The organism is Streptomyces sp. NPDC092369, from assembly GCF_044755245.1.
Taxonomy (GTDB): Bacteria; Actinomycetota; Actinomycetes; order Streptomycetales; family Streptomycetaceae; genus Streptomyces.
The window spans coordinates 717,621-823,384 of record NZ_JBIVQP010000001.1 but is presented as its reverse complement, the minus strand read 5'-3'; the positions used below and the strand labels follow the sequence as shown (position 1 = coordinate 823,384).

The 105,764-nt window shown below is 71.1% G+C and carries 94 protein-coding genes and 2 riboswitches; of the genes, 51 read left to right on the top strand and 43 right to left on the bottom strand.

Annotated features, from left to right (window positions below; genetic code table 11):
• Positions 1 to 288: 288 nt before the first annotated feature.
• The 6 genes from ACIQI8_RS03675 to ACIQI8_RS03650 all read left to right on the top strand — a co-directional run bounded on the left by ACIQI8_RS03675 (position 289) and on the right by ACIQI8_RS03650 (position 8,905).
• Entirely contained in the window at positions 289 to 1,131 is an 843-nt protein-coding gene (locus tag ACIQI8_RS03675) for a FadR/GntR family transcriptional regulator (RefSeq protein ID WP_402344484.1), read from the top strand.
• A 127-nt stretch (positions 1,132 to 1,258) separates the two neighbouring features.
• Entirely contained in the window at positions 1,259 to 4,516 is a 3,258-nt protein-coding gene (locus tag ACIQI8_RS03670; protein ID WP_402344481.1) for a discoidin domain-containing protein, read from the top strand.
• A gap of 59 nt (positions 4,517 to 4,575) precedes the next feature.
• Positions 4,576 to 5,673 carry an enolase C-terminal domain-like protein gene (locus tag ACIQI8_RS03665; RefSeq protein WP_402344478.1) on the top strand — a complete coding sequence of 366 codons (1,098 nt, stop codon included), beginning with the start codon at positions 4,576 to 4,578 and terminating at the stop codon, positions 5,671 to 5,673.
• A gap of 24 nt (positions 5,674 to 5,697) precedes the next feature.
• Positions 5,698 to 7,065, top strand: coding sequence for an ABC transporter substrate-binding protein (locus tag ACIQI8_RS03660; RefSeq protein WP_402344476.1), 1,368 nt, complete (start codon positions 5,698 to 5,700; stop codon positions 7,063 to 7,065).
• Positions 7,062 to 7,994, top strand: a complete 933-nt coding sequence (locus ACIQI8_RS03655; RefSeq protein ID WP_402344473.1) for a carbohydrate ABC transporter permease — start codon at positions 7,062 to 7,064, stop codon at positions 7,992 to 7,994. The genes ACIQI8_RS03660 and ACIQI8_RS03655 overlap by 4 nt, the downstream gene beginning before the upstream one ends.
• On the top strand, positions 7,991 to 8,905 hold the full coding sequence (locus ACIQI8_RS03650; protein ID WP_402344470.1) for a carbohydrate ABC transporter permease: 915 nt from the start codon (positions 7,991 to 7,993) through the stop codon (positions 8,903 to 8,905). The genes ACIQI8_RS03655 and ACIQI8_RS03650 overlap by 4 nt, the downstream gene beginning before the upstream one ends.
• Before the next feature lie 4 nt (positions 8,906 to 8,909).
• Here ACIQI8_RS03650 and ACIQI8_RS03645 read toward each other — a convergent pair whose 3' ends face one another.
• A complete protein-coding gene (locus ACIQI8_RS03645; RefSeq protein WP_402344467.1) occupies positions 8,910 to 9,797 on the bottom strand; it encodes a LysR family transcriptional regulator in 888 nt (295 codons plus the stop codon).
• Between the two features lie 119 nt (positions 9,798 to 9,916).
• Here ACIQI8_RS03645 and ACIQI8_RS03640 point away from each other — a divergent pair, with 119 nt between their 5' ends.
• The 7 genes from ACIQI8_RS03640 to ACIQI8_RS03610 all read left to right on the top strand — a co-directional run bounded on the left by ACIQI8_RS03640 (position 9,917) and on the right by ACIQI8_RS03610 (position 17,594).
• Entirely contained in the window at positions 9,917 to 10,588 is a 672-nt protein-coding gene (locus ACIQI8_RS03640) for a succinate dehydrogenase (RefSeq protein ID WP_402346662.1), read from the top strand.
• Between the two features lie 2 nt (positions 10,589 to 10,590).
• Positions 10,591 to 12,540 carry a fumarate reductase/succinate dehydrogenase flavoprotein subunit gene (locus tag ACIQI8_RS03635; protein WP_402344464.1) on the top strand — a complete coding sequence of 650 codons (1,950 nt, stop codon included), beginning with the start codon at positions 10,591 to 10,593 and terminating at the stop codon, positions 12,538 to 12,540.
• On the top strand, positions 12,537 to 13,286 hold the full coding sequence (locus ACIQI8_RS03630) for a succinate dehydrogenase/fumarate reductase iron-sulfur subunit (RefSeq protein WP_401711469.1): 750 nt from the start codon (positions 12,537 to 12,539) through the stop codon (positions 13,284 to 13,286). The genes ACIQI8_RS03635 and ACIQI8_RS03630 overlap by 4 nt, the downstream gene beginning before the upstream one ends.
• A 122-nt stretch (positions 13,287 to 13,408) precedes the next feature.
• Positions 13,409 to 14,434 carry a hypothetical protein gene (locus ACIQI8_RS03625; protein ID WP_402344460.1) on the top strand — a complete coding sequence of 342 codons (1,026 nt, stop codon included), beginning with the start codon at positions 13,409 to 13,411 and terminating at the stop codon, positions 14,432 to 14,434.
• A gap of 172 nt (positions 14,435 to 14,606) precedes the next feature.
• Positions 14,607 to 15,380: a GNAT family N-acetyltransferase gene (locus ACIQI8_RS03620; RefSeq protein ID WP_402344457.1), complete on the top strand. Its 774-nt coding sequence runs from the start codon at positions 14,607 to 14,609 to the stop codon at positions 15,378 to 15,380.
• Positions 15,380 to 16,306, top strand: a complete 927-nt coding sequence (locus ACIQI8_RS03615) for a lysophospholipid acyltransferase family protein (protein ID WP_402344454.1) — start codon at positions 15,380 to 15,382, stop codon at positions 16,304 to 16,306. The genes ACIQI8_RS03620 and ACIQI8_RS03615 overlap by 1 nt, the downstream gene beginning before the upstream one ends.
• 118 nt (positions 16,307 to 16,424) lie before the next feature.
• On the top strand, positions 16,425 to 17,594 hold the full coding sequence (locus ACIQI8_RS03610; protein ID WP_402344451.1) for an alanine--tRNA ligase-related protein: 1,170 nt from the start codon (positions 16,425 to 16,427) through the stop codon (positions 17,592 to 17,594).
• Here ACIQI8_RS03610 and ACIQI8_RS03605 read toward each other — a convergent pair.
• Positions 17,581 to 18,921: a jacalin-like lectin gene (locus ACIQI8_RS03605; protein ID WP_402344448.1), complete on the bottom strand. Its 1,341-nt coding sequence runs from the start codon at positions 18,919 to 18,921 to the stop codon at positions 17,581 to 17,583. The two genes, ACIQI8_RS03610 and ACIQI8_RS03605, sit on opposite strands and share 14 nt — an antisense overlap.
• Positions 18,922 to 19,137: 216 nt before the next feature.
• A complete protein-coding gene (locus ACIQI8_RS03600) occupies positions 19,138 to 20,022 on the bottom strand; it encodes an SDR family oxidoreductase (RefSeq protein WP_402344444.1) in 885 nt (294 codons plus the stop codon).
• A gap of 174 nt (positions 20,023 to 20,196) precedes the next feature.
• Here ACIQI8_RS03600 and ACIQI8_RS03595 point away from each other — a divergent pair, with 174 nt between their 5' ends.
• Positions 20,197 to 20,769, top strand: coding sequence for a TetR/AcrR family transcriptional regulator (locus tag ACIQI8_RS03595; protein WP_402344441.1), 573 nt, complete (start codon positions 20,197 to 20,199; stop codon positions 20,767 to 20,769).
• Between the two features lie 27 nt (positions 20,770 to 20,796).
• Here the strand turns inward: ACIQI8_RS03595 and ACIQI8_RS03590 are convergent, their stop codons facing one another.
• Positions 20,797 to 23,130: an ATP-binding cassette domain-containing protein gene (locus tag ACIQI8_RS03590; RefSeq protein WP_402344438.1), complete on the bottom strand. Its 2,334-nt coding sequence runs from the start codon at positions 23,128 to 23,130 to the stop codon at positions 20,797 to 20,799.
• Between the two features lie 177 nt (positions 23,131 to 23,307).
• On the opposite strand from ACIQI8_RS03590, the gene ACIQI8_RS03585 reads away from it, so the two are divergent.
• A complete protein-coding gene (locus ACIQI8_RS03585) occupies positions 23,308 to 25,782 on the top strand; it encodes an ATP-dependent Clp protease ATP-binding subunit (protein WP_402344435.1) in 2,475 nt (824 codons plus the stop codon).
• Between the two features lie 52 nt (positions 25,783 to 25,834).
• On the opposite strand, the gene ACIQI8_RS03580 is transcribed toward ACIQI8_RS03585, so the two are convergent.
• Positions 25,835 to 26,854 carry an NAD-dependent epimerase/dehydratase family protein gene (locus tag ACIQI8_RS03580; protein WP_402344432.1) on the bottom strand — a complete coding sequence of 340 codons (1,020 nt, stop codon included), beginning with the start codon at positions 26,852 to 26,854 and terminating at the stop codon, positions 25,835 to 25,837.
• Between the two features lie 156 nt (positions 26,855 to 27,010).
• Here ACIQI8_RS03580 and ACIQI8_RS03575 point away from each other — a divergent pair, with 156 nt between their 5' ends.
• Positions 27,011 to 27,571 (top strand): TetR/AcrR family transcriptional regulator, encoded by a 561-nt coding sequence (locus tag ACIQI8_RS03575; protein ID WP_402344429.1) that lies wholly within the window; start codon positions 27,011 to 27,013, stop codon positions 27,569 to 27,571.
• Positions 27,572 to 27,598: 27 nt separating this feature from the next.
• Here ACIQI8_RS03575 and ACIQI8_RS03570 read toward each other — a convergent pair whose 3' ends face one another.
• The 3 genes from ACIQI8_RS03570 to ACIQI8_RS03560 all read right to left on the bottom strand — a co-directional run bounded on the left by ACIQI8_RS03570 (position 27,599) and on the right by ACIQI8_RS03560 (position 29,667).
• The gene (locus ACIQI8_RS03570; RefSeq protein ID WP_402344426.1) at positions 27,599 to 28,597 is read right to left on the bottom strand and encodes an LLM class flavin-dependent oxidoreductase; all 999 of its coding nucleotides are present in this window, start codon (positions 28,595 to 28,597) and stop codon (positions 27,599 to 27,601) included.
• A gap of 79 nt (positions 28,598 to 28,676) precedes the next feature.
• A complete protein-coding gene (locus ACIQI8_RS03565) occupies positions 28,677 to 29,111 on the bottom strand; it encodes a (2Fe-2S) ferredoxin domain-containing protein (RefSeq protein WP_402344424.1) in 435 nt (144 codons plus the stop codon).
• A 1-nt stretch (position 29,112) separates the two neighbouring features.
• Positions 29,113 to 29,667 (bottom strand): YciI family protein, encoded by a 555-nt coding sequence (locus ACIQI8_RS03560; protein ID WP_402344421.1) that lies wholly within the window; start codon positions 29,665 to 29,667, stop codon positions 29,113 to 29,115.
• Between the two features lie 51 nt (positions 29,668 to 29,718).
• On the opposite strand from ACIQI8_RS03560, the gene ACIQI8_RS03555 reads away from it, so the two are divergent.
• Positions 29,719 to 30,210, top strand: coding sequence for a hypothetical protein (locus ACIQI8_RS03555; protein WP_402344419.1), 492 nt, complete (start codon positions 29,719 to 29,721; stop codon positions 30,208 to 30,210).
• A 28-nt stretch (positions 30,211 to 30,238) separates the two neighbouring features.
• Here the strand turns inward: ACIQI8_RS03555 and ACIQI8_RS03550 are convergent, their stop codons facing one another.
• On the bottom strand, positions 30,239 to 30,454 hold the full coding sequence (locus ACIQI8_RS03550; protein WP_123996504.1) for a dodecin: 216 nt from the start codon (positions 30,452 to 30,454) through the stop codon (positions 30,239 to 30,241).
• 243 nt (positions 30,455 to 30,697) lie between these two features.
• Here ACIQI8_RS03550 and ACIQI8_RS03545 point away from each other — a divergent pair, with 243 nt between their 5' ends.
• Positions 30,698 to 31,954 (top strand): extracellular solute-binding protein, encoded by a 1,257-nt coding sequence (locus tag ACIQI8_RS03545; RefSeq protein WP_402344416.1) that lies wholly within the window; start codon positions 30,698 to 30,700, stop codon positions 31,952 to 31,954.
• A gap of 58 nt (positions 31,955 to 32,012) precedes the next feature.
• Here ACIQI8_RS03545 and egtD read toward each other — a convergent pair whose 3' ends face one another.
• Genes egtD through egtA form a run of 4 tightly spaced genes read right to left on the bottom strand, consistent with a single transcriptional unit; the run spans position 32,013 to position 36,377 of the window.
• Entirely contained in the window at positions 32,013 to 32,975 is a 963-nt protein-coding gene (gene egtD / locus ACIQI8_RS03540) for an L-histidine N(alpha)-methyltransferase (RefSeq protein WP_402344413.1), read from the bottom strand.
• The gene (egtC, locus tag ACIQI8_RS03535) at positions 32,972 to 33,763 is read right to left on the bottom strand and encodes an ergothioneine biosynthesis protein EgtC (RefSeq protein ID WP_402344410.1); all 792 of its coding nucleotides are present in this window, start codon (positions 33,761 to 33,763) and stop codon (positions 32,972 to 32,974) included. Before egtC ends, egtD begins: the two co-directional genes overlap by 4 nt.
• Positions 33,763 to 35,079 carry an ergothioneine biosynthesis protein EgtB gene (egtB, locus tag ACIQI8_RS03530; RefSeq protein ID WP_402344407.1) on the bottom strand — a complete coding sequence of 439 codons (1,317 nt, stop codon included), beginning with the start codon at positions 35,077 to 35,079 and terminating at the stop codon, positions 33,763 to 33,765. Before egtB ends, egtC begins: the two co-directional genes overlap by 1 nt.
• Positions 35,076 to 36,377, bottom strand: a complete 1,302-nt coding sequence (egtA, locus tag ACIQI8_RS03525; protein WP_402344404.1) for an ergothioneine biosynthesis glutamate--cysteine ligase EgtA — start codon at positions 36,375 to 36,377, stop codon at positions 35,076 to 35,078. Before egtA ends, egtB begins: the two co-directional genes overlap by 4 nt.
• Before the next feature lie 292 nt (positions 36,378 to 36,669).
• Here egtA and ACIQI8_RS03520 point away from each other — a divergent pair, with 292 nt between their 5' ends.
• A complete protein-coding gene (locus ACIQI8_RS03520) occupies positions 36,670 to 37,494 on the top strand; it encodes a TIGR02452 family protein (RefSeq protein ID WP_402344401.1) in 825 nt (274 codons plus the stop codon).
• A 10-nt stretch (positions 37,495 to 37,504) separates the two neighbouring features.
• Here the strand turns inward: ACIQI8_RS03520 and ACIQI8_RS03515 are convergent, their stop codons facing one another.
• From ACIQI8_RS03515 to ACIQI8_RS03500, 4 genes are all read right to left on the bottom strand, one after another.
• Positions 37,505 to 37,951 (bottom strand): type II toxin-antitoxin system PemK/MazF family toxin, encoded by a 447-nt coding sequence (locus tag ACIQI8_RS03515; protein ID WP_402344398.1) that lies wholly within the window; start codon positions 37,949 to 37,951, stop codon positions 37,505 to 37,507.
• Positions 37,952 to 38,116: 165 nt separating this feature from the next.
• Entirely contained in the window at positions 38,117 to 39,535 is a 1,419-nt protein-coding gene (locus ACIQI8_RS03510) for a flotillin family protein (RefSeq protein ID WP_402346660.1), read from the bottom strand.
• A gap of 132 nt (positions 39,536 to 39,667) precedes the next feature.
• Entirely contained in the window at positions 39,668 to 39,886 is a 219-nt protein-coding gene (locus ACIQI8_RS03505; RefSeq protein ID WP_401711415.1) for a hypothetical protein, read from the bottom strand.
• A 63-nt stretch (positions 39,887 to 39,949) separates the two neighbouring features.
• Positions 39,950 to 41,374 carry an amidase gene (locus tag ACIQI8_RS03500; protein WP_402344394.1) on the bottom strand — a complete coding sequence of 475 codons (1,425 nt, stop codon included), beginning with the start codon at positions 41,372 to 41,374 and terminating at the stop codon, positions 39,950 to 39,952.
• 258 nt (positions 41,375 to 41,632) lie between these two features.
• Here ACIQI8_RS03500 and ACIQI8_RS03495 point away from each other — a divergent pair, with 258 nt between their 5' ends.
• A complete protein-coding gene (locus ACIQI8_RS03495; RefSeq protein ID WP_402344391.1) occupies positions 41,633 to 43,021 on the top strand; it encodes a glycoside hydrolase family 43 protein in 1,389 nt (462 codons plus the stop codon).
• 37 nt (positions 43,022 to 43,058) lie between these two features.
• Here ACIQI8_RS03495 and ACIQI8_RS03490 read toward each other — a convergent pair whose 3' ends face one another.
• The gene (locus ACIQI8_RS03490) at positions 43,059 to 43,685 is read right to left on the bottom strand and encodes a class I SAM-dependent methyltransferase (RefSeq protein WP_402344388.1); all 627 of its coding nucleotides are present in this window, start codon (positions 43,683 to 43,685) and stop codon (positions 43,059 to 43,061) included.
• Positions 43,686 to 43,817: 132 nt separating this feature from the next.
• Between ACIQI8_RS03490 and ACIQI8_RS03485 the strand changes: the two genes are divergently transcribed.
• Both ACIQI8_RS03485 and ACIQI8_RS03480 read left to right on the top strand, forming a co-directional pair.
• The gene (locus ACIQI8_RS03485; RefSeq protein WP_402344385.1) at positions 43,818 to 45,125 is read left to right on the top strand and encodes a sensor histidine kinase; all 1,308 of its coding nucleotides are present in this window, start codon (positions 43,818 to 43,820) and stop codon (positions 45,123 to 45,125) included.
• Complete coding sequence (locus tag ACIQI8_RS03480; protein WP_402344382.1) at positions 45,122 to 45,826, top strand: response regulator; 705 nt, start codon at positions 45,122 to 45,124, stop codon at positions 45,824 to 45,826. Before ACIQI8_RS03485 ends, ACIQI8_RS03480 begins: the two co-directional genes overlap by 4 nt.
• A 158-nt stretch (positions 45,827 to 45,984) precedes the next feature.
• Here ACIQI8_RS03480 and ACIQI8_RS03475 read toward each other — a convergent pair whose 3' ends face one another.
• Together ACIQI8_RS03475 and ACIQI8_RS03470 are read right to left on the bottom strand one after the other, a co-directional pair.
• Complete coding sequence (locus ACIQI8_RS03475) at positions 45,985 to 46,548, bottom strand: putative immunity protein (RefSeq protein WP_402344380.1); 564 nt, start codon at positions 46,546 to 46,548, stop codon at positions 45,985 to 45,987.
• A 141-nt stretch (positions 46,549 to 46,689) separates the two neighbouring features.
• A complete protein-coding gene (locus ACIQI8_RS03470; protein ID WP_402344377.1) occupies positions 46,690 to 46,968 on the bottom strand; it encodes a GlsB/YeaQ/YmgE family stress response membrane protein in 279 nt (92 codons plus the stop codon).
• A gap of 312 nt (positions 46,969 to 47,280) precedes the next feature.
• Here ACIQI8_RS03470 and ACIQI8_RS03465 point away from each other — a divergent pair, with 312 nt between their 5' ends.
• The 3 genes from ACIQI8_RS03465 to ACIQI8_RS03455 are packed head-to-tail and all read left to right on the top strand — an operon-like array spanning position 47,281 to position 50,838.
• A complete protein-coding gene (locus tag ACIQI8_RS03465) occupies positions 47,281 to 49,029 on the top strand; it encodes a diacylglycerol kinase family protein (RefSeq protein WP_402344374.1) in 1,749 nt (582 codons plus the stop codon).
• A complete protein-coding gene (locus ACIQI8_RS03460) occupies positions 49,030 to 49,983 on the top strand; it encodes a YihY/virulence factor BrkB family protein (RefSeq protein ID WP_402344371.1) in 954 nt (317 codons plus the stop codon). It begins immediately after the preceding gene.
• A gap of 3 nt (positions 49,984 to 49,986) precedes the next feature.
• A complete protein-coding gene (locus ACIQI8_RS03455; RefSeq protein WP_402344368.1) occupies positions 49,987 to 50,838 on the top strand; it encodes a phosphatase PAP2 family protein in 852 nt (283 codons plus the stop codon).
• A gap of 13 nt (positions 50,839 to 50,851) precedes the next feature.
• Here the strand turns inward: ACIQI8_RS03455 and ACIQI8_RS03450 are convergent, their stop codons facing one another.
• Entirely contained in the window at positions 50,852 to 51,979 is a 1,128-nt protein-coding gene (locus ACIQI8_RS03450; RefSeq protein WP_402344365.1) for a PP2C family protein-serine/threonine phosphatase, read from the bottom strand.
• Between the two features lie 167 nt (positions 51,980 to 52,146).
• Entirely contained in the window at positions 52,147 to 53,163 is a 1,017-nt protein-coding gene (locus tag ACIQI8_RS03445) for a zinc-binding dehydrogenase (RefSeq protein ID WP_402346658.1), read from the bottom strand.
• A 136-nt stretch (positions 53,164 to 53,299) separates the two neighbouring features.
• On the opposite strand from ACIQI8_RS03445, the gene ACIQI8_RS03440 reads away from it, so the two are divergent.
• The 4 genes from ACIQI8_RS03440 to ACIQI8_RS03425 all read left to right on the top strand — a co-directional run bounded on the left by ACIQI8_RS03440 (position 53,300) and on the right by ACIQI8_RS03425 (position 59,479).
• A complete protein-coding gene (locus tag ACIQI8_RS03440; RefSeq protein ID WP_402344362.1) occupies positions 53,300 to 55,030 on the top strand; it encodes an IlvD/Edd family dehydratase in 1,731 nt (576 codons plus the stop codon).
• A gap of 161 nt (positions 55,031 to 55,191) precedes the next feature.
• Complete coding sequence (locus ACIQI8_RS03435; protein ID WP_402344359.1) at positions 55,192 to 56,220, top strand: LacI family DNA-binding transcriptional regulator; 1,029 nt, start codon at positions 55,192 to 55,194, stop codon at positions 56,218 to 56,220.
• Between the two features lie 131 nt (positions 56,221 to 56,351).
• A complete protein-coding gene (locus ACIQI8_RS03430; RefSeq protein WP_402344356.1) occupies positions 56,352 to 57,965 on the top strand; it encodes a glycoside hydrolase family 27 protein in 1,614 nt (537 codons plus the stop codon).
• A gap of 53 nt (positions 57,966 to 58,018) precedes the next feature.
• Complete coding sequence (locus tag ACIQI8_RS03425; RefSeq protein ID WP_402344353.1) at positions 58,019 to 59,479, top strand: glycoside hydrolase family 76 protein; 1,461 nt, start codon at positions 58,019 to 58,021, stop codon at positions 59,477 to 59,479.
• A 90-nt stretch (positions 59,480 to 59,569) separates the two neighbouring features.
• Here ACIQI8_RS03425 and wrbA read toward each other — a convergent pair whose 3' ends face one another.
• The gene (wrbA, locus tag ACIQI8_RS03420) at positions 59,570 to 60,172 is read right to left on the bottom strand and encodes an NAD(P)H:quinone oxidoreductase (RefSeq protein WP_402344350.1); all 603 of its coding nucleotides are present in this window, start codon (positions 60,170 to 60,172) and stop codon (positions 59,570 to 59,572) included.
• A gap of 139 nt (positions 60,173 to 60,311) precedes the next feature.
• On the opposite strand from wrbA, the gene ACIQI8_RS03415 reads away from it, so the two are divergent.
• The 6 genes from ACIQI8_RS03415 to ACIQI8_RS03390 all read left to right on the top strand — a co-directional run bounded on the left by ACIQI8_RS03415 (position 60,312) and on the right by ACIQI8_RS03390 (position 68,918).
• Positions 60,312 to 60,791, top strand: coding sequence for a MarR family winged helix-turn-helix transcriptional regulator (locus ACIQI8_RS03415; RefSeq protein ID WP_402344347.1), 480 nt, complete (start codon positions 60,312 to 60,314; stop codon positions 60,789 to 60,791).
• A 189-nt stretch (positions 60,792 to 60,980) separates the two neighbouring features.
• A complete protein-coding gene (locus ACIQI8_RS03410; RefSeq protein WP_402344344.1) occupies positions 60,981 to 63,818 on the top strand; it encodes a carbohydrate-binding protein in 2,838 nt (945 codons plus the stop codon).
• Positions 63,819 to 63,820: 2 nt separating this feature from the next.
• On the top strand, positions 63,821 to 65,980 hold the full coding sequence (locus tag ACIQI8_RS03405; protein WP_402344341.1) for a ThuA domain-containing protein: 2,160 nt from the start codon (positions 63,821 to 63,823) through the stop codon (positions 65,978 to 65,980).
• A 111-nt stretch (positions 65,981 to 66,091) separates the two neighbouring features.
• A complete protein-coding gene (locus tag ACIQI8_RS03400) occupies positions 66,092 to 66,544 on the top strand; it encodes a MarR family winged helix-turn-helix transcriptional regulator (RefSeq protein WP_402344338.1) in 453 nt (150 codons plus the stop codon).
• 180 nt (positions 66,545 to 66,724) lie between these two features.
• Complete coding sequence (locus tag ACIQI8_RS03395) at positions 66,725 to 67,681, top strand: SDR family NAD(P)-dependent oxidoreductase (protein WP_402344335.1); 957 nt, start codon at positions 66,725 to 66,727, stop codon at positions 67,679 to 67,681.
• A gap of 16 nt (positions 67,682 to 67,697) precedes the next feature.
• Positions 67,698 to 68,918, top strand: a complete 1,221-nt coding sequence (locus tag ACIQI8_RS03390; protein ID WP_402344332.1) for a low temperature requirement protein A — start codon at positions 67,698 to 67,700, stop codon at positions 68,916 to 68,918.
• A gap of 4 nt (positions 68,919 to 68,922) precedes the next feature.
• Here ACIQI8_RS03390 and ACIQI8_RS03385 read toward each other — a convergent pair whose 3' ends face one another.
• Entirely contained in the window at positions 68,923 to 69,390 is a 468-nt protein-coding gene (locus tag ACIQI8_RS03385; protein ID WP_402344329.1) for a nuclear transport factor 2 family protein, read from the bottom strand.
• 30 nt (positions 69,391 to 69,420) lie between these two features.
• Here ACIQI8_RS03385 and ACIQI8_RS03380 point away from each other — a divergent pair, with 30 nt between their 5' ends.
• Positions 69,421 to 70,086, top strand: a complete 666-nt coding sequence (locus tag ACIQI8_RS03380; RefSeq protein ID WP_402344326.1) for a TetR/AcrR family transcriptional regulator — start codon at positions 69,421 to 69,423, stop codon at positions 70,084 to 70,086.
• A gap of 275 nt (positions 70,087 to 70,361) precedes the next feature.
• Here ACIQI8_RS03380 and ACIQI8_RS03375 read toward each other — a convergent pair whose 3' ends face one another.
• A complete protein-coding gene (locus ACIQI8_RS03375; RefSeq protein ID WP_402344323.1) occupies positions 70,362 to 71,021 on the bottom strand; it encodes a TetR/AcrR family transcriptional regulator in 660 nt (219 codons plus the stop codon).
• Between the two features lie 134 nt (positions 71,022 to 71,155).
• Between ACIQI8_RS03375 and ACIQI8_RS03370 the strand changes: the two genes are divergently transcribed.
• From ACIQI8_RS03370 to ACIQI8_RS03360, 3 genes are all read left to right on the top strand, one after another.
• Positions 71,156 to 72,199 (top strand): medium chain dehydrogenase/reductase family protein, encoded by a 1,044-nt coding sequence (locus ACIQI8_RS03370; protein ID WP_402344320.1) that lies wholly within the window; start codon positions 71,156 to 71,158, stop codon positions 72,197 to 72,199.
• A 258-nt stretch (positions 72,200 to 72,457) separates the two neighbouring features.
• Positions 72,458 to 72,607, top strand: a riboswitch (cobalamin riboswitch).
• A gap of 35 nt (positions 72,608 to 72,642) precedes the next feature.
• Positions 72,643 to 72,864, top strand: a complete 222-nt coding sequence (locus ACIQI8_RS03365) for a CbtB-domain containing protein (protein WP_123996460.1) — start codon at positions 72,643 to 72,645, stop codon at positions 72,862 to 72,864.
• 22 nt (positions 72,865 to 72,886) lie between these two features.
• On the top strand, positions 72,887 to 73,639 hold the full coding sequence (locus ACIQI8_RS03360) for a CbtA family protein (RefSeq protein ID WP_402344316.1): 753 nt from the start codon (positions 72,887 to 72,889) through the stop codon (positions 73,637 to 73,639).
• Positions 73,640 to 73,888: 249 nt separating this feature from the next.
• On the opposite strand, the gene ACIQI8_RS03355 is transcribed toward ACIQI8_RS03360, so the two are convergent.
• The 3 genes from ACIQI8_RS03355 to helR form a co-directional block, all read right to left on the bottom strand.
• A complete protein-coding gene (locus ACIQI8_RS03355) occupies positions 73,889 to 74,497 on the bottom strand; it encodes a histidine phosphatase family protein (protein WP_402344313.1) in 609 nt (202 codons plus the stop codon).
• A gap of 126 nt (positions 74,498 to 74,623) precedes the next feature.
• Positions 74,624 to 76,942 carry a 5-methyltetrahydropteroyltriglutamate--homocysteine S-methyltransferase gene (metE, locus tag ACIQI8_RS03350; protein WP_402344310.1) on the bottom strand — a complete coding sequence of 773 codons (2,319 nt, stop codon included), beginning with the start codon at positions 76,940 to 76,942 and terminating at the stop codon, positions 74,624 to 74,626.
• A 172-nt stretch (positions 76,943 to 77,114) separates the two neighbouring features.
• A riboswitch (cobalamin riboswitch) is annotated at positions 77,115 to 77,339 on the bottom strand.
• A gap of 96 nt (positions 77,340 to 77,435) precedes the next feature.
• Positions 77,436 to 79,601, bottom strand: coding sequence for an RNA polymerase recycling motor ATPase HelR (gene helR / locus ACIQI8_RS03345; RefSeq protein ID WP_402344307.1), 2,166 nt, complete (start codon positions 79,599 to 79,601; stop codon positions 77,436 to 77,438).
• A gap of 400 nt (positions 79,602 to 80,001) precedes the next feature.
• Here helR and ACIQI8_RS03340 point away from each other — a divergent pair, with 400 nt between their 5' ends.
• Positions 80,002 to 81,039: an enoyl-CoA hydratase/isomerase family protein gene (locus ACIQI8_RS03340; protein ID WP_402344304.1), complete on the top strand. Its 1,038-nt coding sequence runs from the start codon at positions 80,002 to 80,004 to the stop codon at positions 81,037 to 81,039.
• 65 nt (positions 81,040 to 81,104) lie between these two features.
• Here the strand turns inward: ACIQI8_RS03340 and ACIQI8_RS03335 are convergent, their stop codons facing one another.
• Positions 81,105 to 81,773, bottom strand: a complete 669-nt coding sequence (locus tag ACIQI8_RS03335) for a universal stress protein (protein WP_402344301.1) — start codon at positions 81,771 to 81,773, stop codon at positions 81,105 to 81,107.
• A gap of 111 nt (positions 81,774 to 81,884) precedes the next feature.
• Entirely contained in the window at positions 81,885 to 82,370 is a 486-nt protein-coding gene (locus tag ACIQI8_RS03330) for a winged helix-turn-helix transcriptional regulator (RefSeq protein ID WP_402344298.1), read from the bottom strand.
• A gap of 92 nt (positions 82,371 to 82,462) precedes the next feature.
• Here ACIQI8_RS03330 and ACIQI8_RS03325 point away from each other — a divergent pair, with 92 nt between their 5' ends.
• The gene (locus tag ACIQI8_RS03325) at positions 82,463 to 82,981 is read left to right on the top strand and encodes a PaaI family thioesterase (protein WP_402344295.1); all 519 of its coding nucleotides are present in this window, start codon (positions 82,463 to 82,465) and stop codon (positions 82,979 to 82,981) included.
• 60 nt (positions 82,982 to 83,041) lie between these two features.
• Here ACIQI8_RS03325 and ACIQI8_RS03320 read toward each other — a convergent pair whose 3' ends face one another.
• The 3 genes from ACIQI8_RS03320 to ACIQI8_RS03310 all read right to left on the bottom strand — a co-directional run bounded on the left by ACIQI8_RS03320 (position 83,042) and on the right by ACIQI8_RS03310 (position 85,303).
• Positions 83,042 to 83,503, bottom strand: coding sequence for a VOC family protein (locus ACIQI8_RS03320; RefSeq protein WP_402344292.1), 462 nt, complete (start codon positions 83,501 to 83,503; stop codon positions 83,042 to 83,044).
• Positions 83,504 to 83,558: 55 nt separating this feature from the next.
• Complete coding sequence (locus tag ACIQI8_RS03315; RefSeq protein WP_402344289.1) at positions 83,559 to 84,413, bottom strand: helix-turn-helix domain-containing protein; 855 nt, start codon at positions 84,411 to 84,413, stop codon at positions 83,559 to 83,561.
• Positions 84,414 to 84,511: 98 nt separating this feature from the next.
• Complete coding sequence (locus ACIQI8_RS03310; protein WP_402344286.1) at positions 84,512 to 85,303, bottom strand: SAM-dependent methyltransferase; 792 nt, start codon at positions 85,301 to 85,303, stop codon at positions 84,512 to 84,514.
• Between the two features lie 193 nt (positions 85,304 to 85,496).
• Between ACIQI8_RS03310 and ACIQI8_RS03305 the strand changes: the two genes are divergently transcribed.
• Positions 85,497 to 86,135 (top strand): TetR/AcrR family transcriptional regulator, encoded by a 639-nt coding sequence (locus ACIQI8_RS03305; protein WP_402344283.1) that lies wholly within the window; start codon positions 85,497 to 85,499, stop codon positions 86,133 to 86,135.
• A 108-nt stretch (positions 86,136 to 86,243) separates the two neighbouring features.
• Here the strand turns inward: ACIQI8_RS03305 and ACIQI8_RS03300 are convergent, their stop codons facing one another.
• Positions 86,244 to 86,987, bottom strand: coding sequence for a DUF2993 domain-containing protein (locus ACIQI8_RS03300; protein WP_402344280.1), 744 nt, complete (start codon positions 86,985 to 86,987; stop codon positions 86,244 to 86,246).
• A gap of 176 nt (positions 86,988 to 87,163) precedes the next feature.
• On the opposite strand from ACIQI8_RS03300, the gene ACIQI8_RS03295 reads away from it, so the two are divergent.
• From ACIQI8_RS03295 to ACIQI8_RS03285, 3 genes are all read left to right on the top strand, one after another.
• The gene (locus ACIQI8_RS03295; protein WP_402344277.1) at positions 87,164 to 88,801 is read left to right on the top strand and encodes an MFS transporter; all 1,638 of its coding nucleotides are present in this window, start codon (positions 87,164 to 87,166) and stop codon (positions 88,799 to 88,801) included.
• 72 nt (positions 88,802 to 88,873) lie between these two features.
• Complete coding sequence (locus tag ACIQI8_RS03290; protein ID WP_402344274.1) at positions 88,874 to 89,416, top strand: NUDIX domain-containing protein; 543 nt, start codon at positions 88,874 to 88,876, stop codon at positions 89,414 to 89,416.
• 68 nt (positions 89,417 to 89,484) lie between these two features.
• Positions 89,485 to 90,279: a fructosamine kinase family protein gene (locus ACIQI8_RS03285; RefSeq protein ID WP_402346656.1), complete on the top strand. Its 795-nt coding sequence runs from the start codon at positions 89,485 to 89,487 to the stop codon at positions 90,277 to 90,279.
• A gap of 141 nt (positions 90,280 to 90,420) precedes the next feature.
• Here the strand turns inward: ACIQI8_RS03285 and ACIQI8_RS03280 are convergent, their stop codons facing one another.
• Entirely contained in the window at positions 90,421 to 92,592 is a 2,172-nt protein-coding gene (locus ACIQI8_RS03280; protein ID WP_402344271.1) for a hypothetical protein, read from the bottom strand.
• Positions 92,593 to 92,750: 158 nt separating this feature from the next.
• Here ACIQI8_RS03280 and ACIQI8_RS03275 point away from each other — a divergent pair, with 158 nt between their 5' ends.
• Complete coding sequence (locus ACIQI8_RS03275; RefSeq protein ID WP_402344268.1) at positions 92,751 to 93,626, top strand: SGNH/GDSL hydrolase family protein; 876 nt, start codon at positions 92,751 to 92,753, stop codon at positions 93,624 to 93,626.
• Between the two features lie 28 nt (positions 93,627 to 93,654).
• Entirely contained in the window at positions 93,655 to 94,233 is a 579-nt protein-coding gene (locus ACIQI8_RS03270) for a PadR family transcriptional regulator (RefSeq protein ID WP_402344265.1), read from the top strand.
• Between the two features lie 51 nt (positions 94,234 to 94,284).
• Here ACIQI8_RS03270 and ACIQI8_RS03265 read toward each other — a convergent pair whose 3' ends face one another.
• Positions 94,285 to 95,124: a helix-turn-helix transcriptional regulator gene (locus ACIQI8_RS03265; RefSeq protein WP_402344262.1), complete on the bottom strand. Its 840-nt coding sequence runs from the start codon at positions 95,122 to 95,124 to the stop codon at positions 94,285 to 94,287.
• Positions 95,125 to 95,227: 103 nt separating this feature from the next.
• Here ACIQI8_RS03265 and ACIQI8_RS03260 point away from each other — a divergent pair, with 103 nt between their 5' ends.
• Both ACIQI8_RS03260 and ACIQI8_RS03255 read left to right on the top strand, forming a co-directional pair.
• The gene (locus ACIQI8_RS03260) at positions 95,228 to 95,935 is read left to right on the top strand and encodes an SDR family NAD(P)-dependent oxidoreductase (RefSeq protein WP_402344259.1); all 708 of its coding nucleotides are present in this window, start codon (positions 95,228 to 95,230) and stop codon (positions 95,933 to 95,935) included.
• 135 nt (positions 95,936 to 96,070) lie between these two features.
• Positions 96,071 to 97,276: a cysteine desulfurase-like protein gene (locus ACIQI8_RS03255; protein WP_402344256.1), complete on the top strand. Its 1,206-nt coding sequence runs from the start codon at positions 96,071 to 96,073 to the stop codon at positions 97,274 to 97,276.
• Here ACIQI8_RS03255 and ACIQI8_RS03250 read toward each other — a convergent pair.
• The 3 genes from ACIQI8_RS03250 to ACIQI8_RS03240 form a co-directional block, all read right to left on the bottom strand.
• Positions 97,213 to 97,449 (bottom strand): UTRA domain-containing protein, encoded by a 237-nt coding sequence (locus tag ACIQI8_RS03250; RefSeq protein WP_402346654.1) that lies wholly within the window; start codon positions 97,447 to 97,449, stop codon positions 97,213 to 97,215. The two genes, ACIQI8_RS03255 and ACIQI8_RS03250, sit on opposite strands and share 64 nt — an antisense overlap.
• A 234-nt stretch (positions 97,450 to 97,683) precedes the next feature.
• Positions 97,684 to 98,868, bottom strand: coding sequence for a CaiB/BaiF CoA transferase family protein (locus ACIQI8_RS03245; RefSeq protein ID WP_402344253.1), 1,185 nt, complete (start codon positions 98,866 to 98,868; stop codon positions 97,684 to 97,686).
• Between the two features lie 198 nt (positions 98,869 to 99,066).
• Positions 99,067 to 99,393: a hypothetical protein gene (locus ACIQI8_RS03240; protein WP_402344250.1), complete on the bottom strand. Its 327-nt coding sequence runs from the start codon at positions 99,391 to 99,393 to the stop codon at positions 99,067 to 99,069.
• Between the two features lie 213 nt (positions 99,394 to 99,606).
• On the opposite strand from ACIQI8_RS03240, the gene ACIQI8_RS03235 reads away from it, so the two are divergent.
• Positions 99,607 to 100,494, top strand: a complete 888-nt coding sequence (locus ACIQI8_RS03235) for an LLM class F420-dependent oxidoreductase (protein WP_402344247.1) — start codon at positions 99,607 to 99,609, stop codon at positions 100,492 to 100,494.
• Between the two features lie 28 nt (positions 100,495 to 100,522).
• On the opposite strand, the gene ACIQI8_RS03230 is transcribed toward ACIQI8_RS03235, so the two are convergent.
• The gene (locus tag ACIQI8_RS03230) at positions 100,523 to 101,767 is read right to left on the bottom strand and encodes an MFS transporter (RefSeq protein WP_402344244.1); all 1,245 of its coding nucleotides are present in this window, start codon (positions 101,765 to 101,767) and stop codon (positions 100,523 to 100,525) included.
• 189 nt (positions 101,768 to 101,956) lie between these two features.
• On the opposite strand from ACIQI8_RS03230, the gene ACIQI8_RS03225 reads away from it, so the two are divergent.
• Positions 101,957 to 102,877 carry a LysR family transcriptional regulator gene (locus ACIQI8_RS03225; protein ID WP_402344241.1) on the top strand — a complete coding sequence of 307 codons (921 nt, stop codon included), beginning with the start codon at positions 101,957 to 101,959 and terminating at the stop codon, positions 102,875 to 102,877.
• 86 nt (positions 102,878 to 102,963) lie between these two features.
• Here ACIQI8_RS03225 and ACIQI8_RS03220 read toward each other — a convergent pair whose 3' ends face one another.
• The 3 genes from ACIQI8_RS03220 to ACIQI8_RS03210 form a co-directional block, all read right to left on the bottom strand.
• Positions 102,964 to 103,782 (bottom strand): aldo/keto reductase, encoded by an 819-nt coding sequence (locus ACIQI8_RS03220; protein ID WP_402344238.1) that lies wholly within the window; start codon positions 103,780 to 103,782, stop codon positions 102,964 to 102,966.
• Between the two features lie 53 nt (positions 103,783 to 103,835).
• Complete coding sequence (locus ACIQI8_RS03215) at positions 103,836 to 105,050, bottom strand: MFS transporter (protein WP_402344235.1); 1,215 nt, start codon at positions 105,048 to 105,050, stop codon at positions 103,836 to 103,838.
• Positions 105,051 to 105,229: 179 nt separating this feature from the next.
• The gene (locus ACIQI8_RS03210) at positions 105,230 to 105,688 is read right to left on the bottom strand and encodes a MarR family winged helix-turn-helix transcriptional regulator (RefSeq protein ID WP_402344232.1); all 459 of its coding nucleotides are present in this window, start codon (positions 105,686 to 105,688) and stop codon (positions 105,230 to 105,232) included.
• Between the last annotated feature and the right edge of the window lie 76 nt (positions 105,689 to 105,764).

Sequence of the window (105,764 nt, the reverse complement as noted above, 5' to 3'; positions counted from 1 at the left end):
TACCCCCCCCGCGGGGGGGGGGGGGTGGGGGGGGGGGGGGGTTGGGGCGGGGGGGGGGGGGGGGGGTGGGCCCCCCCGGGGGGGGGGGGGGGGGGGGGCCCCCCCCCCCCCCCCCCACGCCCTTTTCTCGTTCCCGGACCGGACGCCTCCCACAGTCAATGGATGTGCTTCATTTGGCGATGCCTCCGCCTCATCCCTCACATGAATCCAGTTCTGTTCGACATCTTCCCTCCACGTAACACGGATGTCATAGTGGCGATCGCCGATGAACCTGATTAATCCACAGGCATGGAGGGTTGCACAGTGGCCGACGCGTCACCGGGGGCCGAGGGTCCCTACCGGCCGGGGTATGAACTCGTCGCCGAGCAGCTGCTGGAGTACATCGCCGAGCAGAACATGCGCCCGGGCGACCGGCTCCCCACGGAGCAGGGCCTGGCCGAAGTCCTGGGCGCGTCCCGCAACGTGACCCGGGAGGCGGTCAAAGTCCTGGCCGCCATCGGCCGGTTGAGCGTGCGGCGAGGCGCCGGCATCTTCGTCGCGGAGGCCTCCGGCGGACTGGTGGACGATCACCTGGCGCACTTCCGCCCGACGAGCATGGACGACGTGCTGATGCTCCTGGAGTACCGCACGGTGATCGAGTCGGAGACGGCCCGCAGAGCAGCGGGGCTGGCCACCCCCATCGAGGTCCGCAGCATCAAGGAGGGTGCGCAGGGTTCCCTGACGGCCGCCCAGCAGGGCGACGCGCACGCCTTCGCCCGGGCCGACGAGGCCTTCCACGACGCGGTGGGCGCCGCCTCGCACAACGTGTTCCTGAGGTCGAGCGTCGCCGGCGTACGGCGCCTCGCCTCCCAGTCCGACGTGCTGCTCTTCCACGGCGACGCCCCCGGCTCGCTGGAGGTCGCCGCACGACAGCACCTCGCCATCGCCGAGGCGGTCGCCGCGGGGGAGGCCGATCTCGCGAGCGAGTTGATGGTGGAGCACATCGCCACCACGCGGACCCAGTTCGAGCGGAAGATCCGCGACCGGCTGTTCAACCTCGGTGACCGCGCCGCCCCCGGGGCACCCGCGCGGCCCTCGACGAGCGCCGGTCCCGGCGACTCCTCGCTGCCCCCGCAGACGTCGGCCTCGTAGGCCGACCTCGCGGGGGCGCCTTCCCGACCGACGTCCGGGGCGGCCGGTGGACGACCGGCCTCCCGCGCCACATCCCCCAGGCGATTGGATTTCCGTGTCTGTTCCGTCTGCGCGCAGAGGCCGCCGTGTGCCGCTGCGAAGAGTCCTCATAGCCGCCGTGTCCCTGGCCGCCGCGGCGGCGCCCCTGACCGCCACCTCCGCCCAGGCCGCCGCGGGGCCGTCCGGCCTCACCGTCTACGTCTCCCCGACCGGCAAGGACACCGGCCGCGGCACCGCCGACCACCCCTTCAGGACCCTGGAACACGCACGTGACTATGTGCGCGACGCCAAGTCCAAGGTGCGCGGCGACATCCACGTCCGGCTCAGGTCGGGCACGTACCAACTCAGTCGCACCTTCGCCCTGACCGCCCAGGACTCCGGCACCGACGGGCAGCGGATCGTCTACGAGGCCGCGCCCGGTGCGCACCCCGTGATCAGCGGCGGCAAGCAGGTCACCGGCTGGACCAAGGCAGACGCCCAAGGCAAGGTCTACAAGGCGAAGTTGACCGGCCTGGACACCCGACAGCTGTATGTGAACGGTGAGTTGAGGACGAGGGCCCGCAGCGGGAAGAACCCCGCCGGCTTCAGCAAGACCTCCACCGGCTACACCTTCACCGACTCCGCCATCAGCGCGTACAAGCGCCCCTCGGACCTTGAAGTGGTCAGCTCCTGGGGCTGGAAGCTCATGCGCTGCCCCGTGGCGTCGATCTCCGGCAACGCCATGACGATGCAGCAGCCGTGCTGGAACAACGCCCACCTCCAGAGCGGTCAGGAGATCCAGAACCCGACCTGGCTGGAGAACGCCCGCGAGCTGCTGGACAGCCCGGGGGAGTGGTACCTGGACAGGAGCGCGGGCTACGTCTACTACCAGCCCGAGCAGGGCGAGGACATGAAGACCGCGGACGTGACCGTGCCGGTGGTCCAGGACCTGGTCGACCTGAACGGCACCCGTGCGCACCCCGTCACGGACGTGTCCTTCCAGGGCATCACCTTCTCCTACTCCACCTGGCTGGAGCCGAGTTCGTCCGACGGGTTCATCGAGGGCCAGGCCGGCTTCCGGATGGTCGGCAAGGACAACCCGGACTTCGACTCCACGCGCCTCAACTGGAAGAAGACCCCCGGTGCCGTCAATGTCAGCCACGGCAAGGACGTCGAGTTCACCGGCAACACCTTCACCCACCTCGGCGCGGTGGGCCTGAACCTCAACACCGGCACCCAGCACACCACGATCACCGGCAACGTCTTCCGTCAGATCGCCGCGACCGGCATCCAGATCGGCGGGGTCGAGTGGGGTGACGCCCACCCCGACGATCCACGGGACATCACCAAGGACACCCGGGTCGACAACAACGTCGTCACCAAGGCGGCCGACCAGTACAACGGCTCCCTCGGCATCCTGGCGGGCTACACCGACTCCACGGTGATCACCCACAACAAGGTCTACGACCTGCCCTACTCCGGCATCTCCGTCGGCTGGGGCTGGGGCCTGACCGACCAGGGCGGCAACTCGGCCTACCCGAACAACGCCGGCGTCCCGGTCTCCGACACCCCCACCATCAGCCGGAACACCGTCGTCACCGACAACGAGATCAGCGACATCATGAAGTCGCAGGCCGACGGCGGAGCGATCTACACGCTCAGCAGCAACCCCGGCGGCACGGTGTCGGGCAACTACATCCACGGGGTCCCGGGCCCCGCCTACGGCGCCGTCTACCACGACGAGGGCAGCCGCCACTGGCAGAACACAGGTAACGCCTTCTGTGACGTCTCCTTCCAGTGGCTGCTGATGAACCACGCGGAGGAGAACACGGCCAAGGGCAACTACACGACCCAACCCGCCTTCAGCGTCCAGTACTTGAGCAAGAACAACGATGTCAACGGCAACATCACGGTCGGTGCCTGCGACCAGTTGCCCGCCTCGATCGTGAACAACGCCGGTCTCCAGGCGCCCTACCGGCACCTCGACCCGGGCCCCTTGGTCACCGACCACCAGGCGCCCACCGCCCCCGGCACCCCGACCGCGACGACCGACTTCCCGACCGTCGCCGACCTCAACTGGCCCGCCGCCACGGACGACACCGGCGTCACCGGCTACTCGGTCCGCCAGGACGGCAAGCTGGTCAACGCCTCCGGCAAGACCTCCGTACGCCTCTCCGGCCTGACGGCGGGACGGACGTACACCTTCACCGTCACCGCCCGTGACGCGGCCGGCAACGAGTCCGCGCCGAGCAAGTCGCTGAGGGTCACCATGCCGGACGGCACGGACCTGGCCCTGAACAAGCCGGTCACCGCGTCCTCCGACTCGGAGGGCAACGTTCCGGCGAAGGTGAACGACGGGGATCTGTCGACCCGTTGGGCCCAGGGCCTCGGCCTGCCCGACCCGTCCTGGATCCAGGTCGACCTCGGCGCCTCGTACGACGTGAGCGGCGCGATCACCACCTTCGAGCTGAGCAAGGGCTACAAGTACCGCATCCAGGTCTCGCCGGACGAGGTCCACTGGACGACGCTCGCGGACCACACCGCCGACAGCACCACCGCGCAGACCGACTACGCCCACACGGACACCCCCGTCGCGGGCCGCTTCGTCCGGCTCACGGTGACCGGCTCCAGCGGCAACGGCGGCAGCATCTACGACTTCCAGGTCTACGGCACCGCCCGCGCCCCCGCCTCCGACCACACCGCGCCCACGAGCCCGGGCAAGCCCACCGTCAAGGCGCTGCTGCCCGGCCTGGTGGACGTCAGCTGGCCCGCCGCCACCGACGACACCGCGGTGACCAGCTACGTCGTCTACCAGGACGGCAAGCGGATCGGCGTCACCGACAAGACGACCTGGCGGGTCGCGAACCTCCAGCCGGCGACCGCGTACTCCTTCACCGTCGTGGCACGCGACGCGGAACTCAACGCCTCCGAGCCGAGCCCCGCGGCGGAGTCGACCACCCCGGCCGACGACGACCTGGCCCTGAACAAGACGGCGACCGCGTCCTCCGAGTCGGACGGCTACGCCCCGGCGAAGGCCGTCGACGGCAGCCTCTCGACGCGTTGGGCCCAGGGGCTGGGTCTGCCCGACCCGTCCTGGATCCAGGTGGATCTCGGCAAGGACACCAGTGTCTCCGCGGTGGTCACCACCTTCGAGCTGGGGAGCGGCTACAAGTACCGCCTTGAGTACTCCACCGACGGCCAGAGCTGGTCGACGTTCGAGGACCACACCGCCGCCAGCACCGTCACCCAGGTCAACTACTCCCTCGCCGACGCCCCGATCACCGCCCGCTACCTGCGCCTGACCGTCACCGGCTCCAACTGGAACGGCGGCAGCATCTACGAACTCCAGGCGTACGGCGGCTTCTGAGCCGCACGCCCGGCTACCGGCACCCGGCCGGCTCCTCCCACACAGAGACGAAAGCCAGGATGAAGATCACCCATGTCGAAGTACACCGGATCGACGTTCCGGCGGCCGTTCCGCCCTTCCGCTGGCGGAACGGACTGAGCGGAAGCGCTCCGGCCGGCGACGGCGCGGTGCTGCGCATCGGGACCGACGAGGGAGTCGAAGGGGTGGCCCTCTTCGCCCGCCCGGGAGCGTTCAGCACGCTCACGGATCTGGTGGACCGGGTCTTCCGGGAGGAGCTGACCGGCGCCGACCCCCTCCAGCGGGAGTGGCTGTGGCACCGGGTGTGGGAGCTGGACCGTATCCACGAACTCCCGCTCCCCACCCTGGGGTTGATCGACATCGCCCTGTGGGACCTGGCCGGCCGCTACCACGGCGAACCGGTCTGGCGACTGCTCGGCGGCTTCCGCGAATCCATTCCCGCCTACGCCTCCACCTCGACGTTCTCCAGCACCGAGGAGTTCCTCGACGTGGCCGACCAGTGCCTGGAGCTCGGCTACCAGGGGATCAAGCTGCACGCCTGGGGCGACGCCCGCAGGGATGCCCGACTGTGCCTGGCCCTGCGGGAGCACGTCGGCCCGGACGTGCCGCTGATGTACGACGGTTCGGCGGGCTTCGACCTGCCGGACGCGATCCGCGTGGGCCGGGCGCTGTCCGAGGCGGACTACCTCTGGTACGAGGAGCCGATGCGCGAGTTCAGCGTCTCCGCGTACCGGCAGCTCGCCGAGACCGTGGACGTCCCGCTGCTGGTGGCCGAGACCTCCGACGGGGTCCACATGAACTCCGCCGACTTCATCCGCGCGGGCGCCGCCACCTTCGGGGTACGGGCCAGCACCAACCTGCGTGGCGGCATCACCGGCGCCATGCGCACCGCGCACCTCGCCGACGCCTTCCGGCTGCGGGCCGAGGTGCACGGCTCGGACATCCCCAACCACCACCTGTGCATGGCGATCTCGAACACCACCTACTACGAGTCCCTGGTGACCGCGACCCGGGTGGTGCGCGAGCGCCACGTCGACGCCCAGGGCCTGGTGCACGCCCCCACGGCACCCGGCATCGCACTACCCCTCGACCTCGGCTACGGCAGCGAACTGCTGCCGTACGTCGAACAGCCGCGCTGACGGCAAGAACAGAAAGGCAAGACGATGACGTCTTTCACGTCCACCAGAGCTCTGCGCACGGCCGCCGCCGCGCTCTCCCTGACCACGGCGGCGCTGCTGGCCGGCTGCGCCAGCGCCGACACCACCTCCCGGTCCTCCGCCGACCAGTCGAGCTTCAAGCCGGCCGCGCAGAAGGACGGTTCGCAGATCACCGTCTGGGCGGACTCGACCCGCCTGCCGTCGGTGCAGAAGTACCAGAAGGCGCACCCGGACGTGAAGATGGACATCGTCACGTACGACGGCGGTGCCGACGGCTCGACCTACCTGCAGTCCAAGGTGCAGCTGTTCGACCGGACCGGCAGCGGCTGGCCGGACGTGGTGTTCGGCTCGCCCACCGACGTGACCTGGGCCTCGGAGCCGACCAAGCCGGGAGTGAAGCCGTTCGCCGCCCCGCTGGACGACAAGCTCGTCCCGCAGAACACGCTGAACGGCTTCGCCAAGGGCTCTTTGACGCCCTGTCAGTTCGGCGGTCACACCTACTGCCTGCGCAACGACATCGCGCAGGTGGTCCTCTGGTACAACAAGTCCCTCATGGACAAGTGGGGTTACCAGGTCCCCACCACCTGGGAGGAGTACGAGGCCCTCGGCAAGAAGGTGGCCAAGGACCACCCCGGCTACCTCGTCGGCTCGGTCGGTGACACCAACTCGCACGAGTCGTACTTCTGGTCCGGCCAGTGCCCGGCCTTCGACCTGGTGAAGCCGGACACCCTGCGCACCGATCTCCAGGACCCGAACTGCACCCGCACGGCGAAGCTCCTGGACGGCCTGATCGACGCCAAGGCCGTCACCACCAAGGGCTTCTTCAGCCAGGGCTTCGCCAAGGAGAGCGGCAGCAAGGTCCTGATGGCGTACGGCCCGTCCTGGTACGGCCAGTACCTCTTCAAGGCCGCGTTCAACGCCCCGGCCAAGCAGATCGCCGCGGCACCTCCGCTGACCTGGCAGGGGGAGACCAAGGCGGCCACCGGCAACGTCGGCGGCGGGGTCTGGATGGTGTCCTCGCACAGCGCCAACCTCAAGGCGTCCACGGACCTGGTCACCTGGCTGACCACGTCCGAAGAGAACCAGGCGTCCGCCCCCACCTACCCCGCGTACACCGCCGCCGCGCAGGCGTGGCTCAAGAACCCTGCCAACAGCGACTACTTCGCCAACGACGTGAGCCAGGCCTTCGAGCAGGCCGCGAACGAGGTGTGGACGGGCTGGTCGAACACCCGGTTCTCGGACTCCACCGCCTGGTCCAGCGTCGTCCTGCCCGCCCTCACCGCCGGCAAGAGCCTGACCGACACCCTCCCGGCCTGGCAGAAGGAGATCGCCAACGAGGCGAAGGCGCACGGCTACAAGGTGGCCGACCAGTGACCCTGCTGGAGACCGAGCGCGTCGCCGTCTCCCCCCTGCGCCGCGGCACCACCCCGCGGCGCAGGGGCGGCGGCCGCGCGGGCTACTGGTTCGTCGCCGGCTACACGCTGCTGCTGCTCGCCTTCGGGGTCGTGCCGACCGCCTACTCCTTCTACCTGGCGCTCACCAACGACCAGGGCCAGTTCACCGGCCTCAACCAGTTCGTCAAGGTCGTCCAGGACTACCGCTTCGGCCCCGCCTTCGGGCACATGCTCGTCTACCTGGTGCTGTGGCTGGTCGCCCTCGTGGTCCTGGTCGTCCTGACCGCCGTGATCCTGCGCAGCCGCGTCCGCCCCGCCACCTCGGCCCTCTTCCGCTTCCTCTACTACATCCCGGGCGCCCTCGCCGGTGTGGCCAGCGTCCTGGTCTGGCTGTTCATGCTCGACCCGGATGTCAGCCCGGTGTCCTGGCTGCTGAAGAGCCTGGGCATGCAGACCTTCGCAGCCGTACTCGCCCCGGGCAACCTGCCGTTGATCCTCATGCTCATCGCCTTCTGGACGGGCGCGGGCGGCTGGATGGTCGTGATGTACGGGGCGCTCAACAACATCCCCGACGAGGTGCTCGAAGCCGCCCGCATGGACGGCGCGGGGCCCTGGCGCACCGCCTGGCACATCCAGATCCCGATGATCCGGCAGTGGATCGTCTACATGACCATCATGGCTTTCGCGACCGGCACCCAGCTCTTCGTCGAGCCCCAACTGCTCCAGACGGCAAGCCTCGGCCGCGTGAGCCCCACCTGGTCACCCAACCAGCTCGCCTACGTCTACGCCTTCCAGCAGGGCGACTTCAACGGCGCGGCGGCCATCTCCGTCGTGCTCCTGGCCGTCGGCCTCCTTGCCGCGGGCCTGCTGGTCGCCCGCTCGAACCTGTTCAAGTTGGATGAGTCATGACGCCATCAACTCTCTCCCCGGCAACGGCGATCCGGCGCGTCCGGCCGTCCCGAGCCCTCTCCTTCCTGGTCGTCGTCCTGCTGCTGGCCCTCCTGCTGGTGTTCTTCGTCCTGCCGGTTGTCTGGCTGCTGCTCGCGCCGTCGAAGACCGCCGGCGAGGCGGTCCGGGACAACCCGCTCTCCTTCGGCTCGTTCCACCAGATCGGGGCGGCCTGGCGCCATCTGTTCGCCTTCCAGGACGGCGCGATGCTCACCTGGCTGCGCAACTCGGCGATCTACTCGGGCGGTTCACTCATCCTGACCCTGGCCGTCAGCATCCCGGCCGGCTACGCCCTGGCGCTGACGAAGTTCAGAGGACGCAAGACGCTGCTCGTGATCACGCTGGTCACCATGATCATGCCGCAGGCGACCCTGGTGCTCCCGGTCTTCCTGGAGCTGAACCGCTTCCACCTCATCGGCACGGTCTGGTCGGTGATCCTGCCCTTTTCCTTCTACCCGTTCGGCGTGTACCTCGTGTACATCTACTTCGGCAGCAGCCTGCCGAGGGACCTGCTGTCGGCGGCACGGATCGACGGCTGCAACGAATGGCAGCTCTTCGCGCGGATCGCGCTCCCGCTGGCGAAGCCGGTGATCGGTCTGGTCGCCTTCTTCAGCTTCGTGGGCAACTGGAACAACTTCTTCCTGCCCTACCTGGTCCTGCCGAACAGCAAGCAGTTCCCCGTCCAGGTGGGCCTGAACCAACTCCTCACCTCCACGCCGTCGTTCAACCCGGTGGCAGGCGCGGGCCTCAACATCACGATCCCCGAACTGGCACTGGCGATCATCGTGGCGATCCTGCCGGTACTGGTCCTGTTCCTGTTCTCCCAACGCACCCTGGTGTCGGGCATGTTGGCGGGGGCGACCAAGGAGTGATCCCTCACCCCTCCAACAGCATCCTCTGAAGTTCCCGTGCCGCCCGGGGCGGTGCCACATCACTCCGGTGCGCCAACGCGATCGTCCGCGACAACCCCGGCCGGGCCAACGGAGTCACCCTCAGGCCCCGCCCCGACCGCGCCGCGACCATCCGAGGCACCACGGCCACCCCCAACCCCGCCCGCACGAACCCCAACACCGCGTCCATCTCACCCCCCTCGACGGAGAAGCTGGGCTCGAATCCCGCCGAACGACACGCCGCGACCGTCAACTCCCGCAGGTCATAGCCATGCCGGAACATGACGAGCCGCTCACCCTCCAGGTCGGAGATCCGAACGGTCCGCCGCCCGGGCCCACCCGGCGCCGACGCCTCCGGTGAGGACACCACCACCAGGTCCTCCCGCAACAGCTCCACCGTCGTCAGCGCCGGAGACGGCGTGGGCAGTGGCAGCACGACGAGCGCGAGATCCAGCGCCCCGCGCGCGAGCTCCCGTACGAGGTCGTGCGAACCGCTCTCCTCGATCAGCAGCCGGATCCCGGGATACCGGTCGTGGAAGGCGCGCAGCACATCCGGCAGCAGGCCCGTGCACAGACTCGGCGTCGCCCCCAGCCGCACCCGCCCACTGCGCAGCTGCACCAGCTCCTGCACCTCGTGCCGGGCCGTGTCCGCGTCGGCGAGGATGCGGCGGGCCAGCGGCAGCAGGGCCTCGCCGGCGTCGGTGAGCGCGATGTTGCCGCGCGCCCGCAGGAACAGATCCGCCCCCAGCTCCCGCTCCAGCGCCTTGATCTGCTGGGAGAGGGACGGCTGGGCGACATGGACCAGGTCGGCGGCCCGGGTGAAGTGCCGCGTCTCGGCGACCGCCACGAAGTACTGGAGCTGCTGGAACTGCATACTCGTACCATAGTCGCTGCCTATCGAATCAAGCCGGACCATGTCTTGGACCGATCGGCGTTCCGGGGCCTACCGTCGCTGCCATGGCTCTGGCAACGCGGACGGACCGACGGCCGTCGATGGCGCGGACCGTGTGGGACAGCTCCGTCGGCAAGAAGACCGTGATGGCCGTCAGCGGCCTGATCATGCTGCTCTACCTGGTCGTCCACATGATCGGGAACCTGAAGATCTTCTTCGGTTCCGGCGAGTTCAACCACTACGCACACTGGCTGCGCACCGTCGGCGAGCCCTTCATGCACTACGAGTGGACGCTCTGGCTCATCCGGATCGTCCTGGTCGTCGCCGTGATCGCGCACGCCACCTCCGCCTACCAGCTCAGCCGCCGCGACATCAGGGCGCGGCCCAGCAAGTACGTGCACAGGAAGCGGCAGGCGAGCTACGCGACCCGCACGATGCGCTGGGGCGGGATCATCCTCGGCCTGTTCATCGTCTGGCACATCCTGGACCTGACCACCGGCACCGTGCACTCCGGCGGCTTCCAGGAGGGCCACCCGTACCAGAACGTCGTGGACACTTTCTCCACCTGGTACGGCAACGTCATCTACATCGTCGCGATGCTCGCACTCGGCCTGCACGTACGGCACGGCTTCTGGAGCGCCGCCCAGACCCTCGGCGCCGGCAGCCGCACCCGCGACCGCGCCCTGAAGACCACCGCCAATGCCCTCGCGCTGCTGCTCACGGCCGGCTTCATCGCCGTACCCGTGGGCGTCATGACCGGAGTGGTGAGCTGAACATGACTTCCTACGTGGACTACGCGACCGGTGAACCCGTCGTCGACACCAAGGCCCCGACCGGGCCGGTCAACGACCGCTGGGACACCCGCCGTTTCGAGGCCAAGCTGGTCAACCCGGCCAACCGCCGCAAGCACACCGTGATCGTCGTCGGCACCGGCCTCGCCGGCGGCTCGGCGGGTGCCACGCTCGCTGAACAGGGCTACCACGTCGTCCAGTTCTGCTACCAGGACTCCCCGCGCCGCGCCCACTCCATCGCCGCGCAGGGCGGTATCAACGCGGCCAAGAACTACCGCAACGACGGCGACTCGATCCACCGGCTCTTCTACGACACCGTCAAGGGCGGCGACTTCAGGGCGCGCGAGTCCAACGTCCACCGCCTGGCGCAGATCTCGGTCGAGATCATCGACCAGTGCGTGGCGCAGGGCGTGCCGTTCGCCCGGGAGTACGGCGGCCTGCTCGACACCCGGTCGTTCGGCGGTGTGCAGGTGTCCCGGACCTTCTACGCCCGCGGCCAGACGGGTCAGCAGCTGCTGCTGGGCGCGTATCAGGCGCTCAGCCGGCAGATCGCCGCCGGGAACATCGAGATGCACCCGCGCACCGAGATGCTCGACCTGATCGTCATCGATGGGAAGGCGCGCGGGATCGTCGCCCGCGACCTGATCACCGGGAAGATCGACACGTACTTCGCCGACGCCGTGGTCCTCGCGAGCGGCGGATACGGCAACGTCTTCTACCTGTCGACGAACGCCATGAACTCCAACGCCACCGCCGTCTGGCGGGCGCACCGGCGCGGCGCGCTCTTCGCCAACCCCTGCTTCACGCAGATCCATCCGACCTGCATCCCGCGCACCGGCGACCACCAGTCCAAGCTGACGCTGATGAGCGAGTCGCTGCGCAACGACGGCCGGATCTGGGTGCCGAAGGCCAAGGGCGACGAGCGTCCGGCGAACCGGATCCCCGAGGACGAGCGCGACTACTACCTGGAGCGCATCTACCCGTCCTTCGGCAACCTGGTCCCGCGTGACATCGCCTCCCGCGCCGCGAAGAACGTCTGCGACGAGGGCAGGGGAGTCGGGCCCGGCGGACAGGGCGTCTATCTCGACTTCGCCGACGCGATCCAGCGGATGGGGCGCAAGGCGGTCGAGGAGAAGTACGGCAACCTCTTCGACATGTACGCCCGGATCACCGCCGAGGACCCGTACACGGTCCCGATGCGGATCTACCCGGCCGTGCACTACACGATGGGCGGACTGTGGGTCGACTACGACCTGCAGACCAGCGTGCCCGGCCTGTTCGCGATCGGCGAGGCCAACTTCTCCGACCACGGCGCCAACCGCCTCGGTGCCTCCGCGCTGATGCAGGGCCTGGCCGACGGCTACTTCGTGCTGCCGGCGACCATCAACGACTACCTCGCCCGCAACCCGCACCAGAGCGCGGTCACCGACGAACACCCGGAGGTCCAGGAGGTGTTGGCCGAGACGGAGGACCGGCTGAACCTCCTCCTGTCGGTGGACGGCGACCGCACGCCCGACTCCTTCCACCGTGAACTGGGCGAGCTGATGTGGGAGTTCTGCGGCATGGCCCGCAGCGACTCCGGGCTGCGCAAGGCACTGGAGCGCATCCCGCAGATCCGCGAGGAGTTCTGGCGGCGGATCAAGGTGCCCGGCACCGGCGAGGAGTTCAACCAGTCTCTGGAGAAGGCCAACCGCGTGGTCGACTACCTGGAACTGGCCGAGCTGATGTGCCTCGACGCGCTGCACCGTGCCGAGTCCTGCGGCGGCCACTTCCGCGAGGAGTCCCAGACCCCGGACGGCGAAGCCGCGCGCCGGGACGAGGAGTTCTCGTACGCGGCCGCCTGGGAGTTCACCGGCACCGGCGAGGCTCCCGTCCTGCACAAGGAAGACCTGGTCTTCGAGTACGTCCACCCCACTCAGCGGAGCTACGCATGAAGCTCACCCTGCGCGTCTGGCGGCAGCGCAACGCCGACGCCGACGGCGCCATGTCCACGTACGAGGTGGACGGCATCTCCTCCGACATGTCCTTCCTGGAGATGCTGGACACGCTCAACGAGGAGCTCATCCTCAAGGGCGAGGACCCGGTCGCCTTCGACCACGACTGCCGCGAGGGCATCTGCGGCGCCTGCTCGCTCGTCATCAACGGCGACGCGCACGGCCCCGAACGCACCACCACCTGTCAGTTGCACATGCGGTCCTTCGAGGACGGCGACACGATCGACATCGAGCCCTGGCGGGCGTCGGCGTTCCCGGTGATCAAGGACCTGGTCGTGGACCGCTCGGCGTTCGACCGGATCATCCAGGCCGGCGGCTACATCACCGCCCCGACCGGCGCCGCACCCGAGGCCCACGCGACCCCGGTCCCCAAACCGGACGCCGACTTCGCCTTCGAGCACGCCGAGTGCATCGGCTGCGGGGCATGCGTGGCGGCCTGTCCCAACGGCGCGGCGATGCTGTTCACCTCGGCCAAGATCAACCATCTCAACGTGCTCCCGCAGGGCGCACCCGAGCGCGAGACCCGCGTCCTCGACATGGTCGCGCAGATGGACGACGAGGGCTTCGGCGGCTGCACCCTCGCCGGCGAGTGCGCCACCGCCTGTCCCAAGGGAATCCCCCTGGTGTCCATCACGAGCATGAACAAGGAGTGGCTGCGGGCCACGCGCAAGGTCGCCAAGCGCTGAACCCCGGCGCCAACTCCCTTGCGGGACACGAACGTTCGCCGATCAGATGCGGACGGGCGGGACCGGGACCGGTGCTCGTCCCCGGTCCCGCCAGGCATCGTGGCCGTCGGTAGGCTGCCCGCATGATCTTCACAGGCAGGAAGAAGGCGCGGTTCCTGGACGCCGTGGCGAGCTTCGAGGACGCTGTAGACCAGGGCGACGGCGAGCGTTCGCAGCAGGCGATGCAGGAGATCCAACGGCACTTCGAGCACGCGGGGGACGACGACCTCGCCCGGATCGGCCCGCGCCTGGCCGAACTGCTGCCGGCGGTGCCGCCCGGACCCCGCGCGCTGGTCGCCGTACTGATCGGCGCCTGTGTCGAGCGGGGAGCGGACGCCCGTGCCTGCGCACCGCAGATCTTCGAGGGGCTGGCCCAGGCACTCGGTGCCGCCCAGGAGTTCTGCGAGCGCTGGACGGCGACCGGCGGCGGAGACCTCCCCGAGCCCGACCCGGCCGCTCTCACCGAGGCCGCCCTCGAACGGGTCGGACAGGACGCCGCCGTCGGCTGGATCACCCTGCCGCAGTGGGAGATGGCGTCCGTGGCCATGCTCAACCGTCCGGCGGTGCGCACCACCCTCCTGCCCGAGACCCGCCTCGCCCTCCTGCGCGCCCTGCACGAGATACAGGAGGCGTCCGGCCACGACTTCAAATGCCTGCACTACGCCCTCCTCGTCCTCGACGACGAACCCCTCCTGGCCCTGCACCGCCCCACCGGCACCGGCTACCTGCTGCGCATGACCGGCATCGGCGACAACTTCCAGCTGCACACCCTCCTCGCCGACGTCCTCGTCGGCGGCGGCCATGTGCCCGGGCATGCGCCCTCCGCCCAGGAGGCGGCCGTGTGCCGGGACGCCCCGGGACAGGTGCCGACCACCGGATCCTTCAACCTCGCGACCCCCGGCGGCGATTGGGTGTGGAACGAGGGAACTCCCACCGACATCCCGGTCGTTGACGGCGTACGGCTGCTGGTCCTCGACCCGCCGCCGTACCAGCGCGGCTGGCCCGCGGGCCGGTTCTTCCCCGGCATGACCGGTGACCTGGTGCTGGAGCGGGTGCTCGGCGCCGACGAGGCCCGCGAGTGGCTGGGGCGGTGCGCCCCGCCGAAGTGAACGGCACACCCTGAGGGCCCGGGTGTGGGGACGCCGTTCAACAAGCCCACATCCCTGCTCCGGGCACAGGTCACGCGCAGGACGCCCGGCATCGGAAGAACTGTTGCGACCGGAGATACGGAACCGGCCAGCCAGTTCCTCCGCCGCACCCGGCCCGTGATCAGGGAGAGCCATGACCGGCGTTTCCACCCTCGACCGTCCCTCGCAGCCCGCCGCGCCGACCCGCTACACCGTCACGCTCGCCCGTGACGAGGACGATGTGCGTGCCGCGCAGCGGCTGCGGCACGACGTCTTCGCCGGTGAGATGGGCGCCCACCTGGCCAGCCCGCAACCGGGCCTGGACGTCGACGCCTTCGACGCGTACTGCGACCACCTCCTCGTCCGCGACACGGTCACCGGCCAGGTGGTCGGCACCTACCGGCTGCTGCCGCCGCAGCGGGCCGCGGTCGCCGGACGGCTCTACTCGCAGAGCGAGTTCGACCTCGCCCCCCTCGACTCGATCCGCCCCGGCCTCGTCGAGGTCGGCCGCTCCTGCGTGCACCCCGACCACCGCGACGGCACGGTCATCGGCCTCATCTGGGCCGGCATAGCCCGCTACATGGTGGACCGCGGCCACGAGTGGCTCGCCGGCTGCTGCTCCATCCCGCTCGCCGACGGCGGTGCGCTCGCCGCGGGCACCTGGGACCGGGTCAGCGCCAAGCACCTCGCGCCCCAGGAGTTCCGGGTCAGGCCGCTGCTGCCCTGGAGCGCGGACGGCGTCGCCCGCCCCACCGGCCGCGTCGAACTCCCGCCGCTGCTGCGCGGATACGTCCGCCTCGGCGCCTGGGTGTGCGGCGAGCCCGCCCACGACCCCGACTTCAAAGTCGCCGACCTGTACGTGCTGCTGTCGATGCGCCGGGTCAACCCGCGCTATCTGCGGCACTTCCTCTCGCTCGTCCCGGCCTGATGAGCGGCTGGCTGCCGAGCGCGCCCTGCACCCCCAGGGCGTGCATCGAACCCACCCGGTCCCGCACGGCGCCACCCCTGGCCGTGCTGCGCCTCATGACGGTCGTCGTCGTGGTGCTCGGCGGGATCATGCTGATGCCGCTCGGCGGGCTGATCCCCGCCGCGGCGGTACGGCTGTGGTGCCGCTGGATCGTACGGGCCGCGGGGGTGCGGCTCCGTATCACCGGCGCCCCGCCCTCCGGCGGCGGTCTGCTGCTGGTCGCCAACCACATCTCGTGGATGGACATCCCGCTGATGGCCGCCGTACGCCCGGCCCGGATGCTCGCCAAGGCGGAGATCCGGGGCTGGCCGGTGGCCGGGGTGCTGACCGCCGGCAGCGGGGCCCTGTTCATCGACCGGGACCGACTGCGCGCGCTCCCCGAGACCGTCGCCCGCATCGCGGACGCGCTGGGCTCCGGCAGCGCGGTGGCCGTCTTCCCGGAGGGCAGCACCTGGTGCGGGCGCGCGCAGGGCTCGTTCCGGCGGGCCGTCTTCCAGGCCGCCCTCGACGCCGGTGTCCCCGTGCAGCCGGTGCGGCTGCGCTACCGGATCGAGGGAGGCTCGGCGACCGCGGCGACCGCGTTCATAGGGCAGGACTCGCTGCTGGCGTCGGTGTGGCGGGTGGTGTCGACGCACGGTCTGGTGGCCGAGGTCGACGTACGGGCCGTCATCGCGCCGGGCAGCCACCCCGACCGCCGGTCACTGGCCCGGGCCGCGCAGCCGCCGGAGACGACCCAGCCGAACTGGACCCATGTCGCCCTGGTGGCCCGCGCGGAAATCCCGAGGAGGTTGCGACGGAACGCTGTTAGCGTGGAGCCCGTGCAGGACATCAGGCGTACCCACACCGCAGCCGCGCGAGCGACCAGCTCCCCGGCTGCCGACGTCTGACCTCGTCACACTTCCCCGGCGGCCGGAGACGGACCGCCGGGACGACCTTCTGTTTCCCCACTTCTCGTGCTCGCGCGGTCCTTCCCGGTCTCCCCGACTGATGCGAAGGAACACCGCCATGGACACCGAACAGACCCTACGGACGTTCACCGACTTCTTCCGCGAGCGCGGACACGAGACCGTCAGCGGCACCTCGCTGCTGCCCCCGCCCGGGGACCCGGTGCTGTTCACGACGTCCGGCATGCACCCCCTCACGCCCTACCTCCAGGGCCGGCCCCATCCACAGGGCCGGCGCTTGCTGAACGTCCAGCGCTGTCTGCGCACCACGGACCTCGACGAGGTCGGCGACTCCACCCACCTGACCGTCTTCGAGATGCTCGGCTCCTGGTCGCTCGGCGACTACGGCCATCCGCAGAGCCTGAGTTGGGGCCACGAGCTGCTGCGCGACGGCTTCGGCATCCCGGCCGAGCGCCTCCACGCCACCGTCTTCGGCGGCGACGACGAGGTCGGCCCCGACAACGAATCCCTGCGCACCTGGCAGGAGTTGGGGGTCCCGGTGGAACTCACCCGGGAGGACAACTGGTGGTCCAACGGACCCGTCGGGATCTGCGGTCCCGACTCGGAGATCTTCGTGTGGACCGGCGACGGCCCGCCCCGGCGCACCCCCACCACGGACCCGCGCTGGGTCGAGATCTGGAACCACGTCCACCTGCGCTACCACCGCCACCAGGACGGCCGCCTGGAACCCCTGCGGCAGCCCGGCGTCGACACGGGCATGGGCCTGGAACGACTCCTGACGGTCCTTCAGAATCGGCGCGACGTCCACGAGATCGACCTGTTCGAGCCGTGGATGCGCACGGTCCCCTCGCTGTGGGACCTGGACGAGCGCTCGACCCGTCTGGTCTGCGACCACCTGCGGTCGAGCATCGTGGTGACGGCCGACGGCGTACGGCCCTCCAACACCGGCCGCGGCTACGTACTGCGCCGCCTGGTCCGCCGCCTCCTCACCGCCCTGTACCGCGAGGACTCCTCGCGCGGACTGGCCGAGTTGCCACGGGAGTTGATCGAGCACACGCTGGACCACTTCCGGCAGACCGAACGCGCCGACCTCGTCCGGGAGGTGCTCCTGGACGAGGAACGGCGGTTCGGCCAACTGCTGGAGCGAGGTCGGCGGGTCCTGTCCCGCACGGAGTTCCGCGCCCGGCCGCTGGACGAGGAGGACTACGCCTACCTCCACGACACCTACGGCCTGCCCCGCGAACTCGTCGCCGGGATCAGCGCTGGGTGAAGATGAGGCCGACCTTGTCGACCTCGTCACCGGTGCGGCCGTGGAAGCCCGCGATCTGCCAGCCCGAGGGGGCGGTCCGGGTCACGCAGTCGGAGGTCGTGGTGCCGCCGGCCAGCGTGCGTCCGAGGTTGGTCGTGAACTTCGCGTAGAAGATACGGGTCTGGCCGTCCTTCTGGCCCTGGCAGAGATTGGCTCCGGTGACGTACTCGCCGCTGCCCAGGGTCAGTGAGGACGCCGTGCCGCCCGTGCCGCCGTGGGCGAGCGTGGTGCCGCCTGAGAGCGTCACGTTCAGCTGGTCCACGCGGGATCCGGCGCGCAGGCCGATGGTGGTGGCCCGGGCGGCGGCCGGCACGCGGTCGATGTCGTTGAAGTAGTCGCCGTGCGGGCCGCCGAACTGGTCGCTGAGCTGGAAGGAGGTGGTGCGCGACCAGCTGAAGCCGACCGTGATCGGGTCGTGGTCGGAGAGCATCTTCCCGTCGTCCGTGAGGAACTTGGCGTGTTCGTTGTTGTACGACGTCGCGTTCAGCGAGACCAGCTTGCTGCCGCGGTAGAGGACCTTGTCGACGACCTCGCAGGTGTTGGGCACGGTGGTGCCGGTCTGGTCGCACACGAGCGCGTCGCTGCCCTTGGCGGGCGCGGTGCCGCCGCGGATCAGCTTGACCCACGCGTCGGTGAGACCGTTGGCCGCGCCGAACTCGGCGATGGTGTCGCCGGCGCGCGTGTAGCGGGTGTTGGTGTCGCCCATCACCACGACGGCGTTGCCCGCCGAGTGGGTGCCGATGAAGGCGCTGAGCTGGTTGAGGTTGTCGGCGCGCGAGGCGAGGTCGCCGTCGTTGGTGCCCGCGTTGGTGTGCAGGTTGTAGAAGTCGACGTAGACGCCCTCGGCGAGACGCTCCCGCATGAAGGTGAAGCCCTTGGGGGTCAGGCAGTCACCTGAGTCCCACTGGCAGGAGTTCCAGCCGACACGTTCGAAGTCGTCCGTGTCGTAGGGGAGTTTGGACAGGGCGTTGAGTCCGCTGCCGATGCCCGCACCGCCGCTTGTGGGGGTGCGGTAGGCGTGCGCGGTGTCGCCGGCGTAGAGGTAGGCGTGGTAGTTGAAGTCCTCCTCGACGTTGACGATGTCGTAAGGAGCGATCCGCTGGCCGATCGCCGTGGTGCTGGACTCACGGGGAGTCGAGGCGCTGGAGAGCGCCTCGGGGAGTCCGGCCACGTTGTAGCTGAGCACGCTGAAGGTGCCCGAGTCGGCGGCCGCCGCGGGCGGGGCGGCCACGGCGAGCCCGCCGACGGCGGCGGTTGCCGCCGCCAGGCAGGCGAGGAGTCTGCGCATGAGCTTGTGTCTCCTGGGGGAAGTAAGCGGTTGCCATAGGGGCATGGCAGAAGTTACCGCTGGTTACCCCTTTCTGTCGCGGCCCTGACAGGACTGCGTGGTGGAGGCGGGATGAAAGGTGCGGGAACGCGGAGGGGGTGTCTGCGCCCTGCCTGTGACCTGCGGTCGGCGTGGACGGAGGTGGCGACAGCCGTGGCCGTTCTCGGAGGGCGCCCGTCAGTGCCCGGCGAAGTAGTGGCCCTCGTCGAGGTCGGCGATGAGTCCGGGATGGACCGGTTCCCAGCCCAGCAGTTCCCTGGTCTCCGCGCTGGACATCGTGAGGTCGAGCGTGATGAAGGGAAAGCCCTTGAAGTGGTCCGCGGCCTGCTCGGCGGGGATGCTCACCGCCGGGAGGTCCAGGTGACGGCCTATCGTCTCGGCGATCTCCCGTACGGTGACGCCCTCTTCGCCGGCGGCGTACAGCTGCGACCCGGCCGGTGCCTTCTCCAGGGCGAGTCGGTGGAGGCTGCCGACGTCCAGGGCGTGACCGGCGGGCCAGCGGTGGGTGCCGTCGTCGACGTAGCCGGACACGCCCTTGGCGCGGGCGATGGCGATCAGCCGCGGGACGAAGCCGGTCCGGTCACGCCTGCTGTGGGTCACCGGAGGGATCGCGACGACCACGGTCCGTACGCTGTGTTCGGCGTACCCGGCGAGAGTGCGCGCGGCGACCGAGCGGGGGTTGGCGGCGATCAGCGCGTCGCGCTCCGGGTCGCCGGTGGGTGTCAGGCCGACGCCCATGAGGGTCTTGCCCGTGCCGGTCAGCGCGTCGCCGAGCGTTCGCACCACGGCCAGGTCGGCCGTCGCCGCCTCGCCGAACCCTCCGGAGGCGATGGCGCCATGGTCGAACGCGAGGTGGATGACCGCGTCCGCGTCGGCCGCGGCCTCGCGCAGACCGTCCAGGTCGGTTGTGTCGCCGCGGCGCACCTCGGCGCCCAGGGCCTCCACGGCGGCGGCCGACGTGTCGGACCGGGCCAGGCCGACGACCTCGTGTCCGGCCCGGATCAGTTCGGGCACCACGGCGGACGCGATATGGCCGCCGGCGCCGGTGACGAAAACACGCATGAGCAACTCCTGGGAACGGCCGGGCGCAACAGAGGTTGGGCGCGACGGGGTGCCTCGCCCGGGCGGAGCGAGGTGATGTGACTTGGTACCGTCACCATAGCCGAAGTGATGTGACTCGGTACCGTCACTATAGCCAAAGTGACGGTACCGAGTCACATCACTTATGCTGTGCCCATGGCTCGATGGGAACCGAACGCGCGGGAACGGCTGGTGCGTGCCGCGCTGGACCTGTTCACCGAACAGGGCTACGACGCCACCACGGTCAACCAGATCGCGGATCGAGCCGGCCTCACCAAGACCACCTTCTTCCGGCACTTCCCCGACAAGCGGGAGGTGCTCTTCGCCGGCCAGGACATCCACGCCCGGCTCCTCGCCGACGGGATCGCCGCGGCGCCCGCCACGGCCACTCCGCTGGAGGCGGTGAGCGCGGGCCTCGACGCGCTCACGGCCTCCTTCCGGGACGAGCGCCGGGAGTTCAGCGCGCGACTCCGTCCCGTCCTCGCCGGTCACAGCGAACTGCGGGAGCGCGCCGTCTTCAAGCGCGTCGGCCTCGCCGCGGTCATGGCGGACGCACTGCGCGAGCGGGGCGTGCCGGAGCCGACCGCGAGCCTCGCCGCCGAACTCGGCGTCCGCGCCTTCTACCAGGCCTTCGAGCAGTGGGCCGATCTCACCAACGGGCAGACCTGCACCGACCTCGCCCGCATCGCCCTCGCCGAACTGAGAGCTGCGACGGCAGCGCTCGACTAGGGGCTGTCAAAGGCCTGATGGCCCGACCTACGGCCCCAGCACCGCCGACAGATACGGAGCCGTCGCGCTCGCGTCGACCCCCGCCACTTCCGCCGGAGTTCCCGCCGCCACGATCCGTCCGCCCGCGTCCCCGCCGCCCGGTCCCAGGTCGATCACCCAGTCCGCGCCCGCCACGACCGACATGTCGTGCTCGACGACGATCACGGTGTGCCCGGCGTCGACGAGTCCGTGCAACTGGCGCATCAGGACCTCGACGTCGGCCGGGTGGAGGCCGGTCGTCGGCTCGTCCAGGAGATAGAGGGTGTGGCCGCGCCGCCCGCGCTGCAACTCGCTCGCGAGCTTGATGCGTTGGGCCTCACCGCCGGACAACTCCGTCGCCGGCTGCCCCAGGTGCAGGTAGCCGAGCCCCACGTCGAGCAGTGTCGCCAGGCTGCGGGCCACCGACGGCGTGTCCGTGAAGAACTCCGCCGCGCCCTCCACCGTCAGGTCGAGGACCTGGGCGATGTTCCGTCCCCGGTACGTCACTTCGAGCGTCTCGGGGTTGTAGCGGGCCCCGCCGCAGTCCGGGCAGGGCGCGTAGGTGCTGGGGAGGAAGAGCAGCTCGACGCTGACGAACCCCTCGCCCTGACAGGTCTCGCAGCGACCGCCGGCCACGTTGAAGGAGAAGCGTCCGACGCCGAACCCGCGTTCGCGGGCCTGGTCGGTGGCCGCGAACTCCTTGCGCACGACGTCGAACAGGCCCGTGTAGGTGGCCAGGTTGGAGCGCGGGGTGCGGCCGATGGGCTTCTGGTCCACGGACACCAGGCGCCGCACGCCCGGCAGTTCCTCGGTGATCTCGCCGATCAGCGTGGACTTCCCGGACCCGGAGACGCCGGTGACCGCGGTGAGGACGCCGAGGGGGAACTCGGCCGTCACCCCGCGCAGGTTGTGCCGGGTCACCGGACCGACCTTCAACTGGCCGCGCGCGGTGCGTACGTGGCGTACCGGTGTGGGGGAGCGATCGAAGAGGAAGCGGGCCGTCGCCGACTCGGACACGGCGGACAGGGCCGCCGGCGGACCGCTGTGCAGCACCTCCCCGCCGTGCTCACCCGCCCCCGGGCCCACGTCCACCAGCCAGTCGGCGCCGCGCATCACGTCGAGGTGGTGCTCGACCACGAACACCGAGTTGCCCGCCGCCTTCAGCCTGGCCAGGACCGTCAACAGGGCCGCCGTGTCCGCCGGGTGGAGTCCGGCGGACGGTTCGTCGAGGACGTACACGACCCCGAACAGTCCGGAGCGCAGCTGGGTCGCGAGGCGCAGTCGCTGCAGCTCGCCCGCGGAGAGGGTGGGGGCAGGGCGGTCCAGGCTGAGGTAGCCCAGGCCGAGCTCGACGGCCGGTGCGATACGGGACTTGAGGTCGTCGGTGAGGACACGGGCCGCAGGCGTGGAGCCGTCCAGGACCGCCGCCAGCTCCACCAGGGGCAGCGCGGCCACCTCGGCGATCGTGCGGCCCGCGTACGTCACCGCCAGCGACTCCGGGCGCAGCCTGCCGCCGCCGCACACCGGACAGGGCGCGCTGGTCAGGAAGCGCTCCGCACGGGCGCGCAGGGCCGGGCTCTTGGAGTCGGCGAAGGTCTTCATGACGTACCGGCGGGCGCTCATGTACGTGCCCTGGTACGGGCGTTGGATGCGGTCCGCGTCCCGCACCGGGTGCACGGTGACGACCGGCTGCTCGTCCGTGAACAGGATCCACTCCCGCTGCCCCGCCGGGAGTTCGCGCCACGGCACGTCCACGTCGTAGTCGAGCGCGTCGAGGATGTCCCGCAGGTTCTTGCCCTGCCAGGCGCCCGGCCAGGCGGCGATCGCGCCCGCGCGGATCGACAGCGACGGGTCGGGGACCAGTGACTGTTCCGTCGTACCGTGCACCCGGCCGAGCCCGTGGCACTCGGGGCAGGCGCCGACGGCCGTGTTCGGGGAGAACGCGTCCGAGTCGAGGCGCTCGGCGCCGGGCGGGTAGGTGCCCGCGCGCGAGAACAGCATGCGCAGCGAGTTCGAGAGGTTGGTGACCGTGCCCACGGACGAGCGGGACGTCGGCGTCGAGCGGCGCTGCTGGAGCGAGACCGCGGGCGGCAGGCCGGTGATCTCGCCGACCTTCGGCGCGCCGACCTGGTGGATGAGACGGCGGGCGTACGGCGCCACCGACTCGAAGTAGCGGCGCTGGGCCTCCGCGTAGATCGTGCCGAACGCGAGCGACGACTTCCCCGAACCGGACACGCCTGTGAACACGGTCAACACGTCCCGCGGGATGTCGACGTCCACGCCCTTCAGGTTGTGCTCGCGGGCGCCGCGGACGCGGACGTAGGGGTCGTGAGGGGGCTGCATGACCCGGCGAGTCTATGCGACCCCTCCCCGCGCCGCCCGCTGACCTGCGGGGGGTGCGGGGGCGTCGGCCCTGTGCCACGTTGGAAGGCGCAGAGGCGCAGAAGGTGCAGAAGCTATGGAGGCCCCATAAGGCCCAGCAGGCATGGACGCCAATCGCCAATCGGAAGGCCCGTGGTCATGACCACTCCCGGATTCGGTTTCGGACGCAGTCCCTTCGAGGAATTCGACGAGCTGATGTCCCGGTATTTCGGCAGCTCGGGCCCCGCGGCGCCGTCGCGCCGGGCGCAGCGCGTCGACATCGGCAGCCTGCTCTCCGAACGGGCCCGCGACCTGGTCGCCCAGGCGCGGGACATCGCCGCCGTCGAGGGCAGCGAGGAACTCGACGCCCGACACCTGCTGGCCGCCGCCACCGAGCAGGAGTCGACCCGCCGGCTGCTGGCGGAGGCGGGCGCGGATCCCGACCGCATCCGGGAGCGGCTGACCGCCGGCGGCGGCGCCGCCAAGACCGAGCCCGCCACGCTCACCCCGGCGGCCAAGCGGGCACTGCTGGACGCCTACCGGATCTCCCGCGCCGAGGACTCCTCGTACATCGGCCCCGAGCACCTGCTGCGGGCGCTGGCCGCCAACCCCGAGTCCGCCGCCGGACAGGCCCTCGCGGGCAGCGGCTGGGAGAGCGGCAGGCTGCCCGCCGCAGGCACCGAGCCCGAGCGCAGGCGGCCCAGCACCACGCCCACGGTCGACGAGTACGGCCGTGACCTCACGGAGGACGCCCGGGCCGGCCGGCTCGACCCCGTGATCGGCAGGGACGAGGAGGTCGAGCAGACCATCGAGGTCCTCTCCCGGCGCAGCAAGAACAACCCCGTCCTGATCGGCGACCCCGGCGTCGGCAAGACCGCCATCGTCGAGGGCATCGCCCAGCGGATCGTGTCCGGCGATGTGCCGAGGACCCTGGAGGGCAAGCGGCTGGTGACCCTGGACCTCGCCGGGATGGTGGCCGGCACCAAGTACCGCGGCGAGTTCGAGGAACGTCTGAAGAAGGTCCTCGACGAGGTGAGCGAGCACACCGACGAACTGGTGCTGTTCCTGGACGAGTTGCACACCGTCGTGGGAGCGGGCGGTGGCGGCGACGGCGCGATGGACGCGGGCAACATGCTCAAGCCCGCCCTGGCCCGCGGCCAGTTGCACCTCATCGGCGCCACCACCGTCGACGAGTACCGCAAGTACATCGAGAAGGACTCCGCCCTGGAGCGCCGCTTCGCGCCCATCCTGGTCGGCGAACCGACGGTCGACGACACCATCGAGATCCTGCGCGGCCTGCGCGACCGCTACGAGGCCCACCACCAGGTCCGGATCACCGACGAGGCCGTCGTCGCCGCGGCCGAACTCTCCGACCGCTACATCACCGCCCGCTTCCTGCCCGACAAGGCCATCGACCTGATGGACCAGGCGTCGGCACGGGTGCGGCTGCGTGCCAAGACCCCGCCGGCCGACACCCGTGACATCGAGGACCGGATCGCCGCGCTCAACCGCGAGAAGGACCAGGCAGTCGCCGACGAGGAGTACGAGCGCGCCAGGGAGGTGCGGGACCGGATCAAGGACGCCGAGGCCGAACGGGCAGGTGTGGAACGGGCTGAGGAGCACGCCCCGAAGGTGACCGCGGAGGACATCGCCGAGGTCGTCTCCCGCACCACCGGCATCCCGGTCGCCCAGCTCACCGAGGAGGAACGCGCCCGGCTGATGAAGCTGGAGGAGCACCTGCACGAGCGGGTCGTCGGCCAGGACGAGGCGATCACCGCGGTCGCCCGCGCGGTACGGCGGGCCCGCGCCGGTATGAGCGACCCCGATCGCCCGGTCGGCAGCTTCCTCTTCCTCGGCCCCACCGGCGTCGGCAAGACCGAGCTCGCCCGCGCCCTCGCCGCAGCGCTGTTCGGCGACGAGACCCGCATGATCCGCCTGGACATGAGCGAGTTCCAGGAGCGGCACACCGTCTCCCGGCTGGTCGGCGCGCCTCCCGGGTACGTCGGTCACGAGGAGGCCGGGCAGCTCACGGAGGCGGTGCGCAGGCAGCCGTACGCCGTGCTGCTGCTAGACGAGGTGGAGAAGGCGCACCCCGACGTCTTCAACACGCTGCTGCAACTCCTGGACGACGGGCGGCTGACGGACTCCCAGGGCCGCACCGTCGACTTCAAGAACACGGTCGTCATCATGACGTCGAACATCGGCGCCGACCGCATCCTCGCGGCCGGGGTGGACGACTACGCCAAGGTGCGCGAGACCGTGCTGCCGGTCCTGAACCAGCACTTCCGCCCGGAGTTCCTCAACCGCATCGACGAGATCATCGTCTTCCGCGGCCTCGACCGCACCCAACTGCGCCTGGTCGTCGACCTGTTGCTCGAACACACCAGGCGCCGTCTGCACGCTCAGGACGTCACGCTCGAGGTCACGGACGAGGCGGCGGATCTGCTGGCGAACCTCGGCTACCAACCCGACTTCGGCGCCCGCCCGTTGCGCCGCACCATCCAGCGCGAGGTCGACGACCGGCTCGCGGACCTGCTGCTGGCGGGCGAGTTGAGTGCGGGTGACCGGGCTCGGGTGGACGCGGCGGACGGGGAGCTCAAGGTCACCGCGGTCCGGGATCAAGGCGAGTCCTAGACGTCCGGCACCGGTTCGGCCCTGGGCAACTGGGGCCGGACCAGAGCCGGTTCTAGACGACCCCGTGCGCGATCAGGCTGCGCGCACAGTCCAGCACCGCCTCCCGGGCCGGCCGCGGCTCCCAGCCCAGCACCGTACGGGCCTTCTCCGTGCTGTGCCGGTTGCGGCGGCCCAGGGCCGGGGTGATCTCGCGCAGCGACGGGTCCCGGAAGCGGGCCACCAGGCGGACGACGAAGTCCGGGACCTGTCGCGTGGAGACGCGCCGGCCTTCCTCGCCGAGACCCTCCCGCAGGGTGCGTGCCATGTCGGCCATCCACACGAACTCCCCGGTGGCGAGGAAGCGTTGACCCGCTGCCGCCGGTGATGTCATCGCGCGGATGTGCACGTCGACGAGGTCGCGGACGTCCACCACCTCAAGGCCGATCCGCGGGACGCCGCTCATCTCGCCGGCGAGCATGCGCGCGACGATGCCGACCGAGCCGAGGTTGCCCGACGTCAGGATCGGCCCGAACACGGCGCCGGGGAGCACGGTCGTCAGCTCCGTCGGACCGTCGTAGGTCTCCATGAAGTCCCAGGCCGCACGCTCGGCGAGGGTCTTGGAACGGCGGTAGGGGATGAGCGTCGGATCGTCGGGGTCGGTCCACAGCGTCTCGTCGGTGACGCCTTCGGTGGCGTACGAGGACGGGCTCGCGGCGTTCGCCGCGGACGTCATCACCACGCGCCGTACGCCGGCCGCGGTCGCCGCGCGCAGGACGCGCAGCGCGCCGTCGCGGGCCGGACCGATGAGGGCGGCGGGGTCGTCGGAGGCGGCGCCGAGCGGCGAGGCCACGTGCAGGACGTAGTCCACGCCTTTCAGGGCCGTCTCCCAGCCCTCGTCCGCCGTGAGGTCGGCGACCGCGAAACTCAGCCGGCCGGCCGGGTCGACGGCGGTCGAGACCGCTTCGGTGACGGACTTCTCGCGCTCCGGGGAGCGCACGGTGGTCCGGACGTGGTAGCCGCGCCGCAGCAGCTCGGCGACGCACCAGCCGGCGACGTAACCGCTGCCCCCGGTGACCAGAACGAGCTCGGGCATGACTGTCCTCCACGGAGTCGGATGGGCTGTGCGAGAATGAAGCGGAGGCCCCTCCGCTTCTCCATCAACGTACCGGAGGCCCCTCCGCTTAGCAAGCCGGGCCGACGTCCCGCCGAGCAGCAAGCCGACATCCGAGCCGATTGGACGCCCGCAGCCGTGAACCCGCCGCCCGCGAAACCGACCCGCCGAGACGCGCTCGACAACCGGGAGCGCATCCTGACCGTCGCCCGTCAGGCGCTCGGCACCTCCGCCTCCGCGTCCCTCTCGGCGATCGCCAGGCAGGCAGGCGTCGGCATCGGCACGCTCTACCGGCACTTCCCGACCCGCGAGGCGCTGGTCCTGGAGCTGTACCGGCACGACATCCAGCACCTGATCGACCGGGCGCCCGCCCTGCTGAGGGAGCACGAACCGCTGGTCGCCCTCCGCCTCTGGTTCGACGAGGTCGCGCACTACGGACGGCTCAAGTTCGGCGTCTCGGAGGTCATCCACGCGGCGACCAACGGCGGCCTCGACGACGAGTACTACGAGCCCTTCGTCCACGCCATCGGCATCCTGATGGACGCCGGCGCCGCCGACGGCTCCCTCAAGTCCGGGCTCGACCCGGAGGACGTCCTGCTCCAGCTCAGCGTCCTGTGGCGGATCGATCCCAAGCGCGACGGCGCCGAGGAGCGGGCGGCCCGGATCCTCGCCCTGGTGGTGGACGGCCTCAGGGCCTGACCGTCGGGCGGTTCGACCGCCGGGCCGTCAGCCTTCGAAGATCCGACCCAGCCTCCGGTACGAGTCCACCAGCGCCGCGCGGTCGTAGGTGCTGGTCGTGACGAGCACCTCCTGCGCCCCGGTCTCCTTCAGGACCGTCTCCAGCTCGTGGGCCACCTGCTCCTCGGTGCCGGCGACATGGCCGGCGAGCCCGGACTCGTAGAACCCGCGTTCCTTCGTGGTCATGGTGAGGCCCTCGACCCGTTCGGCGGGCGGGAGGGGCGGGAAGGTCCCGTGGGTGCGGGAGTACGCCATCGACCAGGCCTCCGGGATCAGCAGGCGCCGTGCCTCCTCGGGGGTGGCGGCGACGGCGATCGTGCCGGAGATGACGACGTACGGTTCCGGCGCCCAGGGGGAGGGGCGGAACCGGTCGCGGTAGCGGTCGATGCCGCGCCGCATCTTCTCCCGGCCGCGCAGATCGCCGATCACCATCGGCAGTCCGGCCCGGGCGGCGATCTCGGCGCCCTCGCCCATCGCGAGGACGAAGGGCGCCACGGTCAGGCCCTCGGACGGGCGGGCGTGGACTCCGGTGGGTGACGTGCCGCCGAACCAGCCGAGCAGCTCGTCGAGTTGACCGGCGAAGTCCTCCGCGTCCCCCTTGTCGCGCCCAAGTGCCTTGCGCACGCCGTCGGTGAAGCCCACCGACCGCCCGAGCCCCATGTCGATCCGTCCCGGGAAGAGCGACTCCAGCACCCCGAACTGCTCGGCCACGACCAGGGGTTGATGGTTGGGCAGCATCACACCGCCGGTGCCCACGCGGATGCCGCGCGTGGCGCTCGCGACGGCGGCGGCGAGGACCGTCGGCGCCGACCCGGCGACCCCGGGCACGCCGTGATGCTCGGAGACCCAGAACCGGTGGTACCCGAACGCCTCGACCTCCCGTGCCAACGCCACGGTGTCCCGCAGCGCCTCCCCGTCCCGATGCCCTTCGCGGGTGCGGGACCGGTCGAGGACGGAGAACCGTACGCCTTCGAATGCAGAGGTCACATGGTGTTCAACGCCCTGGGCGCCAAGGGATTCCCGCGCCTGCGCGCTCGGCGGCCGGTGCCGGTCGCCCGGCGGCGGCTCAGCGTCGTCCCGTACGCGCGCGTGCTCCCCGCGGCGGCCGGACGAACTGCAGCTCCAGCGTGACCGGCGGCTCGGCCAGGCCCGGACCGCCCGCCGCCGCCCAGCTCACGATCTCCTCCGTGCAGTCGTCGTCCATGGCGAAGCCGACCCAGGTGGCCCGGCCGCCGGCCCTGCGCCCGGCGGCCGACGGCTGGACGACCATGACGTTCGCCTGGTCGCAGGGGCCCAGGCAGTCGGTCGTACGCACCTGGAAACCGTGCTCGGCGGCGGCGGCGGCGCGCAGCCGGTCCAGCTGACCGACGTGGTCGGTGCCGGGGTGCTTGCGCGGATCGCCGCAGCAGCAGCCCCTGCACACGACGAGTGTGCAGGGGCGCTGCCGGACGACGCCTATCAGGCGCGTACGAGGAGCGGGCAGGGGAGAGGCGTGATCCATGCTACGAACGCCCTCCACGGGCCCAGCGCTGTGCGGTGAAGGGCACGGGCCTGCCCGTGACGCGGTGGGTGTAGGGCTGGATGATGCCCGGTGCCTCGTCCGGGAGGGCGCGCACGGTGGCCACCACCCCGGTGGTGTGCGACCCGTAGTCGTCGACGAGGAGGGCCAGGAAGGACAGGCGGTCGTCCTTGAGGCGCGGGGCGCTGTCGTCGGCGCTGCGGGGCTGCGGGGGCCAGTGGGCCGTGATCAGGGAGTACGGGACGGTCCGGTCGGCCTCGCCCTCGACCAGTACCAGCGCCCGGGTCACCGTGAGCTCCCGGTACAGGCCCTCCTGCCAGAACGGCTCCTCGGTCGCGAACCGTTCCGCGCTCGCACGGTCGGTCATGTCGACGACATGAACGCTTCCGGTGTGCTCGGAGCCGTCCTCGGACAGGGTGGGTCCGCGGAGTATGAGCCGGTCGGCGAAACCGTCCATGTACGACCAGTGCGCCTCGGCGAGACTGTCCAACTCGGCGGCGACATCGGGCTCGTCCTGAGCGTGAACGTAGAAGACCATGCGCAGACCGTACCGACTCCGCGCGCCCCACGACTGTCCAGGGTTGATCGCGTGACCGACAGCAGCGGACGCCCCCTCGCCGTGTTCGACGTGGACAACACCCTTGCCGATACGGCTCATCGGCAGCGCTTCCTGGAACGGAGCCCGCGGGACTGGGACGCGTTCTTCGCCGCGGCGCCGCACGATCCACCCGTTCCGGAAGGTGTCGCGCCGGCGTTGACGAGCGCCGAGGAGTGCGAGGTCGTCCATCTGACCGGGCGGCCCGAGCGCTGCCGGCGCGACACGCTCGCCTGGCTCGCCGCGCACGGGCTGCCCGAGGGGCGGGTCCACATGCGGCGCGACGACGACCGCAGGCCGGCCCGCCGCACCAAGCTGGAGGTGCTGCGCCGGCTCGCCAGGACCCGGGAGATCCGGGTCGTCGTGGACGACGACGAGTTGGTGTGCGAGGAGGTCCGGCGCGCCGGCTTCACGGTCGTTCGCGCCCGCTGGACCGCCCCCTCCGGCGCCCTGAACGCGGCGCAGGAGCGGGACGGGCGGACCTGATCGTCGGGAGAGGGGCCCGTCGGTCCGGTCAGTCCGACTCGTCGAGGCGGAAGCCGACCTTGAGGCCCACCTGCCAGTGCGCGATGTCCCCGTCCTCGATCTGGCCCCGGACCTGCGTCACCTCGAACCAGTCGAGGTTGCGCAGGGTCTGTGAGGCCCGGCCGACGCCGTTGCGAATGGCCTGATCGATCCCCTCGTGCGAGGTGCCGACGATCTCGGTGACCCGGTAGGTGTGGTTCGACATGCGGGTGCTCCTCTCCGTGCGTCCGTGGTGAACGGAACGTCACATGTGTCGCGCGTCACTCCACGGTGCCCCAAGCTGCGGCGGAGCGCGAGATGTCCGGCCGGCCGAACCGACACCCCTTGACGTCCGCATTGGTCCATACCAAACTCCTGCACACCCGTACGAGCCCCGCGCTCGTCCCCCCACGTCGGGCCCGTTCCCCCTGTCCGCAGACAGTTGTCGCCAGACAGAACAGGACCCCTCGTGAGACGCCGCAGCCTGCTCACCCTCGCCCCGCTCGGTCTCGTCAGCGCCTGCGGAATCGTGCCGGGCGGCGGGAGCGACCGACGTGCCGTCCAGGTCTGGCTGATGAAGGACAGCGCCTCGACGGACTTCGTGCGCGACTTCACCGCCGAGTTCGAGCGCGCCCACGACAACCTCCGGCTCGACATCCGCATCCAGGAATGGACCGGCATCGGCGAGAAGGTGCAGGCCGCGCTCGACAAGGACACCGGCGACGGACCCGACGTCATCGAGGTCGGCAACACCCAGGTCTCGCAGTACGTGGAGCGGGACCGGCTGCTCGACCTGACGCTGGAGTCGAGGCTGCACTGGGGCAGCCGCGACTGGCTGCCCGGCCTCGCCGAGCCGGGGCAGTTCATCGGCCACCAGTACGGGATCCCCTGGTACGCCGCCAACCGCGTCGTCATCTACCGCAAGGACCTGTTCGCGCGGGCGGGCGTCAAGGCTCCGCCGCGCACCCGGGACGACTGGCTCGACCTCACCGAACAGCTCAACTCCGGCGGCAACCAGGGCATTTACCTCGCCGGACAGGACTGGTACACGCTGGCCGGCTTCATCTGGGAGGAGGGTGGCGAGCTCGCGGACGACGGGGACGGCGGTGGCTGGCGGGGCACGCTGGACACTGCGGCGGCCCTGCGCGGGATGGACTTCTACCGGCGCCTTCAGGCGCTCGGCAAGGGGCCGGTCGACGCCGACGAGGAACACCCGCCCCAGGCGGGCGAGTTCGCCAAGGGGAAGGTCGCCCAGATCATCGCCGTCCCCGGGCTCGCCCGGACCGTGGTCCAGCAGAACCCGGAACTCGAAGGCAAGTTGGGCTTCTTCCCCGTCCCCGGCAGAACGGCCGGCCGGCCCGGCGCGGTCTTCACCGGCGGCTCCGACCTGGTCGTACCGAACAACACGCACGACCAGGACGGCGCCGTCGCCGTCGTCGCGGCCCTCGCCGGCGCCAAGTGGAACACCCGGCTGGCCGAGGCGATGAACTACGTGCCCAACAAGAAGACCCTCGCCCGGTCCGTCGCCGACGAGGAGGGGGTCGCCGCCATGGCGGCCGGAGCCGCGCGGGGGCGGGCGACCCCCAGTACGGCTCAATGGGGTGCCGTGGAGGCGGACAACCCCATCAAGGCGTACATGACCAAGGTGCTCGGCGGGGCCGACCCGGCCACGGAGGCCAAGCGGGCGTCCCGGCAGATCACCGAGATGCTCAACGCCATCGACTGAACCGGCACTCGGACGACGGGGGCCGGCCGCTCAGCGCGCCGGGCTCAGCGGCGGCGACTCAGGTCGCCACGCTCAGCGACAGCGCGAAGCGGCCCCCGTCGTCCGTCCACCAGCGGGCCAACTCCAGCCCGGCCGCGGACAGTTCGGCGCGCACACCCTCCTTCCGGAACTTCGCCGAGATCTCGGTGCGCAGTTCCTCGTCCGCGCCGAAGTCGACGGCCAGGTCGAGCGCGGGGATCTTCACGGTCTGCTCGGTGCGCGAGCGCAGCCGCATCTCGATCCACTCGTTCTCCGCGTCCCACAGCGCGACATGGTCGAAGGCGTCGAGGTGGAAGTCGGCGTCCAGCTCGCGGTTGACCACGGTCAGGACGTTCTTGTTGAACGCGGCCGTCACCCCGGCCGCGTCGTCGTACGCCCGGACCAGCACTCCCTCGTCCTTGACCAGGTCCGTGCCGAGCAGCAGCGCGTCTCCGGGGGACAGCAGCGAGCGGATCGCGGCGAGGAACACGGCCCGCTCGGCCGGCAGCAGATTGCCGATCGTGCCGCCGAGGAACGCCACCAGCCGTGGGCCGGGCGCCTGAGGCAGCGTCAGCGAGGCGGTGAAGTCGGCGATCAGCGCGTGCACGTGGAGCTCCGGGCGCTCGGCGATCAGCGCCTGTCCGGCCTGGGTGAGGGCGCTCTCGCTGACGTCGACCGGGATGTAGGTGTCGAGGCCGGTCAGCGCGTCGAGCAGGTAGCGCGTCTTCTCCGAGGAACCGGAGCCGAGTTCGACGAGGGTGCGCGCCCCGGTCGCCTCGGCGATCTCCCCGGAGCGGGCGATGAGGATCTCCCGTTCGGCGCGCGTCGGGTAGTACTCGGGCAGTTCGGTGATCTGCTCGAACAGGTCGCTGCCGTGGGCGTCGTAGAACCACTTCGGCGGCAGCGTCTTGGGGGTGCCCGTGAGGCCACGCTGGACGTCGGCGCGCAGTGCGGCCTCGGTGGCGTCCTCGGGCAGGGTGCGGGTGAGAAGGAAGGGACTCACGAACGCGGCTCCTTCGATGGTGCGGGAGCCGGTGTGTCGTTCGGCTCCTTGAGGGGGGTGAGCAGCACGTCCGTGCGGCTCGCAGAGAGCAGGGTGCGGTCGGGGACCTCCTGCCACCGGGTGTCGTCGTCGTAGGGCTCGGACGCCACGACGACGCTGTGGCCGGGCCGGGCGAGGTACCAGAGGGTGTCGCCCCAGGCGGTCGCGGCGATGGTCGCGCCGTCGGTGAGCAGCAGGTTCAGCCGGGACCCCGGAGCCGCCGCAGCGATCTCCGGGACCGCGTCGGTCAGCGCCTGCCCCATGGAATCGCCGCCGCGCAGCCGGGCGAGGACCAACTCCCATGCGAGAGCGGAGTCGTTGCGCGCCTCCAGCGACAGCAGGTCGACCGCCGGCAGCTTCTGTGCCAGCGGCGCGAGCGAGCCCGGCCAGCCCTTGACGGCGCCGTTGTGGCTGAACAACCAGGGCCCCGCGGCGAACGGTGCCGCCGCGGCCTCCCCGTCGGCGCCCGGCACGGTCGCGTCCCGCACGGCGGCGAGGAGCGCCCCCGACCTGACCACCCGGGCCAGATCGGCGAAGGACAGGTCGGCCCAGATGGGCCCGGCCCGCCGGTACCGGGCCGGCATCGGATCCCCGTCGGCATACCAACCGACCCCGAAACCATCCGCGTTGACGGTCCCGTACCGCTGCCGTCGCGGCTCCCACGACTGCCGGTACAGGCTGTGCGCCGGCTCCACCAGCAGCCGCCCGAGCGGCTCCGGCGGCCCGACGTACGCCAGGTGACGGCACATCAGACGTCTCCTGTGCGGGCCGTGCGGAACCCGGAGAAGATCTGCCGCCGGATCGGGTAGTCCCAGTTGCGGAACGTGCCCCGGCAGGCGACCTCGTCCACCGCGAACGAACCGCCGCGCAGCACCTTGTACTCCGGCCCGAAGAACACCTCCGAGTACTCCTTGTACGGGAACGCCACGAACCCCGGATACGGGGTCAGGTCGCTCGACGTCCACTCCCACACGTCACCGATCAACTGCCGCACCCCGAGCGGGGACTCGCCCTCCGGGTAGCTGCCGGCCGGGGCCGGGCGCAGATGCCGCTGGCCGAGGTTGGCGTGCTCGGGCGCCGGATCGGCGTCGCCCCACGGAAAGCGCATGGTGCGTTCGCCCGCCGGGTCGTAGCGGGCCGCCTTCTCCCACTCGGCCTCGGTGGGCAGCCGGCGCCCCGCCCAGCGGGCGTACGCGTCGGCCTCGTACCAACTCACGTGCAGCACCGGCTCGTTCGGCGGCACCACCTCGGTGACGCCGAAGCGGCGGCGCAGCCACTGCTTGCCGTCGCGGCTCCAGAACAGCGGGGCGCGCACGGAGTTGCGGCGGATGTGTGCCCACCCCTCGGGCGCCCACCAGCGCTCGGTGTCGTAGCCGCCGTCCTCGATGAACGCCTGATAGGCGCCGTTCGTCACGGGGGTCGTGTCGATGTAGAAGGGCGCCACCTCACGCTGGTGCGCGGGGCGTTCGTTGTCCAGCGCCCATGGCTCGTCGGAGGTTCCCATGGTGAACGGGCCGCCGGGGACGAGGACTTCGGCCGGCCCGGTGAACAGCGGGGCCGGGTCCGGGTCGGGGGCGGTCAGGGCCTGCGGGCCCGTGCGGAGCTGATGGGTGATCAGCATCGTCTCGTCGTGCTGCTGTTCGTGCTGCGCGACCATCCCGAAGGCGAAGCCCGCCTCCGTGAGGCGTGTGCCGTGGAAGTCGGCACTCTCCAGCACGTCCATCACCCGCCCGCGCACCTCGGCCGCGTAGCTGCGGGCCTCGGCGGGCGGCAGCAGCGGCAGCGAGGGACGTTCGGAGCGCGGGTGCTCGAAGGCGTCGTACAGGCCGTCGATCTCGGGACGCATCGCCTCGCGCCCGGCGACGGCCCGCAGCAGCCACAGCTCCTCCTGGTTGCCGATGTGCGCGAGGTCCCACACCAGGGGCGACATCAGCGGCGAGTGCTGCGCGGTCAGGTCGGGGTCCTCCACGCAGCTGGTCAGCAGCGTGGTGCGCTCACGGGCGGTGGTCAGGGTGGTGAGTGCCCGTTCCCGGAGCGACTCGGCATCGGGGGCGGGGTCGGTCATGTGCGGATGTCCTTCCCGAGGGCGCGGCTGTCCGTGCCGCGCAGGCGGTCGAGCAGGTCGTCGGCGGGGCAACGGCCCTGGACGACATAGCGGTTGAGATACGCGGCCACCGCGTCCGTGACCGTGGCGTCGGCGCCCAGCCGCGGCAGGGCCTCAAGGGCAGCCACGAAGCAGGTCACCGCCGCCTCCCGCAGCTCCGGATCGGCCGGCCCGTAACGGGCCGCGTCCAGCCACAGCGGATTGTGCGGGGCGGGCCGCCCCACGGCACGTTCGGCCAGCGGCTTCACCGTGCGGTAGGCGGTCTCGGCGGCCTCCGGGTCGTCGAAGAGCGCCGCCGTCACGGCCAGCGGCACGATCCAGCCGTCGTCGCCGGGCTGCGCGTCGATCATGCGCAGCTCCAGATGACCGCGCGGCCGCACCGGCGGGAACAGCGTCGAGATGTGGTAGTCGAGGTCCTCCCTGGTCGGCGGCCTCGGCGCGCCCGACCTGGTCCACTCCCGGAAGGTCAGCCCCTCCGGTACGTCCCACGGCCCTTCGTCCCGCCGTACGCACATCACCGGCGCGTCCAGGACGTGCCGGGCCCAGGACTCGCGCGGTGCGCCGTCCAGCGCGGGCGCGCCCGCGCGGCCCGGGCCGATCTCCGTCCACAGCAGCTGCCGGGTGGAGCGCCAGCCCGTGGGCCGGCGGGTGGCGAGCGGGGAGTTGGCGAAGGCGGCCACCAGGACCGCGCCCAGCTGGTGCGCCAGCCACCAGCGCCGCCCGAGACCGAGCGGTCCCGGCTCCTCGTACCCCGCGTCCAGACAGACCTGCACGGAGGCCGAGGTGCACATCATGGCCCGGCCCGCCGGGCCCGTACGGTCCAGACAGGCTTCCATGGCGTCGTAGCGCGGCTCGTGCAGGAACCGGCGCGGAGAGTGCCAGGGGTCCTGGCCGACGCCCACGAGGCCGAGATCGTGCTCGGCGAGAGCGGAGCGGACGGCGTCGAGGTCGGCGGAGACGGTGGCGATGCACTCCGTCAGCGAGGCGGCGGGCGGCGAGCTCAGTTCCAGCTGGCCGCCGGGCTCGACAGTGAGCGCCGACTTCAGGGGAACGGTCCGCAGAGCGGCGTAGGCCGCTTCGAGCCGTTCGGGTGTCACCGGGAGCTGCGGGATGCGCAGCTCGTGGACGAGCCATTCCACTTCGACCCCGAGGGTGCGGGGCGGGCCGGTCTTGAAGCAGATGCCCCGGACCAGGGCCTCCACCTCGGCTTCGGTGACTGCGGAGCGGTTCTCCGTACAGTCACTCACCGAATCGGACATATCAGGATCCCTCCTGGAGATTCCACCATGCCACCGCCCCGGCCGGTAGGCCTTCCGGACGGCAGCGCTCGTCCCACCCAAAACCCTCGCGTCGAATCGCACAAGGGTGCGTAGTGGCACGTTCCGGCTCGGTAATCTTTCCCTTCCCGCTGTTTGCTGAGGCTTTCCCGGGCGTTTGCGGGAACGCGAAAACTCCGTTGCGGCGCACCACCGGCATCGACCACGATTCCTCCATGAGTACGACGGGGGAACGCGCACGGCACGCGAGAACGGCGCCCACGGGGGTGGCGCCATGAGCGCGCGCCTGCGCGCTCTCGCGCTGCAGACCGAACAGATCGTGGCGGCGGGGTCGTACCGGACCTCCCAGGGGCGCGAAGTGTTCCTGGCCGCGCCGATCGAGGCGGCCCGGACCGGCACGCGGATGTACGGGCCGGCGCCGGTACGGATGCCCCCGAGCACTCCGGCCGACACCTTCTTCGAAGTCACCGGCGAGAGCAGTCTGGAGGCCGCCCGCAGGCTCGGCGGCGAGGCGGCCGTCCTGAACTTCGCCTCGGCCCGCAACCCGGGCGGCGGTTTCCTCAACGGCGCCCAGGCGCAGGAGGAGGCCCTGTGCCGCGCCTCCGCGCTGTACACGTGCCTGCTTGAGGCCCGGGAGTTCTACGACCATCACCGCGCCGACCGCGACCCGTTCTACACGGACCGCGTCATCCACTCACCGGCCGTCCCCGTCTTCCGCGACGACCGCGGCAACCTCCTGGACGAGCCGTACACGACGGGCTTCCTGACCGCCGCGGCACCGAACGCGGGCGTCATCCGGCAGCGGACACCGCAGCGGACCTCCGACCTGCCGGCCGCCCTCGCGACCCGCGCCGAGCGGGTCCTGGAGACGGCCGCCGCACAGGGCTATCGGCGCCTGGTCCTCGGGGCCTGGGGCTGCGGGGTCTTCCAGAACGACCCGGCGCAGGTGGCGGGCGCGTTCCGGACGCTTCTTGGCCCCGACGGCCGGTTCGCGGGCACCTTCGAGCACGTGGTGTTCGGGATCCTGGACCGCACGCCGGGGCATGCGGTCCGAGCGGCCTTCGTACGGGCGTTTCCGGAGCGTCAGCTCCAGCGGTAGCCCTCGGGCGTCAGCTCCAGCCGTAGCGCTCCGCCAGCCGGTTGCGCACCAGGTTGAACCGGCCGCGGTCCAGCGCACAGGCCTCGCGGCGCATGCCCCGCTCGTGCAGCCGCAGCACCCGGTCGACGTCGACCCAGGAGTCCCGCCCGGACCCGTCCCACGGTCCACTGCCGATCGCGACCCACTCGCGGTCGCCGTCGTGCCGCTTGCTCGACAGTTGTACGGCGAGCAGCGTGCCGGCGGCCTCGCGGGCGACGACGAGCACGGGACGGTCCTTGCCTCGGCCGTCGTTCTCCTCGAACGGCACCCAGGTCCAGACGATCTCCCCGGGGTCGGGGTCACCGTCGTGCGCGGGGGCGTACTCGGTGCGGACGCGGCCCACCTTGCGGGCGTCGGCCTCGGTGGTGGCGGTCGGGCCGAAACGGCCGGGGACGTTCTCATCGGTATGCGCAGTCACGGAGGCAGCGTAGAGGGGCCCTCCGCGAAGAGGGCCCCCGGGCACGCTGTCGGGATCAAGGACGGGCTGACAGGATCACGGTCCCGCCGGCCGTCGGGAACGCCGCCCGGCTGGGCAGTTGGGATCGCGGCCCCCGTTCACCCGCCCCTGTTCCCCTGTGCCTCCTTACGCCTCCTTGTCCACCGGCACCTTCTGCGCCGGCGGTGTCGTGCCGCCGTTCAGGGCCGAAGTCCCGTTCGGGGGCTGCCCGTTCTGGTTCATCGTGGCGAGCAGCTGCCGGGCCAGACCGAGCCCGGTGCCGCCCATGGTGAGCGCCTTGGCGAGCATGTCGGCCAGGCCGTCCGCCCCGTTGAGGACGACCATGTTGTCGACGTTGCCGAAGGCGGACGCACCCGCCTTCACGATCTCCGGCCAGTTCTCGGCGAGTTGCTGGGCGACCACGGCCTCCTGGTTCTCGGCGAGGGCTGCGGCCCGCGCCTTGATGGCCTCCGCCTTGGCGAGCCCCTTGGCCCTGGTGGCTTCGGCCGCCGCGAGACCCTTCGCCTGCACGGCGGCGGCCTCGGCCTCACCGGTCGCCCTGACCCGGGTCGCCTCGGCGGCGGCCGCCAGTTCCGTCTCCCTCGCCTTGGCCTCCGCGCCCGAGATCCGGGCGTCTCGCTCGCCCTCGGCGAGGGTGCGCTTCTCGTAGGCCTTCGCGTCCGCCGGCTTGCGGACGTCCACCTGGAGCTGCTGTTCCCGCCGCTGCGCCTCCAGTTCGGCGACCCGGGTCTCCTGGACCACCACCTGCTGCCGGGCCGCCGCGTCCGCCAGCGGACCGGCCTGCCGCGCCTCCGCAGCCGCCTTGTCCCGCTCGGCCTGGTAGCCGGCCTGGAGGATCTCGCTGTCGCGGGTGGCCTCCGCCATCCGCGCGAACGAGGCCTGCTCCGCCTCCGTGGCGCGCCGGTTCGCCTCCGCCTGCGCGATCCGCGCGTCCCGCTGCACGGCCGCCGCGTGCGGCATCGCCAGGTTCTTGATGTACCCCGTCGGGTCCTCGATCTCGTGGATCTGCAGCGAGTCCACGATCAGACCCAGCTTCTCCATCTCCGTACCGCACGCGGCCCGGGTCTGCCCCGTGAGCTTGTCCCGGTCGCGGATCATGTCCTCGACCGTCAACCCGCCCACGATGGACCGGACATGACCGGCGAAGACGTTGTGCACCCGCTCCGACATCAGCTTCTGCTGATCGAGGAAACGACGGCCCGCGTTGGCGATCGACACGAAGTCGTCGCCGACCTTGAAGATGACCACGCCCCGCACCTTGAGCGGAATGCCCTGCGAGGTCACGCAGTCCACGTGCAGTTCCGTCTCGTTCAGGTCGAGAGAGAGCTTGCGCACCGCCTGCACGCCGGGCAGCACCAGCGTGCCGCGCCCTGTGACGATGCGGAATCCCATGCCCGGCTCAAGGCCTTCGGTACGGTGTTTGGAGCCCGAGATGATGAGTGCCTCGTTCGGCTCCGCGACCCGCCACATCGACTTGAACAGACCGATAAGTACGAGAACGGCGACAACCGCCACCCCCGCAACGACGCCGACAACCATCGGCAACGCCCCCTTTTGATGGTGCACTTGAAGCACCGAACGAAGGGAGTGTGCGCCTGTACGGCGCAGGGGTGAAGACGCCGACCTTTCCTTGTTGCCATCTTGACGCGGAAGGCTCTCACCTGGGGCGCAGCATGCTCAACTGTCGTACGCGGCTGTTACGTAGACCGTCCTCGGCGGCAGATGCTCGACGACCATGACGACCGTGCCCTGCTCGATCCGGTCGGTCCCCGTGGCGGCGTACGCGAGGAAGTGCTCGGCCCCGCCGCGCACCCGGACGATCACCTCGCCGACGAGCCCGGGCCCCACCGTCCCGGTGACCCGCCCCATGAGCCCGACCAACGACACATCGTCCATGGTCACAGGGTACGGGCAGGTCACGGGGGACGGACCCGGTCACACGCAACGGCCCCAACTCGCCTATACCGCGGGGGAATTCGTCTGCGCCTCCTGCGGTGGCCAGGCCTCGTGCCAGCGCACCTCCGCTTCCAACTGGGCGGCGAGCGAGATCAGCAGCGGCTCGGAACCCGCCGGACCGAGCAACTGCGCGCCGACGGGCAGCCCGCCCTCGACGAACCCGGCCGGGACGTTGACACCGGGCCAGCCCAGCACGTTCCACGGCCACGCGTACGGACAGGCGGCGATCATCGCGCGGTCCGTCGCGAAACCGCTCAGCGGCAGCATCGCGCCGATCCGTGGCGGGGGAGCGGCCGTGGTCGGGGCGAGGATCACGTCGTAGGACCCGAAGAAGCCGCCGATACGGCGGTGCTGGACCGTCTCCGCGCGCCGGGCCGCCCGCAGGGGTGCCCCGCCGAGCAGTCGGCCCAGGCGTGCGGCGTCACGGGTGCGGCGGTCCAGGAGCGCGGGGTGCGGTGACTCGCGGACGCGTTCGGCGAGGCCGACGGTGGCGCGGGGAATGAAGGCGAGCCCGATCTGGCCGTACGGAGGGTCGGCCTCCTCGACGACGTGCCCCAACGCGCTGACCCGCTCGGCGAGTTGGCGCACCCGGGCGCGTACCTCCGGCTGGAGGCGCGCGGGCAGGGCGGTGAAGGGCGGCTTGAGGGAGAGGGCGATGCGCAGCCGCCCGGGTTCGCGTCCCGCGGCCTCGGCGGCGTTGATGATCTCCGGCCGGTGCGGGTCCCGCTCGTGGTTGCCGCTCGCAGCGTCGAGGAGCAGGGCCGCGTCCGCGACCGTGCGGGCCAGCGTGCCGTTGACGGTGATGCCCTGGAAGGACTCGCCGCGCGGCCAGGTGGAGATGCGGCCGCGCTGCGGCTTGATGCCGACGAGGTGGGTCCAGGAGGCGGGGATCCGCACCGATCCGGCGCCGTCCGAGCCGAGCGCGGCGGGCACGAGACCGGCGGCGACGGCGGCGGCCGAACCGCCCGAGGAGCCACCGGGGGAGTGATCGGGGTGCCAGGGGTTGCGGGTCGCGCCGAACGCGGGCCCCTCGGTGAAGGGCCACTGCCCCAGCTCGCAGGTGTTGGTCTTGCCGATGACGATGGCACCGGCCGCGCGCAACCGCCGTACGGCTTCGCCGTCCTGGGCGGCCGGCGGGTAGTCGCCCTCGCAGCCGAACGCGGTCGGCTCGCCCGCCACGTCCGTGTCGTCCTTGACGGCCACCGGCACCCCGAGCAGCGGCTTGCGCACCCCGGCGGCCAACTCCTTGTCGGCGGCGTCGGCTTCGTCGAGAGCGGCCCGGCTCCGCACGATCCGGAAGGCGTTGAGACTCGGCTGGGTGGCCTCGATCCGGGCCAGCGCCCGCTCGACCAGCGTCCGGGAGGTCACCTCCCCGGCGGCCAGCGCGCGGGCGGACTCGGCGAGGCCGGGGGAACGGTCGGGCGTCATGGGGGACCTCCGGAGAAGCGGCGCGGTCTACCGAACAGTAACGTCGGGTCTCCCGGCTCGGTGCGGGATGTCGAACATCCCTTGCGCGAAAGGGAAGTCGGCGGTGCCGGAAGGCGCAACACAGGCTTCACACAGGGGTCATCCGGCCATGCTCAATCCATTGACGCGCACCTGCCTCACCCTTACGGTCTGACCGACTTGCCGAACCATGTTCGAAATGACGGACATTGGTGCATTCGGTTGACCAAGGAGCCGCACGTGAGCCCTCGCCCCGCCACTCCCTCCCGCCGCACCCTGCTGCGCGCGATGGCCGCCCTGCCCGCCTCGGCGCTGGTCCTGGGCCAAGCCCCCGGCCTGCTCGGCACGGCCCTGGCCGCAGCCCCGGCGAGCGGCTCCGCGACGCGGTACACCATCGTGCCGTTCCTGAACAGCGACGACGGCACGGTGAACGTCTACCAGTCCGACGACGCCACCGACTTCCGGCTCCTGAAAGCCTCCGCCTATACCCCGCCCAGCAACAGGATCCGCGACGCGAGCGTCTTCAAGCACACCGACGGCTACTACTACGTCACCTACACCACGCACACCTGGCAGGACGTCTCCACCACCATCGGCTTCGCGCGCAGCGCCGACCGGGCCAACTGGACGTTCCTGTACGACTACACGGTCCCGATCGCCGGCCTGTCCCGGGCGTGGGCGCCCGAGTGGTTCGTCGACAGCGACGGCAGCGTGAACGTCATCGTCTCCTGCTCCCTCACGAGCGACGAGTGGATCTTCACCCCGTACCGACTCAGGGCCACCGACTCGGCGCTCACGGCATGGAGTTCACCGGTAGCCCTGTCCGGTATCGGCGCGAACCACATCGACACGTACATCGTGAAGGTCGGCTCGACCTATCACGCCTTCACCAAGAACGAGACGGCGAAGTACATCGAGTACGGCACGGCCTCCAGCCTCAACGGCCCCTACACGATCTCGAGGACCGGCGACTGGGCCGGCTGGGGCAGCTACCGCGAGGGCCCATCCGTGATCCAGCTCGACAATGGCGCCTGGCGCATCTTCTTCGACGGCTACGGCGACGGCAGGTACTACTACAGCGACAGCTACGACTCGTTCGCCACCTGGTCCGCCCCGAAGGCGCTCCCGTCCGTGTCCGGTACGGCCCGCCACTTCACGGTCATCAAGGAGACGGTCTCGGGCGGACCGGCCCTGGCCACGAACGTCTCCCGCTCCCTGCGGTCCGCCAACTACTCCACCCGCTACTGGCAGGAGCAGTCCACCCTGCTCAACCTGCCCGTCGTCACCGCCTCCAGCACCACCGCCGAGAAGCAGGCCTCCACCCTCACGGTCGTCCCCGGCCTGGCGGACTCCAACGCCTACTCCTTCCGCGACGCGGCCGGCAACCACCTCCGTCACTACGACTTCCGCGGACGCTTCGACGCCAACGACGGCACGTCGACGTTCGCCAGGGACGCCACGTTCATCGCCCGCGCGGGCACGTCCTCGACCGCCGTCCGCTTCGAGTCGTACAACTACCCCGGCTACTACCTGCGGCACTACAACTACCAACTGCGTGTGGAACTGACGGACGGGACGGACCTGTTCAGATCGGACAGCTCGTTCGTGCCGGTGACGGCTTGGGCGTGACCTGCGCACCTGCTGTGTCCCGCGCATGCTCGCCGATTCAGCAAGCTGAATCAGCCGGATGACCTTGTGTGCCCGCGGCCTTCAACCCGCCTTGCTGGTCGAGAGGGCGGGTGGCGCGGTGCACGAAAGCGGGCGGGAGGTTCCGCCACACCACGGACGTGCGCTCCAACCGGTCGAAACGGCAGGCCAGTTCGGCTGCGAAGTGACGGGCGGGCGGAGTCCGGGCCGCATGGACGTATGCGAAGGTGGTGAACCGGCCCTCAGGCGCGAGGACGTGCGTCACGGCGTCCAGGATCCGTCCACGCCGTTCGCGCGGCATGACCGTCCACGGCAGGCCGGAGACCACCGCGTCGACCGGTTCGCCCACCGTGGCGGCCAGTTCGGTGGCGGAGCCCGTCACCACGGTCAGTCGTGTGTCGCGCCGGGTCGCCGACAACCGTGCCGCCAGCGTCGGGTTGAGCTCGATCGCCACGAGTCGTGCCCCCGGCGCCAGGCGGCGGAGGATGGCGTCGGTGAACACCCCGCTCCCCGGGCCGAGTTCGACGACCAGCCGGGCCCCTTCCAGTCCGATGCCTTCGGTCATCGCGCGCGCCAGCCGCTGTGAACTGGCCGCCACGGCACCGGTCATGAGAGGGCGCCTGAGGAACTCCGTGGTGATCGACATGGCGGCCATGCTCGAAGCGCCCCGGGGGGCCGCACGTCCTGTCCCCGGCCGGTGCGTGTACGACCGCGGGAGGACCCGGTGACGCCCCGCAGGACGATGTGCGGCGGCAGGTCCCGGCCCTAGCGTGAGGTGGTGCATCGGCTGATCGAGACCCTCGCCCGACTGCGGCGCGGCCACCCGTGGCTGACGGACCTCCTGCTGATCGTGCTGGTGGCCGTCCCTCCGGTGATCCGCCCGGAGCCGGGCTGGCGGCCGGTCTGGGTGCAGGCGGGCGTGTACGCGACCCTCGTGCTCCCCCTGCTGTGGCGCCGCCGTCGGCCGGTGCTCGTCGCGGCCCTGGTGACGGCGGCGTTCTGGGCGCAGTGGCTCGGACAGGTGTGGGGACAGGAACCGGGACGCGGTGCCGTCGCGGTGGGCGCGGTCCTGGCCACCCTCACCGTGCGCGGTCTGCGGCGCGCCGCGGCGGCGACGGCGGTCGGTGCCTCCGTCTGCGTACTGCTGTGGATTCCCGCGTGGGAGCGGGAGTTCACCGGCCCGGGCGCTCGTGGTGCCTGGCTCACTCCGCTCGCGGTGGGGCTTCTGCTGGCCGCGTCCTGGGTGTTCGGCGAGTACGTCCGGGCCCGGCGCGCCTACTTCGCGGAGTTCGAGCGGCGGGCCGCGCTCGCCGAGTCGGAGCGCCTCGCCCTGGCCCAGGTGGCCGTGGCCGAGGAACGGGCACGCATCGCCCGCGAGATCCACGACGTCCTCGCGCACACCATGAGCGTGATGGTGCTGAACGCGGAGGGCGGCAGGCTGATGCGGCAGGTCGACCCCGCCGTCGTCGACCGCACCCTCGACGTCATCAGCGCGACCGGCCGCGAGGCACTGGGCGAACTGCGCCGACTGCTGGAGGTGCTGCGTACGCCCGTCGCGGAGGCTTCCGCCAACACCCTTGAACCCGGCCCCGGTTCGGCTACCGGTTCCGAACCGGGTGGGACCACGGAGTCCCTCGCGGCCGGTCTGCGGCGACTGGTCGCACGCCTCAACATCAGCGGAACGCGCGCCCGGTTGGACCTGTGCGGAGAGCGCGGCGGCCTCCCGGCCGATCTCACCGCGCAGACGTACCGCATCGTGCAGGAGGCACTCACCAACGTCGTCAAACACGCGCCGCGGGACGCCGCGGTCCACGTACGGGTCGACACCGGTATCCGCGGGCCCGGGCGGCTGGTCCGCGTACAGGTGGAGAACTCGCCCGGAGCCGAACGGGAAGCCGCCGCGGAGCGCCCCGCCCCGCTGCTCTCCTCCGGCCGCGGACTCACCGGCATGCGCGAACGCACCGCCCTGTACGGCGGGAGTGTGGACGCCGGGCCCACACCCGAGGGCGGCTACCGGGTGGCCGCCACCCTGCGCTCCACAGGTCCCGCACCCACCAGGCCCGAGCCCACCACGGCGACTCCATGAACGACCGCGTCAACAACCCCACCCCGACGCCTGCTTCGGCACCGTCCCGAGTCCTGATCTGCGACGACCAGGAATTGATCCGGATGGGGCTGCGCATGGTCGTCGACAGCCAGCCCGATCTCACCGTGGTGGGCGAGGCCGCCGACGGCGACGCGGCGATCGCCGGCGTGGCCGCCCTGACGCCGGACCTCGTCCTGATGGACGTACGCATGCCGGGTCTGGACGGGCTCGCCGCGACCGAACGGCTCTGCGCGCGGGCCGACGGACCCCGGATCCTCGTCGTCACCACCTTCGACCTCGACGAGTACGCCTACGCCGCCCTGCGGGCCGGTGCGAACGGCTTCCTCGTCAAGGACGCCCCCGCCGAGGAGATCCTGGTGACCGTCCGTGCGGTGCTGCGGGGCGAGGTCATGGTCGCGCCCTCGCTCACCCGGCGCCTGGTCGAACGCTTCGTCCTGCACGCCCCCGCGGCCGTGCCCGCCCAGCGCAGCCGTCTGGCGGCTCTCACCGAACGCGAACGGGACGTCCTCACCCTGGTCGCCCAAGGACTGGCCAACGGCGAGATCGCGGACCGGCTGTTCGTGGGGGAGACGACCGTCAAGACCCACCTCGGCCGGATCCTGACCAAACTGGGCCTGCGGGACCGTATCCACGCGGTGATCTTCGCCTATGAGAGCGGGCTGGTACGGGTCGGAGACTGAACGGGGCTCAATGCGGCGGGACTTGAGTGGTGATCGGACCTGGGTGATCGGATGCCGATCCCGACCTGCTGAAGCCGCCGATCAACCTGATACGCCTGGGAGAGGGCGCGTCGAGCCGAGCGGTCGAGTGCGATGTGCTGATCAGCAGCCTGACGGGATCACTCAGCGAGGGTGGGCGAACGCAGCTCGGTGTCCAGCAGGCGGATCAACTCCCCAACCCGTCCACCGCCGTTGGGCGCAGCCGGGTAGCGCTTGAGCACGTCGACGACGACCGGTGTCGCACGCTGCGCCATCCGCTCAAGGAACTCGGCAGCGACCCTGTGATCGTCCCCGGCGACGAGTTCGGCCGCCCTGGCCGCGTAGGCGCCGGCCCCGAGTATGTGCTTGACCTGGGTGGCCTTGGCCAGGGGATGCAGGTATGCGGCGCCCGCCGCGGACATGGCCGCCCATGCGGCCTCGCGGGCAGCCACGGTGTCCGCGCTTTTGGCCGCCTTGAGGGCCGCGGATGCTGTCTCCCGCAGAGATCTGCCGCGTTCGCCGCCCCGAGCGAACTCCCACGCGGCACGGACGGCGTCCCGCGGGCGCGGGTCGTCCGGCTGGTCGGCCTCGAAGATCCCGAGCACCGCGTCCGCACACACCGCGGCGAACGCCGTGACCTCGCGAAGGTCCTGTCTGCTCAGAGCGATCTCGCCCGCATCCCCCGCCGTTCCTCCATCTTTCATCCGGCCATTATCGGCGTGCGGTCGCCGCTTCGAGGATCGCGGTCGCCCAGTTGCAGAGCCCCGCAACAAGGCCGCGGACGGCTCCCGTCCTGTCGAGCAGGGGGAGCCGTCCGAATGCCGCATGCGGATGCCTTCAGCAGGTCAGGCGTGACGGTGCGAGCGTCGGTTGCCGGTGAAGACGCGGTAGAGAAGCAGCAGGATCATGGAGCCGACGATCGCGGCGATCCAGGTGGAGAGGTCGAAGAAGCCGTCGATGGAGTCGACGCCGAAGATCACCTTGCCGAGCCAGCCACCGAGCAGGCCTCCGACGATGCCGATGAGCATGGTGACGATGATGCCGCCGGGGTCCTTGCCCGGCATCAGGAGCTTGGCGATGGCACCGGCGAGAAGGCCGATGAGGATCCAGGCGATGATGCCCATGGTGCGTCTCCGTTTCCTCGGAAAAAAGCGGTGTCGGCTCCTCGTGTGTACCGATCCGGCCCGAACAAACGTCTCTTTCAGGAACAGCGCGTTCGTCCGGTGGGAACGGCACGCCCGGCCGGCAGGAGCAGCGCTCGGACCGCGCTCCCACCCCGTCCCACCGGCCCCTTACGGCACGCCCGGGGCGTTGATTCGGGGATTCCCACGTCACCGAGCGTCTGCGTCCTCGCTTCCGGGGCAGACGGCGGTTCATCGGGTGCGCACGGCACCCGGCTGAGGACCGCCGTGAGGCGCAGACCCGTGGGAGCCCCGATGCCGACCGCCACACCAGGAAGAGCAGCGAAAGCGACCGGAGAAGGTGCCGAAGTGGTACGTCCGGGTGGCGCCTCCTTCCTGCCCAGCGGCACCGGCATCACCGCGGCGAGGATCGGCGCGCTGACCGTCTGTCAGGCCGTCCTGCTCGTGGGCTTCGGGCTGCTGATCACGGGCCCCGTCCGCCACGTATGGCCCCTGACGGTCGAGGACCACGTCAACGAGGGATTCGAGCGGATCCGTACGGGCCCGCTCACCTCGCTGTCGTACGTGGGCTCGGAGGCGGGCAACACCCTCACGGTCATCGCCATCACCCTGCTGAGCTGCGTGGCCCTGCTGCTCGTACCCCGGCTGCCGATGTGGCGTCAGGCGGTCTTCCTCGCCGTCGCCGTCTCGCTCCAGGCGCTCGTGTTCCTGGTCATCACCGAGTCGGTGGACCGCACCCGTCCGGACGTGGACCGGCTCGACGCCTCCCCGCCCACGTCCAGTTACACCTCCGGCCACACCGGCGCTGCCACCGCGCTCTACGCCGGACTCGGGGTCCTCGTGCTGTCCCGGGTCCGCAGGCCGTGGCGGTGGCCGCTGGCCGCGCTGCTGTTCCTGGTGCCGCTGATCGTCGGCGTCTCCCGTCTCTACCGGGGCATGCACCACCCCACCGACGTGATCGGCGGAATCGCCAACGGCACCCTGTCCCTGCTGATCGTCGGCCGTGCGCTGTTCACCGACGGGTCCGTGGCCGCCGTACCCTCGCCGCGCAGCGGGCACACCGAGGCCGCCGGCGGTGTCGAGGAGCGCCCGCCCGGCAGTACCGCCGTGATCTTCAACCCCACCGTGACCGGCGAGCAGGACTGCGAGAAGCTGCGGCGGATCCTCGAACAACACGGCCACCGCGCACCGCGGTTCATCGAGACGACCGCCGACGACCCGGGGACGGGGCAGGCGGCAGGCGCGGTCCGCGACGGGGCCGCACTGGTCGTGGTGTGCGGCGGCGACGGAACCATCAGGGCGGCCGCCGACGCCCTGGCCGGCACCGGCGTACCGCTCGTCGTGGTGCCCTGCGGCACCGGCAATCTGCTGGCCCGCAATCTCGGCCTGCCGCTCACCCCCGCCACCGCGCTCGACGCGGCGCTGTCCGGCACCCCGCACCGCCTCGACCTCGGCCACATCGAGGGCGACGACCTCGCCCCCACCCACTTCGCCGCGATGTCCGGGGCCGGGCTCGACGCCGCGATGCTGGAAAACACCGGCGACCGCGCCAAGTCCGCCGTCGGCTGGCCCGCCTACGTGCTCGCCACCATCGGTACCCTGCGCACTCCCCGGATGCGGCTGACCGTCCGGCTCGACGACGGGCCCGTCCTGCACCGCACGGCCCGGATGGTGCTCCTCGCCAACGTCGGCACCGTGCAAGGCGGGCTGACCCTCGTCCCGGCGGCCCGACCGGACGACGGACTGCTCGATCTGCTGGTCCTGGACCCGCGCGGCCCCGGCGGCTGGATGCGTGCCCTGGGTGTCCTGATGCGCGGCCGCAGGAGCACCCTGCGGCCCACGACCGTGGACACCCTTGTCCCCGAGGGCGCCGGCAAGAAGGGCGTACCGGTGGAGTTCTTCACCTTCCACCGGGCCGAACTCACCTTCGCCGAACCGCAGTCGAGGGAACTCGACGGGGACCCGGTCGCCCACGGCCGACGTCTCACCGCCGAGGTCAGGCCCGGCGCGCTCACCGTCCTGCTGCCCACCCGGGAGAAGTGAATGGGCACCGCCACCAAGGTCCCCGAGACCCGCGACATGAGCGGCGACGAACTCTCCGCCGACGAGGCGATGGCATCGTTGCGCCGCTACGGACGCTGGCCGCTCCTGCGCGACTCCTTCGTCCGGTTCCGCTACGCCGACGGCTTCAGCCACTCCCGGGCGCTCGCCCTGCAGACCGTGCTGTCGGTGATTCCGCTCGCCATCGCCTTCGTCGGGCTGTCCACCGCGCTGCACACGGAGAACATCGGCCGACTCGCCGAACTGACCATCCACCGGCTCGCGCAGGGTCCCAGCGCGGACGTGGTCGACGACGCGCTGGACCGCAGCCGGCACAGCGCGGGCGACGGGGACGAGATCGCCCTCTGGTTCGGCCTGCTCTTCTCCCTGGTCAACGTCACCACCGCGATGTGCCAGATCGAACGCGGCGCCAACCGGATCTACGGCAACGAACGCGACCGCCCCTTCCATCAGAAGTACCTGCGCGGGCTCGTCATGTCGCTCAGCGCCGGGATCCCGCTCGGCCTCGGGTTCATCGTGATGATCGCCGGGGGTGACATTGCCTCGGCGGCGGTGACCGTCTATCACCTCGACGGCGGCGCCCGGACCCTCTGCGAGATCCTGCGCTGGCCCTTCGGCTTCCTGCTCGCCCTCTTCTCGGCCAGCGCGATCTTCCGCCGCTCGCCCCGGCGCCGCCAGCCCGGCTACACCTGGCTGGCCTTCGGCGCCGCCGTGTATCTCGTGCTGTGGATGGTCCTGACCTGGCTGCTCAGCCTGTACCTGGACCTGAGCGGCTCCTTCGACACGATCTACGGCCCGCTCAGTGCCTTCATGTCGCTGCTGCTGTGGGCCTACCTGACCTCCATCGCCCTCTTCCTGGGGCTGTCCTTCGCCGCGCAGCTGGAGGCCTCGCGGGCGAAGCGGCCCGGTCCGATCTCGGCCGACCCGGGGGTGTGAAGGGTGGTCCGCGCCACGGCTCAGCGCCTTCGTGAACTCCGTCGCCGCACGGCCGACCGGAGATTCGGCATCCACCTGCTCGGTTCGACCGCGGTGGCCGCCGTCGCCGCCGTGCCCTTCGGGCTGCTGCTCGTCCTGATCGAGGGACACTGGCAGCCGCTGCGCCGCCTCGACGCGGGCGCGGCACGGCGGTTGAACCGGACCGCCCTCGAACACCCGGAGTGGACCGACACCCTGCGCTTCCTGTCCGACCGGGTGTGGGACCCGGTCACCCTGCGGGTGGTCGTCGCGCTGCTGACCGTCTGGCTGCTCTACCGCCGGGCCTGGCGCCTGGCCGCCTGGTCGGCGGTGACGGCGGTGGCCGGCGGACTCATCGGACTGCTGGTCAAAACGGTGGTCGAGCGGGCCAGACCGTCCCTGGAGGACCCGGTCGCGCACGCTCCCGGATTCTCCTTCCCCTCGGGGCACGCGATGACCGCGACCACCTCGTTCGCCATCCTGCTGCTGGTCCTGCTGCCGTTGGTGCCGCGCGCGCTCCGGCCGGTGTTCTGGTGCGTGGCGGTCGGGTCGGTGCTCGGTGTCGGTTTCACCAGGATCGCGCTCGGCGTCCACTGGTTCAGCGACGTCGTGGGCGGCTGGCTCCTGGGCCTCGCCGTCGTCGCCCTCACCACCTGGGCATTCGAGGCCTGGCGCACGGACACGGGGCGCGGGCACACCGGGCTGGCGGAGGGACTGGAACCCGAACTCACCGACGCCCACCCCGAACCGGGCCCGTCCGGCCACGAACACGACGGCCACGAACACGACGGCCGGCTGCACGACAGCCACGAACGCGGCGACGGCCCCGCCCGCTAGCCCCACCGGCTGTTCACACGCGCGGAGTTCGCCGCACGGTCAGCACGGCGAAGTCGTCGTGCTGGGCCGCGTTGTCGGTGAACGCGCGGGCGTCTTCGTAGAGAGCCTGGGGCAGTTCGGTGGCGGGGAGGGCGAGGCGGCTGGTCACGCGGTCGTCGGCCGGGTAGAACGTGCCGTCGTGGTCACGGGTCTCGGTGAGGCCGTCGGTGGTCAGCAGCAGGGTCGAGCCGGCCGGGAAGTCGAACCAGTGCACGGTGGTGGGTTCGGCGGACAGTTCGGCGAGACCGAGCGGGACCCCGGGATCCGTATCGGGTGTGGTGACCCCGCCGTCGTGCACCAACCAAGGAGGAACGTGGCCGCAGTTGACGACCTGCGCCTCGGTGTCCGTGTCGACGCCGATGATGAGCGCGGTCACGAACCGTTCGTCGTCGCCGGTCTGTTCGGCGTACATGTTGTGGCGGACGACCGCCGCGTCCAGGGCGTCGACGAGCGCGGTGAGCGTCGGCTCGCGGTAGGCCGCCTCGCGGAAGGCCCCGATCACGGCGAACGCGGCGCCCACGGCGGCCAGTCCCTTGCCCTGCACGTCCCCGATCAGCACCCTCGTGCCCCACGGTGAGGCGACGACGTCGTAGATGTCACCGCCGACGAGCCGGTCCTCCTGCACGGGTTCGTAGACGCCGTTGACCAGGACGTCGTCGGTGACGAGAGGGAGGGGGTGCAGGATGTGCCGCTGCATCGCCGCGGCGGTGGACCGCAGGCGGAGCATCTCGCGCTCACGGTTGATGCGCCGGTGGCAGGCGTAGACGGAGGTCGTTCCCAGCACGATGGTGAACAGCACCAGCAGGATCCCGTCCAGCCACCGGCCGTCCCCCTCGCGCCGCACCACCGTGGTGAGGGTGATGACGAGCGTGGTCCACACGGCCACGAACCTCGTCTGCCCGACGGTGCACAGGGCCGACGCCGTGCTCGGCAGGAAGATCAGCAGACCGAGATGCCACACCGGGGAGCCGGACACCACACCGAGGAACTCCACCAGCAGCGTCACCGTCACCACGCCGACGAGCATCTCGACGTTGTCCGGGGCCTCGATGGCGTCGAGGGCGCCGGTGGATCTTCTTCGGCTTCGGCGGATTCCGGTCATGGGTGCTCCCGGGCAGGTGGCGATCTCTCCCTACGTTCTACAGGCCGCGGATGGTGTACGGGCCATGGGGCCGCCCGGCACGTGCGTGTCGCCCTCCCGGCGGAGCGCCGATCGGACGCGCTGAACCTGCCGTGGCCCGCCGCACCCCTCCAAAGGGAGCTCCTACGTCAGTTCGGTCGCGGATCGACGTGGATCTTCGGCCCCGGTCCGGCGCCGGCCGGCCGCTCACCGGCGAGGACGGGACCGACCTGGTCCAGGGCGACGGTCGCGGCGACGAGTGGTCGTGGGTCGACGGATCCGTCGGCGTAGGCCCGGATGGTGTCGGCGAGGCCGGGGGAGCCGGACAGGATGCCGGTGGCGGTCACGTCCTTGAGGGCGAGTGTCCGGGTGTCGATCCTGCTGGGCTCGCCGGCCAGTCCCACGTACACGACACGACCGGCCGGCTCGACCGACTCCAGTGCCAGGGAAGGCAGTTGGACGGCGTTCGAGGCGTCGACGACCGCGTCGAAGGGGAGGTCCGGGACCGAGCGCTCCGTCCACACGTGCTCGAAGCCCAGAGTGCGGGCGAAGGCCATGGAGTCCTCGGTGCGGCCCATCAGGTGCACCTCCGCACCGGCGGCCCGCAGGAACATCGCGGCCAACAGCCCTATGGTTCCCGGGCCCAGGACCAGTGTCCGGTCACCGGGGCACGGCGCCGCGGCCCGTGCCGCGCGCAGGGCGTTGCCGCCCGGCTCGACCAGCGCGCCCAGTTCGGCGTCGACGGAGTCCGGCAGGACGTGCAACGACGAGACGGGCGCCGCGAGTTGCTCCGCCAGGGCGCCGTCCCGCGCCCCGCGTATGCCGACCTCCTGCCGCTTCTCGCACACGTGCTGATGCCCTCGCCGACAGCGACGGCAGGCCCCGCACCCGAGCATGGTGTCGCCCATGACCCGCCGGCCCACCCACACCGGATCGACCCCGGCCCCGACCGCCGCGACCCGGCCGGCCCACTCGTGGCCGAGCCTCAACGGGTAGGCGCAGTGCCCTTGGTGGAGGTAGGCCATCGCGCCCGTGAAGAACTCGACGTCCGTACCGCACACGCCGACCCGCTCGACGTCGACGACGGCCTCACCGGGGGCCGCCACCGGCGCCGCAACCTCCTGGACCGCGTACTGCCCGGGGGCCGTCAGCACGAACGCCCGCATCGTGCGGCCGCTCACCGCGGCCCGAGACGGCACCGGCCCGGCACGAGTCCCGAGATGCCCGGCTCCGGCGTCTGCGTATGCTCCATGGCGTTCCAAAAATTAGACCACCGTGTCGATTATTGGAAGGAGTCCGCCGATGAAGCGCCCCGGCACGACGACGCTCCGCAGTGCGCAGTGGTACGCGGGACAGGACCGCAACGCCTACATCCACCGCGCCTGGATGCGGCGCGGCACACCGGGGGACGCCTTCACCGGTCGCCCGCAGATCGCCATCGCCAACACCGCCTCGGACCTGACCCCGTGCAACGCGCACCTGAACGAGGTGGCCGCCTCGGTGCGCAACGGCGTGTACGAGGCGGGCGGTATCCCGCTGGACCTGCCCGTGGTGTCCCTGGGCGAGACCCAGGTGCGGCCCACCGCCATGCTCTGGCGGAACATGGCGGCGATGGCCACGGAGGAGATGCTGCGGGCCAACCCCATCGACGGCGTCGTCCTGTTGGGCGGCTGCGACAAGACGATCCCGTCGCTGCTGATGGCCGCCGCGTCGGTGGACCTGCCCGCCGTGGTGGTGCCCGGTGGGCCCATGCTGAACGGGACCTTCCGCGGTACGCCGCTGGGCTGCGGCACCGACGTGTGGCGGCTGTCGGAGGAGGTCCGGGCCGGCACGCTCTCCCAGGAGCAGTTCTCCCGCTCCGAGTCGTCGATGATCCGCAGCCGCGGGCACTGCAACACGATGGGCACCGCCTCGACGATGGCCGTGGTCGCGGAGGCCCTGGGCACGGTCGTCCCCGGCGTCGCCGGTACCCCCGCCCCCGACAGCCGCCTGCTGGAGGCCGCGCACGGCACCGGCCGCCTGGTGGTGGACATGGTGGCCGCGGACCGGCGCCCGGGCACCTTCCTGACCAAGGCGTCCTTCCACAACGCGATCGTGGCGCTGGCCGCCGTCGGCGGATCGACCAACGCGGTCGTCCACCTGCTGGCGATCGCGGGCCGCCTCGGTGTCGACCTGACGCTCGACGACTTCGACCGCGTCGGCTCCCGGGTGCCGGTCCTCGTCGACCTCCAGCCCGCGGGCCGCTTCCTCATGGAGGACCTCCACCGCGCCGGCGGCCTGCTCGCCGTCCTGCGCGAGGTCCGCGACCTGCTCGACCCCGACGCCCTCACCGTCACCGGCAGACCGTTGGTCGACCACCTCGACGACGCCCCGATCTGGGACCCCGAGGTCATCCGCACCCGCGCCGAACCGCTCGTCGCCGAGGGCGGCATCGCCGTCCTGCGCGGCAACCTCGCACCCGACGGAGCGCTCATCAAGCCCGCGGCGGCCTCCCCGCACCTCCTCCAACACCGGGGCAGGGCCGTCGTGTTCGACAGCATCGAGGACTTCCACGCCCGCATCGACGACCCGGACCTCGACGTCGACGCCGACTCCGTTCTCGTCCTGCGCGGTTGTGGCCCCAAGGGCTATCCCGGCATGCCGGAGGTGTCGAACATGCCGCTGCCGAAGAAGCTCCTGGAACAGGGCGTCCGCGACATGGTCCGCGTCTGCGACGGCCGCATGAGCGGCACGGCCTACGGCACCGTCGTCCTGCACGTGGCTCCCGAGGCCGCGGCCGGGGGACCGCTCGCCCTCGTGCGCACCGGCGACTTCGTCACCCTCGACGTCCGGGGCCGCCGCATCGACATCGACGTACCCGCCGACGAACTCGCCCGCAGAACCCCCGACGAGGCCACCGTCGACGGCTTCGCCACCCCGGGACGCGGCTGGGAACGGCTCTACGTCGACCACGTCCTCCAGGCCGACACCGGCGCCGACCTCGACTTCCTCGTCGGCTCCAGCGGCTCCGAGGTGAGCCGCGAATCCCACTGACCGGTGGCAACGCCCCGGCACGAGCGCGGAGTTCAGGTGTGCGGAGAAGTGGGGTCGACTACGTGATCGGAAACGTATCCTGACGGCGTTCGATTGGTCCGGACCGCGTGCCACCCTCTCGGGGGGCCTCGCCATGTGCTGAAAGGTGGTCTCCGCCCCACGTGAGCAGTCGTCGCCCCCAGGGCCAGTCCACCAGGCCGACGATGCGCGATGTCGCCGAGCGGGCCGGGGTCGCCCTGGTCACCGTGTCACGGGTCGTCAACGGCATCGGGGCGGTCCGCGAGGAGACGGCCGACCGTGTGCACGCGGCGATCAGCGAGATCGGGTACCGGCGCAACGAGATCGCGCGCTCCCTGCGGCCCGGGCAGAACTCGCTGACCATCGGCCTGCTGCTCGGCGACCTGACCAACCCGTTCTACGCCTCCCTGGCCAAGGCCGCGGTCGAGGTGATGGCCGACGCCGGGTACGCCGTGCTGCTCAGCACCGCCGACGAGGACCCGGAGGTCGAACGCCGGGCCGTGGGCGAGCTGATCGGCAGGCGCGTGGCCGGGCTCATCATCGTGCCCGACCAGGGCGACCACGCCTTTCTGCGGGAGGTCAACGGCCACGACCAGGTACCGGTCGTCTTCGTGGACCGGCCGGCCACAGGCGCCGAGGCGGACGTCGTCCTCGTCGACAACGAGGGCGGCGCGCGCACCGCGACGCAGCATCTGATCGACCACGGCCACCGCCGGATCGCCATCCTCGTGGCCCCCTCGTACTACACCACCGGCCGCAGACTGCGCGGATACCGCAAGGCCCTGCGGCACAGCGGCATCGACGCCGACGAGACCCTGGTGGTGCCCCTCCCGCGCGGCACCATGGAGGAGGCCTCCGCCGCCACCCACACCCTGCTCACCTCGCCGGACCCGCCGACGGCGATCTTCTCGACGACGAGCTTCCTCACCGAAGGTGTCCTGCGGGCGAGCCGCCGACTGGGCGCCCGGACGGCCGTGGTGGGGTTCGACGACTTCAAACTGGCCGACATGCTCCCGACCCCGGTCACGGTGGTCACCTCGGACACCGAGGAACTCGGCCGCCGCGCCGCGCACTTGCTGATCGACCGGATCGACGGCGGCGGAGGACCCTTCCAACGGATCGTGCTGCCCTCGCAGTTGATAGCTCGCGGCACGGGGGAGACACCTCCGTGACAGCGCAACAGGCGGTCAGGTACAGACCATTGACCTGTCGTCAGGGAGATGCCACCTTCTTCATGGATACGTTTCCATAGCTCCGGACGCATGGGCCTGTCCGCCCCCACAGCGAAGCAGGAGACACAGACATGACCGTCCCCCTGATCCGGCTGAGGTCCCTCAGAGCGGCGCTAGCGATGGTGCTGTTCCTCGTGCTCGCCCCGCCGCTGCTTCTCCTGAAGGCGGCCCCGCAGGCCCACGCGCTCGAGAACGGGCTGGCCCGCACGCCGCCGATGGGCTGGAACGACTGGAACGCCTTCGGCTGCAACGTCACGGAGCAACTGGTCAAGCAGACCGGCGACTACCTCGTTTCGTCCGGTCTGAAGGACGCGGGCTACCAGTACGTCAACATCGACGACTGCTGGATGACCTCGGCCCGCAACTCCGCCGGTCAACTGGTCCCGGACCCGGTCAAGTTCCCCAGCGGCATCAGTGGGACCGCCGCCTACGTGCACTCCAAGGGCCTCAAGCTCGGCATCTACGAGAGCGCCGGCACCGCCACCTGCGCGGGCTATCCCGGCAGCCTCGGTCACGAGCAGACGGACGCGAACAGCTTCGCGTCCTGGGGCGTCGACTACCTGAAGTACGACAACTGCAACCACCAGAACGTGCCCGACCAGCAGCGCTACACCGCCATGCGCGACGCCCTGGCCAACACCGGGCGCCCGATCGTCTACAGCCTCTGCAACTGGGGCCTGGCGAGCGTGTGGACCTGGGGCGCGGGCGTCGGCAACAGCTGGCGCACCACCGACGACATCAACGTCAACTTCTCGACGGTGGTGTCGATCTACAAGGCCAACGTCAAGCTCGCCGCGTATGCCAAGCCCGGTGCCTGGAACGACCCGGACATGCTGGAGGTCGGCAACGGCATGTCGTTCACCGAGGACCGCTCCCACTTCAGCCTGTGGGCCGAGATGGCCGCGCCGCTGATCGCGGGGAACGACATGCGCAGCGCCTCGGCGGCCACCCTCTCGCTCTACGGCAACAAGGACGTCATCGCCGTCGACCAGGACTCCCTGGGCAGACAGGGCACCGAGATCTCCTCCTCGGGCGGTCTGCACGTCCTGACCAAGCCGCTCGCAGGCGGTGATGTGTCGGTGGTCCTGTTCAACGAGAACTCGAGCGCGGCCACCATCACCACCTCGGCCGCCGCGGCGGGTCTCCCGGCCGCCTCGTCCTACCGGCTGAACAACCTCTGGTCCCACCAGATCAGCAGCACGACCGGCAGTATCGCGGCGAGCGTCCCCGGCCACGGCTCGGTCATGTACCGGGTGTCCGTCGGCAGCGGCACCAGCGTCGGGACGACCCACCCGCTGATCGGCGCCTCCTCCAACCGCTGCCTCGACGCCTACAACGGCGAGACCACCCCCGGCACCAAGATCGAGATCTGGGACTGCGGCGGCGGCACCAACCAGGCCGTCACCCTCACCGCCGCCGGAGAACTCCGGCTCTACGGCGGCACCCAGTGCCTGGACGCGTACAACAACCAGACCGCTCCCGGCACCAAGGTGCAGCTCTACACCTGCAACGGCGGCGCCAACCAGAAGTGGAGCCTCAACCCCAACGGCACCATCACCGGCACCCAGTCCGGGCTCTGCCTCGACGTCACCGGAGGCGACAAGCCCGCCGGGAACGTCAACGGCACCCAGATCGAGCTGTGGACCTGCAACGGCGGCGCCAACCAGCAGTGGCGTCTGGGCTGACGGCCCCGCATCGGGCCGACGGCCCACCATCCCCCCACGCCGATGGAGCTGACATGACCTCAACCGCAGTACGTGTCCGAAGAGTTGTCACCGGCCTGATCGCGGCCCTGGCCTTGTTCACCCCGGCCACCACCGGTGTCGCGAGCGCCGCCCCCGAGGCGACGATCTGCAACAAGTACTGCGACGCCCGCGACCCGGCCCAGTCCCCGGGAGACCGTCAGCCGGTCACCGCGACCATCTACTCGCGCACCCTCGCCCTGCACTTCGACGACACCGACGCGATGGGCTGGGCCTCGATCACCAACGGGAGTCCCGGGGACGAGACCTGGCTCGACCGGTCCTTCGACGGCGGCCGCACCTGGAGCTCGGGCAGCAAGCTGGGCGACACCACCGTCCCCACCGGGCAACGGGGTTGGCGCACCCTGATGTACAACGTCGACGACTGGAACAACAACGGCGTCGGTGCGCTGCGGGCCTGCGGCAAGGCGGGGGACCGGCCCGAGATCGCCTGCACGCCGTGGGCCCGCACCACCTGGAACGCGTACAGTCGCCCCACCGCGGCGGCCACCGCGCTGATGCAGTGGTACAACAACTCCACCGGTCTGTTCGACACCACTGGCTGGTGGAACTCCGCCAACGCCCTGACCGCGATCATCGACAACATCCGTGGCACGGGCATGCCCAGCTACAAGTACGCCATCGCGAACACCTACGACCGCCAACTGGGCGCCCAGGGCGGCCAGTTCCGCAACGACTACATCGACGACACCGGATGGTGGGGCCTCGCCTGGGTCGCCGCGTACGACCTGACCGGGGACAGCCGCTATCTCAACACCGCCCGCGCCGACGCCGACCACATGGCACGGTACTGGGACTCGACGTGCGGCGGCGGAGTGTGGTGGAGCACGGCGAAGACCTACAAGAACGCCATCGCCAACTCCCTCTACCTGGAGCTCAACGCGGCCCTGCACAACCGGATCGCCGGCGACACGGTCTATCTCGGCCGGGCCAACGCCGACTGGACGTGGTTCAAGGGCACCGGCATGATCAACGGCTCGCACCTGGTCAACGACGGCATCGACCTGTCGACCTGCCGCAACAACGGGTCCACGGCCTGGTCGTACAACCAGGGCGTACTCCTCGGCGGCCTGGCCGAGTTGTACCGCGCGACGGGTGACTCGGCCCTGCTGACCGCCGGCCGGCAGATCGGTGACGCCTCGACCACCTCCACCGCGCTGAACTCCGGCGGCATCCTGCGCGAGCCGTGCGAGACGAACGGCTGCGGAGCCGACGGACCCACCTTCAAGGGCGCCTACGTCCGTGGCCTGAGCGCCTTCAACTCCCTGCTGTCCGACCGCCCTTACACGTCCTACCTCACCCGCCAGGCCAACTCCGCCTACGCCAACGACCGCAACGCCCTCGACGCGTACGGACTGCACTGGGCCGGACCCGTCGACTCCACGGACGCGGCCCGACAGCAGAGCGCGCTGGACCTGATGAACGCGGCGAACTGACCGCGGCGTCACAGCACCGCTCCCACCCGCCAGGGCGCGATCTCCTCCTGGGCGGCCCGCTGTCTCCCGAGTGCGCGGCCGCGTGCCCGGCTACGCGCCCTTGAACTGCGCGGTGACGGCGGCCACGCGCTTGCCCTGGTACAGCGCGGCGGCCCGGGCGGTGTCGTCGACGGGGATCGCGCCCTGACCGTTGACGTGGCTGGTGCCGTACGGGTTGCCGTCGGCGAACTTCACCGGGTCCGTGTAGCCGGGGGTGACGATGATGCCGCCGAAATGGTGCACGGAGTTGTAGAGCGCGAGCAGGGTGGACTCCTGGCCGCCGTGCGCGGTGGCCGTGGCCGTGAAGCCGCTGTAGATCTTGTCGGCCAGCTTGCCCTGTGCCCACAGCCCGCCGAGCGTGTCGATGAACTGCTTCAACTGGCTGGCGATGTTGCCGAACCGGGTGGGGCTGCCGAATATCACGGCGTCGGCCCACTCGATGTCGGCCTGGGTCGCCACCGGCACGTCCTCGGTGGCCGCGGCGTGCGCCGACCACGCGTCGTTGGCGGCGACGGCCTCCTCGGGAGCGAGCTCGGACACGCGCAGGAGCCGCACCTCCGCACCCTCCTTGCGGGCACCTTCCGCCACCGACTCGGCCAACTCGTGCACGGTGCCCGTCGACGAGTAGTAGATGACTGCGATCTTGGGGGACATCGGGATTTCCTCTCGCTGCACTGCCGTACTACTGCTTGCTTGAGCAAGTATCTTCACCTGCCTCGAAATGCTTTGTCAAGCAAATAATAGGTATGCTGAGGTGGTCTTGCCGGGGACTCGGGAGGGGAGGGGGCGGGCGATGTCGACACCGCTGAGCGGCGCGGAGGAACGCCTCTGGCGCTCGCTGCAGAGGGTGCTGGTGGCGCTGCCGCGTGCGCTGCACGAGGATCTGCTGCGTTCCACGGGGCTGCCGCTGAGCCAGTACCTGGTCCTGATGAACCTTTCCGAGGCGGACGGCGGCCGTATGCGCATGACCGACCTGGCCGGTGCCACGGGCCTGTCCGCGAGCCGCATCACCCGACTCGTGGAGACCCTGCGGGCGCAGGGCCTGGTGGTCAAGCGGACCCCGGCGACGGACGCCCGGGGGAGCATGGCCGTCCTCACGGAGGCCGGCCGGGAGCGGTTGGTGGACGCCTGTCCCGCCCATCTCGCCAGCGCCCGCCGACGCGTCATGGACCAACTCGATCCCGTCCTGGTCCAGAGGCTGGCGGAGCAGCTGCAGGCGGTGGCCGAGCCCCTTGTCTCCCGGTGCCGGACCGGCTCCGACCGACCTCTCTGAACTGGCAAGTTTGTCCAGGGAGTTGACAAACTCCTGACGGATCGCCAGCATGCAATTTGCCTGCAGAAGTAAGAAATCTGACGACCAGATCACGCAAATACTCTGCAGCAGAGCACCGCTGATGCACGCGGCAAGCGCGGCCGGCGCGCGCCTTGCCTGACTCCCCACCGTCAGGAAGGAAGCTCTGTCATGTCTCAGCGCCCCCGCTCGGGGCTCAGATGGCTCACCGTCCTCGCACTCATCCTCCCAGCGATCGCCGCGGCGTCACCGACGGAGGCGTCCGCCGCGCCCCAGGACATCCCGCCCGGCGACTACCAGCACGTACAACTCGCGGGCGGCGCGGCCGAACTGGGGGAACCCATGTCCCTGGCCGTCCTGCCGGACCGTTCGACCCTGCACACCGCGCGGGACGGCACGATCCGCCTGACCGACGCCGTCGGCAACACCAAGGTGGCCGCCAAACTCGACGTCTACACCCATGACGAGGAGGGCCTCCAGGGCATCGCCGTCGACCCCGCCTTCACGACCAACCGGTACGTCTACGCGTACTACTCGCCGAAACTCGACACCCCGGCGGGAGACGCTCCGACCACCGGAAGCGCCGCGGACTTCCAGCCGTGGAAAGGACACCTGAACCTCTCGCGCTTCGTCCTGAAGAGCGACGGCACCCTGGACCTGACCAGCGAGAAGGTCGTACTCGAAGTCGCCAACGACCGGGGCCAGTGCTGCCACGTCGGCGGGGACATCGACTTCGACGCGGCCGGCAACCTCTATCTGACCACCGGCGACGACACCAACCCCTTCGACTCCGCCGGATACACGCCCATCGACGAACGCGCCGACCGCAACCCGCAGTTCGACGCCCAGCGCAGCTCCGGCAACACCAACGACCTGCGGGGCAAGGTCCTTCGCATCAAGCCCACCGCCGCCGGCGGCTACACCGTCCCGGCCGGCAACCTCTTCGCACCCGGCACCGCGGGCACCCGGCCCGAGATCTACGCGATGGGCTTCCGCAACCCGTTCCGCATGTCCGTGGACCGCGCCACCGGAATCGTCTACCTCGGCGACTACGGCCCCGACGCGGGTGGTGCCGACCCGGACCGCGGCCCCGGCGGCCAGGTCGAGTTTGACCGCATCACCGCGCCGGGGAACTACGGCTGGCCCTACTGCACGGGCACCAACACCACCACCGAGACGTACAACGAGTACACCTTCCCCAGCGGCCCGTCCGGCGCCAAGTACGACTGCGAGGGCGGCCCGACCAACAACTCCGCCCGCAACACCGGACAGTCGAAACTGCCACCCGCCAAGGCGAGTTGGATCAGGTACGGCGGGGATGGATCACCACCCGAGTTCGGCGGCGGCTCGGAGTCCCCGATGGGCGGTGAGGTCTACCGGTTCGACCCGAACCTCAACTCCTCCGTCAAGTTCCCGCAGTCCCTGGACGGTCGCTTCCTCGCCGCCGAGTACGGACGGCAGTGGATCAAGTCGATCGAGGTCAGGAGCGACGGCACCTACGGGACCATCGAGGACTTCCCCTGGAACGGCACCCAGGTGATCGACACGGACTTCGGACCCGACGGCGCGCTGTACGTCCTGGACTACGGAACCGGGAACAACAACCAGGCCCTGTACCGGATCGAGTACGTCGGAGGCAGCAACCGCAATCCGGTGGCCAAGGCCGCCGCGGACAAGACCTCCGGCGCCTTGCCGTTGACCGTGCAGTTCTCCTCCCAGGGCAGCAGCGACCCCGAGGGCGGCGCCCTGACCTACGCGTGGGACTTCGGCGACGGAGCCACCTCCACCCAGCCCAGTCCGAGCCACACCTACACCACCGGCGGAACCTTCCGGCCCACCCTCACGGTGAAGGACCCCGAAGGCCTCGCCGGCACGGCCAGTCTCGTCGTCACCGCAGGCAACACCGCTCCGACCGTCACGCTGCAGACCCCGGCCGACGGCCAGTTGTTCTCCTTCGGCGACAGCGTGCCCTTCCGCGTCCAGGCCACCGACCCCGAGGACGGCAGCGTCGACTGCGCCAAGGTCAAGGTCACCTACCTCCTGGGCCACGACAGCCACACCCACTCCATCACCTCCGCGAACGGCTGCTCCGGCACCATCAACATCCCCCAGGACGGCGAGCACGACAGCGCCGCCAACCTCTACGGCGTCTTCGACGCCGAGTACACCGACAACGGCGGCCTCACCGGGCACTCCGTACGCACACTGCAACCCCGCCACCGGCAGGCGGAGCACTTCACCGCCCAGTCCGGCATCGAGACCGCCACGCACGGTCCCGCCGAGGGAGGCCGAACCGTCGGGTTCACCGACAACGGCGACTGGATCTCCTTCAAGCCGTACGCCCTCACCGGCGCGAACCGGTTCACGGCCCGTGTCTCCTCGGCCGGCCCCGGAGGCACCATCGAGATCCGCGCGGGATCCGCCACCGGCACCCTCCTGGGCACCACCACCGTGCCGCCGACCGGCAGTTGGGAGACCTTCACCGACGTCTCCACCGCCCTGTCCACCCTCCCCGCCGGCAGCACCGAGCTGTTCCTCGTCTTCCGCGGACCGACCGGCCAGGGCAACCTCTTCGACCTCGACGCGTTCACGTTCGGCACCACTGCCACCGGGAGTACGCAGGAGGCGGAGACGTTCACCTCCGGTTCCGGCGTCCAGGCAGCCGCCCACGCGGCGGCGAGCGGCGGGCAGACCCTCGGCTACATCGACAACGGCGACTGGGCGGGCTACGCGAACGTCACCACCGCCGGCGCCTCCGCCTTCTCCGCCAAGGTCTCCTCGGCCGGGGCCGGCGGCACCCTGCAGATCCGCTCCGGCTCGGCGACCGGACCCCTGCTCGGCTCGGTCACGGTCCCGGTGACCGGCGACTGGGAGACCTTCACCACCGTCAGCACCTCGCTCGGCGCCGGCGGATCGGGCCCCCTGTTCCTGTCCTTCACCGGCGGCAGCGGATCGCTCTTCGACATCGACACCTTCACCCTGACCGCATCGGCACGAAAGGGGAGTTGACCATGAGCAGACGCACCTGGCGCACCGCCCGGCGCCTGGCGACCCTCGCCCTGGCCGCGGCCTGCGCACTGTCCCTGCCGACGGTGACGGCACACGCCGGCTCCACCAAGGCGGCCGCCGACTTCGACCTCCTGGTCTTCTCCAAGACCGCCGGATTCCGGCACGACGCCATCCCCGCCGGCATCGACGCCCTGCGCACGATGGGCACGCAGAACAATTTCTCCGTCACGGCGACCGAGGACGCCGGCGCCTTCACCCCCGCGAACCTGGCCTCGTACGAGGCGGTCGTCTTCCTCAGCACCACCGGCGATGTCCTCGACGACAGCCAGCAGAACGCCCTGCAGTCCTACGTCGACAACGGCGGCGGCTACCTGGGCGTCCACGCGGCGGCCGACACCGAGTACGACTGGCCGTACTACAACCAGTTGGTGGGCGCGTACTTCAAGAGTCATCCCGCCATCCAGCAGGCCACGGTGAAGACCGAGGACCGTACCCACCCGGCCACCGCGCATCTCGCCCCGACCTGGACGCGCACCGACGAGCTGTACAACTACCGCACCAATCCCCGGTCCGGCGTACATGTCCTGCAGACCCTCGACGAAAGCACCTACAGCGGCGGCGAGATGGGCGCCGACCACCCGATCACCTGGTGCCACCCGCAGGGCAAGGGCCGCTCCTTCTACACGGGACTCGGGCACACCATCGAGTCCTACAGCGACGCCTCCTTCAGGAGCCTGCTGCTCGGCGCGGTGCGGTACACGGCGGGCGCGGTACCGGGCAACTGCTCGCCGCCGTCCGGCACCCGTACCGTCGAGGGGGAGGCGTTCACCTCGGGTTCCGGTGTCCAGACGGCCGCCCACGCGGGAGCGAGCGGCGGCCAGACCCTCGGCTACATCGAGAACGGCGACTGGGCGGGCTACGCGAATGTCTCCACCGCCGGCGCCTCGGCCTTCACCGCCAAGGTGTCCTCGGCGGGGGCCGGCGGCACGGTCGAGGTCCGTTCCGGCTCGGCCACCGGCACACTGCTCGGGTCGGTGCGGGTACCGGTGACCGGGAGCTGGGACACGTTCACCACCGTGTCGACCACGCTGACCGCGTCCGCGTCAGGTCCTCTCTTCCTGAGATTCACCGGCGGCAACGGCTCGCTGTTCGACATCGACACCTTCACCCTGGGCACCACCCCGGTCGCCAAGGCGCTCAACCAGAACGTGCACCTCTTCTACTACCCCTGGTACGGCAGCCCGGTGGTGAACGGGGACTGGCGGCACTGGCAGCAGGGCGGCCATACGCCACCCGACGACATCGGCGCCGACCTGTACCCGGCGCTCGGCCCGTACGACTCCGCCGACTACGCCGGCGCCGTCGCGCAGCACATGAAGTGGGTCGCCCGGTCCGGCGCCGGTGTCATCGTCTACAGCTGGTGGGGCCAGGGCAGTTACGAGGACCGGATCGCCCGGGGCGTCCTGGACGCCGCGCAGAAGGAGGGCGTCAAGGTGGCCTGGCATCTGGAGCCGTACGCCGGGCGCACCGGGGCCTCGACCGCCGACGACATCCGGTACATCAACACCACCTACGGCGGCCACCCCGCCTTCTACCGCTCCGCCGACCACGGTGACAAGGGCGCCTTCTACGTCTTCAGCAGTCTCGACGTCACCGACTGGACGGCACTGGACCAGGTCACCGGCAACAGCATCGTGCTCGCGCAGACCACGGACACCAGCAAGATCCAGCACTTCTCCGGGCTGTACACCTACGACGGCATCGCCGGTGCCACCGCCCCGGGCTGGAAGCAGGCCGGGGACTACGCCCGCGCCAACAACCTCATCTGGTCCCCGTCCGTCGCACCCGGGTACATCGACGACCGGGCGGTACCCGGCAACACGACCCCCACCGTGGACCGCGCCGGCGGCGCGGCCTACGACCGGCAGTGGGGCAACGCCCTCGCGTCCGAGACCGGTGGCCCGCCGACGTGGGTGTCGGTGACGTCCTTCAACGAATGGCACGAAGGCAGTTCGATCGAACCGGCCGACGCCACCCCGCCCGCCGGACACGACTACCGGACGTACGACGGAGCGTACGGACTGACCGGAGAGGCGGCCGAGACGGCCTACCTGGACCGCACCGCGTACTGGGCGGACCGGTTCCTGAACGCCCGCAACTGACCATTCGCACACCGGAGCCGCGGGCCGACGCACGCTATCGGCCCGCGGCCAGGCGTTTCGTGGTGCGGCCGTACCTTGAGGTTCTTTGCTTGAGCACGCTAACCTGCGGAGATGACCGCCGAAGATCCCCTCGCAGCCCAGGAAGAGCGCTTCTGGCGTGCGCTGATGCGCGTCATCGTGGCGCTGCCCCGCTCGCTGGACGACGATCTGCTGCGGTCGACCGGACTGACGCTCACCGAGTACGTCGTACTGATGAACCTCTCCGAGGCCGAGAACCAGTCGCTCCGGATGACGGATCTCGCCTCGGCGACCGCGCTGTCCGCGAGTCGTATGACCCGGGTCGTGGACGCGCTGCAGAGCCGCGGGCAGGTCGTCAAGCGGCGCTTCGAGGGGGACGCGCGAGGGAATGTCGCGACCATCACCCCGGAGGGGCTGAAGCGGCTTGAGGCCGCCTATCCGGTCCACCTGGCGAGCGCCCGCAAGCGGGTCATGAACCACATCGACGGCCGCTCGCTGCCGGCCATGGTGCGGCAGTTCGAGGCGTTGGTCGAGAAGCTCGACTGATTCCCGACGCCACCGACCTGTGCCGAGAAGGTCCCGGACGCGCTCGTCGTGTCCGGGACCTTCCGCGTGTCCGGGTGCCGTCCCGCGCTCTAATATACAGTTGTAAAATAGAGCCCCCGGGCCGCTGAGACGGCCGGCCGCACGGACGCACGCACGTCGCTCGAACCAGGAGACCCCCTCATGTCCGTACCTCAGACACCGCCCGTGTTCGGGGCGAGCACCACCGCCGCCGAGGTGATCGACGGCGTCGACCTGCACGGCCGCCGGGCCGTGGTGACCGGCGCAAGTTCCGGCATCGGGGTGGAGACGGCCCGGGCGCTCGCCGCGGCGGGCGCCGACGTCACGCTGGCGGTGCGCAACACCGACGCGGGTGCCGACGTGGTCGCGCGCCTGCAGAAGGAACTGCCGCCCACGGCAGGGCGGTTGGCGGCGGGTCGGCTCGACCTGTCCGACCGGTCGACGGTCGCGGAGTTCGTGGCGGCCTGGGAGGGCCCACTGCACATCCTGGTGAACAACGCCGGCCTGATGGCTCCGCAGGAACTCGTCCGCACGCCCGACGGCAGGGAACCGCAGTTCGCCGTCAACCACCTCGGCCACTTCGCACTCGCCGTCGGCCTCCACCCGGCGCTCGCGGCGGCGGACGGCGCCCGGGTGGTCTCGGTGAGCTCCATCGGCCACCTCTTCTCACCGGTCGTCTTCGACGATCTGGACTACCGCTACCGGCCCTACGACCCCTGGACCTCCTACGGGCAGTCGAAGACCGCCAACGTCCTGTTCGCCGTCGGTGCCGCCGAGCGCTGGGCCGACGACGGCATCACCGTCAACGCGCTGATGCCGGGCAATGTCGCGGACACCTCGCTGGCCCGGCACATGGACATGGAGCAGGTCGGCGCCTTCCTCGCCTCGGGCGAACTCGCGCTGCCGCCGCAGAAGACGGTCGAGCAGGGCGCCGCGACTTCCGTGCTGCTGGCCGCCTCGCCGACGGTGGAAGGAGTCACCGGCCGCTACTTCGAGGACTGCGCGCCGTCCCGTCCGGTCGACGGGCGAGCGGGCGCCGTCGCCGGCGTCGCGCCGTACGCCCTGGACCGGGAGAACGCGGCCCGGCTGTGGGCCGTATCGCGGGATCTCGTCCGCTAGCGCCCCGGCTCCCCTCATGACCTCGCGAAACGAGCGGTGGGCCCGGCTGCGCCGCCAGTTGTGGAGACCGCCGCGCGCCCACGGCGAGCAGCCGCAGCACCGGGTGGTCGGCCCGTTGGAACTCTTCTACGACCTCATCGTGGTCGTGCTGGTCGCCCAGGCCGCCCACCACCTGGCCGACCACCTCACCTGGCACGGGCTGGGCGAGTTCGCCGTGGTGTTCGCGCTGGTGTGGATCGCGTGGCTCAACGGCACGCTCCACCACGACCTGCACGGACACGACGACGCCCGCGGCCGCAGTCTCTTCCTGCTGCAGATCCTCGTCCTGGTCCCCATGGGGGCCTTCATCCCCGAGGCCGGCGGTGAGGAAGGGGCCCACTTCGCCGTCGCCGCGGGCATCCTGTTCGCCGTGCTGGCCGTGCTCTGGCTGCTGGCCTCGCGCGGCAGCCCGGCGCAGTACCTGAGGTCCAGCCGGCTGTACGTGGCCGGGACGGCCGCCTGTGCGGTCGTGCTCCTCGCCAGCGCCTTGCTGCCGGCCGACGCCCGCCTGCTCGCCTGGGGGCTGCTGGCTCTCGTCTATCTCGTCGGGTTCGTGGTGGTGACCGTCGCGACCGTGCCGGCCGAGGCGTCGGCGCTCGCCGTCAGCGACGCGCTCACCGAGCGGTTCGGGCTGTTCATCATCATCGTGCTCGGCGAGACCGTCACGGGTGTCGTGGACGGGCTGGTCGGCGAGCCGACCAGCGCCATGGGTCTCGCGGTGGGCCTGGTGGCCGTGGTGGTCGGATTCGGCGCGTGGTGGACGTACTTCGACTTCGCCGGACACCGCCCGCCCAGGCGCACCCGTGGGGTGACCGCGCAGTGGATGCTCATCCATCTGCCGCTCACGGCGGCCGTGACGGCGATGGGTGCGGCGATGGTCGGTCTGGTCGAGCACGCGCACGACAGCCGGACGCCGGCCGCGACGGCCTGGGTCCTGTGCGTGGGCGTCGCCGTCGTGCTGACGGCGACGATGCTCATCGCGACCGGCCTGGAGGCCTGGCGGGACGAACCTCGGCTCTACCGTCCACTGGCGCTCACCGGTTTCGTCGTCGCGCTCGCGGCCCTGGCCCTCGGTGCCGCGCGACCCGCGCCGGTGGTCCTGGGACTCGTGCTCGTCGCCCTCCTCGGCATTCCGTGGGGACTCGCCGTGGCACGTCGACTCGCCCTGGACGAGACGGCGGAGGCCGCCGTCCTGTGACGCCTCACGGCGTGGAGGGGCGCGTCTCGGTCCAGTCGACCATCAGGCGGCGCTCGGCGAAGTACCAGTCGCCGCCCTGCTTGGTGAACTCGTCGAGGTAGCGGATCGACGCGATCATGAGGGTGCGCTGCCCGGAGTCGTCGACGGAGACGTGGTGGGCCAGGCAGTAGCTCTCGCCCGTGGCCCGGATTTCGTCCAGGGTGATCGTGCTCTGGCCGTTGAAGTGCGTGGTCGCCTGATACGTGGTGAGGTTCTCGAACACCGGGGCGAGGGACTCGCGGCCGTGCAGTTCCTGCGTCGGCTCCGCCGCTTTGGCGTCCATGAACACCAGGAAACGGGTGTCCTCGGTGAACAGGGCCATCTGCCCCTTGGCATCCCGCCGGTCCGCGCAGTGCGCGTAGGCGTCCACCAGTTCGCGGACGGCCAGCCGGTCGGCGGCTTCTTGGGCTGAGATCGCGGTGTGCGAGGCCATGACGGTTCCTTTCGCCGCACTATTTGACAGGTGTATAAAATCACTCCGCATGGCAGGCTGCAACGTGACCCCGAGGAGGGCAGAACGCTGAACGAGCGGATCGATCCCCGCATCACCCGCACGACCCAGGCCTTCGAGGAGGCCATCGTCGACCTCGCCGCGCTGCGGCCCGTCTCGCGGATCTCCGTCGCCGAGCTGGCCGGCCGCGCCGGGGTCACCCGTGCGACCTTCTACAACCGCTACGGCTCCCCGCTGGACCTGCTCATCCAGGTGCTCCAAGCCGACCTGGAGCGCGGCCACCGGCTGGAGGACGAGTGGCGGGCACAAGGCGTGTACGCGGCCCACGAGTTGCTGCGCATGGCCGTCACGGAGGTGGCCGACCACGTCGAGCGCTTCGCCGAGGTGTACCGGCACACCCTCGCCGATCCGGCGGACAGCGGGGTGTACGAGGCCCTTGTGCGCCATTTCAGCGACTACGCCCTGGCGTTCATGGCCCGTGGCCCCCACCCGGGACTGCCCGAGGCCAACCGCCAGGTCATCGCGCAGTTCATGGCCCACGGTTTCGCGGGCGCTATCAGGGCCTGGCTCGACGACCCGTCGGTCACGAAGGAGGACCTGATCGACGCGTCCGTGGCGTGCGCGCCCGCCTGGTGGGCGGTCGACGCCGGCCCCACGGGCCCGTCCGATCGTCCGTAGAAGCCGGCGCCGAGTTCTCTCAACTCCCGTACACCGCAGGGGGCGGGGGGCTGATGAAGGCGATGACCCGGCTGCGTACCGAGCCGGTGCCTGACGACATGCAGTGGGCCTGGTCGCAACTGACCCCGCCGGTCCGCATCGTCGATGGCCGAGACGCTCGTGACGCTGCGTGCCGGTGGTCCGATCACCACGGCCAAGGACCCTGACGACGGCCGCAAGACGCTCGTCGAGGCGACCCCCGTCGTTCGAGAGGGGCAGCGGAACCCCGGTGGTGTCTACGGCGTGGTCAGCGCCTCCAGTTCGCTCGCGAACAGCAGGTCCGGGTCGAATCCCATCCCGTTGAACTGACCGGCGAGTTCGAGCGAGAGGAGGCCGTGCAGCCGGGTCCAGACGGTCAGCGCCCGGTGCAGTACCTCCGGCGGGGCGGGGTGGCCGCGGGCCCAGTGCCCGTGCTCCCGCAGATGCTCGGCGAACGCCGCCCCCGGGCCCTCGGCCGGCGGTCGTACGGGGATCTCGGCGCAGGCGTCGAGCAGGACCGCCATGATCTCCGCGCTGATCGCGGTGGTGGTGTCGGGAGCGTGGTAGCCCGGGATGGGCGTGCCGTAGAGAAGGAAGTACCGGTGCGGGTCCGTCAGGGCCCAGCGGCGCATGGCGTGGGCCAGTCCGGCCAGGTCGGCGTCGGAAGCGGCGGCCGTGTGCAGGGTGTCGGCGAGGCTGCGGTACGCGTCCTTGATGAGCTCGGTGATCAGTTCGTCGCGGTTGGCGAAGTACCGGTAGAGCGCCGGTCCGCTCATCCCCATCTGCTTGGCGATCGCGTTGAGCGAAAGGCCGGAGGCTCCCGCCGTGGCGATCTGCTGCCACGCGTGCTCCTTGACCTCCGCTCGGACCTGGGCGCGATAGCGCTCGCGCGGGGTCTCCGTCCTCGTGCTCGCCACGGCCGCCTCCGTTCACGCCCCTGAGGGCACCCTGAGCGATTTAGTTAGAGGTTATCACGTTGGCTATTGACTATCCCTTGCGACGGTTATAGCTTCTAACTCAAGCGACAAGCGCTAGCGACGTGGAGGTCATCATGAGCACCGAACGACACGAAGGACTCGTCGAGGTCGTCCTGCCGGGCACGGTGGAGCCGGAGGGGCTGGAGATCCGCACCGGGGGCACCGTCCCGGCCCCGGGCCCGGGACAGGTCGTGATCCGTATGCAGGCGACCGGAGTCTCCTTCGCCGAGCAGCAGATGCGCCGCGGCCGGTACTACGACCAGCCCGCGTTCCCCTTCGTGCCGGGTTACGACCTGGTCGGCACGGTGGTGGCGGCCGGCGAGGGCGTCGGCACCGAGCTGATAGGCACCCGGGTGGCCGCGCTCCTCAAGGTCGGCGGCTGGGCGAGCCACGTGGTCGTCGACGCGGCGGACACCGTGGAGGTCCCCGACGGGATCGGCGCCGCGGAGGCCGAGACGATGGTCCTCAACGGCATCACCGCCTGGCAGATGCTCCACCGCAAGGCACGCGTGCGTGCGGGCCGGACCGTCGTGGTGCTCGGCGCCAACGGCGGCGTCGGCTCCGTCCTGGTCCAACTCGCCCGCGCCGCCGGGGCGAAGGTGATCGGCACCGCCTCCGTACGGCACCACGACGCCCTGCGCGAGCAGGGAGTGATCCCGGTCGACTACCGCGCCGACGACGTCGCCGCGCGCATCCGCGCACTCGCCCCCGACGGAGTGGCCGCCGTCTTCGACCACGTCGGCGGGCACGGCATCGTCGACTCCTGGCGCCTGCTCGCGCCCGGCGGCACGCTCGTCTCCTACGGCAGCGCCGCCACCCGGGACGACCAGGGATCCAAGCAGTGGCCCGTGTTCAAGCTGCTCGGCCGCGTCTGGCTGTGGAACGCCCTGCCCAACGGCCGCCACGCCTACTTCTACAACGTCTGGGCGGGCCGGGCCCTGGCCAAGAACGCGTTCCGGAACCGGCTGCGCGCCGACCTCACCCAGGTCTTCGCGGCCCTGGAGCGCGGCGAGGTCACCGCCCGCATCGCCGCCGAACTTCCGCTGGCCCGCACCGCCGAGGCCATGCGGCTCGCCGAGTCCGGGACCGTCGCCGGCAAGATCGTACTGACCCCGTGACGCGGTCGCGTCCAGGTCCGACCCCTGTCTGCTCGACCTGCTCCGGCGCCACCGGCAGGGCCAACTGCCCGTCACCCTCCCGAAGGTGCTCTCCGACTACCCCGATGTGGCCGTCGGCCCGGGAAAAGGTACGCGCGCGGGACCGCCGATCGCGTGGCGCCCGAACCGGCTTGTGCGCGCGGTGAATTGACGACGGAGGCCGACACTCCGGGCCGCCCCGCAGACGAGAGCCGCATCACCCCAGGTAGCGCGGTATTGGCCATGTTCGCGACACACGGTACGGTCACTCTGATATCGACGACGCCAAAACGGAAGCCGGTGGGAGTCCGGCACGGTCGCGCCACTGTGTGCCACCCCTTTAGCGGAGGGGGGCGAGTCAGACCCGTAGCCGTCGTCCTGTGCACCACCGAGATGGGACGCGAACTCCCAGAGGAGGCCCTGCCATGGCGCAGCACGTCGCTCAGCCGACAGCCACCACCCCCGCTCTCCCCGCCAAGCTGCCGATCGGCGCGATCGTCCCCTGGGCGGTCTTCTTCGGCATCCTGATGCTGGTCCTGCTCTACTTCGTCGGCGCCGAACAGGGCGCCACCTCCCTCGTGTCCGGTTCGGACGTCCACGAGTGGGTGCACGACGCCCGTCACCTGCTCGGCTTCCCCTGCCACTGACCCGAGGGAAACCAGCACTCACATGAACTCCGCAACGGTGCGAAACCTTCTCGTGCGGGGCATGCTCGCCGGCCTCGCCGCCGGCGTGCTCGCTCTCGTCGTCGCCTACTTCCTCGGTGAACCGAGTGTCGACAAGGCGATCGGTTTCGAGGACGCGCACTCCCACGAGCACGAGATGGAGATCGTCTCCCGCTCCCTGCAGTCCACCGCGGGCCTGGCCACCGGTGTCCTGATCTACGGCGTCGCGTTCGGCGGCATCGCCGCGCTCGCCTTCTGCTTCGCGCTCGGCCGCGTCGGCCGGTTCAGCCCGCGGGCCACCGCGCTGCTGCTGTCCGGCTGCGCCCTGCTGGCCGTCTACGTCGTCCCGTTCCTGAAGTACCCGGCCAACCCGCCGGCGGTCGGCGACCCCGACACCATCGGCAAGCGGACCACCCTGTACTTCCTGATGATGGTGCTCAGCGTGCTCCTCGCGATCGCCGCGGCCATCCTCGGCAAGCGGCTCGCGCCGAGCCTGGGCACCTGGTACGCGACCGTCGTCGCGCTCGCCGCGTTCGCCCTGGTGATCGGGCTCGCGTACGCGTTCCTGCCGGTCATCAACGAGGTCCCCGCGGACTTCCCGGCCACCGTGCTGTGGCGCTTCCGGCTCTCCGCGCTGGCCATGCAGATCACTCTGTGGGGCGGATTCGGCCTGGCCTTCGGCGAGTTGGCCGAACGGCTGCTGAACCCGAAGCCCGCCCGGGTCACGGCGGGTACGGCGGTGCCCGCACCGCACTGACACGACCGACCTGACGAGAGGGCCCGCCGAATCGTCCGGGGGCCCTCTCGCGTTCTCCCGTCAGTCCCGCCGACGACGACCCGGCGAGAAGGTGAGCGGACCGAGCAACTCCTGCGGGAACTGCTGGAGTTGGTCGCGGCACCGCCCGGGACCTGCGAAGCCGCGTCGACGCACACGGACCCGGACGCCGACATCGACTGGCTGCGCTGCGCGATCGCCGCGCTGTTACGCCGACACCGGGACCCGGCCTCATGAACCACCGGCCGACGGGACCTCAGCCGCCTCGGCCGTCTCCAGCGGCTGCCCGATCCGCACGTTCCAGCGGCCTGCACGCCCACTCAGCGAGGTAGCGGTCAACGGCAGTACGTCCAGCCGCCAGAAGGCCGCCGCGGGCGCGTCCGACGCGTGCACCACCACGGCCCGTACGACGTCCGGTTCGACCACGGCGAGAGTACGGCCGTCCGCGCCGAGGGACGCGTCCAGCCACCGCGCCACCCGCGCGCACAACTCCTCGACGGACTCCCCGCCGTGCGGGGCGGACGCCGGATCGGCGAGCCATCGGGCCACCGCCTCCGGCTCACCGGCACCGACCTCGGCGAGGGTGAGACCCCGCCAGCGCCCCACGTCCAGCCCCGCCAACTCCGCTGCTTCCTCCGACCCGTTGAGACCCAGCGCGGTTGCCGTCTGGCGGCAGCGCAGGCTCGGACCCACGACTACCCGCGCACCCGGAGGCAGGGCTCCGGCCACGGCACGGGCCCGCGTCTCTCCGCCGGCCTCGATCGAGCCGCCGTCGTCGAAGCGCGCCTGGCGCAGCGAGGTGCTCATCGCGGGCGAGATGAAGGTGACACGACTGGTCACGGGCGGCTCCTCCTGATGCGGTGCGTGAACTGTCAGTCTCCCTTGGACACGGCACGTGCCCGCGCCGGCCGGGGAGGGGCTCCGGCTCCCCTCCCCGGCCGACCGGACCGGCATCGGGCCCAGGCGTCAGGCCCCGTGCAGTTCCTCACGGACCCTGCGGGCGGCGGCGACCAGGTTCTCCAGCGAGGCCCGGGTCTCGGGCCAACCGCGGGTCTTCAGACCGCAGTCGGGGTTGACCCACAGCCGCTCGGCGGGGATGGCCTTGAGCCCGGTGCGCAGCAGATCGGCCGCCTCCTCCGTGCCCGGCACCCGTGGCGAGTGGATGTCGTACACGCCCGGTCCCGCCTCGCGCGGATAGCCGTACGAGGCGAGTTCGCGCGCCACCTGCATGTGGGAGCGGGCGGCCTCCAGGCTGATGACGTCCGCGTCGAGGTCGTCGATGGCCTGCACGATGTCCCCGAACTCGGCGTAGCACATGTGCGTGTGGATCTGCGTGTCCGGCCGCACCCCGCCCGTGCTGAGCCGGAACGCCTCCGTGGCCCACGCCAGGTAGGCCGGGCGGTCGGCGGCGCGCAGCGGCAGCGTCTCGCGCAGCGCGGGCTCGTCGACCTGGATCACCGAAGTCCCGGCCGCCTCAAGGTCGTTGACCTCCTCGCGCAGGGCGAGCGCGACCTGGCGGGCAGTGTCGCCGAGCGGCTGGTCGTCACGGACGAAGGACCAGGCGAGCATGGTGACGGGCCCGGTGAGCATGCCCTTGACCGGTCGTGAGGTGAGGGACTGGGCGTACGTCGTCCAGCGCACGGTCATCGGCTCGGGGCGGGAGATGTCGCCGGCCAGGATCGGCGGCCGGACGTAACGGGTGCCGTAGGACTGCACCCAGCCGTGCTGCGTGGCCAGGTACCCCGTCAGCTGCTCGGCGAAGTACTGGACCATGTCGTTGCGTTCGGCCTCACCGTGCACGAGGACGTCCAGGCCGGTCTTCTCCTGGAAGGAGATCACCTCCTGGATCTCGGCCCTGATGCGCTCCTCGTAGCCGGCCATGTCGACCCGGCCCGCCCTCAAGTCGGCGCGGGCGGTGCGCAGTTCACCGGTCTGCGGGAAGGAGCCGATCGTGGTGGTCGGCAGCAGCGGCAGGCCGAGGTGGGCACGCTGGGCCGCGGCACGTTCGGTGTAGGGCTGGGAGCGGCGGGCGTCGGCCTCCGTGACGGCGGCGGCGCGGGCCCGTACCGCCGGATCGTTCGTGATCGGTGAGCCGGTGCGGGAGGCCAAGTCCGCGCGGTTGGCGGCGAGTTCGGCGGCGATCGTGTCGGTGCCCTGGGCGAGACCCTTGGCGAGGGTGACGATCTCGGCCGTCTTCTGCTTCGCGAACGCGAGCCAGCGCAGGATCTGCGGCTCGATGTCCCGCTCCCGGGCGGAGTCGAGCGGCACGTGGAGCAGCGAGCAGGAGGCCGACACGTCGACCCGGTCGGCGAGCCCGAGCAGGGTGCCGAGGGTGGAGAGGGACGCCGACAGGTCGTTCACCCAGATGTTGCGGCCGTTGACCACGCCGGCGACCAGCCGCTTTCCGGGCAGTCCGCCCACGGCGGCCAGCGCGTCGAGGTTGGCGGCGGCGGCCTCGGTGAAGTCCAGCGCGAGCCCCTCGACCGGCGCCTTGGCCAGTACCGGCAACGCGTCGCCGAGCCGGTCGAAGTAGGAGGCGATCAGGAGCTTCGGCCGGTCGGTGAGGCCACCGAGGTCACGGTAGGTGCGCGTGGCGGCGTTCAGCTCGGCCGGCGTGCGGTCCTGGACCAGGGCGGGCTCGTCCAGCTGCACCCACTCGGCGCCCGCCGCACGCAGGTCGGCGAGGACCTCGGCGTACACGGGCAGCAGCCGGTCGAGCAGGGTGAGCGGGTCGAAGTCCGCCGGCACGCCAGGGGCGGGCTTGGCCAGCAGGAGGTAGGTGACCGGACCGACCAGCACCGGACGGGCACTCAGCCCCAGGGCCAGCGCCTGCGCCAACTCCTCGACCTGCTTGGTCGAGTCGGCGGTGAACACGGTGTCGGGGCCCAACTCGGGCACCAGGTAGTGGTAGTTGGTGTCGAACCACTTCGTCATCTCCAGCGGCGCCACGTCCTGGGTGCCGCGCGCCATGGCGAAGTACCCGTCCAGGGCGTCCGTCTCGACGGCGGCGCGGTGGCGGGCGGGGATGGCGCCGACCATGACGGTGGTGTCGAGGACGTGGTCGTAGTACGAGAAGTCGCCGGTCGGCACCTCGTCGACGCCGGCCTTCGCCAGCTCCCGCCAGTTGGTGCGACGCAGCTCGGCGCCCGTGGCGCGCAGGTCGTCGGCGGTGACGCGGCCCTTCCAGTAGCCCTCGATCGCCTTCTTCAGTTCCCGGTTCGGGCCCTGGCGGGGGTAGCCGTACACGGTGGCCCGCGCTGCCGCGGCTGCGGTCCTGGTGGTCACGGAGATCTCCTTCGCGAGATGGATCCCTGAGATCCCGGCGACGGGACACGAGCGCGAAGGGTGACGAAACCGGGCGGTCACGACCCCGCGCGGCAGTTGGAACCGCGCGGTCGTCCGCCTGGTATGTACGCCGACCCGCCCACGAGGTCACCGGGATGTCCGCGCACGAATCGGCCGTACGCGGGCAGTTGGCAGGTCTTCGGACTCGCGGGCACGTCCTCCGGTCTCCCGGCGGACTCCTACTGGCCGTCGCTTCCCAAGCCCTCCGTGGGCCCAGTGCGTATGACGGCGGTCGTTCCCGCTCACCGCTGCGGGGCAGTCCCGGATTCCCACCGGGTTCCCTCTTGCGACGCATCCCGCCTGGCGGACGGGGCGAACCAGCTGCACGGGCCAGCCTACGGGGTGGCGCGGCGGACCGAAGCGCCGCGTCCGCCGTCCGGAGGGTGATCCGGCCCGCCCGGGACCGGATCGGCGCTGGTCGTGGACGGGGTTCTCAGCTGCTGAGGACCACGAGTTGCTGGGTCGCCCGGGTCATCGCCACATAGTGGTCGACCGCACCTTCGATGCCCTCGCCGAACTTCTCCGGGTCGACGAGGACGACCAGGTCGAACTCGAGTCCCTTCGACAGCTCGGGAGTCAGTGAGCGGACTCGGGACGTCGCCCGGAACGTGGGATCACCGATGACACAGGCGATGCCGTCGTCGTGTGCGGCGAGCCAGGTGTCGAGGACCGAGTTCAGATCCGAGGCGGGGCCGTGCACGACGGGGACACCGCTGCTGCGGATGGAGGTCGGGACGTTGGCGTCCGGGAGCGCGGCCCGGATGACCGGCTCGGCCTCCGCCATGACCTCTTCAGGGGTGCGGTAGTTGATGCTCAGCGAGGCCACGTCGATCCGGTTGAGTCCGATGCGTTCGAGCCGTTCCTGCCAGGACTCCGTGAACCCGTGCCGGGCCTGGGCGCGGTCCCCGACGATGGTGAAGCTCCGGGACGGGCACCGCAGCAGCAGCATCTGCCACTGGGCGTCGGTCAGTTCCTGCGCCTCGTCCACGACGACGTGCGCGAACGGTCCGGCCAGCAGGTCCGGGTCGACGGTGGTCAGTTCGGCCTCGTCGACCAGGCTGACCTGGGCGTCCTCGCCACGCAGCATCTTCACCAGGCCGATGCCCTCGTCACCGTCGTCGCCCGAGGTGGACACGGCCTCGATCAGGTTGTCGACGACCTGGGTCATGCGCTCGCGCTGGGCGGCGAGGATTGCCTTGTGGCGGCGCTCGCGCCGCGCCGCCTCCGGGTCGCCGAGCCGCTGCCGTGCCGCGTCCAGGAAGGGGAGGTCGGACACCGTCCAGGCCTGGGCCTCCGCGCGCTGCAGCTTCTGGACGTCGTCGCGGTCCAGCCAGGGAGCGCACATCCGCAGATAGGCGGGGACCGTCCACAGATCGCCGACCAGGTCGGTCGCTTCGAGCAGCGGCCACGCGCGGTTGAAGGCCGTCAGCAGCGCCCGGTTCTGGAGCAGCGACTTGCGCAACAGGGTGGTCGGGGCGTCGCCCTCGTGCTTCTCCATCAGGAGGGTGAGCAGTTCCTCCCAGACCTGCTCGCGCGCCTCGTTGTGCGGAGTACCGGGTTCGGCCGCGTCGAACGCCACGGCCCAGTCGTCGGCGCTCAGCGGGATGTCGGACCAGTGGGTGGTGACCGTCATGCCCTTGGCGGGTGGCTCCTCGTAGAACCTGACGGCCTTCTCGATCGCCTTCACCAGGTCCGCGGACGACTTCAGGGCGGCCACCTCGGGGTCGCTCTCCTCCTTGGCCGCCGCCCCCTCGGCGACGAGGTCCCGCAGGATGCAGGTCTGCACGCCCTCCTCACCGAGGCTCGGCAGGACGTCGGAGACGTAGTCCAGGTACGGCCGGTGCGGACCGACGAACAGGACGCCGCCACGGCGGTGGCCGAGACGCGGGTCGGAGTACAGGAGATAGGCGGAGCGGTGCAGGGCGACGACGGTCTTGCCCGTGCCCGGACCGCCGTCGACGACGAGCGTGCCGCGGGATCCCGCGCGGATGATGGCGTCCTGGTCGGCCTGGATGGTGCCGAGCACGTCCCGCATCCGCGCCGACCGATTGCTGCCGAGGCTCGCGATGAACGCGGACTGGTCGTCGAGCGCGGCATGCCCGGCGAACCCGTCCGCGGTGAACACCTCGTCCCAGTAGTCGCTGATCCGGCCCTCGGTCCAGCGGTACCTGCGGCGGCTCGACAGACCCATCGGGTTGGCGTGGGTGGCGCCGAAGAACGGCTCGGCGGCGGGGGAGCGCCAGTCGAGCAGCAGCCGGCGGCCCGTGCTGTCGGTGAGGCCGAGGCGTCCGACGTACACGGGCTCGGAGCCGTCCGCGAGGACCATGTGCCCCAGGCACAGATCCAGGCCGAAGCGGCGCAGGGTGCGCAGCCGGGCGGTCACCTGGTGGACCTCGGTGTCCCGGTCCATCGCCTCCCGGCCGAGGCCGCCGGGCGCCTTGCGCGCGGTGTCGAGGCGCTCGGTCAGCTCGGCGATCGACTCCTCCAGGCACTCCGCGATGGCTGCGAAGTGCTGCTCGTCGGCGGAGATCAGGGCCGGGTCCGCTTTCGCGGACAGCCGGTCGGGAAGGTCGAACGCGCTGGTGGTGAGGGGGTTCACGGCGTTGGCTCCGAGGCTCCGAAGATGGGGTGGTGTGGCTGGGCGCCGGCCGGCCGGGCCCATGTGATCGACGTCGACGTGGCTCACGCGGCTACGGCCGCCTTCTCCTGATCGACAACCGTGGGACGCACGCCGCCCCCGGCCGGACATCCTCGCGGCTCATGGATCGACAACAGCACACGCACTCAGCGACTCCCGTTTTTCCGCCCGTTTTGGCTCAGGTCGGTGATTGTGCGCCACGAAGGGGGCCTTGCCGCAAGGCCCCCAGTGCGCTATAGGTTGTTAGTGGCAGGGAGCGCTGGGACCTCCCTGCCTTTGTGTTGTCCGTCTCCGCGTACGGTGTCGGAAGATCGTCCGTGACCTGCGGGTCCACCGGCTTCTGGAAGGAACCAAGGAGACCATGCGCGAATCGGTGCTGCTGACCACCGCCGGCCGGTCCGCCCACATCACCCTCAACCGCCCCACGGCCATCAACGCCCTGGATCACGCGATGGTCCGCCGCATCGACGAGGCCCTGACCACCTGGGAGTCCGACCCTTCCGTCGAGGCCGTCGTCATCACCGGCGCGGGGGAGCGGGGACTGTGCGCGGGCGGTGACATCCGAGTCGTCCACGACGACGCCCGTGACGGCGACGGTACCGCGTCGGCCGCCTTCTGGCGGGACGAGTACCACCTGAACGCCCGCATCGCGCACTACCCCAAGCCCTACGTCGCCGTCATGGACGGGATCGTGATGGGCGGCGGCGTCGGCATCTCCGCACACGGAAGTGTCCGCGTCGTCACCGAGCGCTCGCGGGTGGCCATGCCGGAGACGGGCATCGGCTTCGTGCCGGACGTCGGCGGTACGTATCTCCTCTCCCGTGTCCCGGGCGAGCTGGGCACTCACCTGGCCCTGACGGGCGCGCACGTCGGCGCCGGGGACGCCTTGTCGTGCGGGCTGGCGAATCACTACGTGCCCTCCGAGTCGCTCCCGGGCTTCGTCGAGGACCTGGCCGACCTGCCCGTCCGGGAAGCACTCGAACGTCATGGACGGCCTTCCCCGGAAGGGGAGTTGGCGGGCCGGCGGGAGTGGATCGACTCCTGCTACGCCGCTGACACGGTGGAAGAGATCATCGACCGCCTCCTCGCGCACGGCGACCCGGCCGCGAAGGAGACGGCGGAGATCCTGCTCACCAAGTCGCCCACCGCCCTCAAGGTCACCCTGGCCGCCATGCGCCGCGCCCGCCGACTCGGCTCGCTGGAGCGGGTGTTGGACCAGGAGTACCGCGTCTCCTGCGCGTTCCTCTCCACACCTGACCTGGTCGAGGGCATCCGCGCCCAGGTCATCGACAAGGACCGCGATCCGCGCTGGTCACCGGCGACCCTGGCCGAGGTGAGCGACGCCGACGTGGAGCGCTTCTTCGAGCCGCTGGGCGCGCGGGAACTCGGGCTGGCGTAGCCGCGTAGGGGACGAGCCCTCGGGGAATCCCAGGCGGCCTGGACGGCACTTGCCACGGCACCCGCCTACCAGCGAACGACCGCGACCGGGCACGTCGTGTCGCGCAGCAGCGCCGTGGTGACGTCGCCCCGCCCGCCGCCGGCCCTCGCACCCACCACGACCAGCGCCGCGTTCGCGGAATGGTTCAGGAGGGCCTCGGCGGGCGGGAGCAGGACGACGTCCTCAAGTACCGGAACGTCCGGGTACTTGCTCCGCCAGGGGCGTAACGCGTCGGCCAGGAGCTGGACCTCGTGGTCCTCCCAGGTGGCCCGGTCCTGTTCCGGCACGGCGAACGGGAACTCGGCCGCGCTCGGGGGAAGTCGCCAGGCGTGGACGACATGCAGGCGCGTCCCGCGCAGCCGTGCGCTGTCGAAGGCGAAGTCGATCGCCGCGCTCGCCGGATCATGGGCGTCGAGGCCGAGGACGACGCCCGAGGGCCGGGTGAAGGGCCGGCCGCTGTTCTCCGGTACCAGCACCACCGGAGTGATCGAGACGGGGACGCTCGCCGGAAGGGACGGTCGTGAGGCCGCCCGGTGCATGCCCAGCACGACCAACTTGGCCTCGGCCGGGTCCGGTTGGGGATCGTGCAGCACGCACAGGGGCAGCCCGCGCAACAGCGCCTCACGGCTGGCCCATTCGACCGCGTCCCGGCTGCTCGTCGACCGGTCGGTACGCGCGACGATCACTTGCTCCATGGCCGTTCGCCTCTCTGGCACAGACGGGCGCAGAAGGGAGATGTCCCCTGTGCACCAGCCTGCCCCGCCCACGCCGCCGTGGACAGAGGCCGAACGGTCAACGTCCGGGTCTCACTTCGGGACGACCGGGCTCCGATACGGTCGCGCACCCGGCCCCGGCCGCGCGGTCACGTCCCTCGGCGTGAGCGGTACATGCTCGTCGGCGCACTCGACGACGACCCGTACCGGCGCCCCGCAGTCGGTGTGCCGCATGTCCAGGACGGGACCCTCGGGGTCGGGGTCGTAGGTGTCGCCCCACTGGCGCAGGGCGACCAGGACCGGCCAGAGGTCCCAGCCCTTGCGGGTCAGCCGGTACTCGTTGCGGACGCGATGACCCGGCTCCTGATAGGGGACGGTCCGGAGGATCCCGGCCGCGGTGAGCTTGCGCAGCCGGTCGCTGAGGACCGCCTCCGACAACCCCATGTGTCGACGGAACTCCTCGAACCGGCGCACGCCGATCGCCGCGTCCCGAAGCACGAGCAGCGTCCATTTCTCGCCGACCAGATCGAGCGTGCGCTGGACGGGACAGTTCTCGGTACGGACGTCGAGCCACTCCATTCCGCCATCGTAGAGGCCTGGCTTCGTCATTGACAGTCAGGTGACGGTCCAGCTAGCTTCGAATGACGAAGTCAGCTGGGAGGCGGCACGGCATGGGACGTACACGCACGTACGAGTGGGAGGACCCCACGGTCACGGCGGCGGCCGTCGGACACGGCTCCGGCCTGGACTTCCTCCGTGCGGTGCAGGGCGGCCGGCTGCCGGCGCCGCCCGTCTCGGCCACGCTGGACTTCACGCTCGACGAGGTGGCCGAGGGGCACGCCGTGTTCTCCCTGCTGCCGGGGGAGGAGCACTACAACCCCATCGGCAGCGTGCACGGCGGCGTCTACGCCACCCTTCTCGACTCTGCCGCGGGCTGCGCCGTGCAGTCCACGCTTCCCGCCGGCATGGGGTACACCTCGCTGGATCTGACCGTGAAGTTCCTGCGCCGGATCACCGTGGACACGGGCCGGGTGCGTGCCGTCGGCAGGGTCGTCAACCGGGGCCGCCAGACCGCGCTGGCCGAGGCGACGCTGCTCGACGAGAAGGACCGCCTGCTGGCTCACGCGACCAGCAGCTGCCTGCTGTTCCCGGTGCCGGTCGCGGAGAGTGGCGGAGGCGGCGGGGCGTGACGTGCTGATTCGCCGGCACCTGCCGCCTCAGCCCCCTGCGCCCCGGCCGCACGCTCCGCTTCAGCGCGGTTCGCCGCGATAGGTGCCGAAGTACCAGCGGTTGCCCTCGGGGTCGCGGGCCGCGAAGTCACGGGAGCCGTAGTCGGTGACCCGCAGCTCCGTGGTGATCTCGGCACCGGCCGCCTTGGCCCGGGCATGGACGGCGTCCGGATCGGCGGTGACGACGTAGGCGCTGAACGCGCCTGGCGGAGTAGGGCAGTTGGCGGGGTCCTGGTCCTCACGGACCGAGCCCAGCATGATGCCGCCGCCCTCGGGCCAGGCCAGTTCGGCGTGCTGGACCAGGTCGCCGTCGCCGTGGACCACGGTCTCCTCGAAGCCGAAGGCGTCGACCAGGAAGCGGATCAGTGCCCGGGCGTCCCTGGCGCGCAGGCTCGGCCAGACCTGCGGGGCGGGCGGCTGCTTGCCCGACTCGGGGTTGCTCGAAGTGGTGGGCGTGGTCGCGGAGTTGGGAGTGCCGGGCATGATGAGCCGCCTTTCGCTGAGTCGCCGTGACGTGGATCCGTCGACACACCCAGCGTCACGCGGGCGGATGGTGCCCGGCTTGGATGTTTCGGAACTCCTGTGCCAACCAGACGCTCGGCGAGCAGGAGGCCAGCGCCGCGAACTCGCGGTCGAGGTGTGACTGGTCCGCGTAACCGCAGTCGGCGGCCAGTCCCGCGAGGTCGGTGCGGCCGGGGCGGACGGCCAGCCGGCGTCGGGCGCGGTCGAAGCGGATGACCCGGGCGGCGGCCTTGGGGGTGAGGCCGATCTCGGCGCGGAAGCGGTTGCGCAGATGCCGGTCGCTGTAGCCGGCCTCGGCGGCGAGCTTGTCGATGCGCAGTCGGCCGCCGGTCGACAGAAGCAGCCGCCAGGCGTCCGCGACCGGCGAGGTGAGGGCCGCCGGCCTGATCGCCTGGTGGAACATCCGGCGCAGCAGCCAGCCGTCCACGACACGGAAGCGGGCGGGCCAGTCCGTGGCCTCACGCAGCCGGTCGTGGGCCTCGCGGACGTCCGCGCCCAGCACCTCGTCGGCGTGGAGGTCCATCCCGGTGAGCTCCCCGGCGGGCACTCCCAGCAGCACGCGGGCGCCCAGGGGGCTGATCCCGATCTGGACGCCGGACTGGCGGCCCGGGATGTCGATGAGCGCGGGCGTCAGATGCAGACCGCCCAGCAGGGTGGCGAAGTCGCCTGGAGCCGCGGCGGGGTCGGGATGCGCGGCCATGCTCAGCGAGTCGTCGAGGGTGAGGATCAACGTCAGCCAGGGCGAGGGCAGCCCGCGGTGCCGGGTCGGCGCGACCCCGCGCTGGCGGTAGCCCGCGTACCAGCCGACCAGCCCGCGCAGCGCCGGCGACGGAACCGCCCGTACCGCCTCGTCCACGATCTCGGCACCCACGCACCCATTGTCCCGCGCGGGCCCGCACCGCGCAGGAACACGTCGGCGGGCGCTCGGCCGCCGCTACGGTTCTTCGGGCGTCAGGCCCTTGACCGCGGCTACGGTTTGCGGGCCACGCCACCGAAGTCGTCGACCTCCAGGACGTCCTCGGCCGGGACCGTCGGGCGCCAGCGGGAGACCGAGACCAGGCCGGGGTCGAGCAGTTCCAGGCCGTCGAAGAAGCGGGCGAGCTGCTCCGGGCTGCGGTTGATCCGCGGATTGTCGCCCGCCTCGTTCCACTGCTCGATCATGGTGCGCATGCCCTCGGGGTCGAGGACCTCGGTGTCGTCGCACAGCACCAGGAAACTCCCGGACGGCAACGCGGCGACCAGACGCCCGACCAGGTCGTACGCGGAGTCGTCGACCACGTGGGCCGTGATCCCCAGCAGCACGAGGGCGACGGGACGCGTGAAGTCCAGCGTCTTGGCCGCACCTTGCAGGATGGTCTGCGGATCGTGCAGATCGGCGTCGATGTAGTCGGTCCTGCCGTCGGCCGTGCTGGTGAGCAGCGCCTCGGCATGGGCCAGCACGATCGGGTCGTTGTCGACGTAGACGATCCGGGTCTCGGGGGCGATCCGCTGCGCCACCTCGTGCGTGTTGTTCGCGGTGGGCAGGCCCGTGCCGACGTCGAGGAACTGACGGATGCCGGCCTCGCGCACGAGATGCTCCACCGTGCGGACGAGGAACGCCCGTTGGGCCCGGGCGATGTCGAGGATCTGCGGGTTCGCCTCGACGATCTGGTCACCGACCTGGCGGTCGATCTCGTAGCAGTCCTTGCCGCCCAGCCAGTAGTTCCATATCCGGGCGGAGTGCGGGACGCCGTTGTTGAAGAGCGCGGTGTCAAGTGGCATGAGAACTCCTGCAGTTGGCCTGTCGCCACCTCATCGCCCGGGACATGATCAGTCAAGCCGGACGCACGCCACGGCGCGCCTCGCGTCCCTGGGGGAGCCCCTGGACCGTGTCAAAATGTGCGGGTCCCGCAGCCACCGCGGCAGGTCCACCGCCCCGCCGCCGTGCCCCGCACCGACCCACCGAGGTTCCTCCGTGTCCAAGCCCGTCGCCCGTGAGCCACAGCGCCGCAACGCGCGGTCCAACCGGGCACGCATCCTGGCCACGGCCCGCCAGGAGCTCGGGCGGAACCCGGACGTCACCTTGGAGGAACTGGCCCGCGCCTCCGGTGTCGTACGGCGCACGCTGTTCGGTCACTTCCCGGGCCGCGCGGCCTTGCTGCAGGCGCTCACCGAGGAGGCGTCCGAGGCGCTGCGGGAGGCCCTGGAAAACGGGGCGCGGTCCGCGGAACCGGCCGAGCGGGCCTTCGCGTACTTCGTCCTCTCCCTCTGGCCGGTGGGCGACCGCTACCGGATGCTGCTCGGCCTGGCCCGGCGCGACCTCGGCCCCGACCGGGTGACCGAGGTCCTCGCGCCCGCCCGGGCCGTGGCCACCGCCATCCTTGAGCGCGGGCAGCGCGAGGGCGTGTTCCACACCCGGCTGCCGGCCGCCGCGCTCAGCGCCGGGCTGGAGGCGCTGACGGTGGCACTGCTGGAGTCGGTCAACTCCGGGGCGCTCGAGGACGACGGGACCCGGACCGCGACCGCCGGGCTCATCGCGGCGGGAGTTCCCGAAGAGCGGGCGGCCGCGGTGGTCGGCGAGGTCGCGGCGAGCATGCCGCCGGTGGCGGACTGAACGGGCGGCGACTTCACCCTCGTATCGACGGGTGAGATCCGGGAACTGGCCGATGAGACCGGCTGACCGGCTTCCGGGATCGGCTGATGTCCGGCGTCGCGGTCGTCCTCAGGCGGCCCGGCCGGCGGAGTCTTCCTCGGATCCCCGCTGCGACCCCTCGTCCGGGCGGAAGGTGACCGACTCGCCCGAGAAGTGGGCGCTGAGGCCCGTGGCCGTCGTGCTGACCGTGCGCAGGTGCAGGCCCTCGGGGATGTTGCGCAACTGGATCGGCTCCGCGAAGACCCGGTCCAGCAGGGTGCGGCCGATGGCGGGGAGCGCGCCGCCCGTGACCTGGAAGTCGTGGAACGAGATGCGGTTGCCGGAGGCCGCGGAGACGGCCGTGGTGACGTCGACCTCGGAGCCCAGGGGCAGCAGCACCTTCGCGGTGATCCGGCCGGGCTGCGCGGCCTGGCCGATCTCTATGCCGAGCGCGTTCGAGATGTCCGGGTAGGAGAGGTAGGCGGTCGCCTCGGCCTCGCGTGCCCGCGCCTCCTTGTCGTCGTCCGACTTGCTCAACCCGTCGAGGCCCACGCTGAGTTCGGTCACCGGTAGCGGGCGCTCGGACCCGTCGGCGGGGATGTCGTGCGCCGTGATGTCGACGTGCCGCAGGGTGCCGGCGGCCAGCTGGGTCAGCACGGGGACACCGCGCACATGGACCTGCGGCGGCAGGGGCGTGCCCATGCCCTCCTGGAAGGCCTTGGCCGTACGGGACTCGACGCGCGCCGCGGCGAACCGGTCGGCCGCCACGGGGACGAGGACGAGTGCGAGCAGGGCGGCGAGGGCGATGAGGAACGGTCGGGGGCTGGTCCGCATGGGCCTTCCTTTGGCGAGAGGGTCCGAGGTGAGGGCCTTCGGAATGGGGGGAGCCCGAAGGGGGTGTTCGAGGCAGGCGGGCGGCCTGCGGGGTGGTCGCCATATTTGCACATCGATGAGCAATAAACTAGCCTGCACATCAATGGGCAATTAACTCGTCACCTAGGAGCCCCACGATGCCCTTCCTCACCGTCACCCCCGTGGAGAAGATGTCCGCGCCCTACCCCCGCCGCTGGTGGGCCCTGCTCGTGCTCTGTCTGAGCCTGCTGATCGTGGTCATGGCGAACACGTCACTGATCGTGGCGGCGCCGGACATGAGCAAGGAGCTGGGCCTGAGCAGCAGCGACCTGCAGTGGGTCATCGACGGCTACACCGTTCCGTATGCGGCGCTGATGCTCGTCCTGGGCTCGATCGGCGACAAGTACAGCCGTCGCGGCGCGCTGGTCACGGGTCTGCTGGTGTTCGCCGCCGGCTCGGTGATGGGCAGCCTGGTCGACCGGACCGAGCTGGTGATCACCGCCCGCGCGATCATGGGTGTCGGCGCCGCCGTGGTCATGCCGGCCACCTTGTCCCTGCTGGTCGCGATCTTCCCGAAGGGGGAGCGGGCCCGCGCCATCACGGCCTGGACCGCGACCTCCGGTCTGGCCATCGCGGTCGGCCCGCTGGTGGCCGGCTGGCTGCTGCGGGACCACGCCTGGGGCTCGACCTTCCTGATCAACGTCCCCATCGCGCTCGTCGGCGTCGTCGGCGCCCTCGCCCTGGTCCCGCCGTCGAAGGCGGCGCGGATGGGCCGGATCGACTACGTCGGCGGCCTGCTGTCGATCGTCTCGGTGGGCTCCCTGGTCTACGCGACCATCGAGGGCCCGCACTTCGGCTGGGGCGCGGGACCGATCACCGCGGCCGTGGTGGCCGGCGTCGGTCTGGTCGCCTTCGTGCTGTGGGAGCTGCGCCACCCGCACCCCATGCTGAACGTGCGCATGTTCCGGCTGCGTCCCTTCAGCGGCTCGATGCTCGCCGTGCTGTTCTTCTTCTTCGGCACCTTCGGCGCCATCTACTACTCCACGCAGTTCCTGCAGTTCGTCCTGAACTACGACCCGCTGGAGACCGGCGTACGACTGCTGCCGCTGGCCGGTGCCGTGTTCGTGGGCGCCGCGCTCACCGGCCGGCTGACTCCGAAGGTGGGCATGAAGCCGATGGTGGTGGCCGGTATGGCGATCGGCACCGCGGGCGTCCTCCTGCTGACGCGGATCGACACGGGCTCGACGTACACCGACTTCCTGGCTCCCGTGATGATGCTGGGCTTCGCGGTCGGCCTGAGTGTCTCCCCGGCCACCGACACGATCATGGGCTCCTTCCCCGAGAACGAGCTGGGCGTCGGCGGTGGCGCCAACGACACCGCGCTGGAACTGGGCGGCTCCCTCGGCATCGCGATCCTCGGCTCACTGCTGGGCACGGCCTACCGGGACAAGCTGGGCGACCTGGTCGGCGGCCGTCTCCCGGCCGCCGCGCTGGACACCGCCAAGGACTCGGTCGGCGGTGGCCTCGCGGTCGCCGAGCAGGTCGCCAAGAACCCCTCGGCCGGCGGGCCCCGGCAGGCGCAGGCCCTGCTCGACGCCGTCCACGAGTCCTTCGCCCACGGCGTCGCCCAGACCAGCCTCGTCGGCGGGATCATCATGGCCGCCGGGACGCTGATCGTCCTCGCGGTACTGCCCGGACGCCGGGGTGGCGGGACGCGGCGGCCGGAGGAGGAGACCGGCGGTTCGACCGAGCCCGCGGGTTCACTGGAGGAGGTCCACACGGACTCCGCGCGGTAGTTCCCTCGCGGCGTCCATGGTCCGCGCAGTGTGCGGCGTCGACTGTCAGTGGCGGCACGTACGCTCCGCCGGATGACTCCCCACCGCCTCGATCGACGCACCCTGGACGCCGCGCTCTCCGACGTCCGACAGGCCCTGAACGTGTACGACGACGCCATGGACTGGCTGCTCCGCCCCGAATCGGCGTTCAAAGGGCCGTTGGGGGCCGAGGCTTGGGTCTTCGACCCGGCCCTGACCCACGTCTTGCTCGTACGGCACCCGTGGCGGGGCTGGGTACCGCCCGGCGGCAAGGTGGACCCCGGCGAGACGCCCCGCGAGGCGGCTCGCCGGGAGCTGTTCGAGGAGACCGGGGTCCGCGCCGCACTCCTTCCGGCACCCGCGATCGCCACCGTCCGCTCCTACCGCCCGGGCTGGCCCGCCGTCCTGGGCGTGTCGTACCTGGCGGTCGTGGATCGCGGGACGAGTCTGAACCCGGAGGACGGTCAGCCCGTCGACTGGCTGCCCTTGGACGAGCCGTGGCAGGGCTGGTTCAGCGAGGACCGGACGCGGATGAGACGGTGCGCGGAGCTGATCGGCGACGGGGAGCGGGGGAAGGAAAGGGAGTGGCGCGGGTGAGTGACGCCGAGGATCCCGCCGACGTGGCCGCCCGGCTCACCGGTCTCGCGGTGAGCGGCACGCGCCGGATGACCGGGGCGCTCACCGAAGTCGCCCTGGACGGCGGCCGGTCGGTGGTGGTGGTCAAGCGCGGCGACGGGCCGGGTGAGGTACGGGCCGAGGCGGCGGGGCTGCGCTGGCTGGCCGACGCCGGCACGGTCAGGATTCCGTGTGTGTACGGGGACGACTCGCGTTGGCTGGTGACGGACCGGGTGCCGCAGGGCAGGCCCACGGTCGAGGCGGCGCTGCGGTTCGGGCGCGAACTGGCCGCCCTGCACGCCTCGGGCGCCCCCGCGTTCGGCGCCCCACCGCCCGGCGGTCCGGTGGCCGCGTACATCGGACTCGCCCCCATGCGCAACGAACCCGGCACCGACTGGCCTCACTGGTACGCCGAGCACCGCGTCCTGCCGTATCTGCGTGACGCGGTGGACGCGGGCACCGTCAGTTCCGCCGAGGCGATCCTGGTCGAGCGCGTCTGCGAGCGGCTGCCCGAACTCACGGGACCGCCCGAGCCACCCGCACGCCTGCACGGCGACCTGTGGAACGGCAACGTGCTGTGGGGAGTTGACGGGCACGTCTGGTTGATCGACCCGGCCGCGCACGGCGGACACCGCGAGACCGACCTCGCGATGCTCGACCTCTTCGGCTGCCCGCATCTCGCCCAAGTGGTCGACGGCTATGAGGAGTCGGCGCCGCTGGCACAGGGATGGCGGGAGCGGGTGGGGCTGCACCAGCTCTTCCCGCTGCTCGTGCACGCGGTGCTGTTCGGGCGGGGGTACGCCGAGCAGGCACTGACGGTGGCGCGGGTGGCCGCCACCAGGTGACAACGACCAAGGGGCGCCGCACAGTTGGGATGTGCGGCGCCCCTCGGCGTGATGTCGGCGGCGAGGAAAGCGGACGGACTAGTTTCAGAAGGAGTTGAGAAGGAAGTCCGTTCATGGCCTCGCCTGCGGCAACCCTAACAGTCAGGCCGGGACCAAGTCGCGCAGGTTTTCCGGGGTGATGACCACGGAGTCCGGGTGCAGTCCGTCGGGGCGCTCCAGGCCGATGTAGGTGACGGGCGTCGACGGGACCGTCCCGCCGTCCCACACCGTCACCTCCGTACCGCGGGCGGCCATCAGATCGGCGACGTACCGGACGTCGATGTGCTCCCGCTCGACGATGCCGCGCAGGAGCGTCGCGATCGTCACCTTGTTGCCCTCGACCCGGTTGCCCGACTGCAGGCCCTTCAGATACAGGTGCAGCCACTTGGCGGTCCAACTGCCGTCCCGCGCACGCCGGAACGCCAGCGGCAACGCGACCCGGCCCGGGCCGCGCAGCTCCGACTTCATCCGTACCGTACGCGCCTCGAACGGCTGCCCCTGCTGCTCGCCCTCGCGCCGCATGAACCCGAAGAAGGACTCCTCGACCTCCTCGAAGCCCTCGCCCGAGAAGATGTTGACCTGGGGCACGATGAACGTGCTGCGCACGGCGCCGAGCCGCAGGTTGATGAACTCCGAGGCCCCGTCCGGCGCCTCGGTGATGTCACCGGAGTGCTCGCCCTCGACCTGGGTGAGGGAGGTGTACGCCAGCCAGGACACCGTCCGGTACTGGGCGTCCAGCAGCACCGCCGACAGGTCGAAGTCCGTCCGCTGCCCGGCCTCCTTCCAGTACACGAAGAACCGCAGCAGTTCACCGGCGACCGGGGTGACCGAGCCGCGGGGCAGCACCCCGAGGCCCGCCGCGGTCGCCCGCCCGGACAGCGGGAGTGCCACGGCGAGAACGTCCGGATCGACCAACAGGCGCTCGGGAGCGGGGAGTCGGCGGCCGATCTCCGCGTCGAGCGCGGTGATCAGACGCTTGCGCTCGGCCGGAAGGACGGGCGGCCGCTGGTCCTCGGCGATCCAGGCACGGCCGAGCCGGTTGACGAAGACGCGGCGTTCGCCGGTGTCCCCGGCCCGGTTGTGGAGGTGCTCGCGCACCGCCAGGACGACCCGGCCGGACACCTCGGTGACGACCTCCTCGGCGGCGGCCACCACGGCCTCGCGCTCCTCCTCGTCGATCGCCGTGCGCAGCAGCCGGTCCAGGGCGCGGAACAGCTTGCCCGGCGCGGACTTGAGCAGCGCGGTCGCGCCGAGGACGTCCTGCATACCGAGCAGTTCCTCGACATGGCTGTCGAAGGAGCGGGCTTCCAGCTCACCCCGGGCCACGGCGAACACCTGGGCCGCGTAAGGCCATTGGGGGTACTCGTGCGGGTGCAGCCGCTCGCCGAGCCGCTTCCACGGCTCGCGATGGGCGGGTACGTCGGCGAGCTTGGCCGGGGCGGCCGCGACGACCGAGTCCAGCCCGGCGAGCAGTGCGCGCCGGACCGGGCGCGGCACCGTCCGGAACCTGGTGGGTTCCTGGAGGGTCACGTCGCCGCCGGACAGCGCACAGGCCAGCCGCAGCACATCGGTGACGGTGTCCAGGAGCAGCTCCGAACCCGCCGTCAGCCGCGCCTCGTTGACCACGGCACGGTTCTCCCGGACCGGGATCGCCTCCGGCTGCGGACCGTCCACACAGTGCGCGGCGAGCAGCTTGAGGTCGCCGAGGTCGTCGTCGTTCAGCGGTGTGCTGCTGCCCGCCAGTGCGAGGTACAGCGCGGTGACCTCGTCGTCCGGCGTGCCGCCCAGGTGCAGGACGGTCAGGCGGTCGCCGGCCGCGGCGATCAACTCGTCGTGGTGGCCGAGCATTTCGGCGTACGTGTGCTGGTAGGTGCCGTAGGAGGGGAGGGTGAGCAGGTTGACGACACCGCTCTCCAACTGGGCGAGCGTACGGTCGCGGGTCGCGTCGTCGGCCAGCGCCCCGGTGATGCAGCGCATCCAGAAGTCGAAGGTGGCGGGCACGTTGGCCGGGAAGTCGACGAAGTAGACGTTGTGCCCGACGTGGTCGCCGACCATCTCGCGGACCGTGCGCAGCGTGCGCACGGCGGTGTCGACGACCGTGCCTTCGGAGCGCCCCGACAGGTGTTCCAGCAGTTCGGCCGAGAGCTTGAAGCCCACGGACATCAGGGCGGCGTCGAACTGCCGCGCGGCGACGTCCCCTTGACCGGCCGGGCCGGTGGACAGGGGGAGTCGGTGAGCATGCCGGATGACCAGCGGTTCCAGAAGGTGGGGCATTCCGGCATGGTCGCAGAGCCGTTCGAACAGGCGCACGTTGTTTTCCGTCGAGCGGTCCACCGCCGAGGAACGTCCTCTATAGTCAACAATGCGAATAGGTGGTGAATTGGCTATCCGCTCGTCGTGATGCGCTCCGACGGCGGCGGAAGGAGGTCCTCGTGCCGGTGGCAGGCGGATATCTGCGCTACGTGGCGCTGGGCGACAGCCAGACCGAGGGGCTCGGCGACGGCGACGACGTACGGGGCCTGCGCGGCTGTGCCGACCGGTTCGCGGAGCTGCTCGTGGCGGTCGATCCCGAGGTGCGGTACGCCAATCTCGCGGTGCGCGGGAGCCTTGCCGGGCAGGTGCGCGACCGGCAGCTCGCGCCCGCGCTCGCGATGGAACCCGACCTCGCGACCGTCGTCGCCGGTGTCAACGACCTGCTCCGGCCGGGTTTCGACGCCGACGAGGTGGCCGGGCACCTGGAGGCGATGTTCGCCGCGCTCACCGGACAGGGCGCCCGCGTCGCGACGGTCACCTTCCCCGACATCGCCCGCATCACCCCGCTGGCCCGCCCGCTCGCACCCCGGATCACCGCCCTCAACGACCGCATCCGGGAGGCGGCCCGCCGCCACGGCGTGGTGGTCGCCGAGACCGGTCTGCACCCGGTGCTGACCGACCCGCGTCTGTGGAGCCCCGACCGACTGCACGCCGGCCCCCTCGGCCACGCGCGCATCGCGGCCGCGGTCGCCGACGCGCTCGGTCTGCCGGGCAGCGACGACAGCTGGACGCGACCCCTGCCCGCCGAACCGCTCACCCCCTCCCGCCTGCGCACCGTCGGCGCCGAGCTGCGCTGGGTCGGCTCCTTCCTGGGCCCCTGGCTCGGGCGCCGGATCCGCGGCCGGTCCTCCGGTGACGGGCGACAGGCCAAACGCCCCGAGCTGTTCCCGGCCGGCCCGCTGATCGCCGGTCGCCTGAGGGAGCCCGGGCCCATGGAGAGGTCCGGGCTGATGGACGAGCCCGGCTCCAAGGAGGCGCGACAGCCATCCTCTTGACTGATCAACGCGGTGTTAATTTGGGACAATGGCTCTGCGCAACGCGGTGATGGCCGCTCTTCTGGAGGGCGAGGCGTCCGGGTACGACCTCGCGAAGGGCTTCGAGGCCTCGGTCGCCAACTTCTGGATGGCCACCCCGCAGCAGCTCTACCGGGAGCTTGAGCGCATGGAGCGCGACGGCCTCGTCTCCGCACGGGTCGTCCAGCAGGAGCGCCGCCCGAACAAGCGCCTCTTCTCCCTCACCGAGGCCGGCCTCGACGTGCTCCGGGAGTACGTCGACGAAACCCCCGCCAAGCCCATGGCCATCAGGGACGAACTGATGGTCAAGGTCCAGTGCATCGACATCGGCGACACCGACGCCGTACGAGCCGGCATCGTCCAGCGCATGGAACGCTCCACCGCCAAGCTCGCCCGCTACGAACGGCTGCGGGAACGCCTGTTGGACGGACGCGACGAGGACGAGTACCTGGCCGGGACCGAGCGCGTCGGCCCCTACCTCACGCTTCTCGGCGGCATCGGCCTGGAACAGGGCAACCTCCGGTGGGGGGAGACGGTCCTGCGAAAGCTGGACCAGCGGGCGGCCGCGAGGTCTTCGGAGAACGCCTAGTCGGGCCACGGGCCGGTCCGCCTTCGGTGCCGTGGGAGAACGGACAGCCGACTAGCCCACCAGGCTCTGGGTGCCGAGTACGCCGAGCAGCGCGAGTTTCTCCGCGTCCTCGGTACCGGGTTCCGCCGTGTAGATCATCAGATGCAGATCGTTGCCGGAGACGTTGAGGATGTCGCAGTCGAGGGTGAGGGCACCCACCTGCGGATGGTCGACGACCTTTCGTGAACCCTCGTTGCGGGCGACGGCGCCCGACTCCCACAGCTCGGCGAAGCGGGGACTGTTGGTGCGCAACTCCGCGACAAGACGCCGTAGTTGGGGATCGGCGGGATAGCGCACGGCCGCCGCGCGCAGTTCCGAGACGATGGCGCTCTGGAAGTCCGCCAGTTCGCTCGGGGTGTGCCGGACCCGGGAGGCGGGGCCGAGGAAGTTGCGCCAGACGCCGTTGCGTTCGAAGCCGCGCCAGCCCGACGGATCGCCCATCAGCGCCGCGTACATGGGGTTCGCGAGCAGCAGCGTCCAGGACGCGTCGTAGACGCCGACCGGGGTGTTGACCAGCCGGTCCAGCAGACGTTGGACGCTCGGGGTGATGTACGCGGGGACCGTCTCCGGGCCCGGCGGCACGAGACCGGCCAGCCGGAACAGGAACGCCCGCTCGTCCCCCGACAGCCGCAGCGCGCGGGCGAACGCCTCGACGACCTGCGCCGACGGGTTGGTCGACCGGCCCTGTTCCAGGCGCGTGATGTAGTCGGCCGAGATGCCCGCGAGCATGGCCAGCTCCTCGCGCCGCAGCCCGGCCGCGCGCCGGTGTCCGCCCGCCGGCAGCCCGGCTGACTCGGGGGAGACCCGGTCGCGCCAGCGGCGCAGTGCCTGCCCCAGTTCGGTCGCCGTCATGTCGTCCAGTGAACACCGTCGAGCGGGCCCGTGCCTGGTACCCGTGGTCCCAGGAAGCAGGTACGTCTGGCTGACGGCGCCGCCGCGCCGCACGCTGGAGGACATGACGACAACACTCATCACCGGAGCGAACAAGGGCCTCGGCTTCGAGGCCGCCCGCCAACTCATCGCCGCAGGCCACACCGTGTACATCGGCAGCCGGGACGCGACCCGTGGGCGCCGTGCCGCCGAACAGCTCGGCGCGCGCTTCGTCCAGCTCGACGTCACCGACGACGCCTCCGTCGAGGCCGCGGCCAGGGCCGTCGAGGCGGACGGCGGCCTCGACGTCCTGATCAACAACGCTGGCATCGAGGGCCGCGGCGAGAACAACGTGATCATCGGCCCGGCCGACGTCACCGCGGACCAGATGCGGACCCTGTTCGAGACGAACGTCTTCGGCGTCGTACGCGTCACGCGCGCGTTCCTGCCGCTGCTGCGCCGCTCGGCCGCGCCCGTCGTGGTCAACCTGAGCAGCGGTCTGGCCTCCATCTCGACACTCGCCGACCCCGAGTCGCCCGCCGCCTTCTACCTCGGCGTCGCCTACCCGTCGTCCAAGGCCGCGGTCAACATGATCACCGTGCAGTACGCGAAGGCGTTCCCGGAGATCCGGATCAACGCGGTGGAGCCCGGCTTCACGAAGACGGACCTCAACGGCAACACGGGCACGCAGACCGTCGACCAGGGCGCCGAGATCATCGTGCGCATGGCCCAGGTCGGCCCGGACGGCCCGACCGGCGGCTACTTCGACGCGAAGGGGCCTCTTCCCTGGTGAGCTCATGAATGTGATCATCGGCAAGTCCGCCGATCGGTAGGCCGCGGTCGACTACGGTCGGATTCGGCCGGGCGCGCCCCGCGCCCGCCGCGCCCGTGGAGTTCCGCGCCCGCACAGAGAGCAGAGGTCGAGGTCATGGCCGTAGACATCGCCGCCCTGCGGGGCCACTTCCCGTCCCTCGACCACGGCCTCGCCTTCTTCGACGGACCGGGTGGCACCCAGACGCCCCGCCCGGTCGCCGCCGCCATCGCGGAGACGCTCACCGGCCCCCTCTCCAACCGGGGCGCCGTGAGCGCGTCGGAGCAGAACGCCGAGCGGGCCGTCACGGAGTTCCGGGCCGCCTACGCCGACCTGCTGGGGGTACCGGCGAACGGCATCGTCCACGGGCGCAGCGCCACCCAGCTCACGTACGACTTCTCACGGCATCTGGCCAAGGAATGGCGGGTCGGCGACGAGATCGTCGTCAGCCGCCTCGACCACGACGCGAACGTGCGGCCCTGGATCCAGGCGGCCGACCACACCGGAGTGACGGTCCGCTGGATCGACATCGACCCCGAGACCACCGAACTCGACCTCGGCTCCTTCCAGCGGGCACTCTCCGACCGGACCAGGCTCGTGGCGGTCACGGCGGCCTCCAACGTTCTCGGCACCAAGCCGCCGCTGCGCACGATCGCCGATCTGGCGCACGGCGTCGGCGCGCTGGTGTACGTGGACGGGGTGCACTACGCCGCGCACAGCCAGGTGGACGTGCCCGCGCTGGGGGCGGACCTGTTCGTCTGCTCGCCGTACAAGTTCCTCGGGCCGCACTGCGGTGTGCTCGCGGCGGCGCCCGAACTGCTGGAGACCATCGCGCCCGACAAGCTGCTGCCGTCCACGAACGCCGTGCCCGAGCGCTTCGAATTCGGCACGCTGCCCTACGAGTTGCTGGCCGGTGCCACCGCGGCGGTGGACTTCCTCGCGGGCATCGACCCAGGGGAAGGGGTGTCGCGGAGGGAGCGGCTGACGCGGTCGCTGCGCTCCCTCCACGAGCACGAGTCCGTGCTGCGTGCCCGGATCGAGGACGGGCTGCGGTCCCTGGGGGCGGCCGTCATCGTGCACTCGAAGGCCGCCGACCGCACCCCGACCCTCCTGATGAGCCTCGATGGCCGTGACGCGTACGAGGCGCAGACGCATCTGGCGGCCCTCAAGGTCGTGGCCCCGGCGGGGTCGTTCTACGCCTACGAGCCTTTCGCCGCCCTGAAGTTGGAGAACCCCTCGCTCCGGGTGGGACTCGCGCCCTACAACAGCGCGGAGGACGTGGACCGTCTCATCTCCGGTCTGGCGTCCTTCCTCCAGGCGTAAGTGCGCCGCTGCCGCACCCGGTACGAGTAGTGCTCGGGCAGGAAGTGGCTGATGGCCGGCTCGACGACCCGCCCGGCGGCGGTCCGGTGGACGCGGTCGATGCGCAGGAGCGGTCGGCCCGGTACGCAGCCCAGGTGTTCGGCGATCTCCGCGGTGGCCTCGGCGACGGTGATGCTCTGCTCGGCCTCCGCGATCGGCTGGGGCGGCCGCTGATCGAGCAGGCCGATGACGGTGAAGGTGTTCGGTGTGCCGGGCGAGGCCGGTTCAGGTGTCCGCGTGCTCCAACTCCCGGACGACAGGCTTGACTTCCTTGTCGACGAAGTCGCGCACGGTCCGTACGACCAGCCGCTCGTCGTCGGACAGGATGTCCAGAACGCTCATCGGGTGTCCCTCCGATGCGGCGGTGGTCAGACGACGCCGTCGGCGCGCAGCGCCTCGATGTCGTCGCGGGTGCGGCCGAGGTCGGTGAGGATCGCCTCGGTGTGCTCGCCGACGTCCGGGACGGGATCCATGCGTGCGGGCACCCCGGCGAGGTCGGCGGGCGGTACGAGCGCCCGCACGGTGGCGCCGGGCACGGAGACCTCCCGCCAGCGCTCGCGGCCCGAGAGCACCGGATGGTCCAGGAACGCGGCGATGTCGTTGACCCCGGAACCGGCGATGCCGATCGCCTCAAGGTCCTTGAGGAGTTCCTCGGCGTCGGAGCGGGCGAACCGGTCGGCGACGATCGCGTTGAGTTCCGCGCGGTTGGCGACCCGGTCGGGACCGGTGGCGAAACGCGGGTCGTCCGTCAACTCCGGCCGTAGCAGGAACCGTTCGCACAGGATCGCCCACTCGCGTTCGTTCTGGATGGAGAACAGCACCTGCTTGCCGTCAGCGGTCGGGAAGGCGCCGTAGGGGGCGATCGTGGCGTGCTGGGTGCCCAGGCGGGCGGGCTGGGTGCCGCCGTGGCGCGTGTAGTAGGCGGGTTGGCTCACCCACTCCGCGAGCGCCTCGAAGAGGGAGACCTCGACGGGGTGCGCCCGGCCGGTGGTGGCCCGGGTGTAGAGGGCGGTGAGGATGCCGGAGTAGGCGTACATCCCGGCGGCGATGTCGGCGACGGAGATCCCGACCCGGGCGGTCTCCGCGGGGGTGCCGGTCAGCGAGACCAGACCGGTCTGCGACTGCACCAGCAGGTCGTACGACTTGCGGTCGGCCCACGGTCCGTCCGTGCCGTAGCCGGAGATCGTGCACGGGATCAGCCGTGGGTACCGCTCGGTGAGGACGTCGACGCCGAGCCCCAGACGGCCGGCGGCGCCCGGCGCGAGGTTCTGCACGAACACGTCGGCGCCGGCGAGGAGTTGGTGCAGGATCTCCCGGCCGCGCGGGTCCTTGACGTTCAGCGTCAGGGACTCCTTGGAGCGGTTGAGCCAGACGAAGTAGCTGGAGTGGCCGTGCACGGTGGTGTCGTAGCGCCGGGCGAAGTCCCCCTCGCCCGGCCGCTCGATCTTGATCACACGGGCGCCCAGGTCGGCCAGTTGGCGGGTGGCGTAGGGGGCGGCCACGGCCTGTTCCAGGCTGACCACCGTGATGCCGGACAGGGGGAGCTGCTGCACGGTCGTGCCTCCTGGTCCTGGTGCGGGACGTGCCGGCGCGGCCTCCCGGCGGCGGGCGCCAGGCCCTCCGCGCAGATTTGTACGGCCAAATGCGCGATACTGTCAATATTGGGGCGCTTTTGTACACATCAGTACGGCACCGGAGCCCGTCGAGCGGACGAGGGCGCCCGGTGCCGCTCGCAGTCTGAGACCGCCGAGTCAGGACTCCCGGCTCGGGTCGCACAGCACCATCACCGCACGCGCGACCAGTTCGCCCGCGCCGCCCAGTTCCTGGCGGTAGCGGTCCGTCATGCCGCGTACGGTCTCCGCGAAGTCCGGGTCGGCGGCGCGGGAGCGGGCCGGGGGCGGGAGTTCCTGGGCCATCGCGCGGCGGCGGGCCAGGAGGGCGATGATCTCGTCGTCCAGGCGCTCGATGCCGGCGAGTGGCAGCTGTGCCGTCAGCCCGGCCTCGTGGTTCGTCGTCGTCACGGTGGATCTCCGTTCCTGCGGGGCGGCGTGCCGCTCCCGTCCGTCCTCGTCCTTCATGGCAATCGGTCCTTCAACACCTTGCCCGTGTCGGTGAGCGGCGACTCCTGGTCCGTCACCTGGCCGTACCGGACTACGAAGGCACCTGCGACGGCGAAGACGCCGTTCACCCCGACCAAGTCCCCGTCGTGAAAGAAGAGTTCGGCCCCACGGCGGACGAACTCCGGGGGGCTCGGGAGAACATGGACACCTCCAGCAGATCCGAGGTGACCGATGCGCTTCATCTTCCATTACCCGGAGACGATCGGACCCGACGGCGACGTGCTCGACGCGGGTCCCCTGCACCAGGTCGCCGCAGCGGCAGAGCGGGCCGGCTTCGACGGGCTGTCGCTCAGCGAACACCCGGTACCGGGCGCCCGCTGGCTGACGGGCGGTGGCCATCAGACGCTCGACCCCTTCGTCGCACTCGCCTACGCGGCCGCCGTGACCGAACGCCTGCGCCTGCTCACCTACTTGGCGGTCGCGCCGTACCGCAATCCCTTTCTCCTCGCCAAAGCCGCCGCCACCCTCGACAAGCTCTCCGGCGGACGCCTGATCCTCGGGCTCGGCGCGGGCTACCAGAAGAGCGAGTTCCACGCCCTGGGCGTCGACATGGACGAACGCAACGCGCTGTTCGACGAGGTCCTGGACGTGCTCCCGCTGCACTGGGGCGGCGAGCGATTCAGCTACCAGGGGCGGCACTTCAGCGCCCGGGACGTGATCGCCAGGCCCCGGCCCGTGCAGCAGCCGATCCCGGTCTGGATAGGCGGCAACTCGAAGCTGAGCCGCCGCCGGGTCGCCGAGCGGGCGCAGGGCTGGATGCCGATGTCCGGGGGAGCGCGGCTCAGCGCCACGGCCCGGACGCCGGTGCTCGGATCGATGGCCGAACTGGCCGTGCAGATCACCGAGTTGCGGGCGGCCGCGGCCGGGCGCCCCGACCGGATCGACGTCACTTACTCGTACGGAGACGTCGAACCGGCCGTCGAGTCCGACCGGCACCGGGAGGCGTTCGCCGGGCTGGAGAAGGCCGGGGTCACCTGGACGGTCGTGTCGTGCCCGGCGCGGGCGGCCTCGGCCACGCTGGAGTTCCTGGAGGGGTTCGGGTCGGCTCATCTGCGCTGAACGTCAGGCGGAGCGCCCGCAGTTGACGTCACGGAGAAGCGGGCGCCGCCTCGGCCTCCGGTGCCGCCGGCTCCCGGTCGACGCGCGGCAGCAGCAGCGGTGTCGCCAGCAGCAGTACGCCGGCCAGGGCGATCGCGGGGCGGATGCCGACGACGCCGGCCAGGAGCCCCCACAACGCCGTCATCGCGGCGATCGTGGCCTTGCTGGTGACCGCCCAGGCGGAGAGCGTACGGGCGATCCGGTCGTTCGCCGTCCGTTCGAGGCGGAAGGTGGAGTACACCGGGTTGAACACCGCCGAGCAGAGGATCAACCCGAACTCGACGGCCATGACGAGCGCCAGACCGGGCACACCGGGCCCGATGAAGGCCAGCCCGACCGGCCAACAGGCGCGCAGCGTCCCGGAGATGAGCAGGACACGGTGCCGGCCGAAGCGGGCGACGAGTCCGCGGGCCATTCGCGAGCCGAGGAGGCCGCCCAGACAGGGCACGGCGAAGGCGAGCCCGTACTGCCAGGGCGGGAACCCGAGATCGCCGACCATCAGGACCGCCAGCAGCGGCGAGACCGCCATGATCAGGCCGTTGTTCAGGACCGTGTTGAAGAACAGCGGGCGCAGGTCGGGGTGGCGCAGGATGTACCGCCACCCGTCGAGCAGTCCGCCCGCCGACGCCCGGCCGCCGGCCGACGCGGGCGGCTGCTCCTTGCCGCCGATCGCCCGGATCCCCAGCGCCGACAACAGAAAGCTGACCGCGTTCGTCAGCACCGTCAGCACCGGGCCGAACAATCCGATCGCGGCCCCGCCGAGCGGCGGGCCGAGCACGGTCGTGGTCCACATCGTCGCCTCGAAGCGGCTGTTGGCGACGAGCAGGTCCTCCGGCGGCACCAGGGCCTTCAGATGGGCCCCACTGGCGGCGGTGAAGCTGATGTCGGCCGCCGCGGTGAGGACCGCCACAACCAGCAGTTGTACGAAGGTGAGCCCATCGAACGCATAGGCGGCCGGGACCGTGAGCAGCGCCCCGCACCGGACCAGGTCCATGGCGATCATCACCGGCCGCTTGTGCCGGAACTCCGTCCAGGGCCCGAGCGGCACCGCCACCGCCGCCCCGACCGCCAGCCCGGCCGCCGCCAGGATCGACACCTCCAGGGGCCCGGCATGCAGGACCAGCACCGCGATCAAGGCGAACGCGTCGAAGGCGAGCCAGGTGCCGAGCGAGCTGACGGCGTACGCCGCCCACAACCACCCGAACCGCCGCCCCAGCGACCGTCTGTCCCCCATGACCACGAACAACCCCTCCCGCACCGTTGCCGACCCGCACATCAAAGCGGGCGACGGGGAACGGATCAAACAACCGTCCTGCCAGGCATGCGACAACCACGGGTTGTCGCATCGGGACCGCCCCCGGAATCGGCTGCCCAGAGCGGGAACCGACCGATGAGCCTCCCGGGTGCCGGTAGAACTGACCTCGTGGATCTCGATGCCGTACGCACCTTCGTGGCCGTCGCCGACGCCGGACAGTTCCGGGAGGCCGCCTTCTCCTTGTCGGTCACCCAGCAGGCTGTCTCCAAGAGGGTCGCCGCGCTGGAGCGGGAACTGGCCGTGCGGCTGTTCACCCGCACGGCGCGCGGAGCCGTCCTCACCGTGGACGGGCAGGTCTTCCTGCCGCACGCCCGCGACCTGTTGAGGGCCGAGGAACGGGCCGCGGCCTCCGTCCAGCCCGGCCGGCGTGCGCTCCGCGTCGACGTGATCGGCCGCCGGCTCGCACCCGCCGACCTCCTACGGGACTTCCACCGGGCCCGCCCCGAGGCAGCCCTCGACGTCGTGACGCTCTTCGACGCCGAGGCGGCGATCGCCGCGGTCCGCTCGGGCACCGTCGACGCGTCGTTCCGCGCCCTCACCCGCCCCGCACGGCACCTGCCCGACGGCCTCTCGGCCGCCCGCGTCCACCACGAGCCGCTCCAACTGCTCACCGGCCCGCAGCACGCGCTCGCCGCCGCCCGCGAGGTGACTCCGGCGCGGCTGGCCGGGCACCGGATCTGGATGCCCGGCAATGTCGCCGGCACCGAATGGGCGGTCTTCTACGACGATCTGGCCGCCGCCTTCGGACTCACCATCGAGGTGACCGGGCCCGACTTCGGCACCGAGCCGCTCCTCGACACGATCGCCGACTCCCCGCACCTGGCGACCCTCGTCGGCGAAGGGACGCGCATGGTCTGGCCCGCCGACCACGACCTGCGGCGCATCCCGCTGCACGGCCCGACACCGGCGTACCCGCACTCGCTCCTGTGGCGCGCGGACAACCCGCACCCCACGCTCGCCCTGCTCCGCGCCCACCTCGGCACCGCGCGCTCGGGCGGCGACCTCTGGACGCCGAAGTGGGCGCGTTGACACCCTCGCCCCGGGGAGGTGCGGGGACATCGTCACCGTGGCGACGGGCGCGGCCCTGGATCTGATGAACCAGGGCCGTTCGTCGATCAGTTGAGGGTGTCGGGGTCCGGGCCCGTGCGCAGCCCGCGGTCCAGCCGCGCGATCGCGGCCATCTCCTCGTCGGCGAGCTCGAAGTCGAAGACGTCGATGTTCTCGCGGATACGGGCGGGCGTCACCGACTTCGGGATCACCACGTTGCCCAGCTGAAGGTGCCAGCGCAGCACCACCTGGGCCGGCGACTTGCCGTGCCGCTCGGCGATGTCGGTGAGCGGGGACTCGCCCAGCACCGCGCCCTGGGCCAGCGGGCTCCAGGCCTCGGTGACGATCCCCAACTCGGCGTGCAGGGACCGCAGTTCGCTCTGCTGCAGTCCGGGGTGGAGCTCGATCTGGTTGACGGCGGGCACCAGCGAGGAGTTGTCCGCCAGCCGACGCAGGTGCGCGGGCTGGAAGTTGGAGACACCGGCGGTGCGGATCCGGCCGTCGGCGGCCAGCTTCTCGATGGCGCTCCACGAGTCGAGGTAGAGGTCCCGGGCCGGCGTCGGCCAGTGGATCAGGTACAGGTCGACGTACTCCAGGCCCAGCTTGGCGAGGCTCGCGTCGAACGCGCGGAGCGTGGCGTCGTGGCCCTGGTCGGCGTTCCACAGCTTGGTGGTCACGAAGAGGTCCTCGCGGGCGAGGTCCGAGGCGGCGAGGGCGGCGCCGACGCCGGCCTCGTTGCCGTAGATCGCGGCGGTGTCGATGCTGCGGTAGCCCGCCTGAAGGGCGTTGGTGACGGCGGCGGTGGTCTCGGCGTCGGGGACCTGGAAGACGCCGAAGCCGAGCTGGGGGATCTCCACGCCGTTGTTGAGGGTGACGGTGGGGGTCATGTGCGCTGTTCCTTCGCGGTGTTGTCGGTTCGGTCTCGGGAGGTTCGGTCGGTTCAGTGCCGGGCGGTGGCGGGCACTCCGTCGGCCGCGGCGGACACGGCCACGACACGGCCGGTCGTGGTGCGGGTACGGCGGTCCAGGGCCGCGGCAAGGAAGGCCAGCAGCAGCGCGGAGCCGGACAGCAGGGCGCCGATCCAGTTCGGCGAGGTGTAGCCGAGCCCGGCGGAGATGACGACACCGCCCAGCCAGGCGGCCAGCGCGTTGCCGAGGTTGAAGGCGCCGATGTTGACGGCCGACGCCAGGGTCGGGGCGGCGGACGCCTGGTCGAGTACCCACTTCTGCAGTGGGGGGACGGTGGCGAACCCGAGTGCGCCGATCAGCGTCAGCGTGATCGCGGCGAGAGCCTTGTCGTGCGCGGTCGCGGTGAACAGCAGCAGCGTCGCGGACAGGGCGGCGAGCGCGGTGAACAGCATCGGCATCAGCGTGCGGTCGGCGAACCGGCCGCCCAGCAGATTGCCCAGGAACATGCCGACCCCGAACAGCACCAGCAGCCACGTCACCGCGCCGGCCGAGTAGCCGGCCACCTCGGTCATCATCGGCGTGATGTAGGTGATCGCGGCGAAGACACCTCCGTACCCGAGGACGGTCATCGCCAGCGCGAGCCAGACCTGGACGTTGCGGAAGGCCGCGAACTCGGCGCGTACGTCAGGGGACTTGGGCCGGCCCGCCTCGGGGACGAGCTTCGCCAGACCGAGCAGCCCGACGATGCCGAGCGAGGCGACGAGGACGAACGTGACGCGCCAGCCGGCGGCCTGGCCGATGTAGGTGCCCAGCGGGACGCCGACGATGTTGGCGACCGTGAGGCCCATGAACATCAGGGAGATGGCGGAGGCCTTCTTCTCCGGGGCGACCAGATCGGCGGCGACCACGGAGCCGATGCCGAAGAACGCGCCGTGCGCCAGGGAGGCGATCACGCGGCCGATCAGCATCACGCCGAAGGTGGGGGCGAACGCGGACAGCGCGTTGCCGACCACGAAGAGCCCCATGAGGAACATGAGCATCTTCTTGCGGGAGACCTTGGTGCCCAGGACGGTCAGCAGGGGTGCCCCGACGACGACACCGAGGGCATAGCCGGAGACCAGCCAGCCGGCGGTCGGGATGGAGACCCCGAAGTCGCCCGCGACCTCGGGCAGTACGCCCATGATCACGAATTCCGTCGTGCCGATCCCGAAGGCCCCGATGGCGAGGGCCAGAAGGGCGAGAGGCATGGGAGGTACCTTCCAGGCGATTGCGTGTGTCGCTTACGAGCGTCGACAATAGTTGCAGACGCGGTATAAATGCAAGCGCAGAGAAGTTCGGGGGCGGGTAGCGCGCGTCTGCAAGCAAGGGGCCGTGCGAGAGCCCCAGTGGTGGAAGCACCCCGGGGGCTCGGCGTCGGGATCAGGGGTCAGGCGGGTACGCGGAGCGTCTCGACCGCGTTGACCAGCGGGGCGAGCTCGGGGTTCGACGCGGCCGCGTCGAGGGCCTCGCGCAGGGCGGCCTCGTTGGTGGGGCGGGCCTCTTCCAGCAGCTTGAAGCCGGCCTCGGTGACGTTCGTATAGATGCCGCGCCGGTCGGTCGGGCACAGGTAGCGGGTCAGCAGTCCGCGGTCCTCCAGGCGGGTGACCAGCCGGGTCGTGGCGCTCTGGCTCAGCACCACCGCGTCGGCGACCTGCTTCATCTGCAGATGTCCGCCGTCGCCGTCGTGCTGCCGGCTCAGGACGTCCAGCAGTGAGTACTCGCGCACGCTCAGGTCGTGCGCCGCCTGCAGGGCGCGCTCGATGTGCGCCTCGATCCTGCCGTGCAGCAGCGAGAGGGCGCACCAGCCCTGGGCGAGGGCGGTGAGTGCCGGGTCCGTCGCGGTCATGGCCTGGGTCCTCCGTCGCGTGATGACTGGGATCCAGGATAGGGGATCGGTGAAATTACCGGCGGAAGCATGTAGC

Excerpts from the sequence above, each read along its gene's own strand:
- wrbA (WP_402344350.1), bottom strand. The coding sequence starts at position 60,172 with ATGTCCCCCAAGATCGCAGTCATCTACTACTCGTCGACGGGCACCGTG.
- ACIQI8_RS03260 (WP_402344259.1), top strand. The coding sequence starts at position 95,228 with ATGACGACAACACTCATCACCGGAGCGAACAAGGGCCTCGGCTTCGAG.
- ACIQI8_RS03595 (WP_402344441.1), top strand. The coding sequence starts at position 20,197 with ATGGCTCGATGGGAACCGAACGCGCGGGAACGGCTGGTGCGTGCCGCG.
- ACIQI8_RS03590 (WP_402344438.1), bottom strand. The coding sequence starts at position 23,130 with ATGCAGCCCCCTCACGACCCCTACGTCCGCGTCCGCGGCGCCCGCGAG.
- ACIQI8_RS03360 (WP_402344316.1), top strand. The coding sequence starts at position 72,887 with ATGAACTCCGCAACGGTGCGAAACCTTCTCGTGCGGGGCATGCTCGCC.
- ACIQI8_RS03615 (WP_402344454.1), top strand. The coding sequence starts at position 15,380 with ATGAGCGGCTGGCTGCCGAGCGCGCCCTGCACCCCCAGGGCGTGCATC.
- ACIQI8_RS03665 (WP_402344478.1), top strand. The coding sequence starts at position 4,576 with ATGAAGATCACCCATGTCGAAGTACACCGGATCGACGTTCCGGCGGCC.
- ACIQI8_RS03270 (WP_402344265.1), top strand. The coding sequence starts at position 93,655 with ATGGCTCTGCGCAACGCGGTGATGGCCGCTCTTCTGGAGGGCGAGGCG.
- ACIQI8_RS03290 (WP_402344274.1), top strand. The coding sequence starts at position 88,874 with ATGACTCCCCACCGCCTCGATCGACGCACCCTGGACGCCGCGCTCTCC.
- ACIQI8_RS03460 (WP_402344371.1), top strand. The coding sequence starts at position 49,030 with ATGGGCACCGCCACCAAGGTCCCCGAGACCCGCGACATGAGCGGCGAC.
- ACIQI8_RS03405 (WP_402344341.1), top strand. The coding sequence starts at position 63,821 with ATGAGCAGACGCACCTGGCGCACCGCCCGGCGCCTGGCGACCCTCGCC.
- ACIQI8_RS03400 (WP_402344338.1), top strand. The coding sequence starts at position 66,092 with ATGACCGCCGAAGATCCCCTCGCAGCCCAGGAAGAGCGCTTCTGGCGT.
- ACIQI8_RS03465 (WP_402344374.1), top strand. The coding sequence starts at position 47,281 with ATGCCGACCGCCACACCAGGAAGAGCAGCGAAAGCGACCGGAGAAGGT.
- ACIQI8_RS03390 (WP_402344332.1), top strand. The coding sequence starts at position 67,698 with ATGACCTCGCGAAACGAGCGGTGGGCCCGGCTGCGCCGCCAGTTGTGG.
- ACIQI8_RS03520 (WP_402344401.1), top strand. The coding sequence starts at position 36,670 with ATGAGCGCGCGCCTGCGCGCTCTCGCGCTGCAGACCGAACAGATCGTG.
- ACIQI8_RS03505 (WP_401711415.1), bottom strand. The coding sequence starts at position 39,886 with ATGGACGATGTGTCGTTGGTCGGGCTCATGGGGCGGGTCACCGGGACG.
- ACIQI8_RS03280 (WP_402344271.1), bottom strand. The coding sequence starts at position 92,592 with ATGCCCCACCTTCTGGAACCGCTGGTCATCCGGCATGCTCACCGACTC.
- ACIQI8_RS03385 (WP_402344329.1), bottom strand. The coding sequence starts at position 69,390 with ATGGCCTCGCACACCGCGATCTCAGCCCAAGAAGCCGCCGACCGGCTG.
- ACIQI8_RS03580 (WP_402344432.1), bottom strand. The coding sequence starts at position 26,854 with ATGCCCGAGCTCGTTCTGGTCACCGGGGGCAGCGGTTACGTCGCCGGC.
- ACIQI8_RS03610 (WP_402344451.1), top strand. The coding sequence starts at position 16,425 with ATGGACACCGAACAGACCCTACGGACGTTCACCGACTTCTTCCGCGAG.
- ACIQI8_RS03340 (WP_402344304.1), top strand. The coding sequence starts at position 80,002 with ATGCGCGAATCGGTGCTGCTGACCACCGCCGGCCGGTCCGCCCACATC.
- ACIQI8_RS03565 (WP_402344424.1), bottom strand. The coding sequence starts at position 29,111 with ATGGATCACGCCTCTCCCCTGCCCGCTCCTCGTACGCGCCTGATAGGC.
- ACIQI8_RS03490 (WP_402344388.1), bottom strand. The coding sequence starts at position 43,685 with ATGTCGATCACCACGGAGTTCCTCAGGCGCCCTCTCATGACCGGTGCC.
- ACIQI8_RS03310 (WP_402344286.1), bottom strand. The coding sequence starts at position 85,303 with ATGCCACTTGACACCGCGCTCTTCAACAACGGCGTCCCGCACTCCGCC.
- ACIQI8_RS03550 (WP_123996504.1), bottom strand. The coding sequence starts at position 30,454 with ATGTCGAACCACACCTACCGGGTCACCGAGATCGTCGGCACCTCGCAC.
- egtB (WP_402344407.1), bottom strand. The coding sequence starts at position 35,079 with ATGACCGACCCCGCCCCCGATGCCGAGTCGCTCCGGGAACGGGCACTC.
- ACIQI8_RS03445 (WP_402346658.1), bottom strand. The coding sequence starts at position 53,163 with ATGCGGGCGTTCGTGCTGACGGCCCCCGGGCAGTACGCGGTCCAGGAG.
- ACIQI8_RS03210 (WP_402344232.1), bottom strand. The coding sequence starts at position 105,688 with ATGACCGCGACGGACCCGGCACTCACCGCCCTCGCCCAGGGCTGGTGC.
- ACIQI8_RS03240 (WP_402344250.1), bottom strand. The coding sequence starts at position 99,393 with ATGAAGGACGAGGACGGACGGGAGCGGCACGCCGCCCCGCAGGAACGG.
- ACIQI8_RS03675 (WP_402344484.1), top strand. The coding sequence starts at position 289 with ATGGAGGGTTGCACAGTGGCCGACGCGTCACCGGGGGCCGAGGGTCCC.
- ACIQI8_RS03235 (WP_402344247.1), top strand. The coding sequence starts at position 99,607 with ATGCGCTTCATCTTCCATTACCCGGAGACGATCGGACCCGACGGCGAC.
- ACIQI8_RS03325 (WP_402344295.1), top strand. The coding sequence starts at position 82,463 with ATGGGACGTACACGCACGTACGAGTGGGAGGACCCCACGGTCACGGCG.
- ACIQI8_RS03395 (WP_402344335.1), top strand. The coding sequence starts at position 66,725 with ATGTCCGTACCTCAGACACCGCCCGTGTTCGGGGCGAGCACCACCGCC.
- ACIQI8_RS03285 (WP_402346656.1), top strand. The coding sequence starts at position 89,485 with ATGACCGGGGCGCTCACCGAAGTCGCCCTGGACGGCGGCCGGTCGGTG.
- ACIQI8_RS03640 (WP_402346662.1), top strand. The coding sequence starts at position 9,917 with ATGGCGCGGACCGTGTGGGACAGCTCCGTCGGCAAGAAGACCGTGATG.
- ACIQI8_RS03425 (WP_402344353.1), top strand. The coding sequence starts at position 58,019 with ATGACCTCAACCGCAGTACGTGTCCGAAGAGTTGTCACCGGCCTGATC.
- ACIQI8_RS03365 (WP_123996460.1), top strand. The coding sequence starts at position 72,643 with ATGGCGCAGCACGTCGCTCAGCCGACAGCCACCACCCCCGCTCTCCCC.
- ACIQI8_RS03625 (WP_402344460.1), top strand. The coding sequence starts at position 13,409 with ATGATCTTCACAGGCAGGAAGAAGGCGCGGTTCCTGGACGCCGTGGCG.
- ACIQI8_RS03295 (WP_402344277.1), top strand. The coding sequence starts at position 87,164 with ATGCCCTTCCTCACCGTCACCCCCGTGGAGAAGATGTCCGCGCCCTAC.
- ACIQI8_RS03430 (WP_402344356.1), top strand. The coding sequence starts at position 56,352 with ATGACCGTCCCCCTGATCCGGCTGAGGTCCCTCAGAGCGGCGCTAGCG.
- ACIQI8_RS03320 (WP_402344292.1), bottom strand. The coding sequence starts at position 83,503 with ATGCCCGGCACTCCCAACTCCGCGACCACGCCCACCACTTCGAGCAAC.
- ACIQI8_RS03600 (WP_402344444.1), bottom strand. The coding sequence starts at position 20,022 with ATGCGTGTTTTCGTCACCGGCGCCGGCGGCCATATCGCGTCCGCCGTG.
- ACIQI8_RS03440 (WP_402344362.1), top strand. The coding sequence starts at position 53,300 with ATGAAGCGCCCCGGCACGACGACGCTCCGCAGTGCGCAGTGGTACGCG.
- ACIQI8_RS03560 (WP_402344421.1), bottom strand. The coding sequence starts at position 29,667 with ATGGTCTTCTACGTTCACGCTCAGGACGAGCCCGATGTCGCCGCCGAG.
- egtC (WP_402344410.1), bottom strand. The coding sequence starts at position 33,763 with ATGTGCCGTCACCTGGCGTACGTCGGGCCGCCGGAGCCGCTCGGGCGG.
- ACIQI8_RS03630 (WP_401711469.1), top strand. The coding sequence starts at position 12,537 with ATGAAGCTCACCCTGCGCGTCTGGCGGCAGCGCAACGCCGACGCCGAC.
- ACIQI8_RS03450 (WP_402344365.1), bottom strand. The coding sequence starts at position 51,979 with ATGACCGGAATCCGCCGAAGCCGAAGAAGATCCACCGGCGCCCTCGAC.
- ACIQI8_RS03215 (WP_402344235.1), bottom strand. The coding sequence starts at position 105,050 with ATGCCTCTCGCCCTTCTGGCCCTCGCCATCGGGGCCTTCGGGATCGGC.
- ACIQI8_RS03330 (WP_402344298.1), bottom strand. The coding sequence starts at position 82,370 with ATGGAGTGGCTCGACGTCCGTACCGAGAACTGTCCCGTCCAGCGCACG.
- ACIQI8_RS03605 (WP_402344448.1), bottom strand. The coding sequence starts at position 18,921 with ATGCGCAGACTCCTCGCCTGCCTGGCGGCGGCAACCGCCGCCGTCGGC.
- ACIQI8_RS03415 (WP_402344347.1), top strand. The coding sequence starts at position 60,312 with ATGTCGACACCGCTGAGCGGCGCGGAGGAACGCCTCTGGCGCTCGCTG.
- ACIQI8_RS03480 (WP_402344382.1), top strand. The coding sequence starts at position 45,122 with ATGAACGACCGCGTCAACAACCCCACCCCGACGCCTGCTTCGGCACCG.
- ACIQI8_RS03475 (WP_402344380.1), bottom strand. The coding sequence starts at position 46,548 with ATGAAAGATGGAGGAACGGCGGGGGATGCGGGCGAGATCGCTCTGAGC.
- ACIQI8_RS03255 (WP_402344256.1), top strand. The coding sequence starts at position 96,071 with ATGGCCGTAGACATCGCCGCCCTGCGGGGCCACTTCCCGTCCCTCGAC.
- ACIQI8_RS03410 (WP_402344344.1), top strand. The coding sequence starts at position 60,981 with ATGTCTCAGCGCCCCCGCTCGGGGCTCAGATGGCTCACCGTCCTCGCA.
- ACIQI8_RS03335 (WP_402344301.1), bottom strand. The coding sequence starts at position 81,773 with ATGGAGCAAGTGATCGTCGCGCGTACCGACCGGTCGACGAGCAGCCGG.
- egtA (WP_402344404.1), bottom strand. The coding sequence starts at position 36,377 with ATGTCCGATTCGGTGAGTGACTGTACGGAGAACCGCTCCGCAGTCACC.
- ACIQI8_RS03230 (WP_402344244.1), bottom strand. The coding sequence starts at position 101,767 with ATGGGGGACAGACGGTCGCTGGGGCGGCGGTTCGGGTGGTTGTGGGCG.
- ACIQI8_RS03635 (WP_402344464.1), top strand. The coding sequence starts at position 10,591 with ATGACTTCCTACGTGGACTACGCGACCGGTGAACCCGTCGTCGACACC.
- ACIQI8_RS03300 (WP_402344280.1), bottom strand. The coding sequence starts at position 86,987 with ATGCGGACCAGCCCCCGACCGTTCCTCATCGCCCTCGCCGCCCTGCTC.
- ACIQI8_RS03620 (WP_402344457.1), top strand. The coding sequence starts at position 14,607 with ATGACCGGCGTTTCCACCCTCGACCGTCCCTCGCAGCCCGCCGCGCCG.
- ACIQI8_RS03470 (WP_402344377.1), bottom strand. The coding sequence starts at position 46,968 with ATGGGCATCATCGCCTGGATCCTCATCGGCCTTCTCGCCGGTGCCATC.
- ACIQI8_RS03660 (WP_402344476.1), top strand. The coding sequence starts at position 5,698 with ATGACGTCTTTCACGTCCACCAGAGCTCTGCGCACGGCCGCCGCCGCG.
- ACIQI8_RS03645 (WP_402344467.1), bottom strand. The coding sequence starts at position 9,797 with ATGCAGTTCCAGCAGCTCCAGTACTTCGTGGCGGTCGCCGAGACGCGG.
- ACIQI8_RS03265 (WP_402344262.1), bottom strand. The coding sequence starts at position 95,124 with ATGACGGCGACCGAACTGGGGCAGGCACTGCGCCGCTGGCGCGACCGG.
- ACIQI8_RS03585 (WP_402344435.1), top strand. The coding sequence starts at position 23,308 with ATGACCACTCCCGGATTCGGTTTCGGACGCAGTCCCTTCGAGGAATTC.
- ACIQI8_RS03650 (WP_402344470.1), top strand. The coding sequence starts at position 7,991 with ATGACGCCATCAACTCTCTCCCCGGCAACGGCGATCCGGCGCGTCCGG.
- ACIQI8_RS03500 (WP_402344394.1), bottom strand. The coding sequence starts at position 41,374 with ATGACGCCCGACCGTTCCCCCGGCCTCGCCGAGTCCGCCCGCGCGCTG.
- ACIQI8_RS03220 (WP_402344238.1), bottom strand. The coding sequence starts at position 103,782 with ATGACCCCCACCGTCACCCTCAACAACGGCGTGGAGATCCCCCAGCTC.
- ACIQI8_RS03370 (WP_402344320.1), top strand. The coding sequence starts at position 71,156 with ATGAGCACCGAACGACACGAAGGACTCGTCGAGGTCGTCCTGCCGGGC.